The sequence below is a fragment of the Deinococcus sedimenti genome (genome assembly GCF_014648135.1).
Taxonomy (GTDB): domain Bacteria; phylum Deinococcota; class Deinococci; order Deinococcales; family Deinococcaceae; genus Deinococcus; species Deinococcus sedimenti.
In genome coordinates this window covers 1-92,302 of the sequence record NZ_BMQN01000013.1, presented here as the reverse complement: position 1 = coordinate 92,302, position 92,302 = coordinate 1, and the positions used below count along the sequence as shown (strand labels likewise).

Genomic DNA, 92,302 nt, shown 5'->3' with positions numbered 1-92,302 from the left:
TTGCGCCACTGGCAATGGTGGCCTTCAGGCCACCATTGCGTCGCAATCGTGCTTTCCAGGTGTAGACCGTATGGACGGAGACACCGAAGTGATTCGCAATCTCCTGGTTCCGATGGGTTCCGCGTTCAATCCATGCGAGAGCAGCGAGGCGGCGCTCCTCGAGTTGAGCGCGGGAGTAGTGGGTCGGTTGCCAACCGGGCATGTGGCAAGTCTATCAACTCAGATCTTCACCGCGATCAATAAACCTGACCGTGTTCTAGAGTGCTCTCCGCCTTCTCTTTTGCTCGGGTAAGTCGCGCAAGAAAGAGAATGTCCTCACCTTTTCCATTTGGATGCTGCTCTGATCTAACTAGTCCTGAATCTATTTCGAAATACAAACTATCTGGGTACAATGTCAATCGCTGGATGGCCTTCGTATTCGTAAAGTTTAAATTTGATAGCTGGAATGTCTGATGGGTAGTAGAAGCCGTCTGAGAATTTTATTGTTTTCTTTGATGCATTCGATCCGCCGGTCATTATACAAATAAAGGGTCCTGTTGACAGCGTGAATCTGTCTGCATGTTTAGATTTTAGTCTATCTGAATATTGAAAGTTCGCGGGTACGGTAAGCTTAAGCTGTCTAAGAATCATTTTCTGCCCAGTGGCATCAAATGAATATTTGGAGCAGACGGCATTCCGCCCTCCGTTTTTTGAAGGGGTGAGTTGTGATACGGCAACAGTGTATGCGTCATTCCTCCATACTTTTGGGTCTGAAGATATGGTCCACCCATTACCCACGCTGCCGATAAGCCAAGTCGAGGCACCTCGAAGCGGGACATTCGGAAATTTCTGGATAGACGCGGCTGTAGAAGTTGTTGAAAGCAGAAGAATCGATAGGAGAAACTTGATCATAGATTACTTCCTTTGTGTAAAAAATTATGGGTGATCTGGTAGACTGAGCCGGGAATCGTGAATGCAGGCAGGCCCGGCGAGACGTCCACCTCGACCTCCACCGATACTGCGTCCACCCCGAACAACGCCGCGCTCCGCACCCGCGCCAGCACTCACCGACCCCCAGAACGCCACATGTGACCCGCAGGCTAACAAGCCCGGAATCCCCAACGGACCGCACATCAGCGCAGAAATGGGGGTAGTAGATGGGGGAGAGGTGGATCAAGCGCCGCCACCCGCTCCGGCACCGCCCTCGACGCCCCCACCGTGCAGCCGTGGCTCGACAAGCACCTGCCCAACCTCGTCAGCAAGGCGCAGGCCCTGCGCGACGGCGCGACGTGGATGGAAGTGGGCGCGCTGCTGGAAGCCGCGGTGCAGGCCGCCCAGCGCCCAGTGGCTGCGCCTGCTGCTGGACAGCCCCTTCGCCGCCATGCTCGTCGAGATGGCCTTCCGGCGACTGTTCCCCGGCGGGTGAAGTGACACCCTACCCCCCCCATTGGTGTTTGGCGCAGCAGGGGGACATAGTGAGGGATGAGAATTAAATTTGCACTCTTCATGGTTGCGACCCTGCTCGTCCCGACAGCATTTGCCTCTGACTTCGTCACCAAATCCAACCTCACCGGCTTCCAGCTCCCCAAAGGAGCCCTTGAACTCACCGACGAGGACTTCTCCGACGAAATGGTCGGCCTGCTCGAAGAGGTCGCTGACAGCCTCAACGGACAATGCAAATACCACGAATTGCTGTACTGGGAAGGAAGCCCTGCCGCCATCGCGAAGGACCTGAACGCGAAAATCCCGAAAACGTTCAAGTTCACCTCACTGGATGACGGGGAAACCGAAGATGGTGGCGGCTACGAGCAATTCGTCCTGAAGGACCCCAAGGTCTGGTACGCCGGCGTCTGGTTCCAGGGCGAGAAGGACGTGATCCTGGCCTGGTGCAACGTGGTTAAGAAGTAACCCTGAAGATAGATGTCATCAACGCCCCCACCCTGGCCTGAGCGCTGGGGTGGAGGTGTTTTTCTTCATCCACACCCCGCCTGTGGACACCTGTGGATGATCTGATAGACCGAGCCGGAGATGGTGAATGCAGGCAGGCCCGGCGAGACGTCCACCTCGACCTCCGCCGATACTGCATCCACCCCGAAGAGCGCGGCGCGGCGCACGTGGGCCAGCATTCAGAAACTCCTGGGAGGCGTCATAACTTCCGCAGCCCAACAAGCCGGGCAGTGTCGGCAGACCGCAGATGACCGGCAGGACGCCGCGAGTGGGGCGGACCGGGCCCGAGGTGGGGTCAGCTGGCCTGGAGCGCGTCGTCGACCCAGCTGAGGTCCACGAATGCCCGCTCCAGGTGAGGTTCAAGGTTCCACCACGCGAACTCCTGCGTGTGCGGCGCCCAGTAGCCCGCGAAGACGGTCAGCGGGGCGGGCAGGGGACCGGCGGCCCGCCGTAAGTGCAGGGCTGCGCCGAAGTCGTCGGCGAGGCGGGCGCGCAGGTCAGTCAGGGCGTCCGGCACGGCGCACCACCGGTGGGGGATGATCACCAGCAGGTTCAGGCGCGACGCAGGGCTCATGAATCGATGGTAGGCCTGGGGCGGGTCGGCGTGGGTAATGGAGCACGCGAAGCGCCTTGGCGTGAATTCAAGGAACCGGGGGGGACGGCCCCCCACCCACCTGGGGCTGCCCGCAGGAGCGGCCCGGTCAGTAGGTTCGGTCGGTCACACGTGTTCGCGGGGGGCGGGGGCCGTGACCGTGTCGGCCGTGACCGGCTGCGCGGGGGCAGCCGCCGCAGCTGCCGGGGCGGGAACTGCCGGGGTGGGCTGAGCAGCTGCTGCCGCGACGGGCGCTGCGACGGCCTGGGCGGGCGCGTGGATGGTCTGTACGGGGGCGGGGCCGGGGGGCGTGTCGCGCATGCTGCCCTCGAAATCTTCCTTCAGTCCCTGGGTGCTCCTGCGGAATTCGCGCAGGCCCGCGCCGAGGCTCTTGCCGAGTTCCGGGAGTTTGCGGGGGCCGAAGACGACCAGGGCGACAAGCAGAATCACCAGCAGTTCAGCGGGTCCGATATTGGGCATGCGGTTCGTTCCTCCTCGGGCCCCGACTGTCTACTGGGGCCGTTTCGTTGAGTCTCAGTGTAGGCGCGGCGGTTAAAGCAAATGTCATGCGCGGCTGAGAAGGGTGGGGGCGGCCGGTCAGGGCGTGCGGGCCCGGTAGGCGCGCAGCGTGCCGTTCATGAACGCCACGTACAGCGTGCCGTCGGCCGCCAGCGGCGTGGCCTGCACGCCGGTGCCCTCCTGATGCGTCCAGCGGACGGCGCCGCTGCGGACGTCCAGGGCGCACAGCTGTCCGTCCTCGGACGCCAGGAACACCAGACCGGCACTGATGACGGGGCTGGCGGTCACGCGGCCCTGCATGCGGTGCGTCCAGAGGTCCTCGCCGTCTTTCAGACTCAGCGCGCGCACCTCGCCGCCCCATCCGGCCAGGATGGCGGTCCCGCCCGGCGCGCCGGACAGCGTCAGGGCGGGGGAGGCCCACACCTCGTCTTCCAGGTCGTACGTCCACTGGATGGGGTCGGGGTCCACGCTGACCCGGCCCGTGTGGGCGCGCAGGGTCAGGGCGTGCACTTCGCCTTCCCAGGTCGCGACGACCAGCGTGGCCGTGCCGGGCGCCGTGGGAATCAGTGCGGGCGTGCCGTGCATCGTGCCGACCTGCACCTTCCACAGGCCGTGACCGCTGCGGGCGTCCAGGGCGTGCAGCCAGCCGTTCTCGTCGCTGACGAGCGCCGCGCCTGCCCACACCAGCGGACTGGCGGCGACGGGGCCGCCGGTGCGGTACGCCCACCTCAGTTCGCCGGTCGCGGCGTCCAGGGCATACAGGTGACCGTCGCGGCTGCTGGCGAGCACCTGATCGTGCCAGAGGGTCGGGGCGCCCGTGAGTTCCGCGCGGGCCTTGTGCTGCCAGACCTGCGCGCCGCTCATCAGGTCCACGCGGCGCAGCGTGCCGTCCCACGCGCCGAACAGGACGTGACCGCCGTGGAAGGTGGCGGGCGCCGTGACCTCGTCCCGCGCGGCGTACGTGGCGAACGGGCGGCCCGACGCGTGCGTGAGGACCAGCTGGCCGCCCCGCGTGCCGACCGCGACAAGATCCCCGTCCCCGATGACGGCGGCGGGCCACGTGACCTCGCCCGGCAGGGGGACGCTCCAGGCCTCGCGCAGCGCCCCCACCTGGGCCGGCCCGTCGGGATGTTCGCCGCTGCGGGTGCGTCCACCCCGGTACTGCCCCCGCGCGTGCGAGGTCCATACGTCACGCCGGGCCAGCGCCCACAGGTGCGCCAGGGCCTCGCCGCTGGGCGGGCGGTCCTCCGGTTGCTTGGCCAGCAGGCTGAGCAGTACGCGCGCCACGGCGTCCGGCACCGCCGGATTCAGGTCACGCGGGTCCGGTGCGGCCTCGTACACGTGCTGATACAGGACGCTCTGGTCGCTGTCCCCCACGAACGGCGGGCTGCCGCACGCCACGCGGTACAGCACCGCGCCCAGCGCGTACAGGTCGCTCAGGGGGCCCACGCCCACGCCGCGCGCCTGCTCGGGCGCCATGTACGCGGGCGTGCCCAGCGTCACGCCGCTGCGGGTGAGGTGCCGGGTCTGCTCGGTCAGCGCCACCAGTCCGAAGTCCATGATGCGCGGCATCCACGCCTCGTCCAGCAGGACGTTCCCGGGCGTCAGGTCACGGTGCGTGATGCCGCGCTCATGCACGAACTGCAGGGCCCGCGAGGCCGATGCCGCCGCCGTCAGGAACCGCGCCAGGGGCAGCGGCGCGTCCTCCAGCGGCCCAAGTGCCGTGATCGGCCCGCCGGTCATCAGCGGCATGGTGAAAAAGGGCCGCCCGGCCTCCGGATCGGTGCCCAGGTCCAGCACCGGGATGACCCCCGGATGCGTCAGGCGGGCCAGGGTGCGGACCTCACGCAGAAACCGCTCGCGGTCACTGTCAGGCACGTGCGCGTGCTGCACCTTCACGGCGACCTCACGGCCCAGCAGGGCGTCGCGGGCACGGAACACGCGGGCGCTGCCGCCCTCACCCAGCAGGGCCAGCAGGTCGTAACGCCCGGCAAGTTGCGTTCCCGGTTCCAGCGGCATCCACGGGCGAGTGTAGCGCCCCGGCGCCGCCCGCCGCGCCCGTCCTCCGGACTCACTGGGGAGTTCAGCTTCACCCTGGGGGCAACAGGCCGACCCTCAGGTCCTCTTCCGAGCGCAGTCCTCGGCGGCTCCTCGCTCCGTTCGCTGCAGGCGGCGGGGTCTGGCAGAACCGTGCCCTCCAGAGCAGGCCGGGTGGGGTGGCTGGTCAGCGCCGCGCGCCGAAGGTCAGGGCGCGGCGGGCGACACGCGGTTGCGGCCGGCGTTCTTCGCGCGGTACAGGTGATCGTCCGCGATCCGCAGCGCCTGCGGCAGGCGGTCCGGGGTGGTCACCGCGTACCCCACGCTGGCCGTCAGGCGCATGTCCGGCAGCAGGTCCGACCAGTCGTGCCCCTCCACCGCGCGGCGGCAGGCCTCCGCCAGGCCGTGCGCCCGCCCGCGCGTGCGGACCGGCGTGACCAGCACGAACTCCTCCCCGCCGTACCGGCCCAGCAGGTCCCCGGCCCGCACCTGACCCGCCAGCAACTGACCCACCACCCGCAGCACCTGATCCCCCACCGCGTGCGAGTGCCGGTCATTCACGTGCTTGAAGTGATCCACATCCACGAACACCACCGTCAGCAGCGACCAGTCCGAGAGCCGCGCGCCGTCCGCGGGGAACTGCAGGCCCAGCAGCCCCTCCTCCAGTCCGCGGCGGTTGAGCAGCCCGGTCAGGGGGTCCTGCCGGGCCTGCACCTCGGCCTGCCGCAGGCGGTCCTGCCAGGAACTCGCGTCCGCGCGCGCCTGGCGCAGTTCACGGTCCAGCTGCAGGTGGCGCGCCGCGGCGCTGTTCACGCGTTCCACGGCGGTGTTCGCGGCCTGCAGGGCCTCGCGCGTCACGTCCAGCGCCTCGCGCAGGCGACCCTGGCGTTCATGCAGCGCGCCGATGGCGCTCAGGAGCCGCTGGATGTCCAGGTGCCGGTGCTGGCGCCGCGCGATGTCCAGCGCCGCGCCGTACTGCGCGAGCGCCGCGTCGAACTCACCGCGGGACTGCAGGAGTTCCGCGAGGCACAGCTGCGGCTCGATGTACAGCTGCTGCTTGATCACGGCGTTCAGCTGAGCCGCGCGCCGCGCCGCGCGCTCGGCGCCGCGCAGGTCGCCGTCCAGGCGCAGCAGGGTCGATTCGTGCGCCGCGCACAGCAGTTCACTGGTCAGGCTGGGCGTCACCTGCAGCGCCAGGCGCGCGGCGCGCAGCACCATCAGGCCCTGCTGCACCGCCTGGCGCTGCGCGTCGCTCCGGCCCAGTTCCTGCGCCTCCCGGGCCAGCAGCGAGTAGGCGTGCGCGCGGTTCTCGTGCATGTACGTGCACAGCTCCTCGCTGAGCGCCTCGTCCGCCACGGTATGCACGAGTTCCTCGAGGAGATTCAGGTGGTGCAGGGCGTCCTTGGGATCGCCGCTGCTGCACGCCAGCCACGCCAGGTTCACCAGCGCGTTGCCCTGATCGGCCGGATTGCGGGCCTGCCGCGCCAGGTCCAGGGCGTCCTGCAGGTCCTGCCGGGCGCCGGTGACGTCCCCGCTGGTCAGGCGGGTCAGGGCGCGGGTGTTCAGCACGCCGGACAGCTGATCGGTCAGCCGGTGCTCCTCGAGCATGGTCTGCGCGCGCCCGATGGCGTCCAGCGCCCGTTCCTGCTGCCCCAGGCTGGCCGACACGAAACTCAGGCCGATCAGGGCCTCCACGGCAGCGCGCGGCGAGCCGCAGCGCAGCGCCTCACTCAGCGCGGCCTCGCCGAGCCCCTGCGCGTTGCCCAGGGACGTCTCGCGGGTGTGACGGGCGACCGCCACCAGCGCCAGCGCGCGCGTTTCGCCGTCTGGCGCGGCCCGCAGGCGCGTCATCAGATCGGTGGGCGTGTCTACGGGCAGCAGCACGTCCAGCTGGTCCCGGGGAGGGCAGGCAGGCATCTGGGTTCATTCTCCACGAATCCCGGACCCTGCACAGAGGAAATATGGACCCGTGCGTTGGGGGAACTGGGGGGGGCGGCCGGGCAACCGAAAGGTGGACGCGGGGCCCGGGCGGACCCGCCTATGCTGGACGGCATGAGCGAACTGGCCATCGACACGCGCGAGCTGCGCAAGGAGTACCGGGGGCGGGCGGTCGTGGACGGCCTGACCCTGACCGTGCCGCGCGGGGAGGTGTTCGGGTTCCTGGGCCCGAACGGGGCGGGCAAGAGCACCACCGTGAAGATGCTGCTGGGCCTCGTGCAGCCCAGCGGCGGCGAGATCCGCGTGCTGGGCGGCCACCCGAGCGATCCGGCCGTCCGCGCCCGGCTGGGCTTCCTGCCCGAGCAGTTCCGCTTCCAGACCTGGATGACCGGCCAGGAATTCCTGGACTTCCACGGGCGCCTGGCGGGCCTGAGTGCCGCCGAGCGCCGCACCCGCATTCCGCAGGTGCTGGACGAGGTCGGGCTGGGCGGACGCGGCCACGAGACGCTGGGCGGGTACAGCAAGGGCATGCTGCAGCGCGCCGGGCTGGCCGGAGCGATCCTGGCCCGCCCGGACCTCGTGTTCCTGGACGAACCCACCAGCGCCCTGGACCCCATCGGGCGGATCGAGGTGCGGGAGATCATCGAGCGGCTGCGCGCGCAGGGCGCGGCGGTCTTCCTGAACTCCCACCTGCTGAGCGAGGTGGAACAGGTGTGCGACCGCGTTGCGTTCGTGAAACAGGGGCGGGTGCTGACGCAGGGCAGCATGCGTGAACTCATGGGCGGCGTGCTGCCCGTGGACATCCGCGTGGACACCCTGGCCGGCCGGCTGCTGGACACCCTCGCGCGCCTGGGCGAGGTGCGCCGCAGCGACACGAACACCCCGGGCCGCGCGGACGTGGAACTGTGGCTGACCCGCGACGACCAGATCCCGGCCGTGGCGGACGCCGTGCACGCCGCCGGAGCGCGGCTGTACGCCCTGACACCCCGCCGCCCCGACCTGGAGACCATGTTCCTCGACCTGATCGAGGACACCCCCGAAGCGGCCCGCAGCGGCGCGGAGGTTCACCGTGCGTAACGCCCTGCTGATCGCGGAACTGTCCCTGCGCGAAGCGACCCGCAAACGCCTCGTGAGCGTCCTGCTGATCCTCTCGGCGCTGTTCCTGGGGTTCTTCCTGTTCGGCGTGTACCGCCTGGAACTCACGCTGGACCAGCGGGCCGTGGACGCCGGACTGGACGGCCGCAGCGCGACCGGCGCCGCGAACCTGCCCGTGATGTTCAGCGCCATGTTCGGCATGTACCTCGTGTACTTCCTGGGGTCCCTGATGGGCGTGCTGTCCACCGTCGGCGCGGTCAGCGGCGACATCGAGAGCGGCGTCATGCAGAGCGTCATCGCCCGCCCGGTCAGCCGCGCGCAGCTGGTCGCCGGGCGCTGGCTGGGCTTCACGGCCGTGAACGTCGCGTACGTCGCGCTGCTCAGCGCGGGCCTGCTGGGCGGCGTGCGCCTGATCACCGGGTACACGCCGCCCGAGGCGCTTCCCGCCGTGGCGCTGCTGCTGCTGGCCGTCACGGTCCTGACCTCACTGACGGTGCTGGGCAGCACGCTGTTCACCACGCTCGCCAACGGCATCGGCGTGTTCGTGCTGTACGGCGTGGGCTTCACCGGCGGGATCCTCAGCGCCATCGGCACGCTGGCCGACACGCCCACCCTGGCCACCCTGGGCCGCGTGGCGAACGCCCTGATGCCCACCAACGCCCTGTGGTTGGGCGCCAGTTACCATCTGCAACCCGAGATCATGCGGCAGGCCGGGGAGTTCAGCCGGGGTGCGAACCCCTTTGCGAGCAGCGTGCCCGTCGATCCGCTGCTGGTCGCGTGGGCCGCCGCGCTGGCTGTGCTGGGCCTCGTGGCTGCCATGTGGCGCTTCAGTCGCCGCGACCTGTGACCGCGCGGGTCAGAAACACGGCCGAAACCCCTGCATGTCCCTGACCCGGGCGGACTCGCCGACCTGTGCCGCAGAGCGAGCGTCTGAACATCGGCGGGAGTCACGGAACACCAGTGAAGCGAGCACCTGAAAAGAACAGCGGTTGGAAGTGGAGTAGAGGGGCGTGCCCTTGGCCCCTGGGTGGAATTGGAAACCGCTGTCAGAGGTCGTGAGGGTCACCCTCCAGACCTCTGAATTCTGCTGTGAGGCGGCGCCTGCTCTGAATGTCGGGACCCTACCCTCAACCCGGGCCGGGTGGTGCCGCCGGGCGGGAGAGGCGCGCGGCGCGCAGGCGGCGCCCCAGGGCGTGCAGGTCGTCCGGTCCGGCCGCCGGGAGCAGCGCGTCCAGGTGCGGCAGCGCCGCCGCCACCGCCCGCTGCACCGGCCGGTACCCGGGCGTGGCGGCCAGCGGCGAGAGCCACACCACGCCCGCTGCGCGCCGCCGCAGGTCCCGCAGCGCCCGCCCTACCAGACTGGGGTCGCCGGTGTCCAGCCCGTCACTGAGGATCAGCACGACCGTGTCGCGGGTCACGCGGCCGCGTTCCTCGCGCGCCAGGCGCAGCAGGTTCTCCCCGATGCGCGTCCCGCCGCCCCAGGCGTCCCCCAGGTCCGGCAGGGTCAGCGGCTGCCCCGGCGCCGCGCCCCGGATCAGCGGGGTCAGGTGGGTCAGGCCCGTGCTGAACGCGTAGACCTCCACCCGGCGGGAGCGCAGGTGCAGCGCCTGCGCGAAGCGCAGCAGCAGCGTCGCGTCGCGGCCCATCGAGCGGCTGCCGTCCAGGACCAGCAGGAAGCGCGGCGCGCGGCGCGGGCGGCCCAGCCAGCGCAGGTGCACGGCGTCTCCGGCGGTGCGGGCCGCGGCGTGCAGGGTGCGGCGGGCGTCCAGCTTCGACCCGCGCGGCAGGGGGCGCAGCCGCCGGGCGCGGCCCAGTTCCAGCGCGCGGATCAGGCCGGTCGCGGCGCGCAGCAGTCCCCCCAGGTCCCCGGCGTCCACGCGCAGCGCCTCGCCCGGCGCGGCGTTCGGACTGACCCGCGCCTGCATGACCGGGGCGTCCTGCTCGTCGCCCGCGTCGTCCTGACCGTCCTGAAACCCCTCGCCGTCGGGCAGGTCGCCGCCGGCGTCCGCGCCGGCCTGCGGGGCGGGGGCCGGTTCCGGCCGGGCGTCCGGGCCGGGCTGTTCACCGTCCGGGGGGTGCGACGGCGGCTCGCCGTCCGGGTCGGGTTCGGCGGGCGCGGGCGTCTCGGGCAGCAGGGGCGGCAGCTCCGGCTGCGGTTGCCCCCCGGCGCGGAAGAACGCGTTGAATTCCAGGTCGAAGGTGCGGCCCTGCTCGGGGCTGGCGGTCAGCACCGCCCGCAGCGCGCCGCGCACCTCGCGCCGCGAGAGCAGGTCCACCAGCCTCAGTGAGCGCAGCGCGTCCTGCACCTCGCCCGGCCCGATCAGGAAGCCGTGCTTGCGGCGCAACCTCACGGCGAAGGCCGTCACCTGCGCGTCCAGGGCGGGCGGGCGCGGTTCAGCCACGCGCCCGGGCCTGCGCCGCCACGCCCTGCAGCGTCGGCGCGGCCAGCAGCTGATCCTCACGCAGTTTTAGCACCGCGCCCAGCGTCGCATGCAGCGACTCGGCGTCCAGGTGATCGGCGTGCAGACTGACCAGCGCCGCCGCCCAGTCGAGCGTCTCGGCGACGCCCGGCGCCTTGCCCAGCGGCAGGGCGCGCAGGGCGTGCACGGCGTCCGTGACCTGCCGCGCCAGCGTCTCGTTGATGCCCGGCAGGCGCGACTGCACGATCAGCAGTTCCTGCGCGCGGCTGGGGTACTCCGTCCAGTGGTACAGGCAGCGGCGGCGCAGCGCGTCACTCAGTTCCCGCGAGCGGTTGCTGGTCAGGATCACGTGCGGGCGGCTGACCGCCGAGAGGGTGCCCAGTTCCGGCACGGTGATCTGCCACTCGGCCAGCAGTTCCAGCAGGAAGGCCTCGAAGGCGTCGTCGGCCCGGTCGATCTCGTCGATCAGCAGCACCGCGGAGCGGGGTTCGCGGATGGCCTGCAGCAGGGGCCGCGGCATCAGGAACCGCTCGCTGTACAGGTCGTCCTCGGCGGTCTCCCCGCGCAGTTCCGCCGCGCGCAGGTGCAGCAGCTGCCGCGCGTAGTTCCACTCGTACAGTGCCGACTGCGCGTCCAGGCCCTCGTAGCATTGCAGCCGGATCAACCGGGTGCCCAGCACGTCGGCCAGCGTCTTGGCCGCCTCGGTCTTCCCGACGCCCGCCGGGCCCTCCAGCAGCAGCGGTTTGCCCAGGCCCACCACCAGCCGCAGCGCGGTCGCCAAGGCGTCCCCGGCCACGTAACCACGCGTCTGAAACGCCGTTTGCCATTCCTTCACACTGGGGTTCACGTGCGCCCCGCTTCCATCTGACTGAAATTCTTACAGGTCATGATCTGCGCTCCTGACGGGCAAAAATGGCGTTGAGAGGCTCATCTTAATTCCTGGGGCGCCCCGCGGGCGTGACGCCCCCGTGAGAGCGCCCTGACTACCGTGAGGGCATGATCCCCACGCTGCTGCTGTGCACCCTGATCGCCCTGACCTCCGGCCTGCACTTCGGCCTGCGGTTCGCGCAGGCGCGCCGCACCGGCCAGAGCCGCCTGCTGCCCGTCGTGGCGCACGGCGTGATCGCCACGCCCCTCGTGATCCTCACGGCGCTGCTCGACCCGACCGGGCCCGGGCTGCTGTGGATCGCCACGCTGGCCGTCAGCCTGGCCAGCCTGGGGGTGGGCGCGCTGTGGACCGGACGCGCCGCGACTCTCGCCCCCACCGACGCCGCCCCGGTCGCCGAATCGGCCGACTGACAGCGGTGTTCAGGCTTACCCTGGGACCTGCCGCCGGCCCCAGTGCTTCACGTCGCTGCCTTTCTCACAGCGGTGTTCAGATGTGTTGAGGGGTTCCCTCAGGACACCTGAAACGAGCGGAGAGAGAAGCCGTCAACACCAGCGGGTGAACGTGGAAGGGAGGGGCGTGCTGGTGGCCCCTCAATGAAACTGGAAACCGCTGTCAGGTGCTCGCTCTGCCGTCCCCCTGGGTGCAGAGGCCGCGGGGTGCAACCGGCAGGGACGCCGCACCGTACAGGGGAACGGGCGTCCCTGCCGGCCATGAGGGCCCGGCCGGTCTTCACCGCACCTTTCGGCGGACGTGCCCGCCCAGCCCCGCCCGTTAAGCTGACCCCCGCCCCCACCGGGGCGACACGGAGCACCCATGAGTGAGCGCCGCACCCGCACCCTGAACACCCTGATCCGCCTGGGCCGCGCCCTGGCCGACCCGGCACCCGATCCCGTCGCGGACGCCACGCACGTGGCGCGCCGCACCGCCCAGGCCCTGAGAGAGCCGGTGCAGGACGCCACGTCCGGCCTGCGCAGCCGCGCCCGCGACCTGCGCGACCGCGCCGCGCAGCGCGCCGACGAACGCCTGGAACGCCTGATTACCGAGCGTCCCGGCGGTCCGCCCCGCGACCCGGAAGTCCTGGCCCTGCTCGCCCAGCGCCGCGAGGCCCGCGAGGCGCGGCTGCGGCAGGAGGAGGCGAAACGTACCCTGCTGTCCCGGGCGCAGACGCCCGCCCAGCGGCAGGTGCTGCGCGCGGTGCTGGACGTCACGCCCTGGGCAGGCGGCACCACCGGTCAGGTCCGGTACACTGCGCTGCTCGACCGGCTGGCACCCGGCGGGGACCCGGCCAGCGAGATGAGCGTGCACCGCGCCATCTGGTCACTGGCGGAGGCCGAGGTGCTGGCCGTCTCCCCGCACGGCGAGGTGACGGCCGTGCCGATCCGCGCGCCGCTGGCGTTGCCCAGCAGCGGGCCCGCCGGACCCTGACGGTTACCGGCGGCCCGCCGGGCGCACGGCGCGGCGGCTAGGCGATCGTCCCGGCGGACGCGCCGACGTGCGCGCTCATGTTCTCGAAGGTCTTCGAGATGAGTTTCTGCGCCTGCGCGTCCAGCAGACGCCCGCCGACCGTGGCGACCGGGCCGCGCATGGTGGCGTCCCCGGTCCAGTCCAGCGTGGTGGTGCCGTCCCCGTTGTCCAGCACGTTCGCACCCGCCAGAAGGTCCACGACGCTGCCCAGCCCGCCGCCCTGCACCTTCACGTTCACGCGGTTCTGTGCCTCGTCGGGCTGCACCTCGATCTTGAACTTGAACTTCCCGCGGACCATGCCGACCCCCACCTGCACGGTGGCGTCCATGTGCGTCTGGTCGTGCACGACGACCTCCTGCACGTCGGGCAGGCAGCGCGCCACCCGCTCGGGGTCCTGCACGAACGCCCACACGGCGGCGGGGGGAGCCTGCACCTTCTCCTGACCTGAGTAACTGAGTTTCATGCGGGACCTCCGGAAAACACCCGCGCCGGGGCGGGCCTGAATGAACGGGTGGACAGGGTCCAGTGTAGGCCGCGGCGGGTTGAAGAAAGATTGGCCTAGCATGACCGCATGACCCCAGCCTCCTCCGGCCCGGTCGCGGGCGTGCTGCTCGCCGCCGGACGCAGCACCCGCATGGGCCGCCCCAAGCAGCTCGAGCCGCTGGATGGTCGCCCGCTGGTGTGGCACGCGGCGCGGGCCCTCGCGGACGGCGGGCACGACGCTCTGCTGGCCGTGATTCCCCCGGGCGACGTGGGGAACGGCATCCGCGAGGCTCTGCGGGGGCTGCCGTTCGCGTTCGCGGTGAACCCGGACCCGGCGCGCGGCCTGGCCGGCTCCTTCCGGGTGGCCGTCGGCGCGCTGCCCTCCGAACTGGCCGCCGTGAACTTCGCGCTGGCCGACATGCCCCTCCTGAGCGGCGCGCAGCACGCCGCGCTGATCGCCGCGTTCCGCGAGACGGGCGCGCCGGTCGTGCTGGCCGCGTACGCCGACCCCGGCGACGACCCGGTCCGCGCACCGCCGCACCTGTTCCGCGCGGACCTGCTCGGAAGCGTGCGGGACGCCCCGGACGCCGACCACGGCCCCCGCCACCTGATCCGCGCGCACGCCGCGCAGGCCGTCACCCTGACGTTCCCCGCCCGCTCCCTGCTGGACGTCGACACCCCCGAAGCCCTCGCGCAGGCGCAGGCGGCCCTGACCGGCGGGCGCGGCTGACCCTCTATCCTGCCGTATGGCACCCAACACGGCAACCGACGCGCTCCGGGACGGCAAGCGGCGTCAGGCACAGGCCCTGCTCCGGGACGGCGAGGTCTGGCTGATCGCCGCGCGCGAGTCCGGCGTGCGCCCGGAACCCGCCCTGACGCTCGTGGCGGGCGTGGACGTCACCTGGGACAGCCTCTTCCTGCTGACCCGCAGCGAGGCCGTGGCGATCGTGGGCCGCTTCGACGCGGACGCCGTGCCGCCCGGCTGGACCGTGCACGGCTACGACGCCGACCTGCGCGCCCTGCTGCGCGCCGAGGTGACGCGGCTGGGCGCGCGGCGCGTGCTGCTGAACATCAGCGAGGACGACCCGCTGTGCGACGGCCTGACGGCGGGCCTGGAACGCCGGGTGCGCGGCTGGCTGGCTACCGCTGCGGACCTGCCCACGCTGGAGTGGGACAGCGCCGCGCCGCTGCTGGGGCAGCTCCGGTCGGTCAAGACCCCGGCGGAACACGCCGCGATCCGCGAGGCCGTGCAACTCGCCGAGGCGCACCTGCGCGAGATGGCGGCCGCCGCCCGCCCCGGCTGGACGGAACGGGACGTCGCCGCGTTCCTGCACGGCCTGTGCCGCCGCGACGGCGCCGAGCCCTCCTGGGGCTGGGACGCCTGCCCGAACGTGCACATCGGCCCGGACAGCCGACCCTCGCACGCGCCGCCCGGCGACCACGCCCTGCGCCCCGGTGCGCTGCTGCACATCGACTACGGCGTGCGCCTGGGACACGGGTACTGCTCGGACATCCAGCGGGTGTACCGCCTGCCCGACGGCACCCCGGTACCCGGGGAGGTGCAGGCCGCCTTCCGCGCGTGCTGGCAGGCCATCCAGGCGGGCGCGGACGCCCTGCGCCCCGGCACGCCCGGCCACGCGGTGGACGCCGCCGCGCGCGCCGCCCTGGTCGCCGCCGGGTACCCCGAATACCAGCACGCGCTCGGGCACGGGCTGGGCCGCGCCACGCACGACGGCGGCACCCTCCTGGGCCCCCGCTGGCCCCGCTACGGGCAGACCGTCGAGGGACCCGTGCGCCTGGACGAGGTGTACACCCTGGAACTGGGCGTTCTGGTGCCCGGGCACGGGTTCATCGGGCTGGAGGAGGACGTCATCGTCCGCGACGGACCTCCGCAGTGGCTGTCGGACCGGCAGGACGACCTGAAGACCCTGGGTTGAGCGCCGCCCCGCTGAGGGCCGGGGCTCAGCCGGGCGGGGTTTACCGGGGTGGAGCGCCGGGCAGGTCCACCGGGGTCACCGGGACCGGCTCGCCGAAGCGGGCGTACTTGCGGCCCCGCGCGGGTTCGCCGCGGCCGCACAGCACCGTGACGTTCGGCAGGCCATGCACGTTGACCTCCGCGATCGCCAGGCGGCCCGTGTCGTACGCGCCCAGATCCAGGTACACGTGGCGGCCCAGGCGGCAAGGGATCGGGACGGGCGTGTGCCCGTGCACCGAGTACGTGACGCCCTCCGGAAGGGGGAAGGGCCCCTCGAAAGGCCGCAGCCACAGCGCCGCGGACAGCGGGTTGGGGTGCTGGGGGTGCCGCACGGGCGGCGCGGCGTGCGACACGAGCACGCTGGGATGCGCGGGCGGCTGATCGTGGATCTCGCCGTCCGCCGTGACGTACACGACCCGGCGCAGGACGCCCAGGTACTCCTCGAGCAGCGGGGGGAACTTCTCCAGGGTCAGGCTGCCCAGCTCGGTACGGACCGTCTCACCCCCGGCGCGCATCCACCACTGGAAGCCCTCCATGGCGCGGCGGTAGTCGCCCAGGTCATGCGTGCCGAGGTACTGGCGGTAGTACTTCACGCCTTCTTGCATCATGCGCTCGTGGTTGCCCATCAGCAGCGTGGCGCGCCCGGCGCGGTGCAGGTCCATCAGGCTCTCCACGACCGGCATGGAACGCGGCCCGCGGTCGATAGCGTCGCCCAGCGACAGGTAGTGCGCGTCCGGGTACTGGTGCAGGGCGGCGCGCAGCAGGTCCGCGCGGCCGTGCAGGTCCGGGATGATCAGGACCTGGCGGGTCAAGCGCGGCCTCCGGCGTCCTCGTCGTGCTCGCCGTCGTGTTCGTCGCTGAAGTCCAGCAGGGTCTGCTTGCTGCGTTCCCGCAGCTGCCGGGGCGCGTCGGGGTCGGGCGTGAAGGTCACGGCGCCTCTCTGCACGGCAACGCGGTACCCGGCGCCGTCGGCCGCGCCGGGCAGCCACTCGGCGGGCAGCTGGTACGTGCGGCCCCCGCTGTCCTCCACGTCAGCGAGGCCCGCGTCCTCGTCCAGAACGTCGATCACAAGCAGGGAATGCGGCACCGTCATGAGGGGCAGTCTAGCGCCTGCACCTTCCGGTGGATGACCGGCCGTGGGGGCGGCGGTGTAGGGTGCGGGGCATGGTCACGAGGCGCGCGGTCCTGCGGTCCCTGCTGGGTGGGGGCGGCGCCCTGGCGCTGGGCGGTGGGGTGGGCGTGGCGCAGGGGTACCGCTTCGGTGTGACCCGCCACACCCGCGCCCTGCCGGGTCTGCGTGCGCCGCTGCGCGCCGCGTTCCTGACGGACCTGCATTACGGGCTGTTCATCGGGGACGGCAGCGTGGGCGCGTGGGTGGAAGCCACGAACGACCTGCGGGCCGACGTGATCCTGCTGGGTGGGGACCTGCTGGACGCCCGCCTGGACGCGGTGCCGCCGGGTCTGCTGCGGCAGCTGGCGCGGCTGCGGGCGCCACTGGGGACGTTCTCGGTGTGGGGCAACCATGACTACGGCAGTTTCGGGCGGTACGGCGCGCGCCACTACGGACCGGCGCGCCCGGACTGGATGGCTCGGCGCGAGCGCTTCGCACAGGAACTGGCGGGGGCGGGCGTGACGGTCCTGCGGGACGAGGGGCGACCGCTGCGGGACGACGTGTGGGTGGGTGGTACGGACGACCTGTGGTTCGGGAAGCCGGACGCGGCGGCGGCGCTGGCGGGTGCGGGCGCGCGGGCAACGCTGCTGGTCACGCACAACCCGGACCTGCTGCCCGCGCTGCCGCGCCCGGTGGGGCTGGTGCTGTGCGGGCACACGCACGGCGGGCAGGTGCGGCTGCCGCTGCTGGGCGCGCCGATGGTCCCCAGTGCGTTCGGGCAGCGGTACGCGATGGGCTGGGTGACCGGCGCGCACGACACCCCCGCGTACGTGAGCCGGGGCCTGGGCCTGAGCGGGCTGCCGGTGCGGAACCTGTGCGAGCCGGAAGTGACGCTGTTGCAGCTGTCCCCGCCCTGACCGCCGGGGGCTTGCGCGGCGCATCGGAATGTGTATGGCACCGCTTCCAGAGGTCTGGACGCACAGAGGGTGGGGTTGCCGGAGTGTGCGGCCAATCTGCCCGGGTGCGCCGGGGGCGTTGCGCAGATGACGCGATCAGGGAGTGTTCGTTGCCGATTTTCTGCTCAACGCTGCATTTTGATCAAACAATGATGTGCCGCACCTTTGAACCCGTTATAAACAACGACCCTGCATAGACATGCGCCCGTCTGTATCGTGATCTCAGCAGCCTGCACCCCGCAGGCGGATGCGAGTCACGAGCGAGATGGGAGCGTCAACATGAACAGAACAGACAACCGGGTGACGCCGGCTGAGGCGCCGCACACCCCTGGAACCCCCGCGAGCGGCGCGGAACTGAACCTCGCCCGTGAAAGGGGCCTGTACAGCGGAGCCGAGCACGACGCCTGCGGCGTGGGCTTCGTCGCCCATATCAAGGGCCGCAAGAACCACGCGATCGTCCAGCAGGGCCTGAAGATCCTCGAGAACCTCGACCACCGCGGCGCGGTCGGCGCCGACCCCCTGATGGGCGACGGCGCGGGCATCCTGATCCAGATTCCCGACGAGTTCTACCGCGCCGAGTTCGCCGCTCAGGGCGTGACCCTGCCGCCGCTGGGCGACTACGGCGTCGGCATGATCTTCCTGCCCAAGGAGATCGCGTCGCGCCGCGCCTGCGAGCAGGAGCTCGAACGCGCCATCGTGGCGGAAGGGCAGGTCGTGATCGGCTGGCGCGACGTGCCGGTCAACCGCGAGATGCCCATGAGCCCCGCCGTGCGCGAGAAGGAACCCGTCATCCGGCAGGTGTTCATCGGTGCGGGGCCCGACACGCTGGTCCCCGACGCGCTGGAACGCAAGCTGTACGTCATCCGCCGCCGGGCCAGCAACGCCATCCGCGCGCTGAACTTCACGCACGGCGCCGAGTACTACGTGCCCAGCATGTCGTGCCGCACGGTCATCTACAAGGGCCTGCTGCTCGCCACGCAGGTCGGCGAGTACTACCTCGACCTGCAGGACGAACGCGTCGTGTCCGCCCTGGCCCTGGTCCACCAGCGCTTCAGCACGAACACCTTCCCCGAGTGGCCGCTGGCGCACCCGTACCGCATGGTCGCGCACAACGGCGAGATCAACACCGTCAAGGGGAACTTCAACTGGATGCGCGCCCGCGAGGGCATCATGCAGAGCCCCGTGCTGGGCGACGACCTGAAGAAGCTCTACCCGATCTCCTTCGAGGGCGAGAGCGACACCGCCACCTTCGACAACGCGCTGGAACTCCTGACCCTGGCCGGGTACCCCATGGCGCACGCCGCCATGATGATGATCCCCGAGGCCTGGGAGCAGAACGAGCACCTCGACCCCCGCCGCCGCGCGTTCTACGAGTACCACGCCAGCATGATGGAACCCTGGGACGGCCCGGCCGCGATGGTCTTCACCGACGGCCGTCAGGTCGGCGCGACGCTGGACCGCAACGGCCTGCGCCCCGCCCGCTACGTGCAGACCCGCGACGACCTGGTCATCCTGGCATCCGAGTCCGGCGTGCTGCCCGTCCCCGAGAGCAAGATCGTCAAGAAGTGGCGCCTGCAACCGGGCCGCATGTTCCTGATCGACTTCGAGCAGGGCCGCATCATCGAGGACGACGAACTGAAAAACCAGTTCGCGTCCGCCAAGCCCTACGCGCAGTGGGTGGAGAACACCCGTTTCCGCCTGGACGACAGCGAGGAGACCGGCACGGTCGGGCAGTTCCGCGAGTCGCTGCTGGACCGCCAGCAGGCCTTCGGGTACACCCAGGAGGACCTGAAGTTCCTGATGGGCCCCATGGCCCTGACCGGCGAGGAAGGCATCGGCAGCATGGGCAACGACAGCCCGCTGGCCGTGCTGTCCGGCAAGAACAAGCCGCTGTTCAACTACTTCCGGCAGCTGTTCGCGCAGGTCACGAACCCGCCCATCGACCCGATCCGCGAGTCGGTCGTCATGAGCCTCGTGTCGTTCGTGGGGCCGCGCCCGAACCTGCTGGACATCAACGCCGTGAACCCGCAGCTGCGCCTGGAAGTCGAGCAGCCCATCCTGGACTTCGACGACATGGCCCGCGTGCGCAACATCGAGGAACACACCCGCGGGAAGTTCAAGGCATACGACCTCGACATCACCTACCCCGCCGAGTGGGGCGCGCGCGGCGTGGAAGCCAAACTGGCGACCATCAACGCCTGGGCGGTGGACGCCATCGAGAGCGGGCACAACGTCATCGTTATCAGTGACCGCCGCGTGGACCGCGAGCGCGTCGCGATTCCCAGCCTGCTAGCCCTGAGCAGCATCCACCACCACCTCGTGAAGGCGGGGCTGCGCATGAAGGTCGGTCTGGTCGTCGAGACCGGCGACGCCCGCGAGGTCCATCACTTCGCCGCGCTCGCCGGGTACGGCGCGGAGGCCATCCACCCTTACCTCGCGCTGGAAACGCTGATCAACCTGCACACCGACGTGCCCGGCATGCCCGCCCTGAACGGCATCGACGCGCACAAGGCCATCTACAACTACATCAAGGCGATCGGCAAGGGCCTGAGCAAGATCATGTCGAAGATGGGCGTCAGCACGTACATGAGCTACTGCGGCGCGCAGCTGTTCGAGGCGGTCGGCCTGAAGACCGACTTCGTGCAGAAGTACTTCTACGGCACCCCCACCCAGGTCGGCGGCATCGGCATCTTCGAGGTGGCGGAAGAAGCCCTGCGCAACCACCGCGCGGCCTTCAGCGACGACCCCGTGCTGGCCCAGAACCTCGACGCGGGCGGCGAGTACGCGTGGCGCGTGCGCGGCGAGGAGCACATGTGGACGCCGGACTCGATCGCCAAGCTGCAGCACTCGGTGCGCAGCGGCAACTACGCCACGTTCGAGGAGTACGCCCGGATCATCAACGACCAGAGCAAGCGCCACATGACCCTGCGCGGCCTGTTCGAATTCCGCACCGACGGCGTGACCCCCGTCCCGCTGGAAGAAGTCGAAGCCGCCAGCGAGATCGTCAAACGCTTCGCCACGGGCGCCATGAGCCTCGGCTCGATCAGCACCGAGGCGCACACCACCCTGGCCGTCGCCATGAACCGCATCGGCGGCAAGAGCAACACCGGCGAGGGCGGCGAGGACCCCGCCCGCTACGAACGCGAGATGCGCGGCGAGACCATCGGTGAGGGCCACACCCTCGCCAGCATCCTCGGCGAGAGCCGGGTGGAGGTCGACTACCCGCTGGAACCCGGCGACAGCCTGCGCAGCAAGATCAAGCAGGTCGCCTCGGGCCGCTTCGGCGTCACCACGAACTACCTGACGAGCGCCGACCAGATCCAGATCAAGATGGCCCAGGGCGCCAAGCCCGGTGAGGGCGGCCAGCTGCCCGGCGGGAAGGTCAGCGAGTACATCGGCTTCCTGCGCCACAGCGTCCCCGGCGTGGGCCTGATCAGCCCGCCCCCGCACCACGACATCTACTCCATCGAGGACCTCGCGCAGCTGATCCACGACCTGAAGAACGTGAACCCCCGCGCGGACATCAGCGTGAAACTCGTCTCCGAGGTCGGCGTCGGCACCATCGCCGCCGGGGTCGCGAAGGCCAAGGCCGACCACATCGTGATCGCCGGGCACGACGGCGGCACCGGGGCCAGCCCCTGGAGCTCCATCAAGCACGCCGGGTCGCCGTGGGAACTGGGCCTCGCGGAGACGCAGCAGACGCTCGTCCTGAACCGCCTGCGGGACCGCGTGCGCGTGCAGACCGACGGGCAGCTCAAGACCGGCCGTGACGTCGTGATCGCCGCGCTGCTGGGTGCCGACGAGTTCGGTTTCGCCACCGCGCCGCTGGTCGCGCAGGGCTGCATCATGATGCGCAAGTGCCACCTGAACACCTGCCCCGTCGGTGTCGCCACGCAGGACCCGGTGCTGCGCGCCCGCTTCCAGGGCAAACCCGAGCACGTCATCAACTTCTTCTTCTTCATCGCCGAGGAAGTCCGCGCCATCATGGCCAGCCTGGGCATCCGCTCCTTCGACGACCTGATCGGCCGCGCCGACCTGCTCGACACGAAAAAGGGCATCGAGCACTGGAAGGCGCAGGGCCTGGACTTCAGCCGCGTCTTCTACCGCCCCGAGGTCCCCGAGGAAGTCGGCGTGCGCCACCTCCACACCCAGGACCACGGCCTGAGCGGCGCACTCGACCTCCAGCTGATCGAGAAGTGCCGCCCCGCCTTCGAGAAGGGCGAGAAGGTGCACTTCCTGCAGGATGTCCGTAACGTCAACCGCACCGTCGGCGCGATGCTGTCCGGCGAGCTGACCCGCGTGCGCCCTGAGGGGCTGCCCGACAACACGGTGTTCATCCAGATGGAAGGCACGGGCGGGCAGAGTTTCGGCGCGTTCCTCGCCCCCGGCATCACCCTGTACCTGATCGGCGACGCGAACGACTACACCGGCAAGGGCCTCTCCGGCGGCCGCGTGGCCGTGCGCCCCAGCATCGAATTCCGCGGGAAGGCCGAGGAGAACATCATCGTCGGGAACACCGTCCTGTACGGCGCGACCAGCGGCGAGGCGTTCTTCCGGGGCGTGGCGGGCGAACGCTTCGCCGTGCGCCTCAGCGGCGCGGAGGCCGTCGTGGAAGGCACCGGCGACCACGGCTGCGAATACATGACCGGCGGGACCGTCGTCGTGCTCGGCCAGACCGGCCGGAACTTCGCGGCGGGCATGAGCGGCGGCGTCGCGTACGTGTACGACGTGGACGGCAGCTTCGCCAAGCGCTGCAATACCAGCATGGTGGACCTGCACCCCCTGCTGCCCGAGGACCAGCAGCTCGCCCAGACCGAGGGTGCCCTGCACTTCGGTGACAGCGACGAGGCGCACCTGCGCCGCCTGCTCGAAAGCCACCACAAGTGGACCGGCTCGCAGCGCGCCTCCGAACTGCTGGACGACTGGGAGGCGACCCTGAAGCGCTTCGTCAAGGTCTTCCCGAAGGAGTACCAGCGCGCCCTGCGCGAACGCGCCCAGGCCGGAACCGTCCAGGCCGCCGACACGACCAGCATGCAGACCGCGCAGCCCGGCAACCCCGTCGCGGCGCAGGGCACGCTCACCAAGTAACACTCCGCTCCGTTCAGTGACGTGCTGAACGGAGCCGAGCGGATGCGAGTACGAGTCTGGACGGGACTCAGGAGATGGAACAGCATGGCAGCGCCCTTCTGACATGGTGTGGAATCGGATGAGTCCCGTCGAAGCCCCCTCCCAGCGCCCGCCCAACCCAGGCGGCGGGCGCTGTTCCCCCACCGGAGCACGCATGAGCAAGATCACCGGCTTCCTCGACCAGCCGCGCATCAAGGACCAGTACGCCCCGGTCGACGCGCGCCTCAAGCACTACCACGAATTCCTGCTGCCCCTCGCCCCGGACGCCGCCCGCCTCCAGGCGACCCGCTGCATGGACTGCGGCATCCCGTTCTGCAACAACGGCTGCCCCGTCGGGAACATCATCCCGGACTTCAACAACCTCGTGTACCAGGACGACTGGCGCAGCGCGCTGGACACCTTGCACTCCACGAACAACTTCCCGGAATTCACGGGCCGCATCTGCCCCGCCCCCTGCGAGGCCGCCTGCACCCTGAACATCAACGGCGACGCGGTCGGTATCAAGAGCATCGAGCTGAGCATCATCGAACGCGGCTGGCAGGAAGGCTGGGTCACGCCGCAACCCCCCGCCGTGAAGACCGGCAAGAAAGTCGCCGTGATCGGTTCCGGCCCCGCCGGACTGGCTGCCGCGCAGCAGCTCGCCCGCGCCGGGCACGACGTGACCGTGTTCGAGAAGAACGACCGCGTGGGCGGCCTGATGCGCTACGGCATCCCCGACTTCAAGATGGACAAGCACCACATCGACCGCCGCGTCGAACAGATGCAGGCCGAGGGCGTCACCTTCCGCACCGGCACCCTGGTGGGCGCATGGCCCGACGCCAGCCGGGTCACGAACCTCAGCAAGAAGACCGTCACACCCGACGAACTGAACGCCGAATTCGACGCCGTGCTCCTCGCGGGCGGCGCCGAACAACCCCGCGACCTTCCGGCGCCCGGCCGCGACCTGGACGGCATTCACTTCGCCATGGAATTCCTGCCGCAGCAGAACCGCGTGAACGCCGGCGACAAACTGAAGAAGCAGCTGCGCGCCGACGGGAAGCACGTCATCGTGATCGGCGGCGGCGACACCGGCAGCGACTGCGTCGGCACCAGCAACCGCCACGGCGCCGCTAGCGTCACCCAGTTCGAGGTGATGCCCCAGCCGCCCGAACAGGAGAACAAACCCCTCGTGTGGCCCTACTGGCCCATGAAACTCCGCACCAGCACCAGCCACGAGGAAGGCGCCACCCGTGAATTCGCCATCGCCACCAAGGAATTCATCGGCAAGGGCGGCAAGGTCACCGGCGTCAAGACCGTCCGCATGGAATTCAAAGGCGGCCAGCTGACCGAAATCCCCGGCAGCGAGGAGATCCACAAGGCCGACCTCGTCCTGCTCGCCATGGGCTTCGTCAGCCCCGTCGGCACCGTCATCGACGCCTTCGGCATTCAGAAGGACGCCCGCGGCAACGCCCACGCCCACACCGACGAGGGCGGCTACCGCACCAACGTGCAGGGCGTGTTCGCCGCCGGGGACATGCGCCGCGGCCAGAGCCTCGTCGTGTGGGCCATCCGCGAGGGCCGCCAGGCCGCCCGCGCCATCGACCAGCACCTCATGGGCACCTCGGTCCTGCCCCGCTGAGACCCAGACCCTTTGGCCGCGCCGCCCCAGGCAGGGGAGAGGCGCGGCCTTTCTGCTGGGCCGGTCTACGCTGGTCGGTGGAGGTTGACCTTGCCGCTGCCGAATTCGGCGGGGGCGCTGCTGTGTTCGTGGAGGATCAGCCAGCCGTCGCCGCTACGGGTGAGGGTGAGGCTCAGGCGGTTGTTCATGGCGCGCAGGCGTTCGCCGCTGGCGCTGAGGCCCGCGTAGGTGACGAAGGCGTGCACGAGGGCCATCCCCGGCGTGACGGTGCTGCGGACATCGTCGAAGGTGACCTGCACCCGTTCGTCGCCGAGGCTGGCGAACCAGCCCTCGACCATGCCGCGCCACGCCTGCTGGCCGTCGTACTGCCAGTGTTCCCACATGTCGTACACGGTGACGTGGGGGTGGTACAGGGCGAGCAGGGCTTCGGTGTCGCGGGCGTGGACGGCGTCGGCGTAGGCCTGGAGGACGCGGGTGGGTTCACCGGGGAGGGGCGGCATGGGTCACAGTACCCTGCCAGTCTGCCCTGAGGCAAGAATGGCCGATTGATCTGCTCTGGGCAGAACGAGGCGTCCAGGAAAGGGGAGTGGGCGTCCGGGCCGCACTCCCCTGTTGAACGCCGTGTTCAGGGAATCGGGAAGCCACCCGCGAAGGCGTGCACCTCGGCCTTGACGTCCTCGCCTTTCAGGGCGCGGTCGATCAGGTCCGCCACCGTCTGCATGTCGCGCTCGACCATGCCGCGCGTGGTGATGGCGGGGGTGCCGATGCGGATGCCGCCGCCGTGCAGGATCTTCTCGGTGTCGTACGGCAGGGTGCTCTTGCTGATCGTGATGTGGTTCGCGTCGAGCAGTTTCGTGGCCTTGGTGCCGTTCAGGCCCTGGGGACGCAGGTCGAGCACGAACAGGTGGTTGTCGGTTCCGCCGGACACCACGCGGTAGCCCTTGTCCTGGAAGGCCTGCGCGAGCGCCTGGGCGTTGCGGATGATCTGCGCGGCGTACGCCTTGAAGTCGTCGGTCAGGCACTCGCCGAAGGCCACCGCCTTGGCGGCGATCACGTGTTCCAGGGGCCCGCCCTGGTAGCCAGGGAACACGGCGCGGTCGATCTTCGCGCCGATCTCGGGGTCGTTACTCAGGATGATCCCGCCGCGCGGCCCGCGCAGGGTCTTGTGGGTGGTGCTGGCCACCACGTGCGCGTGCGGCAGCGCGTTCGGGTGCACGCCCGCTGCGATCAGCCCTGCGATGTGCGCGATGTCCGCGAACAGGATCGCGCCCACCTCGTCGGCGATCTCGCGGAACGCCGCGAAGTCGATGGTGCGGCTGTAGGCGCTCGCGCCCGCGATGATCATCTTCGGCTTGTGTTCGTGCGCCAGGCGGCGGACTTCCTCCATGTCGATCAGTTCGGTTTCGGGGTTCACCTTGTAGCCGACGATCTGGTAGCGCAGTCCGGAGAAGTTCACGGGGTTCCCGTGCGTCAGGTGCCCGCCGTGGCTGAGGTCCATGCCCAGCACCACGGACCCCGGCTCGATCAGCGCGTTGTACACCGCGAGGTTCGCGCTGCTGCCCGAGTGCGGCTGCACGTTCGCCCACGCCGCGCCGAACAGTTCCTTGAGGCGGTCGATGGCCAGCTGCTCGATACGGTCCACGACCTCGCACCCGCCGTACCAGCGCTTGCCGGGGTAGCCTTCCGCGTACTTGTTCGTCACGATGCTGCCCTGCGCCTCGCGCACCGCCGCGGACGTGAAGTTCTCGGAGGCGATCAGTTCCAGGCCGTGGCGCTGCCGCTCGGCCTCCTGGGCGATCAGGTCAAACAGGGCCGTGTCGCGGGTGGGCGTGGTGGGTTCGGCGGTGCTGGTCATGACCTCACGGTAACACCCCCCTACCCCGCGCACCGGGGGCGTGTCTTTGCAGGTCAGACGATCCCCGCACCCCCGCCGCCCAGCTGGTGCGCCCGTCCGGCCCGGAACCCCGCCCCCGGACTTGCCCGGCGGGTCAGTTCAGGTCACGGGTATCGGCCGGTGGATCGTCCAGCGGCGCGGGCAGCCCAGCCGGGCGCACCAGCGCCTCGGGCGGCACCGGGCGGCCCGTCCAGTAGCCCTGCACGGCGTCCAGCCCCAGCCGCCAGACGGCCGCCGCCTGCTCGCCCGTCTCGACCCCCTCGGCCACCACGCGCAGGTGCAGGCTGCGGGCCAGCGCCACGATCGCCTGCACGATCTTGAACGCCGCCTGCGCCTCCACGGCGTCCTCGGCGTCCAGGGGCCGCACGAACGCCCGGTCGATCTTCAGGGTCGTGATCGGCAGGTGCAGCAGAGACGACAGGGACGACTGACCCACCCCGAAGTCATCCAGTGCCACCCCGATCCCCAGGTCCAGCAGGGCACGCAGCGTCTCGCGGGTCTGGTCCTCATGTTCGATCAGCAGCCGCTCGGTGACCTCGAGTTCCAGCGAGCCGACCGCGACCCCGGTCTCCGCCAGCAGGTCCCGCAGGCGCGGCACGAAATCCCGGCGCAGCAGCAGCGGCGGACTGATGTTCACCGCCACCTGCCACGTCGGGTGCACGGTCCGCCACGCCCGCAACTGCTGGCACGCCTCATTCAGCACCCACAGGTCCAGTTCCGTGATCAGCCCCGCCGTTTCCGCCACGGGCACGAACTCCGCCGGGGACACCTGACCCAGCAGGGCGTCCTGCCAGCGCAGCAGCGCCTCGAAGTGCCGCACCGCGCCGCTGCGTTCCTGCTGCGGCTGGTAGTGCAGGCGCAACTCGCCGCGTTCCAGCGCGCCGCGCAGCCGCGTCTCCACCAGCACGCGCCGCGCCGCCGCCGCGTCGTCCTGCTGCGGGTCGAACAGGTGCACCGCGTCGCGCCCGCCGCGCCGGGCGTCCGCCAGGGCCAGATCCGCCCACCGCAGCAGGTCCGCACCCAGCAGCCCAGGTGACCCCAGCGCCGCGCCCAGCGACGCCGTGAGCCGCATCCGCTGACCATCCAGCAGCACCGGTTCGCTCAGCGCGGCACGCAGCGCCTCGCCCAGCCGCAGCAGGCCGTCCGGCGCCGCCTCCGGCACAAGCACCACGAACTCATCGGCACCCAGCCGGCACGCGACCGCCCCGGCGCTGTGCGCCCCGGCCACCTGCTGCACGCGCCGCGCCGACTCCTTCAGGAACTCGTCCCCGGCCCGGTGCCCCAGCGCGTCGTTCACATACCGGAAGTCATCCAGGTCCATCATGACCAGCCCCACCGGCCGGCCCGGTCCGCGCGGCGCGAGAGCCTCGGCCAGCAGACGCTGCAACTTCGCGCGGTTGCCCAGCCCCGTCAGCGCGTCATGCTCGGCCTGGAACATCAGCAGCGCCTGACTGCGCTGCAGGTCCACGCCCTGCCGCTCCAGGTCCAGCAGCGCCAGCGTCTGCCGCGCCGCGACCAGCAGGGCCACCACGAACGCCGCCGCCACCACCCCCACCTCCCGCACACCCGACGCCAGCGTCCCCACCAGCAGGAACGTCCCCAGCAGCGCCGCGTACGGCGAGACGGCCCGCACCCAGCGCGGCAGGTCGCGCGGCGCCTGCCGGTCATGCCGGGTGGCCCGCAGCGCCGCCACCGGCAGCAGCAGCGCCGTCACCGGCCACAGCGCGTCCGGCCAGTCAGCGCCGCTGTACGCCCCGTGCGCCGTCAGGTACAGGTACCCCAGATCGGCCGCCACCATGCACAGCATCGCGCCCGCCAGCACCTGTAATCCCCGGGGTGACCCCACCGGACCGCGCCACGCCTGCGCCAGCAGCAGCGTCAGCAGCAGCAGGTCCGACAGCGGGTACAGGGTCACCACCACGCGGCTGAACAGCCCCGTCTCCGTCTGCACCACCTGCTGCGCCATCAGCCCGAACCACGCGAACGCACCCAGCGCCATGACCAGCGCCGCCACGTCCAGCTGCGCGGCGCGGCTGGTCAGGGTCGGCCAGTGCCGCTCGAACTCCCGGAAACCCATCAGGAAGCACACCGGCAGCGCCAGGAAGAACGCGTCCGCCAGGCTGACCTGCCCGGTCAGCGGGGCGACCAGCGTATACACGCCCTGCCCCGCCCCCCACAGCGCCACCCCCAGCGCCATCCAGCGCCACGCTCCCGGTGTGACCGTAAACCGCGCCAGCCAGGAGGTCAGAAGCGCCCCACCCAGGAACAGCGTCACGTACGCCGGTCCGGCCGCCGACCACCCCAGCAGGTGCAGCAGGTGCAGCAGGTACAGCGCCAGCAGCAGGCCCAGCCCGAGCAGCGCGCCGCGCCGCTGCAGAGAGGAAGCCTGCGCCGTCATGGCCTACTCTCCCGGCTGCCACCTCCCGGAACTCTTACCTGGGCGTTCAGTGAAGAGTCGCGCAGACTCACAGCGGTGTCCAGTTCCGTTGAGGGGCCAACAGCACGCCCCTCAACTCCACGTCCAACCGCTGGTGTTGACAGCTTCTCGCTCCGCTCGTTTCAGGCGTGCTGAGGGAACCCCTCAACACACCTGAACACCGCTGTCACAGGACGTCAGGGACACCCTCAAGACCTCCGAACCCTGCGCTCAGGCGCTGGCCGGGACGGTCAGGCGGCGCTGCACTTCCCGCAGTTCCTCCGGTCCGGCCAAGACCAGGACGTTGTCCCCGCCGCGCAGTTCGGTCGCGCCGCGCGGAATCAGGTACTCCCCGGCGCGGTTGATCAGGATCACCAGCGCCTCGGGTGGCAGGCGCAGGTCCACGATCCGCTGCCCGTCCGCCGCGCTGCCCGGCGTGACCTCCAGTTCAACCATGTTGTTGCGGTCATGCCCGGTGGGCGTGTACGTGATCGGCGAGGTCGTACTGACCGGTAGGGCCTCGCGCACGTGCAGGAACCGCGCCACCAGCGTCAGCGTCGTGCCCTGCAGCAGCACGCTGACCAGCACGATGAAGAACACGATGTTGAACAGCGTCTGCGCCTGCGGCACCCCGGCCAGCAGCGGGAAGGTCGCCAGGACGATCGGCACCGCGCCGCGCAGGCCCACCCACGCCACCATGCTCTTCTCGTTCAGCGGCATCCTCGCGCGGGCCAGCGCCAGGTACACGCTGACCGGCCGCGCCAGGAACACCAGCACGAGCGCGCACGCCAGCGCCAGGCCCGCCGTGGGCAGCAGCTCGCGCGGGTTGACGAGCAGCCCCAGCGTGAGGAACATCGCCACCTGCATCAGCCACGACAGCCCATCGTGAAAGCCGATCAGGGACCGCTTGTGAATGAAGTCCGCGTTGCCCAGAATCACGCCCGCGATGTAGATCGCCAGGAAGCCGCTGCCGCCCGCGACCGCCGTGCCCGCGAAGATCGTCAGGGCCAGCGCCAGCGACAGCACTGAGTACAGCCCCTCGAACTGCAGTTGCAGGCGGTTCAGGATCCACAGGGCCGCGCGGCCCATCACCACCCCGAACACCGCGCCCAGCAGCATCTGCTTGAGAAAGAGCGGCACGATGCTCAGCACGCCCAAACCCGGATTCGCGATCAGTTCCAGCAGGCCCACCGTGAGAAAGACCGCCATCGGGTCGTTCCCGCCGGACTCGAACTCCAGCAGCGGCGCCACGTCGCCCTTCAGGCCCAGCTGCCGTTCCTTGAGGACACTGAACACCGCGCTGGCGTCCGTGCTGCTGACCACCGCGCCCAGCAGCCACGCCGTCAGCCACGGAAAGCCGAACGCGTAGTGAGTGAACGCCGCCATGATGCCCGCCGTGCCCAGCACCCCCAGCGTCGCCAGGCTCAGGCCGCGGCGCACCACGGGCCGCGTGAGCGTCCAGTTGGTGTCCAGGCCCCCCTGGAACAGGATGAAGCACAGCGCCACCGTGCCGATCGTCTGCGCCAGCCGGTAGTCCTGAAACTGGATGCCCAGCCCGTCGGACCCGGCCAGCATCCCCACCCCGAGGAACAGCAGCAGGCCCGGAATGCCCAGCCGCCCCCCGATGCGGCTCATGAGCAGACTGACGAGCAGCAGCACCCCGGCCAGCAGCAGGAACAGTTCGGCGTGCCCTTCACCCATGCGGTCTCCAGATCATGTGGGTCATCTTTTCACGCGCCTGGACACACAAAACAGGACCGGAGGCCCACAGGCGGCCTCCGGTCAGGAACGTGAAGATCAGGTGAAGGTCAGAGGTCCTTGGCCAGCCAGCGCACGATGTTCTTGCCCATCGTGGCGTTGCTGAGGTTCGGCCAGTTGTTGTACGTGCCGGTGCTGCCGTCCGAGTACGTGTTGTCCCCGAAGGTGCTGCTGTCGCCCCACATCGCCACGCGGCCCGACCCGACGCTGTTCACCGCGAGGTACGTCCTGCCGCCCGTGCCCATCAGCGCCGTGCCCGCCAGGACGTCCACGCTGGTCCCCACGTACACCCCGGCGCTGCTCACGCCGTTAAGGATCGGGTGGGTGGTCACGGGGGTCGCCGTGAGGACCGGGTCGCTGAAGCTGGAGTTGAACGACGCGTTCAGGCCGAAGATCACGTCACTGTTCAGGCTGGCCTGATACGTGCTGCTGACGCTGGCCGGCGTGCTGCCGTCCCAGCCGTTAAAGACTTCCGGGCTGTCCCAGCCGCTGTTGTTGCGGTCGCTGACGCGGTGATCGGTGATCATGAACACCCCACCGCCGTTCTGCACGAAGGTCTGGATCGCGGCGCGCTCGGCGTCACTGAAGGGGTTCTGCGGCTCGGGAATGACCAGCACCGACGCGCCCGACAGGCTGGCCGAGGTGATGCTCGTGCCCGTGATGCTGCTCACCGTGTAGCCCAGGCCGCGCAGAGCAGTCGCGTAATCGCTGTACGCCCCGTCAATGCGCCAGTCGGCGTTCCCGGCGTCTTCGGCCTTCGTCAGGTCGAACAGGACCTTCTTCGTGGTCGTGCCACCGCCGCCCGTCCCGCCCCCGTTCGCCGCGCCCGCCGTGCTGAGCTGAACCTTGAAGTCCACGCTGTTCGCATTCGTGTCCGAACCGTCTGGCACGCGTGCCAGGGCGCTCCCTGCCCCAGTCGTGGCGGCCGACGTGCCCTCGCCCTTGTTGCTGGTGGGTGAGCCGTACGCCACCGCGTCGATGATCGTGGTGCTCTTCAGCAGACGCAGGCTGCCCGCCCCGTTGTTCAGGTCCGCGCCCGCATTCACCAGATTCCGGCTCGCGACCGTCGTGTCCTGCGCCACCACGAAGTACCCGCTCGCTGGGATCGTCCCGGACAGCGTGATCGTGCGGTACTGCGTGCCCGCCGTGTCGAACGCCGCCAGCGTGTACCCACTCAGGCTCGCGCCCGCCGGGCCCTTCAACTCGATGAACGTCCCCACGTCCGTGCTGGGGGAGTCGTAGTACAGCTCGTTGATGACCGGCTCGCCCGCCGCCGCCAGGGCCGACAGGTTCGGCGCCGCAGCAGGCGTGCGACCACAGGAGGACAGCGCAAGGGAAACGGAGGCCAGCAGCACGAAGCCGCGCCGGACAGTTGAATTGAACATCGGGATACCATTCTTCGCTCAGATGTCAAGCAGATGTCAACACCACCGGGTCACCTCCACCCCACAGCCCCCCCGGTCCAGACTCCTCATCCCCACGAACCTGCTACCCTGAACCCCATGACGCCCCGGACCGGTACACCTTCGCCGTTTACCCGCACCGGGGTCACGCTCGCCTGAACCTCAGGCCGCAGCGAGCCACCCCGCCCGCACCCGCGAGGCGGGGCTTTTCATTGCCAGACTGTTCATTCCCCCCACCGGAGGACCCATGCAGCACGAAGCCATTCCCGAAATCCAGGCGGCCACCACCCTCGAAGCCCTGCAAGCCGTCAAGACCAAATACGTCGGCAAGAGCGGCCTCGTCACCCGCGAACTCGGCACCCTCGGAAAACTCCCACCCGAGGAACGCAAGACCCGCGGTGCCGAAATCAACGCCGTCCGGCAGGCCATCCAAGACGCCCTCGACACCCGCGAAACCACCCTGAAACGCGAAGCGCTCGACGCCCAGCTGGCCAGCGAAGCCATCGACGTCACCCTCCCCGGCCTCCCCCTCCCCGCAGGCGGCCTGCACCCCATCAACCGCGTCTACGACGACCTCACCGGCATCTACGAACGCCTCGGGTACACCGTCGTCGAAGGCCCCGAAGTCGAAGACGAACACCACAACTTCGAAGCCCTCAACGTCCCCTGGTACCACCCCGCCCGCGACCTCCAGGACACCTTCTGGCTCGAAGACGGCCGCCTCCTGCGCACCCACACCAGCCCCATGCAGATCCGCTACATGGTCGACCACGAACCCGACCTCAAAATCGTCGTGCGCGGCAAGGTCTACCGCTACGAAGCCACCGACGCCACCCACGAAAGCATGTTCCACCAGCTCGAAGGCCTCGTCGTCGGCGACCACATCAACATGGCCGACCTGAAAGGCACCATCGCCGAAATGGCCCGCGGCCTCTACGGCCCCCGCGCCAAAGTCCGCTTCCAACCCAGCTACTACCCCTTCGTCGAACCCGGCGCGGACTTCGCCGTGTACTGGGACAACCCCCGCGGCGAAAGCAAATGGCTCGAACTCGGCGGATGCGGCATGGTCCACCCCAACGTCTTCAAAGCCGTCGACGACCTCCGCGAAGCCCAGGGCAAACCCCGCGTGTACGAAGGCAAAACCGGCTTCGCATTCGGCCTCGGACCAGAACGCATCGCCATGCTCAAGTACAAAATCCCCGACATCCGCTACTTCTACGCCAACGACCCCCGCGTCATCGGACAGTTCCGAGGAGAACTGGAGTGAGAGCCCGCGCCGTCGCCATCATCCTCAACGATCAGGCCGAGGTGCTGCTGATGCTGCGCCGCAAGCAGGGCCGCGCGTACGCCACGCTGCCCGGCGGCGGCATCGAGGACGGCGAGACGCCCTCCCAGGCCTGCATCCGCGAGGTGCTGGAGGAAGTGAACCTGACCGTCACCGTCGGCCCGGAACTCCTCGTGCTGGAGAACATCGGCAATCTGGAACACTACTTCCAGGCGCACGTGCAGTCCGGCGAGATGCGCCTCGGCGACGGCCCCGAAGCGATCCGCAGCAGCGAGGAGAACTGGTACTCGCCGCAGTGGGTGCCCCTCACGGACCTGGAAAGCGTGAACCTCGTGCCCGAGCGGGCGCGGGAACTGGTGCGCGAGGTGGCGCACGGACCCCTCACCCCAACCCCTCTCCCCACGAGAGAGGGACTGACAGAAGGCTGAAGCCAGAGCGTTTTTCTCCCTCTCCTGTCTCGGAGAGGGCCGGGGTGAGGGGTTCCCTACCCCCCGACCAACTCAAGAGGTACTCAATGAAAATTCCGTATTCGTGGTTGAAGGAACTGGTGCCGGGTCTGCCGGTGGTGTCGGAGCTGGAGCCGATTTTCGCGCAGCTGGGTCTGCCGTTGGAGGGTGTGGAGGAGGTCGCGGCGCCGCCTGCGGGGGTGCTGCTGGTGACGGTGAGGTCGGCCGAGGCAATGCCGGGTACGCAGTTGACGCGCCTGACGCTGGATGTCGGTGAGCATGGCGAGCGGGTGATCGCGTCGGGTGCGGGGAACGCGGTGGGGTTGCCCGCTGGGACGATGCTGGCGCTGGTGTCGCCGGGCACGGAGCTGGGCGGGATGACGTATGGCGTGCGGGCGTTGCAGGGCGTGGAGTCGTGGGGTATGGCGGCGAGCGCGAAGGAGCTGGGCCTGGGTGAGAGCAGCGCGGGCCTGATGCTGTTCCCGGCGAACACCGCGAAGCCCGGGACGCCGATGCGGGAGCTGTGGGCGGCGGATCACGTGCTGGACGTGGAGGTCACCCCGAACCGTGCGGACGTGCTGAGTGCGCTGGGGTTGGCGCGGGATCTGGCGGCGTTCCTGAAGCTGGATCTGGTGGAACCGGCGGCGGGGCCGCAGGCGGTGGGGGAGGGCGAGATCCGCGTGTCCCTGCCCGAGAAGGGCATCCGGATCGAGCGGGACCCGACGCAGAAGCTGCGCTTCGGCTGCGACCGCTTCGTGGCCCGCACGGTCAGTGGCCTGCGGAACGGTCCGGCTCCGCTGTGGATGCAGCGTCGCGTGACGCTGGCGGGCATGCGCTCCATCGACCTGATCGTGGATACCAGCAATTACGTGATGCTGGAACTGGGTCAGCCGACGGCCCTGTACGACCGGCGGGACGTGCGTGGCGATCAGATTCTCGTGGCGTTCGGACTGCGGCAGGGCGAGCAGGTGCGCGACCTGCTGGGCGGCGAGCATGAGGTCGGCCCGGAGGACCTGCTGATCCTCGACGGCGCGCAGCCCGAGGTGTCCACCGTCGCGGATGCCTTCGAGACGGCGAAGCAGCCCAAAGTGGGCGACACGGTGCTGGGCATCGCGGGCATCGTGGGCGGCGACCACGGGCACGTCCGGGCGGACACGACGGACGTGGTGATCGAGGTCGCGCACTTCGACCCGGTGCTGCTGCGCCGCACGAGCACCCGCCTGGGCCTGAAGACCGACGCCGTGTACCGCTACGAGCGTGGCGTGGACCCCCTGCTGCCCGAACGCGCGGCGGCCCGACTGGTGGGCCTGCTGGGCGACGCGGGCGGGCAGGTGCACCCCGGCGCGACGGTCGTGGGCGACCCCGAGATTCCGGGCCGGATCGAGGCGACGGGTGAGCAGATCCGCGCGCTGCTGGGCATGCCGGTGGATACCGACGAGATGCGCGGCATCCTCACCCGCCTGGGCTGCGTCGTGGAAGGCGAGGGGGACGCGCTGAGTGTCGTGCCGCCCTCGTGGCGTGTGGACATGGCGATCTGGCAGGACCTCGCGGAGGAGGTCGCGCGCCTGCACGGCTTCGTGCACCTCCCCGAGAGCCTCCCCACCCTGCGCGTCCACGAGAGCAACGTCGGCGCGGAGAAGGAGGGCGTGGCCCGCGCCACGCTGCGCCGCACCCTGGCCGGACTGGGCGCGCAGGAGGTCGTCACGTACACCTTCACCAGCGACGAGGAAGCCCAGAAGGCCCGCACCGAGCAGCCCGGCGTGCGCCTGCGCAACCCCCTGACCGCCGACCGCACCGGGCTGCGCACCGCGCTGTACCCCAGCCTCGTGAAGGCCGCGCAGGCCCACGCGAAAGGCGACCGCGTGCTGATCTTCGAGATGGGCCGCATCTTCCCCGCCACCGGCGAGACGGAACGGGTGGGCCTGCTGATGCGCGGACCGCTGGCGCCCCGCACCGATCAGGCGGGCGTCGCCGGGGACTTCCGCGCGTTCAAGGGCCTCGTGGAGTCCCTGGCGGGCACCCTGGGTGCGAGCTTCGAACTGCGCCAGCTGCGTGGCGAGGCCGTCCCCAGCGCCCTGCACCCCGGCATCGCGGGTGAGGTCGTCTGGAACGGGCAGAGCGTCGGCTGGCTCGGCGCGCTGCACCCCGAGATCGCTCAGGCGTTCGGCCTCAAGGGCGACACCTTCCTGATGGAAGCCGCGCTGCCCCTGCCGGGCCGCGAGTGGGCATTCCGCGACCCCAGCCGCGCCCCCGCCGCGTGGCGCGACCTCGCCGTCATCACCCCCGCAGGCGTGAGCTACGGCGAGATCGCCGCCCTGCTGCGCGAACACGGCGGCACCCTGCTCGAAAGCGTGGAACCCTTCGACGTGTTCACCGGCGAGCAGATCGGCACGGGCAACCGCTCCGTCGCCGTCCGCCTCGTCTTCCGCGGCGACAAAACCCTCACCGACGCTGAAGTCGATCCCGTCATGGACGCCCTCATGGGCGCCGTCCGCGCACAGAGGTGGAACATCCGCGAGAAGTGACCCCTCTGCGGGGCAGCTCTTCGAGTCCACCCCTCCGGGGCACCTCCCCTCAAAGGGGATGCAGAAAGAGGCCAGGGCCATGTGCTCTGGCCTTTTGTCTGCGCAGTTCTCAGGAGCCTGACGGGCAGACTGGACGCATGTGGCGAACGCTTCTGCTGGCGGTGGCAATCCTGGGCGGGTCCGGTGTCGCGCAGGCGGTGGGGGCGCCCGTCGCGGTGCGGTTCGGGGCGCTGTACTGGATTGACGCGCAGGGGGGCGCGCCGGGGGTGGAGGCCGGGCGGGTGCGGGTGCCGCTGGTGGCCGCGTGCGACCTGCTGGGCCTGACCTGCCCGGTCGCGGGGCGTGCGGCGGTCGTCAATGGCGTGCGGGTGCCGGTCGTGGCGGGCCGGGTGGCGCTGCGTGACCTGATCGCGGCCCGGACGCCGTTCACCCTGACCTTCGACGCGCGTTCCCGGACGGCGGTGGTGAGCACCCCACCGACGGTCAACATGATTGCCGTGCCGTGGATGAGGGCCGAGCAGGACTGGGGCCTGTCCCTGAATCCACCCTACCGGGGGCCGCTCTGGGCCCAGCGGGGCGCACCGGAGCGCGCGCCGTCGCGGTTGCGGCGCTACGTGCTGACCTCCGGCGCTGGGTGGCGTGACGCTGCTGGGTCACCTTCCGGCGGGCGTAGGTTCGACGACAGGTGGGCTGACGGTCGTGGGAGCAAAGGCCCCGTCCCTGCCGGACACGCCGAACCGTGACCCGGGCTGCGGCGCCCGCCCCCGCTGCGAGGGGCGCGCCGACGTACGGGCGCTGTGGGTGCTCGCGGCTGTGGAGGCCACCCGCTGAGTCGGGTCAGCCGTGCGTGCGCCACCAGCGGAGGTTTGCGCGGATCAGTTCGCCGCTCAGGTCCTCTTCGGGGGGGAGGTCTTCGGGGCTGAACCAGCCGACGTCCAGCACCTCGCCCTCCTGGGGGGTGAGGGTGCCGGTGACGCCGTGGGCGCGGTACAGGACCGACACGAAGTCCACGACGTGTCCGTTGGGGTACGTGAAGCGGTATTCGGGGCCGGCGAACATGCGCAGTGGGTGCAGGTGGGCGGCGCGGAGGCCGGTCTCCTCGAACAGTTCGCGGGCGGCGGTCCCCGCGAAGGTCTCGCCGGGTTCCAAGCTGCCGCCGGGTAGGGTCCACAGGCGGGTGTGCCCGTGCCGCAGCAGCAGGAGACGCCCTTGGTCGTCGGTGACGAGGACGTTCGAGCCGGGCGCGAACCAGGGGCGCGGGCCGATCACGCGCCGCAGATCCATCAGGAAATTCCCGATCGGTGGTGCGGGTGGGGTGGGCGCCAGTGGCAGGGCTGGAAGGCCTGCGCGGGCACGCAGGACGTTCATACTGGCGCGGTTGGCGTTGTTGCTCAGGTCCGGCAGGGCGTCCAGCGGGAACCATCGCAGGTCCAGCGTCTCGCCGCTGTCGTCCGATGCGGCCCGTTCCAGCGCGGCGGCGGGGAGCGTGCCGTGCGCCCGCATCCCGATGATGTAGATCTCATGGCCGTTCGGGTAGCGGTGGAACAGCTCCGGGCCGTCCTGCAGGCCCTCGGGCAGTGGCAGTAGCGTCAGGTTCGGGCAGTCCAGGCCGGTCTCCTCGAACAGTTCGCGGCGGGCTCCGGTCAGGAAGTCCTCGCCGGGTTCCAGCGCGCCGCCCGGTTCGCCCCACAGGCCGTCGTCGCCGCGGCGTTGCAGCAGCACCCGCCCGTGCTCGTCCTGAATCAGGACTCCGGCGGACGCGGCCATCAGGGGGCGGTTGCCCCATACCTCACGGAGTTGCATCAGGGTCATCGGGCCTTACGGTACCCTGGCCCGTGATGAGGACCGATGCTGCGCCGCTGCGCGTGCTGTTCGTGACCGACGCGCCCGCCGTGGGCGGCAGCGAGGTCTACATGCGCGAGATCATCCCCCCCATGCGCGGTCACGGGGTGCACGCCGAGGTCGCCATGCCGGACGTGCCGGGCACCACCGACTTCCGCGCGCAGCTTCAGGAACGCGGCATTCCCGTGCACGCCTACCGCACCCTGGACGAGGTCGCCCGTGTGGAGCGGGAGGGTCGGGGCTTCGACCTGACGGTCCTGAGCAGCTGGAATCCGCGCGGATACCGCAAGTACTACCGCGCGCTGCGCGGGCCGTTCGTGTCGCTGGTGCACGATCAGCTGATGCTGCACATTCCGGGCCTGCCGCAGGGCGCATACCGCGCGTGCTACGAGTGGTTGCAGGCGGGGGACATCCGCGGCGCGCAGCACGTGATCACCGTGTCCGAGTGGGGCGCCGAGTACCTGCGGAAGCACCACCGCATGACGCAGGTGCACGCGGTGCCGAACGGCGTGGACACCGTGAAGTTCCGCCCCGGCGACCCGCAGGAACGCGCCGCGCTGCGTGAGCGCCTGGGCTTCAAAGGTTTCACGGTGCTGAACCCGGCCCGCATGAGCATCGAGAAGAACCACCCGGCGGTCATCGCCACGGCGTGGCAGGCGCCGGAACTGCACTTCGTTCTGGTGGGCACCGGGTACCTGGAACCCGCCCTGAAACGCGCCGCGCCGCGCAATGTGACGTTCCTGGGCAAACGGCACGACATGCCGGACCTGTACCGCGCGGCGGACGTGGTGCTGCAACCCACCATCGCGGAGAACCAGTCGCTGGCGACCCTGGAGGCCCTGGCGAGCGGCACGCCGGTCGTCACGAACGACATTCCCGCGCAGCGCGAACTGATCCGCATGGGCCAGGAGGGCCTGCTCGTGCGCGGCGGCGCGCCCGGCTACGCGGCGGCCCTGCGGGCGCTGGCGGCCCACCCGGACGCCCTGCGCCGCATGGGGATCGCGGCGCGACAGAGCGTGCTGGACGGGCACACGCTGGACGGGAACGCCCGGCACCTCGCCACGCTGCTGACCCAACTGGCCGGGCGCTGACCGGCCGGGCGGGCGCTGGCCCCCGGCGGGTGAACCTGTGCCCGCTCACACCTGACCCTGGGCGCGGCTGTTATGCTGCTGTGCTTGAGGCGAGGCCCCCACGGGTGGCCCGCGCGTGCAGGTGCAGTGATGCAGGTGAGGGGCCGCCACAGCGTCCCGAAAAGGGGTGAAGTGACGTGACGGCAGCCGAACAGATTCAGGATCAGGTGTTTCCCGCGCCCATCAAGACCGTGGAGGCGGGCAGCGCCGCCGAACGTGCCGGCGTGCGCCCCGGCGACGTGCTGCTGCGCGTGAACGGGCAGGCCGTCACGGACGTCCTCGCGTACCGCCACCTGCTCTCGCAGGGCCGGGCGACGCTGGAGATCGCCCGCCCACAGGAGGCGCCGCGCGTCATGACCGGCGTGCCCGGCACCGCGCAGGACCACCACCGCCTCTTCCTGCCCACGGCGCCCAGCCTGGACGACACGTTCACGTTCAGCGTCGAGTGGGAGGACCCGGGCCTGGAGTTCGAGGAGGTGCTGTTCGACGGCATCAAGAAATGCGCGAACAAGTGCGACTTCTGCTACGTGCACCAGATGCCCCGCGGCTTCCGCAAGAGTCTCTACATCATGGACGACGACTACCGCCTGTCGTTCCTGTACGGCTCGTTCGTGACGCTGACGAACCTCTCCGAGAACGACATCCGGCGGATCGAGGACGAGAACCTCTCGCCGCTGTACGTGTCGGTCCACACCGCGAACCAGGACCTGCGCCAGGACATGATGAAGTGGTGGCGCCTGAAGGTGAAGGACCCCCAGGCCGTGCAGATCCGCAGCATGATCGAGCGGCTGGAGCAGATCGACCTGTACACCCAGATCGTGCTCGTGCCCGAACGCAACGACCGCGAGAACCTCGACGAGACCGTCGAGTACCTGTCGAGCCGCCCGAACGTGATCAGCGCGGCGGTCGTGCCGATCGGCCTGACCAGCCACCGCACGAACCTCCCGGACGTGCGCGTGTTCTCCCGCGAGGAAGCGCAGGACACCCTGCGCCGCCTGAACGTGTGGCGTAAGCAGTTCCTCGCCGAGCGCGGCACCCGCTTCGTGTTCCCGTCGGACGAGCTGTACCTGCTGGCCGGTGAGCCGCTCCCCACCGAGGAGGAGTACGAGGGCTTCCCCATGCTGGAAAACGGCGTGGGCATGATCCGCGACTTCCTCACCGAGGGCATTCCGGAGCTGCCCGACGCGCTGCCCGAACCCCGGCGCGTGATCCTGGGCACCGGCACGCTGTTCGCCGAGTCCCTGGACCGCGCCGTGGAACCCCTGCGCGCCATCAGAAACCTGAGCATCGAGGTGCGCGCCGTCGAGAACAAGACCTTCGGGAAGGTCACGACCGTCGCGGGCCTCCTGACGGGCCGCTGCTTCCGGCACGCCATCAAGCCCGGCGAGGCCGACCTGCTGATCGTGCCCCCCACCACCCTGCGCTACGGCACCGAACTGATGCTGGACGACGTCAGCCTGAGCGAACTGCGCGCCGAGCTGCGCATGGACATCCGCGCCGGCGGGTCCACGCTGGGTGAACTGACCCGCGTGATCCTCCAGGGCGCGCAGAGCAGCGGCCCGCAGTTCGGCATGAGCGCCCACGCCGTCAAGGACACTGCCGAACCCGTGTCCGTGCAGGTTGCCGAGCAGAACATGCGCGGACAGGCGTAAGCCCCCCGCCGGACTTGCCGACCTGCGCGGTGACCTGACACACTCGGCGTATGTTGAGTGGATTCCAGAAGTTCCTGCTGCGCGGCAATCTCATCGACCTGGCGGTCGGCGTCATCATCGGCGCGGCGTTCAGCGGCGTCGTCAAGACCTTCACCGAGGGCGTGATCATGCCGATCATCGGCATCTTCGGCGGCGTCCCCAACTTCGACGCGCTGCAGTTCACGATCAACGGCAGCATCTTCAAGTACGGCACGTTCCTCACGGCGCTCGTCAGCTTCGCCATCACCGCCGCCGTCATCTACTTCTTCGTGATCACCCCCTTCAACCGCCTGATGGAACGCTTCAAGCGCGAGGAGAAACCCGCCGTCGCCGAACCCAGCAACGAGGAGAAACTGCTGGCCGAGATCCGCGACGAACTGCGCCGCCGCTGAAACCCACACCACGGCAGGCAGGAGGTCCCCCGAGCCGTTGGGCACCGGGGGACCTCCTGTCTGCCGTGGGCGTCGCCGGGTTATTTCAGGAGATCCAGAGTCGCGCCGTACAGCCCGACGAACGCGTCCTCCTGCAGGGGGACCGGGGCGTTCCAGGTGGCACTCACGCAGTACGTGCGCCCGGTCAGGGTGGTGACCTGCGTGGTCAGGTTCAGCACGCCGGGCTCGCTGCCGCCCTTGTAACTGACGCTGCGGAAGCTCGCCGGGTCGGCCACGCCGGGGTTCAGTTGCGTCTCCTTCAGGGCCGCCACGTCGTTCATCAGGCGGCACAGCGTGGCGGGCGTGGCGAACCACTCCACGTCCCGCGCCAGAGGGCCGCCCGCGAAGTCGGCGGCGGCGGGTAGCGGCGCCACGCGGGCACGCTCCAGCACTGCGCGGCGCGCGGGCACGTTCAGGGTCGCGGCGCGGTACTCAGCGAGCAGCGCGGCGTTCGCGGGGTTCTTCAGGGCGAAGGCCTCGCGGGTGTTCAGGAAGGGTCGCTGGCCGAAGCGGGCCTCCACGCCCGCGCGGCCCACCACGCCCAGCAGCAGGTCGGTGGCGGTGTTGTCACTCTGCGCGATCATCCGCGCCGCCAGGTCCCGCAGCGTGTACCGGCTGCCCGTGGGGGCGTCCTGCAGGGTCCCGCTGGGCAGGCTGCGGTCCGCGTCGGTCAGGGTCACCTCGTCCGTCCACTGCCGCCGCCCGGCGTTGACCTGCGCTTGCAGTTCGGCCAGGATCGCCAGTTTGAACGTGGAGCCGACCGCCAGGGGCCGCGTGACGTTCAGCGCGGCGGCGGGCGTGGGCGCACCGACCTCCTGCACGAGGAGGCTGACCTGACCGGGCAGGGCCGCGAAGGCCGCGCGGGCCTCGTCCAGCGACGTGAAGACCGGCGGGGGCGGCGTGAGCAGCAGTCCCGTCACGCGGCCCTGGTCGTCCAGCGAGAACTGCGTGACGTTCAGCTGCCCCCGCTCGAAGATCAGGGCCGCCATCTGCGCGCCGATCTGCACGTCCTTCAGGGCACCGAACTGCGCCGTGACGTCGTCCAGCAGGGCGCGCAGTTGCGCTTCCGGCACGGCCGCCAGGAAGTCCGGCGCGAACATCGAAACGTCCAGCGGGCCGCTGAAGATGCGGGTCAGGACCTCGCGCGGCGAGCCCGCCCCGGACGCCGTCGCCATGAGCGGCACGAAACGCAGGCCCGTGAAGCGCCCCTGGTCGTCCAGCGCCGCCAGCACGTTCAGTTCACCGCGGTCGAACACCGCCACGAGCAGGTCGCCGCGCGTCTCGGTCCGCACGAACGGACCCAGCTGGGCGGTCAGGCCGTCCAGCGCCGCCTGGAGGCCGTCGGCGGGCAGGGCCGCCAGGAAGGACGGCGCCAGCCACCCGGACTGCACCGGGCCGCTGAACAGGCGCGTCACGGCGTCCGGCAGGCTGGACGGCGTCTGAGTGGGTGTCTGGGCCTGCGCGGGCAGGGTGGCGGTCAGGCCGATCAGGGCAGCGGTGAGGGGGCGCATGTCAGGCACTACGCCAGTGGGCGGGTGCGGGTTCCGGGGGCCGCCACCTATACTTCTGGGCATGATTGACGCGGCCCAGATCGACCACCTCGCGCAGCTCGCGCGGCTGCACCTGACTGCGGAGGAACGCGCGGCCATGCAGGCCGACCTGACCCGCGTGCTCGGCTACTTCGAGCAGCTCAGCGAGGTGGACACCGACGGCGTGCAGGAGATGCAGCGCCCCGTGACCCTCGTGAACGTCCTGCGCGACGACGTGGCAGGCGACGTGTTCCCCGTGGCGACCGTCACCGCGCTGGCGCCCGAGAGCATGCCCGACGGGCACATCCGCGTGCCCCGCACCGTGGAGACCGACTGATGACGGGCAAGACGCTCAGGGGCGGCCCCTCGCTTGACTTGATGGTCACCGACCGTCTCTGGAGGCTGTGATGCTGGATCTGAAATTCATCCGTGAGAACGCCGGGGCGGTGAAGCACGCCGTGGACGTCAAGGGCGTGAACCTCGACATCGACGAGCTGCTGCGCCTCGACCGTGAACTGGTGGACCTCAAGCAGCGCGTGGAGGCCATGCAGGCCGAACGCAACGCCAACGCCAAACTGGTCCCCAAGGCGACGCCCGAGGAGCGCCCCACCCTGATCCAGCGCGGCAAGGACCTCGCCGAGGAGATCAAGGCGCTCGACCCGGCCCTGCGCGCCCACGAGGACAACCTCAGGCAGCTGCTGCTGCGCGTCCCGAACATCCCGCACGCCTCTGTGCCGGTCGGGCGGGACGACAGCGAGAACGTCGAACTGCGCCGCGAGGGTCAACTTCCCACCTTCGACTTCACGCCGCTGGACCACGTGGACCTGCTGGAGAAGCAGGGCTGGAGCGACCCCGAGCGGGTGGCGCGCGTGTCCGGCAGCCGCAGCTACCTCCTGAAGGGCGAGGCGGTCATGCTGGAAATGGCGGTCCTGATGTTCGCCATGGACTTCCTGTCCGGCCGGGGCTTCACGCCGCTGTCCACCACCGCCCTGGCGCGCCCCGAGGCGTTCGTCGGCAGCGGGCACTTCCCCGGCGGGGAAGATCAGGTGTACAAGATCGAGGGCGACGAGCTGATGCTCGCCGGGACCGCCGAGGTCCCCGTGAACAGCCTGTACGCCGGGGAGCAGCTGAGCCTGGAGCAACTGCCGATCGCTTACGCCGCGATCAGCGCCGCGTTCCGCAGCGAGGCCGGGAGTGCCGGGCGGGACGTGCGCGGATTGATCCGCGTGCACGAGTTCCGCAAGGTCGAGCAGTACGTCCTGTGCCGCGCCGACGAGCAAGAAGCCCTGGACTGGTTCGGGAAGATCCTCGGGAACGCCGAGGCGCTCCTCGCGGCGCTGGAACTCCCGTACCGGGTCGTGCAGAACTGCACGGGCGACATGGGCGCCGGGAAGGTCCTGATGTACGACATCGAGACCTGGGTGCCCAGCGAGGAGAAGTACCGCGAGACGCACTCCTGCTCGTACCTGGGCGACTGGCAGGCCCGCCGCACCGGCCTGCGCTACCGCGACGAGCACGGCAAACTCGTGTACGCGCACACCCTGAACAACACCGGCATCGCCGCGCCGCGCATCCTCGTGCCGCTGCTGGAAAACCACCAGCAGGCCGACGGGACCATCCGCGTGCCGGAGGCGCTGCGCCCCTACCTGGGCGGCAAGGCCGTGCTGGGCCAGCCCGTCCGCTGACTTCAGGAACGGGGGAGAGGGGGGCCGCGCTGACCTGCGGCCCCGTGTCTTGTGCCGTCCCGGTACCCTGCGGACATGAAGCTGCTGCGCGCCGCCCTGCTGCCGCTGCTCCTGCTCACGCCCGCGCAGGCCGGGGGCGCGCCGGAACCTGCCTGGATCGGGCGCGCGGTGGACGTGCCCGCCACGCCGCTGTGCCGGGCACTGCGCTGCACCCTCCAGACCGTCCGCGAGAACACCCCGGACACCCTGGGCGGACATGACGGCCAGCAGCGGACCTACCGCACCGCGACCGGCTGGCGGCTGGAGGTGGACGTCCGCCCCGGCGGCCAGGTCAGCGGCGCGCGGCTGCTGCGCCCCGGCGCCCCGCGCGGCACCCGCCTGACCGCCGCGCAGACCCGCGAGGCCGCCGCGTTCCTGAGCGCCCTGACCGGTCGGGCCTTCCGGCCACAGGCCGTGCAGGACTGCCTCACCGCCGGGCTGGCCGCGCAGGACCGGGACTTCGACGCCTACGGCCCTACCGACCCCCTGAGCCGCTGGAGTACGCCCGCCGGGTGGCCGTTCCGGGCACGTTGCGGCGTGGCGGGCGCGGGCCCGCTGGGCGTGTGGGCCGGGTGGAGGCAGGGCTGATCCGGATTCCGTCTGTTTCGTTCACAACCCGGAAGGACACCGGGTTGCCAACTCCACGCCCGGAGGGGCGTTTCTCTTGTGCTCGCGCTGCTGCGCAGCTCTACGAGTCCGCTCGGGTTGAACGGTTTTGCAACCCGTTCAACCGGAGTGCGTATGACCGCGCCGGGCCGCGCGGCGTACACTGCCCGCATGACCAAACCGCTGCTGGACCCGGCCGCCCTGGCCCCCATGGGCGCCACGCCCGAGGACGTCCGCGCCCGTCTGGACCGCGAACTCGACCTGTTCCACGCGCACCTGCGCACCCGCGCAGACGACTGGACCCGCACCCAGCCGGGCCGCGACTGGAGCCCCGCGCAGGAGGCCGAGCACGTCCTGAAGATCAACGATTCCATCGCGCGCGGCGTCGGCCTGCTGCTGTCCGAACGTGAACTGCGCCCCATGCCGCAGATGCCCGGTGAACTCACGCCCGACGGTCGCCGCGTCGCCCCGCCCCACACCCAGCCCGGCGCTGCGGGCCTCGCGTGGGACGACCTGGACGCCACCTGGACGCAGAGCCGCGCGGGCCTGAGCACCGTCACGGGCGCGCTGCGCGCCACGCCGGGCCGGACCCTGTGGCACCCGTTCTTCGGGGAGCTGGACGCGCTCGACTGGACGCGCATGGTCGCCACGCACCTGTACCAGCACCGCAAGGCCCTGGAACGGAGTGCCCAGCCGCAGAGCCTTCAGGAGCCGAACACCCCGTGACGGCCCCGACCTCCCGCACGGACAAGGGCACGCGCGGGTTCGACATCGACCTGCACGTCACCTTCACCCGCCCGCTGCCCGAAGCGCAGGCCCGCGCCGCGCTGCTGGCCCTGCCGGGCTTCACGGTGGACCTGTACCGCCCGCACCCCAACCCCACCGGCCAGACCCACACCGGACAGACTCCCACCCAGACCCCGGAGGAGGTGCCGGGCGTGCCCTCCGCGCGCCTGACCGGCCCCCTGACCGACCCGGACGCCGTCCGCGCCGGACTCGCCGCGCTGCTGGGCGGGGACGCCCGTTACGTCGAGGTCGGCCTGCGCGGCTTCCTGCGCAGTGCCCAGGGGCAGACCGAATGGATGCCCTGGCGCCGCAACGTCGTCCTGCCGCGCGCCGACGTCGCCCGCGTCACCTTCGAGGAGAGCATCCGCTTCGTGCTGGAATGACATCGACTCCGGTGGAATGGTTGGCGAGAACCTTTCCACCCGAGCGGATGCGACTCGCAGAGCTGCCCCGCAGAGGAGGAGAAGAAGGGGGCCCGGGAGTGGAGTGGGGAGGACCGGTGTCGTTCCGATCCATCCACGAAACGGACGGGCTCCCGCCCATGCGTGGCCCGGATGCTGAAGCTCAGCTTCCGGGGCGCAGGGGCAGGGTCCGCAGGCGCTGGCCGGTCAGGGTGAACACCGCGTTCGCCACGGCGGCCGCCGCCGGGCCCATCACGGGTTCGCCCAGGCCCTGCGGGTCCTCGCCGCTCTCGATCAGGATCACCTCGACCTCCGGCGCGTCCCGCAGGGGCAGGAGGCGGTACCGGTCGAAGTTCGACTCGACCACCCGCCCGTCCTGAATGGTCAGTTCCTCGTGCAGCGCGGAACTCAGGGCCATCATCACCGACCCCTGGATCTGCAGCCGCGCGCCGTCCGGGTTCACGACCAGTCCGGGGTCCACGGCGACCGTCACGCGGTGCACCCGCACCCGTCCGCCGTCCACCGAGACCTCCGCCACCAGCGCCGAGGCGGTGTTCAGGTCCAGGCAGCACGCCACGCCGCGCGCCCGGCCCGCCGCGACGGGCGTGCCCCACCCGGCCGCCCGCGCGGCGCGGTCCAGCACGGTCCGCAGGCGACCCTCGTCCCCGCTGCTTCCCAGGTGCCGCAGTCGGAACGCCAGGGGGTCCACCCGCGCGGCGTGCGCGAGTTCGTCCATGAAGCTCTCCAGCGCGAACGTGTTCGGCAGGACGCCCAGGCCGCGCCAGTACCCGGTCGGGACGGGCAGCGCCTCGCGGCGGTTCACGACCCGGTACGCCGGAAGGTCGTACGGCAGGAACTGCCCCAGCAGGCCGCCCGGATCGAACCCCAGTGCGTCCCGCACGAATTCCGGCAGGCCCGTCTGCCCCCAGATGATGTCGCCGCCCGCCGTGAACTGCTCCACGCCCCGCACCCGCCCGTCCGCGCCCACACTGCCGCGCAGGACGTGATGGGTCGGCGGGCGGTAGAAGGCGTGCTGCAGGTCCTCCTCGCGCGTCCAGCCGACATGCACGGGCTTCCCGACCGCCGCCGAGAGCCGCGCGGCCTCCAGCGCCGCGTGCTGCCCCGCCTTGCGCCCGAAGCCCCCGCCCAGCTGCGTCGGGTGCACGAGGACCTCGCGGTCCTTGCCGAACACGCCGCGCAGGTCGTCGACGATCTTCTGCGGGTACTGCGTGGACGCCCACACCTCGATCCGCCCGCCCGCTTTCACGTCCGCCAGGGCCGCCAGGGGTTCCAGGTGCGCGTGCGCGGCCAGTGGCGTGCGGTACTCGGCCCGCACCACCGTCCCCCCATCCAGGGCCGCGCGGACGTTCCCGCGCCGCCGCAGCACCGACCCCGACCCTGCCTGAATCTGCGCGTCCAGATCGGCGCTGCTGGCGGTCGTGCCGCCCTCCCAGCGCAGGTCCAGGGAAGATAGCGCCGCGCGGGCCTGCGTGCGCGTCCGTGCGACCACACCCGCGAAGCCCGCCTTCAGGTCGATCACGACCCGCTCCACGCCCGGCTGCCGTCCCGCCGCGCCCGCCGACGCCGACACCAGCCGCGCCCCGAACCGCGGCGGGCGCGCCACCGCGCCGAACAGCATGCCCGGCAGACGCGCGTCGTACCCGTACGTCGCCGTGCCGAGCACCTTGTCCCGGAAGTCCGTGCGCGGCATGGCCCGCCCGATCCGTTTGAAGTCCCGCCGCGCCTTCAGCACGGGCGCGGCCTCCGGAATCACCCACTCGCCCTGCTTGCCCGCCACGACCTGCGCGTACCCGATGCGCTCGCGCGAACCCGCCACGAAGAACGACCCACCGGCCGCCGTCAACCGCGCCGCCGGAACGCCCAGCTGCCGCGCCGCCTCCTCCCGCAGGAGTTCGCGCAGGGTCGCCGCCGCCTCGCGCAGCGGGCGGTACAGGGCCTTCACGCTGGTCGAACCGAACGTGAACATCGTGCCGCCCGCGTAGCCGCGCGCCGTGTCCGCCTGCCGCACCGTCAGCTGCTCCGGCGTGACCTCCAGCTCCTCCGCCGCGATCTGCGCCAGCGCCGTGTGAATGCCCTGCCCCATCTCGACCTTCGGGACGAAGAACGTCACCCCGGCGGGCGTCACCTCGAACCACAGGTCCGGGTCGCGCGGCGCGTCCTGCGGCCCCGTACCGTTCTCCTCGATGAACTCCACGAGCGCCGGACGGCCCGCGTTCAGCGCCAGCGGCGCCCCCACGATCAGCACCCCCGCGCCGCTGCCCAGGCCGATCAGGACCCGGCGGCGCGTGACGGGCTTCACAGGCCCTCCGGTTGGACGGGTGTCGTGTACCGTTCAACCCGAGCGGAGGCGACTCGCAGAGCTGCCTCGCAGAGGAGGAGAGATAAGGGTTCCGGGCGTGGAGCTGGCAGATCGGTGGTGTTCCGATCTGCGGGCGGAACAGACGGAACCCGTTTCACAGGCCCCCTCGTTTCAACTCTGCTGCGCGGGCGACCGCCCGGCGGATCGCGTTGTACCCGCCGCAGCGGCACAGGTTGATGCCCGCCGCCTCCTCGATCTGCGCGGGCGTGGGGTCCGGCGTGCGGTCCAGCAGGGCCGCCGCCGACATCAGGTGCCCGGGCAGGCACCACCCGCACTGCAACGGATTTTCCAGGAACGCCTGCTGCACCGGATGCAGCCGCTCGCCGCGCGCGAGGCCCTCGACGGTCGTGACCTCGCGTCCTGCCGCCGCGCTCGCCGGGGTCAGGCACGCGCGGGTGACCTGCCCGCCGACCAGGACCGTGCAGCTGCCGCACGCGCCGATCCCGCAGCCGTAGTGCGTGCCGGTCAGGCCCAGTTCGTCGCGCAGCACCCACACCAGCATCTCGTCGGGGTGCGCGACCTCGCGGCGCTGGCCGTTCACGGTCAGTTGCACGCCGACCCCTGTTCACCGTTGTTCATGAAGCCAGCTTAATCAGGCGGCCGCCGCGCGACTGCACGCCGGACCGCCATCATCTGCCGCCCGGCAGTCAGCCCAGTGCCCAGCCCAGCGCCGCGCAGACCGGCACGACCACCCACGCGGGCACCCGCCCCGCCGTCAGCGCCGCGTACGCCAGCAGCGCGCCCGCCAGGTCGGCCGGGCCGCGCACCGCGCCCGTGAACACCGGCGTGTACAGCGCCGCCAGCAGCAGGCCCACCACGCCCGCGTTCACGCCCGCCAGCGCCGCCCGCGCGCCTGCGCGGCCACTCAGCGCGGACCAGAACGGCAGCGCGCCCAGCATCAGCAGCGCGCCCGGCAGGAAGATCCCCAGCGTGCCCAGCAGCGCCGCCACGCCCGCCCCCAGGCCCAGGGCGGGCGCGGCGGCGGCCCCCAGGTACGACGCGAACGTGAACAGCGGCCCCGGCATGGCGTTCGCCGCGCCGTACCCCGCCACGAACACCCCGTGCGGCAGCAGATCCGGCACGAACGCGGGTTCCAGCAGCGGCAGTACCACGTGCCCCCCGCCGAACACCAGCGCGCCCGCCCGGAACGTCGCCCACAGCAGCGCCCAGCCGCCCCCCAGCGCCGACAGCGCCGCGAAGGTGGCGGCCAGCACCGCGCCCAGCGCCAGCAGCGCACCCCCCGCCCGGCGCGACACCGGCACGCGCAGCGCCCCCGCCCCGGACGCCGCGCCGCTCAGCACCCGCCAGCCGATCAGCGCGCACAGCCCCAGCACGCCCAGCGTGCCCCAGCCGCCCGCGCCCGGCCACCACGCGGGCAGCACCAGCAGTGCCGCCGCCGCGCCCAGCGCCAGCCCCGCCCGCACCTGGTCCGTCACCAGCGCGCTCCACATGCCCGCCACCGCCTGCGCGACGACTGCCACGGCCGCCAGTTTCACGCCCTGCACCCATCCCGCCCCGTCCGCCGCGCTGCCCGCCAGCGTCCCGCCCAGCAGCGCCATGAGCAGCGCGCTGGGCAGCGTGAAGCCCAGCCACGCCGCGCCAGCCCCCACCCACCCCGCCCTGTGCAGGCCCACCGCCAGCCCCACCTGCGAACTGCTCGGCCCCGGCAGGAAGTTCGCCACCGCCACCAGCTCCGCGTACTCCGCGTCACTCAGCCACGCGCGCCGCCCTACGAACTCCGCGCGGAAGAAGCCCAGGTGTGCGACCGGCCCCCCGAAACTCGACAGGCCCAGCCGCAGGAACACCGTGAAGACCTCCAGAGCGCGCATTCCCTCCAGCGTACCGGACCGCCCGTCAGGGCCACCGCCGGCTTCCGGGCTGCTCCTCACGCGGGAATGCAGGAGAATGCCCGTCATGACCGTAGCCCCCACGCCCGCCAAACGCCCCCGCGTGCCCAAGACCGTCTGGGACCTGATCTTCACCCTGCTGATCCCCATCATGATCCTCAGCCCGAACATCCTCGGCAGCGGCATCAGCGTCGCCGAGCAGGTGTTCGGCGGCGGCACCACAGGCAACGTCCGCGCGTACCTCCTGGCCGCGCTGATCCCCGTCGCGTACGTCCTGTGGGACCTCCTCGTGAACCGCAACGTCAGCCCCGTCGCATTGATCGGCGGGGCAGGCGCGATCTTCAGCGGCGCGCTGGCCTTCTGGTACGTGGACGGCTTCTGGTACGCCATCAAGGACAGCGCCCGCTCGTATCTCGTGGGCCTGCTGTTCCTGATCAGCGCCGCCACCAGCGTCCCGCTGTTCCGCGTCTTTCTGGACGCCACCAGCATCGGCGAGAGCCCCGAACACCGCGCCGCCACCCAGACCGCCATGCGCGACCCCATCGTGAAACGCGGCCTGGTGCAGGGCACCGTCGTGTTCGCCGTGGTCGACCTGATCGGCGGCGTGGTGAACAGCGTCGTGAACTACCAGCGCGTCACCGCGAAGTTCGGTACCGACGACTTCAACGCCCAGATCGCCGCCGTGAACGCCATCATGCGCGTCCCGAGCCTGATCATCAGCCTCCTGGGCGTCGCGGTGGCCGTGTGGCTCCTGAACCGCGCCGTCACCGCCCGCTACGGCGCAGGCGCCAGCCTCTTCGAACCCGGCAAGCTGGCCGAACGCCTGCGCGAACGCGGCGAACCCGTCACCTGAATGAACCGCAGGGGCCGCGTCTGGGGAGGGTGCCCCGGCGCGGCCCTTCCACGTCCGGCGCCGGGGGGTGTTGACAGTTCCGGCACTCGCCTATAAAGTAAGCGAGCCCTGAAACGCGCCCGAGCGCGGGCGAGAATACCAAAGGTGTGCCGAGGTGGCGGAATTGGTAGACGCACTAGTTTCAGGGACTAGCGCCGCGAGGCGTGTGGGTTCAAGTCCCATCTTCGGCACCACACAGAAGACCCCAGCAGAAATGCCGGGGTCTTCCTGTTTCTCCATCCCTACACTTCAGTATGGCCTTGCCTGGAAAACTGCTGCTCTCTGCGCTGCTCGTCCTTCTGACGCTGCTGGGGCTCTACGTGAGCGCCTACGCATTCAGCGTGCCCAGGGCGCTCCTCCACGCTGGTCGCGTCGCTGGGTGCGGCGGGGCACTCATGGGCCTGCTGATCATCTGGCGCGCACCCGGCCCGTGGCTGTGGTACGCCCTGCCCTGCTGCCTGCTGGCGGCCGCACTGCTCATCTGGCTGGTCGGCGGTGCGTAGACCAGTGGCCGTCAGGACGCCTGCGCTATGACCGAGCGAAACGAGTGAATATCGCTGAGCAGAAGTGGGTGGGGGCGTAGGCGTGGAGCTGGCACCCCGGTGCCCTGCCCTGTTGTGAACGAAACAAACGGACCCCGTATCAGCTGTCTCCGGACAGGGACCGCGCTGCGGTGCTACCGGCGTTTGCGGCGGATGACCTGTTCGTACACGGCTTCCAGCGCGGCGGCGCGGGTGGTCAGGTCGTACTGCGTGGCGCTGGCGCGCGCGCCCGCCTGCAGCGCGGGCAGCCGTTCCGGGATCAGTGTGTCCAGCAGGCCCTCCGCCAGCGCCTCGGGCGTGGCGGCGCGGATGGTGCCGTTCACGCCCTCCTGGATCAGGTCCAGCGCGGCGGGACTCTGCGCGGCGACCAGCGGCGCGCCCGCCGCGAGGGCCTCGATCATGCTCATCGGCAGGACCTCGCTGGTGCTGGCGGTGAGGAACACGTCGGCGGCCGCCAGCGCCTGTGGCACCCGCTCGTAGGGGACCGGCCCGGTGAAGGTGACGCCCTCGGGAGCCGCCTGTTCCAGCGCGGCGCGGCTGGGGCCGTCCCCGACGACCAGCAGGCGCAGGTCCGGGCGGCTGGCGCGGGCGCGGTCGAAGGCGCGCAGCAGGACGTCCAGGTTCTTCTCGGGGGCCAGTCGGCCCAGCGATACGACGAGCGGCGCGTCCGGCGAGACGTGGTACTGCTCGCGGAACGCGGCGCCCGTCGCGGCGCGGAACGCGGCGAGGTCCACCGGGTTCGGCATCAGGTCCACCTGACCCTGGAAGCCGTACTCGCGCAGCATGTCCACCATCGCGCGGCCCGGCGCGAGCACCGCGTCCACGCGGCGCGCGAAGGCGCTCACGTGCGGGCGCAGCACCGCGCGCCCAACCCGTTTGGGCATGGGCGCGTAGTGCAGGTACTGGTCGTACTGCGTGTGTGCCGTGTACACCACGGGCGCATCCGACAGCCGCGCCCACTTCAGGGCCAGCTGCCCGGCCAGGAACGGGTGCATGGTGTGCAGCACGTCCAGTCCGCGCAGCGGCAGCCGCGATGTCAGCAGGGGCCCTGGCGCGAGCATGACCGGGTAGTCCGCCGGGGCGCCCAGCGCCCGTGCGCCCGCAAAGGACGAGTTCAGGCGGTACACGCCGTCCTCGTGTGCCGGCATCAGCGGGTGGCGGGGCGCGAAGATCCGCACCTCGTGCCCACGCTCGCGCAGGCCCCGCGCGAACAGCGCCGTGCTGGTCGCCACCCCGTTCCGGGACGGCAGGTAGGTCGCAGTGACAATCCCGACGCGCACCCGCGCAGTGTAGCCCCCTCCGGCGCCCCCGCGCGAGCCGGGCCCGTATCCTGAAGCTCATGCAAGAGCCGCTCATCATTCCCTGCGTGGACATCCAGTCCGGCCGCGCCGTGCGCCTGTTCGAGGGCGACCCCGACCGCGAGACCGTCTACTTCGACTCTCCCCTGGACGCCGCCCGCCACTGGGTCGGCCTGGGCGCGGGCCTCGTGCACCTCGTGGACCTGGACGCCGCCACGGGACGCGGCGAGAACCGCGCCGTGATCGCGCAGATCACCGCCGAGCTGGACGTGCCCGTGGAGGTGGGCGGCGGCATCCGCAGCCGCGAGGCCGCCGAGGAGCTGCTGCGCCTGGGCGTGCACCGCGTCGTGATCGGTACCGCCGCCGTCAAGCAACCCGAACTGGTGCGGGACCTGATCGCCGCGCACGGACCGGAACGCGTGGTCGTCAGCCTGGACGCACGCGGGCTGGAGGTCGCCACGCACGGCTGGGCGCAGGGCAGCGGCGTCATGGTCGCCGACCTGACCCCCACGCTGGCCGACGCGGGCCTGGAGACCCTGATCTTTACGGACGTCACCCGCGACGGCACGCTGCGCGGCCTGAACCGCGAGCTGATGGCGCAGGTCCGCCGTCTCTGGACGAATACCCTGATCGTGGGCGGCGGCGTCGCCAACCTGGACGACGTGCGACTGCTGCGCGAGGAGCGCATCGAGGGGGCCATCGTGGGCCGCGCCATCTACGAGGGCATCCTGCCGTTCCCTGCCACGCTGGACTGAAGGCGGTGTTCAGTGGGGGCAGGGGTTTTCTCGGATCCCCTGCACCGAACAGAGCGGGAAGTCACGGAGAACAGGCATGGGGCGGAGGTCGTGGTTCACCTCCGCCCCATGCCTGTTCTCTTACCTTCGCCGTCCGCCGGTGATGCCCAGCAGCCGCAGCACGATCACGGCCGGGACCGCCAGCACGGCTGTCACGGCGTTCCACAGGGTGGCGCGGACAGTGGGCAGCACGCGGCCCTCGTCGCGGCGTGGCACGCGTGGCAGGACGCGGGGCAGTTTCGGGACGGGTACGCCCAGCACCCGGCCGCGCGCGTCCCGGATCGGCGCGCCCGCCGCGTCCTTCGCGTCGCGTTCCTGCGCGCTCTCGGTCGGGTCGATGTCCACGCCCTGCGCGGCCAGCGCCTCCTTCTTCGCGGTGTTCGCGGCGCCCCCGGCGTGCGTGCCGAACTTCTGCGAGTACACCCACGTGACCTCCGCGCCGAAGAAGAAGATCATCGCGGAGTAGTAGATCCACAGCAGCAGCACCACCAGCGACGCCGCGCCCGCGAACACGCTGCCCGGCGCCGCCTGACCCAGGTACAGGCCGATGCCCAACTGCCCCAGCGTGAACAGCGTCGCCGTGAACGCGCCCCCCACCCAGACCTCCCGCCACTCCAGTTTCACGTCCGGCAGGACCTTGTAGATCCCGGCGAACACCGGCGTCAGGAACAGCATGGACAGCAGCGCCGTGCCCAGCCGCACGAAGAACGCCCCCGCCCCGATGGTGTCCCCCAATCCCTGCGCGATGGCCGACAGGTACGTGTTCAGGCCCAGGAACACGATCAGCACCAGCCCGATGGCGAGGATCATCACGAAGGACTTCACGCGCGTGACCAGCACGTGCAGGAAGCCCTGCGGCGGGGCGGGATCCGCGCCCCACATGGCGTTCAGCGCGCCCTGAAGCTGCACGAACAGTCCCGTGGCCCCCAGGAACAGCGTCACGAACGCGCCCAGCGTGGCGATCAGGCTGCCCTTCTGCAGAGAGTCGGTGTTCACGAGGCCCCGCAGGAACTCGGCGGTGCTGTCCCCGAGGTTCTGCGCGACCAGACTGCCCGGCCCGAACAGCTGCGCCTGCACGTCCACGTTCGAGATCAGCCGCCCGGCGAGCACCACGCCCAGCAGCAGCATGGGCGCGATGCTGAAGATCGCGTAGTAGGCGATGGCCGCCGCCAGTCGCGGGGCCTGGTCCTGCCCGAAGGCCAGGAACGCCTCGCGCAGCAGCGTGAACAGGTCGGCAGGCTTGAGCCTCATCCCGGCAGTCTACGGACGCGCCGAGCGGGTGTCCGCATGGCTGGGATTCACGCTTTCCCCATACTGCCCGCGGACGCTAGCCTGCTCCTCATGCACGCCATCCCTGAAGGTTTCACGCAGACCCTGACCGTGACCGTCACCGACGACATGACCGTCGAGTTCGGCGAGCTGGGCCGCCTGCACCCCGTGTACGCCACGTACTGGATGGCCAGGCACTTCGAGGAGGCCGGACGCAAGATCATCCTGCCGTTCCTGGAAGACGGTGAGGGTGGCATCGGGACGCAGGTGGACGTCACGCACACGGCGTCCGCGCTGCCCGGCATGACCGTCACCGTGACCGCCACCTTCGACCGGATGGAGGGCCGCCGGATCGTCGCCCGGATGCGCGCCGTGAACGAACTCGGCGACGAGATCGGCCACGGGAGTACCACGCAGATGGTCCTGCCGCAGTCGCGGATCGACGCGGGCTTCGACACGCTGCGCGCCCGCTGGGCGGAAAGGGTTGATGGGTGATGGTTGAGAGGTGATGGAGAGGGGGCCGGTTCCCGCCTCTGCCCGCCTTCTGTTCACGGGCTGAACTGACGTCCGCTGCGGCCTGGGGGGCGGCGTGCGTTTCGTGCGCCGTGTTCCTGGACAGGGTGCAGCGGGGGGCCGCTATGCTGGAGCGTCATGCCGAAATCTCTTCCCGTGTCCCGGTACTACGACGTGCAGCGCGATGAGGCCGGTCAGCGCTTCATCCGCGTGAACGTGACGGGTCTGGCCCTGCTGCAGAACCCCCTGCTGAACAAGACCACCGCCTTCACGCCCCAGGAACGGCGCGAACTGGATCTGGAGGGCCTCGTGCCGCCCCACACCAGCACCTTCGACGAGCAGAAGGAACGCACGTACCTGCGCTACCTGAAGTGCGGCTCCGACCTGGAAAAACACGAGTACCTGCGCGCCCTGCAGGACCGCAACGAGGTGCTGTTCTACGCCATCCTCGAAGACCACCTCGAGGAGATGCTGCCCATCATCTACACGCCCACCGTGGGCGAGGCGGTCCGGAACTACTCCAGCAACTACCGCTACCCGCGCGGTTTCACGGTCAGCACCGGCGACATCGACCGGGTGGACGACATGCTGGAGAACGTCACCGTGAACGACGTCCGCATGATCGTCGCGACCGACAGCAGCGCCATCCTCGGCATCGGCGACCAGGGCTTCGGCGGCATGGCGATCAGCATCGGCAAGCTGTCGCTGTACACCGCCGCCGGGGGCGTCGGCCCCGACAAGACCCTCCCGGTGGAACTGGACGTCGGCACGAACCGCCAGGACCTGATCGACGACCCGCTGTACCTGGGCGTGCACCACCAGCGCCTCACCGGCGCCGCGTACGACGAGTTCCTGGACGCGTTCGTGGAGGCCGTGTCGCACCGCTACCCGAAGGCGATCATCCAGTGGGAGGACTTCAGCCGCGGCACCGCCTTCCGCGTCCTGGACCGCTACCGCCGCGTGGTGCCCAGCTTCAACGACGACATTCAGGGCACGGGCGCCATGGCGCTGGCGGGCCTGATGCGTGCCGCGCAGATCAAGGGCGAGCAGCTGGAGGACCAGGTGTTCGTGATCGTCGGCGCGGGCGCCGCCGGGATCGGCGTGGCCATGGCGATCCGGCAGGGCCTGATGACCTGGGGCGGCCTGAGCTTTGCTGACGCGAACGCCCGCGTGTTCGTCGTGGACCGCCACGGCCTGCTCATGCACGGCCAGCCGGACCTGGAGGAACAGCAGATGAGCTTCGTGCGCCGCCCCGAGGACCTCCAGGGCTGGACGTACGAGGGCGATTACCCCAGCATGCACGACGTCCTCGTGAACGCGCGCGCCACGGCGCTGCTGGGCTTCACCGGCGTGCCCGGCCTGTTCCGCCAGGAGAGCATCCAGGCCATGCTGGAACACACCCCGCGCCCCATCGTGTTCCCGCTGAGCAACCCCAGCAGCCACGTTGAGGCGCGCCCCGCCGACGTCATCCACTGGACACACGGCGGCGCCATCGTCGCGTCCGGCAGCCCCTTCCCCGATGTCGAGTACGACGGGCAGCGTCACCCCATCGGGCAGGGCAACAACGCGTTCATCTTCCCCGGCCTGGGCTTCGGCGCGATCGCCAGCCGCGCCCGCGAAATCACCGACACCATGGTCATGGAAGCCGCCCGCACCCTGGCCGAATTCACCGCGCAGTACGGCGAGCGCGTCTACCCGCCCATCAGCGACCTGCGCGAACTGAGCATCCAGGTGGCCGTGAACGTCGCCCTGCAATCCATCCGCGACGGCGTGTGCGCCGAACGCCGCATCCGCAACATGACCCAGGACGAACTCGAACAGGTCATCCGCGACCGCGCCTGGGAACCCCGCTACCTCCCACTGCGGAAGGGGTGATGGTTGAAAGGTGATGGTTGATGGAAACGGCCGTCCCTCCATCAACCTTCGACCATCAACCATCAACTCCTCCCCCCGTCACTGCGCCCCGCTTCCCGTGGGCTCTAGAATGGTGAGGTGAAGCGGCGTGCGTGCAGGGATGAGGTCGGGTTGAGCGGCGAGAGGCCGCGTGGTTCAGCGTTCGAGCCGCTCCTGCGCCGCGCCGGACGGAGGAGCGCGTGAGTGCCATCTACCAGCGGGCCCGCCCGGTCCGGTGGGAGGACGTGGTCGGGCAGGAGCACGTCAAGGACGTCCTGAAGGCCGCGCTGGAGCAGGGGCGCGTCGGGCACGCGTACCTGTTCAGCGGGCCGCGCGGGGTGGGGAAGACCACCACCGCCCGCCTGATCGCCATGACCGCCAACTGCACCGGCCCCCTGCCGAAACCCTGCGGGGAGTGCGAGTCGTGCCTGAGTGTCCGCGCCGGGTCGCACCCGGACGTCATGGAGATCGACGCGGCCAGCAACAACAGCGTCGACGACGTCCGTGACCTGCGCGAGAAGGTCGGTCTGGCGGCCATGCGCGGCGGGAAGAAGATCTACATCCTGGACGAGGCGCACATGATGAGCCGCGCGGCGTTCAACGCGCTCCTCAAGACGCTGGAGGAGCCACCCGGTCACGTCATCTTCATCCTGGCGACCACCGAACCGGAGAAGATCATCCCCACGATCCTCTCCCGCTGCCAGCACTACCGTTTCCGCCGCCTGACCCCGGAGGAGATCGCCGGGAAACTCGCCGGACTCGCCCAGCGCGAGGGCGTCCGCGCCGAGGGCGACGCGCTGCAACTCATCGGGCGACTGGCCGACGGGGCGATGCGTGACGGCGAGAGCCTGCTGGAACGCATGCTGGCCGCCGGAACGGCCGTGACCCGCGCGGGTGTGGAGGAGGCGCTGGGTCTCCCGCCCGGCGAGCGTGTGCGCGGCATCGCCGCCGCCCTGGTGAGTGGCGACGCGGGCGCCGCCCTGAGTGGCGCGGGGCACCTGTACCGCGACGGCTTCGCGGCCCGCACGGTCGTCGAGGGGCTCGTCGCGGCGCTGGGCGCGGCCCTGCACGCCGAACTGGGCCTGAACCCCGAGGGCCGCTTGGACGGCGCGGACATTCCCCGCCTGCTGAAACTCCAGGCGGCGCTGGACGAGCAGGAATCCCGCTTTGCCCGCGCGGCCGACCAGCAGAGCCTCGAACTGGCCCTGACGCACGCCCTGCTCGCCGCCGACAGCGTGACCGGCAGCAGCGCCCCGGCCAGCGCGGGCGCGGGGGGCGCCCTCCCGGCTGACCTCGCGCAGCGCCTGAACCGCCTGGAGAAGGAACTCGCCACGCTGCGCGCCAACCCACCCGCCGCGCAATCCGGCCCGGTGGGGGAGGCCCGCCGCGCGCCCACCCCCGCGCCCGGCGGCGCAGGCCCCGGCCCGCGCGCCGCCAGTCCCGACCCCACCCAGCCCGTCCCCGCCCCGACGGGGGGCAGCTGGGCGGACGTGACCCGACAGGCCAGCATGCAGCTGCGCGCGTTCCTGAAACCCGCCCGGCAGCACGCCGAACCCGGCTACGTCAGCCTCGGGTACGACGACCGCAACGCCTTCCACGCCAAACAGGTCGCCGCAAAATTCGACGACATCGCCAAGATCGTCCTGACGGTCTTCGGGCCGGTCACGTTCGAACTGATCGCACCGGAGGGGGGTCGCCGCGTGAACCTCGGCGGAGGTCAATCCGGTGGGGGACAGGCGGGCAGCACCCCGGCACCCACGCCCGACCCCACCCCACCCGCCCCAGCCCCGGCCCGCGCCGCTCCTCCCGTCCGCGAGCCTGCGCCGGACCACGGGGCCGTGCCGGACGTCGCGCCGTTCGACCCGACCCGCAGCGCCCCCCGCCGCCCCACGAGCACGCGCGGCCCGGACTTCGCGCCCATCGACCCGCCACAGGCCCAGGCCAGCCAAGCGCAATCCACTCAGGTCCAGCCCATGCAGGCGCAGCCGCCGCAGGCCACCCCGCAGACCCAGGCCGCCCCGCCCCCGCGCGCCAGCGTCGCCACGCTCCCCCCACCCCTCCCCGAACGGCGCGTGCCCCCCGCCAGCCCGGACGACGCCGCGCCCGCCCCACTGGCCGACCTCGAATCCGGCCCGTGGGACGACACGCCCGCCGCGCAGCCCGCCAGCACCCCCCGTGACGCCGGGCCGCCCCCCCGCAGCGAACGGAACCTCTACCTGGGCGAGGTCATCACCGAGGAACCCGACTGGAACGCCTTCGGCGGCCCCGACCTGCTCGGCGACCTGCCACCCGAGGAGGACATGCCCTTCGCGGACCTCAGCGTGCCCCGGCCCGCCCCGAAACCCACCCTGGCCCCCACGCCCGCCCCGCAGGAAGCGAAAGCCCCCCCACAGGACGCCAGGGCGACCCCCGGACGGCCCGGCGACATCCGCGCCCACCCCGTCTACGAGGACATCCGCAACCGCTTCGGTGGCCGCGTCCGCGAGATCGGCAAGAACCGCAACGCCCCACCCGCCCCCGACACCACAGACACCGACCTCCCCGAAGAGGACGACGAGTAAACGGAACAGCAGCCCCCAGCGTTGGCCGGGGGCTGCTGCCGTTCACAGATCCGCGCGGGTCAGCCGCACGTGCCAGAGCTTCGCGTCCTGCAACGTGGGCAGCTCCGGCGTGCGGCCCAGCACCACCGCGTCGAACGCGGCGCGCATCTGCCGGGCGCACACGTCCGGCGCTATGCGGCCAATCGCGGTGCCCAGCCCCGGACACGCCACCCGCCGGATGGGCGACCCGCCCGACGCGTTGTGCGCCTGCACTGCCAGCAGCGCCGCCCGGAACGCCAGGAACGCATTCGGCGTGCCGGACACGTCTGCCGGGACGCGCATGGTCGGCGCGCAGATCAGGTGCGGCCACACCGCGTCCAGCGTCGGCACGATAAGCGCCTGCCCGACCAGCAACTCCCCGTGATAGTCCCGGCGGATGCGCTCCTGCACGCGTGCCTGCAGGTCCCACCCGAACTGCTCACTGAACGCCAGATCGATCCCGCCGTCCATGAACCCGAAACTGTTCGCGGGGCTGACCAGCGCGTCCGCCTCATCCTGAAAGATGTCCCCAACCTGCACGCGCACCTGATCCACACCCGCGAAATGCGCCGCCCAGGCGTCCACGACCGCCGGGTGGCGATCCCGGAGGTCGAAGCGGACGCCTGTGAGATTCATGGCTTAGCCGCGCCCCCGGATCGTGTCCAACGTGTCGCGGACGATCAGTTCGCCGTCTTTGTACACGGTGCGCATGAGGCTGCCGGGGAAGTCGGTGTCGAAGGTCCTGTACGCCTTGGTGACCATGCGGCCGCCTTCCTGCACGAGGTCGAGGACGCCGTCCTTGCTGCGTTTGCCGGGGTCGGTGACGGGGTCTTTGTAGATGCCGCGGTACGCGCCGTCGATCTGGCCTGCGCTGGCCTTGTACGCGAAGCGTTGGGTGTCGCGGTCGACTTTCTGCAACAGGGCTCCGCCCATGCCGAAGCTCACGTTTTCGGCGCTGTAGCCGTCCACGTCGAGATTCCCGAGGATCTGGCGGATGGTGTCCTCGTCGATGCCGTCGCCCTGGATGACGCGCACGTGGTTCAGGACCTTGTAGCCCTTGCTGTTGGTGGTCGTGCCGTACTTGGCGGCCAGGGCGTTCACGGCGAGGCGGACCATGGCGGGCGGTTCGCCGCTGTCGGGCCGGACGACCAGGGTACCGCCCGAGGCGATGACTTCGGCTTTGAGTTCCTCGCCCCAGAGGGTGTTGATGGCGTTCTTGAGGTCGTAGCTGTCGCTGACGACGGCGTAGATGCTGCCGGGGCGGCTGAACTGCGTGATCATGTTGCGGTACGCGTCGACCTCGTGCGCCTTGCCCCAGGACGTGATGGTGCTGTGCTCGGCGGCGGGGATGCTGAAGGCGGCGATGTCGGCGTCGTAGTGGTTCCGGGCGACGCGCAGGGCTTCGAGGGTGTCGCTGCCCTGGAAGTTGATGAGGTGCGCGAGGCCGCCGATGCCTGCGCTTTCGCGGCTGCTGACGCCCCTGGACCCGAAGTCGTGCAGTTTGAACGGGAGTTCCTCGGCCGGGCGGTCGCTGGTTTTTTCGAGGGCGGCGCGGATGATCTCGCGGATGTGCCAGCTCTGCGTGGCGACGGTGGTGGGGTACCAGACGCGCATCAGCATCGTCTCGAACCAGCCGACCAGCCACGGCAGCTCGGGGTCGGTGTTCGTGCAGCTCAGCAGGACGTTGTGGATGGGCACCAGCGTGCCTTCCGGCACGGCGCGGACTTCCAGGGGGAGGCGGCCGCCGTGGACGTTCACGACGCGCATCCAGCCTTCGTAGGGGAAGGGTTCGCCGTGCGCCTCGATCAGCGCGCGGGCTTCCTCGACCATCTCGGCGGTGACGCGGGTGGTCAGGTAGCGGTCGAGGATGTACTGCAGGCCGAAGAAGCGCGTCTGCGGGTACTTGCCGCCGCGACTTTCCAGATAGCTGAAGAGGCGGGTGGTGCCTTTCGGGTACTGCAGGAAGTGGCTGCTCTTGTAGCTGTCGGTGTCGAGGATGATGTTGTGGTCGTTCAGGGGAGTGGTCATGGGGTGCCTCCTATGGTGCAACCTCTTGCTTAACTCATAATCCAGAAATCTATTATGAAAACTATGAGTAAGTGGGTGTGCGAGGTTCAGGCAGTCGTGACCTCGCACCACTTCGCGCAGTGCTTCGACTGGGAACGCTGTCCCTGACGGTGCTGATGCCGGTGCGGGCAGGATGGGGGAGGGGTGCGAAGTCCTTCACGCCCCGGTGCTGACCGTGCGTTTATCATTCCTTCATGCCCGCCCGCCGCCCTGCCACCGTTCTGCTCATCACCGCGTTCCTGACCGCCTGCGGCTCAGGGTCGGGCGGCAGCGGCACCCCCACCCCGACACCCAGCCCCACACCCGCACCGACCCCGGCACCTACACCGGCCCCCACGCTCCTCAGCGTGAAGTGGAGCGATCCCGCCACCTGGGGCGGCACGCTGCCCGCCGCCGGGCAGAAGGTCACCCTCCCCGCCGGGAAACGCGTGCTGCTGGACACCACCCCGCCGGACCTGGGCGGCCTGACCATCCCCGCAGGCAGCGCCCTGGAATTCGACGACACGGCCGACCGCACCCTGCGTGCCGAGTGGGTCATGGTGCACGGCGAACTCCGCATCGGCAGCGAGGCGAAACCCTTCACGCACCACGCCGAGATCCTCCTGACGAACAAGGCCCCCGGTGAGGACGTCATGGGCATGGGCGACCGCGTGCTGGGCGTCATGGACGGCACCCTGGAACTCCACGGGCAGCCCCGCCTCGCCTGGACGCGCCTGAACGCCACCGCCCGCAAGGGCAGCAGCACCCTGGCGCTGGACCGCGCGCCCGACTGGCAGCCCGGCGACAACCTCACCCTGACCAGCACGGACTTCAACGCGAACCAGACCGAGCAGGTCACCGTGCAGCGCGTCAGCGGCAGCACCGTCACCCTGGCCGCACCCCTGAAATACACGCACTGGGGCGACCCGATCACCGTCGCGGGCCTCAGCGTGAACGAACGGGCCGAGGTGGGCCTCCTGACCCGCAACGTCGTCGTGGCCGCCACGGACGACGCTGCGCAGACCGGCGTGGGCGCGCACGTCATGATCATGGGCACCAGCACCGCCCGCATCGAGGGCGCGGAATTCACCCGCGTGGGGCAGCTGAACACCCTGCGCCGCTACCCTGTGCACTTCCACCAGCTGGGCAGCGCCCCGACCTCGTACCTGCGCGGCAGCAGCGTCCACGCCGCCTTCAACCGCTGCGTCGTCGTGCACGGCACCTCGGGGCTGCGCGTGCAGGACAACGTCACGTACGACAATATCGGCCACTGCGTCTTCCTGGAAGACGGTGACGAGACCGGCAATACCCTCAGCGGGAACCTCGTCACGCGCGTCAGGGCGCCCGACAGCAAGCTCGGCCAGACGCCCCTGCTGGGCAGCGACAAACGCCCCGCCGCGTACTGGATCACCCACCCCGCCAACACCGTCAGGAACAACGTCGCCGCCGGGGTGGACGGCACCGGCTTCTGGCTCGCGTTCCCCGAACACCCCACCGGCCTCGCCGCCGCCAGGACCGACCTCTGGCCCCGCCGCACCCCCCTGGGCGACTTCAGCGGCAACGTCGCGCACGGCACCGACCGCGGCCTGAACCTCGATGGCGGCCCGAAACCCGACGGCACCACCGAGGTCACCTCCTACCACCCCGTCACCACGCCCAGCGACCCCAAAAGCGCGCCCGTCACCGCCACCCTGAGCACCTTCACCGCGTACAAGAACCGCGACCACGGTGTGTGGCTGCGTGGCCGGAACCACGTCCTGCTGAACGCCACCCTCGCCGACAACGGCGTCGGCGCCACCTTCGCCAGCGACGACAGCACCCTGAGGGGCGGCATCCTGATCGGCGAGACGCCCAACCTCGGCCAGCCGGACGCCTGGGAACCCACCGGCACCGGCGGCCGCGCCCTCCCGCGCCCCTGGGACGCCTCGTTCCCCATCCGTGGCTTCCAGTTCTACGACGGGCACGTCACCATCGACGGCGCCACCCTCGCCGGATTCACGCCCGACGCCACCCGGCAGGCCAGCGGCCTCGGGTACCAGACCAAAAACGCCTTCGCCCTCATCCCCACCAACAACGCCCTGAACCTCCGCTGGGCCGACACCAGCACCCGCGCGTACTTCCCTACCCCCGAACCCGACAAGGACGGCGACAAGGCCGCCACGTTCCTCGACACCGACGGCACCACCACCGGCAAGGCAGGCACCACCGTCACCGCCAGCCCCCTCCTGAAAGGCGCGCCCGACTGCACCCCCAACCCCACCTGGAACGCCAGCACCTGCACCGGCACGTACGCCCGCCTGTGGCTCCAGGACACCACGGGCGGCAAACTCGCGCCCGTGAACGTGACCGGCCCGCACGGCACGCTTCAACTGAACGGCACGCCCAGCAACTCCACCAACTTCAGCACCAGCACCCGCCTGGGGCACGCCTACACCCTCACGCCCAGCGCCGCCAGCCCCCACCTGCGCCTCGGCATCGAACACCGCCAGCCCGGCGACACCCTCACCGTCACCCTCCCCGCCGCTGCGGAGCCCCGCATCTACCGCGACTGGTGGATCGACAACCGCAACCTCCTCAAGAAAGTCACCCTCAGCGCCCTGCCCACCACCAACGGCGACAGCTACGCCTACGAGAACGGCCAGCTCACCCTGAAACTCGTCGTCCAGCCGGGCCGCGACTCCGCCGAAGTCGAGATCTGCACGGCCGACCTGTGCAAGTGAAGGGGACTGCTGGGTGGATCTCCAACTGAAACGGCTCTGATACGCCTCGCTTTCTACGGTAATGCCATCAGCGCAGGGCTGCTCCCTCGCTGTCAGGAGGCGTTACATGTTCAGAAAAGCGATGTTCACGTTAGCGGCGGGTGCCTGTCTGGCCGGGTCGTGGTCGGAAGCCGGGAGAGTCAGAATCGTGGTCACCCTGACCCCGGTCCACTGCGGCAACACAGAGGACGCCTCAGGAGCAGATTCGCTCTACGCCGTGTCCTTCCTGTCTGCCGGGACGAAAGAGACCGCGCAGGCCATGATCACGACGCCCGTCCGAATCAACGATGATGAAAAACTTCCATGGGGCAATCCGAACGTCTTGTACGACGGCATCGTGGATGACAACCAGCCGCTGATCGGCTCCCTGCGCGCATACGATGAGGACTTCGCCAAGGACTGGGCGCAGCGACCCAAATGGCTTGATCAGCTGGCTGAAAAAGGCGGGAAAGCCTTGCAGTCATCCAGTAATCCCATCGCGGCAGCTGCGGGTGCCGTCCTAGATTACGGCTACAAGGCCTTCAGCTGGGTTGCAGGCAAGGACGCGGACGACCTGCTGGGCACATACAACTTCAACATCTCCCCGAAAGGGCCTGCGCAGGAGAATCTGGACTTTCACTTCTGGGAAGACGGCATCGGCTTCAGCACCTGGAACTACCGCACGCTGATCAACGTGCAGCGGATACCGGTTCAGGTGGCCACCCCAGCGCCAACGGAAAAACCATGGAAGTACAACGCGGTGTGGGTCAAAGGCAACGGCCAGCCCAGCTACTCGGCGGCGTCGATCACCAAGGAGAAATTCCTGTCCACGCACAACGATAAGGTCAACGCGGGCATGGGACTGACCCACCTGCAGATGTCACGAGACGGAAGTGACGTCCGCGTCAACGCCGTATGGGAAGGAGGTCAACCCAAACAGATGACCACCTTCGACAAACCGTATCAGGCGTACCGCTCCATGTACGACGGCCTCTGGGCCGCTGGCTGGCGCCTGAAAGTGCTGAACACTTACTCAAGTGCCAGTGGGCCGCGCCTGTACAACGCGGTCTGGGAACAGACCGGCGGGGCTGAAGTGCAACTGTACGAGGTCAGTCCGCAGGAGATCAGCAATCAGGACAGCAAACTGCGCGCGCAGGGCCTCCAGCTCAGCCTGATGCAGGCCTTCATGACGCCACAAGGCCTGAAGTACAACGCCGTCTGGAAACCGGCCAAAACGGATCAGACCTGGGTGCAGGGCTGGACTTACGAGGACTACCGCAAGAAATACGATCAACTGTGGAACCAGGGCTTCCGCCTGAAGCACCTGCAGAGTTACCGACTGCCGGAAGGCGTGCGGTACGACGCCATCTGGTTTAAGAGCACCCGCCCGGAAGTGCAGCTGTACGGCACTGACTACGCCGGAATGACGAGTTACGGAGCCGAACTGGTCAAGCAGGACACCAAATGGCAGCGCCTGATCATTGACCGTTTCTAGCGCAGTTTCCCAACGTGCGGCGTCAGGAGTTGATGTATCCGGACGCCCTCTTGTATGTCCTGCTCGGGACCATGCACTCGCGCCGCTCGGCGGTCGAGCTCTACACGGCAACAGCGCTCACCGTGCGCCGCCTGTTCCTGATGACGTCTGCCCTGGTCGTCAATCGGTCGTGCGCTGATCGCGCGTCTTTCCAGCGAGCCTCCGCTCTGCTCTTACCCACATGCTCCGCGCTCGGCGGGTCTGCACGAATAACAAATCCGGGCAGGCGCGCTGTGGAGCGCGTCGGGATTAGGGCGTGGAGGGGGCCGACTGTTGGTGTTCCAAGCTGTCCACGGCACAGACGGCATTCCCAGTCACCGGCGCTACAGGTACACCTGACCGCCCCGCGCGATCAGCGCGTCGAAGGCGTCCGGTAGGCGTTCGATGCGGTTCCAGCGCAGGTCGAGTTTCCGCAGTCCCGGCAGGTCCGCCAGTTCCTCCGGGAGGGTGGTCAGCCCGTTGGCGCGCAGGTCGAGTGTATGCAGCGCACTCAGGTCGCCCAGCGTGCCCGGGAGGTGCGTCAGCGCGTTGAAGCGCAGGTTCAGGGTCGTCAGGCGGGAGAGGTGCCCCAGCGAGTCCGGCAGCGCCGTCAACGCGTTGCCCTGCAGGTCCAGCACCTCCAACGCCCCGCACCCGCCCAGGCTGGCGGGCAGCGCGGACAGGCGGGCGTTCATGACGTGCAGTTCCCGCAGTGATTCCAGCGCCCCTACGCTGTCGGGCAGGGCTTCCAGCGGGTTGCCGTACAGCCGTAGTTCCGTCAGCGAGCGCAGTTCGCCCAGCCAGTCCGGCAGGTGCGTGAGGGCGTTGTCCGTCACGTTCAGGTACGTCAGTGCGCCCAGCCGCCGCATGGACTCTGGCAGTCCCGTCAGCCGGTTGTGGCTCAGGTACAGGAACGCCAGCGTATGCAGCCCGGCGAAGGCGTCCGGCAGGGCCGCCAGCGCGTTGTGACCCAGGTCCAGCATCCGCAGTTCACGCAGGTCACCCAGCGCGTCCGGCAGCGCCGTGAAGCGGTTCGCGGACAGGTTCAGCGTCCGCAACCCGCCGCGCGTCCACACCCAGTCCGGCACGCCCGTCAGCGCGTTGTCGTACACGCTCAGCGCCGTCAGGTCCGGCGCGGCCTCCCGCTCCGGCAGGGCCTCCAGAACCAGCCCATCCAGATTCACGCGCCGCACCCCCGACCAGTCCGGCAGATCCAGCAGCGCCGCCCCCCGCAGATCCGAGAGGTGCTGATGAACGGGCATGAGGGCAGCAGGCATGCCCGCAGCGTAGCGGCATCAGGCACGGCGCGAGGATGCATCTGAGCTATGCGCTCTGAGGACGCCTGCTCATTCCTCACAGCCCACAGCTCAGAGCCTGGATCAGTCCTTCCTTGGCAGGGCGAGGCCCATCTGTTGGTACATCTGGTACTGGGGGGCGCCGCCGAGCATGTTCTGGCCGCCGTCGACGGGCAGGATGACGCCCGTGACGTAGCTGGCGGCGTCACTGACGAGGAACAGGGCGGCGTTGGCGATGTCCTGCGGGATGCCGAAGCGGCCCAGGGGGACGGTGCTCATGAACTTCTGGCGGGTTTTCTCGTCGGGCGCGAGGCGGGCCATGCCTTCGGTGCCGTCAATGGGGCCGGGGATGATGGCGTTCACGCGGATGCCGCGCAGGCCCCACTCGACGGCGAGGGTGCGGGTCAGGGCGTCCACGCCGGCCTTGGCGGCGACGACGTGCGCCTGCATGGGCACGGGGATGCCGTACGCGCTGATCGAGAGGACGTTCCCGCCGGGGGTGGTCAGGTGGGGCGCGCAGGCCTTGATGGTGTTGTACGTGCCGAGCAGGTCGATGTCCACGACGGTCTTGAAGCCGTTGGGGCTGATGCCGTCCACCGGGGCGGGGAAGTTCCCGGCGGCGCCCGCCAGGACGATGTCGATGGGGCCGAAGGCGGCCACGGCCTGCTCGGCGGCGGCCTGCAGGGCGGCGATGTCTCGCACGTCGGCGCTGACGCCGATGGCCTGCCCGCCGGCGTCCGTGATGCCCTGCGCGGCCGTCTGGGCTTTCTCGAGGTTGCGGCCCAGGATGGTGACCTTGCAGCCGTGCGCGGCGAAGCTCTGCGCGATGCCGAGGTTGATGCCGCTGCCGCCCCCGGTGATCAGGGCGTGCTTGCCCTGCAGCAGGTCGGGGCGGAAGGTGCTGTCGGCGGTGCCGGGCTGGAGGGTGCCGGGGTTCTGGCTCATGGTGGGCTCCTTGAAGGGGTCTGAGGGTCTTAGCTAAAGGTCTGAACGTCGGAGGGGGGTGAGGGTCTTTGACGCTTCGACCCTCGTCCCTTGACCCTACTTCAGCGCCTGGGCGAGGCCGTCGGTGGTCATGTGGTGGGCGTTCCAGCGGACGGCCAGGTCGAGGCTCTGCGCGTGGGGCAGGTGCGCGTGGAGGGTGCGTTTGGTGCCCTCGACCGCGCGGGGCGGCAGGGCGGCCAGCCCCGTGGCGAGGGCATTCGCCCGCTCGAACAGGGCGTCAGGGGTGGGCAGGAGTTCGGTGATGAGGCCCCAGCGTTCGGCGGTGGGCGCGTCGATGGGGTCGCCGGTCAGGGCGAGGTGCGCGGTGCGGCCGGTGCCGATCAGGTGCGGGAGGCGTTGCAGGCCGCCCAGGTCGGCGGTGATGCCCAGTTTCACCTCGGGGAGGCTGAAGCGGGCGTCCGCGCTGGCGATGCGGATGTCGCAGGCGCTGATGAGTTCCAGGCCCGCGCCGATGCACCAGCCGTGCACGGCGGCGATCACCGGAATGGGCAGCGCGGCGAACGCGTCGATGGCGGCGTGCATCTCGGCGACGACCGCCGCGAACGCGTCGGGGTCACCCAGGGTGGGGGCGATGACGGGGGCGCTGGCGCGGACGTCCAGTCCGGCGCTGAACAGGTCCTGGCCGCGCAGGATCAGCGCGCGGGCGCCGCCCAGGTCGTTCAGGACGCGGGGAATTTCGGGCCAGAAGGTCGGGCCCATGCTGCCTTTCTTGCTGGTCAGGGTCAGCGTGGCGACCTCACCCGCGTGGGTGAGACTCACGTTCTGGAATGTCATGCGTTCACTGTACCCCGCCGAAGTGAACCGGGTTCAAAATTCCGCCGGGGCTTCCCGTGGCGGGGGTGGCCCGGCCCGCTGCGGGGGCGGAGGCTGGTCTACAATGCCGGGAATGTCGGCCCTCGCCCCACCTGCCGAGCCGGACGTGCCCGCAGCGGACCTCACGCCAGCCCCCTCCACCGCACCGAGCCTGCGGCAGGTGCTGCTGCGGCCGTTCATCCTGCCGTTCGCGCTGCTGCTGGGCGTCGGCGGGGTCGTGGCGTACGGCGTCAACCGCAACGAACAGGCATTGAAACAGGTGCTGGACTCCCAGACGCGGCTGCAGCTGATCACCGACATCGCCCGGCAGGTATCCAACATGGAAAACGGCGAGCGGGGGTACGTCATCACCGGTCAGCAGGACTTCCTCGCACCGTACGAGAACGCCCGGCTGACCTTCCGGGCCGACGTGTTCGCCCTGAACGACCTGAGCGCCACGGACCTGCAGCGCCGCAACCTGGGCCGCGTGCAGGCGCTGGTCGAACGCTGGGACGAGCAGGCCGCCCGGCGAGAGATCGAGGCTCGGCAGCAGGACCTGAATCTGGCGGTGGCCCGCGTGAAGAATGGCGTGGGCCTGACGTTGCTGAATGACGCCCGCGAGGTGTTGGACGTCATGACCACGAATGAAAGCATCCGCCTGAGTGACGCGACCCAGTCCAGCAAGAACCTGCTGCAACTCGTGCAGTGGGTCAGCGTGGGCGGGCTGCTGCTCAGCATCGCGCTGCTGATCCTGACCGCCTACCGCGTGACCCGTACCGTCAGCCGCACCCTGCAGGGTCTGAACGTCGCGGCGCTCGCCATCGCCCAGGGTGACTACGGGCGGCGGACCCCACGCGTGCCGGTGCGGGAACTCGCCTACCTGGGCGCTCAGTTCGACGTCATGGCCGGGGCCGTGCAGGACCGCGAACGGCAGCTGAGCGCCACGGCCGACGCGCTGAAGGCCAGCAACGAGCACCTGGAGCGCAGCAACCGCGAACTCGAACAGTTCGCGTACGTGGCCAGCCACGACCTGCAGGAACCCCTGCGGACCATCGGCAGCTACACCGAACTGCTGGCCCGCCGCTACAACGACCAGCTGGACGACCGGGCGCGGCAGTACATCGCGTTCACCACGTCCGCCACGCTGCGCATGAAGACCCTCATCCAGGACCTGCTGGTGTATTCCCGGGTGCGGAAGGCGCCGCGCGCCACGCAGACCGTGGACCTGAACGTGGTCGTCTCGCAGATTGTGGGGGACCTGGACGCCCAGATCCGCAGCAGCGGCGCGCGGGTGGAGGTGGGTGCGCTGCCCAGCGTGATCAGCACGCCGGACCTCCTGCGTCACGCGCTGCAGAACCTGATCGGGAACGCCCTGAAATTCCAGCGGCCGGACGTTGCACCCCACGTTCAGATACATGCGGAACGTGAAGCTCACCGCTGGGTGATTCACGTGAGTGACAACGGCATCGGTATCGCGCCCGAGTATCATGACCGGATCTTCGGCGTGTTCCAGCGGCTTCACGGTATGGAAGAGTACGCCGGCAGCGGCATTGGCCTGGCCGTGACCCGCAGCGCCGCCGAGCAGCTGGGCGGCGCGTTGTGGCTGGACAGCACGCCGGGCCAGGGCAGCACCTTCCACCTGGCGTTGCCCGACACGACCGATCATTCTGGAGACCACACATGACCACCCGACCCGTTGAAATCCTGCTGATCGAGGACAACCCTGCGGACGTGATGCTCACGCAGGAAGCCTTCGAGGAGGCCCATTTTCCCCACCACCTGAGTCACGCCCGGGACGGCGTGGACGCCTTGGCGTTCCTGCGCCAGCAGCATGAGCAGGCCGGCGCGCCGCGACCGGACGTGATCCTGCTGGACCTGAACATGCCGCGCATGAGTGGCCTGGAACTGCTGGACATCCTCAAGGAGGACAGCGAACTGCGCAGCATTCCCGTGATCGTGCTGACCACCAGCCGCGCCGAGAGTGACATCTGGCGCAGCTACAACCTGCACGCGAACGCCTATATTCCCAAACCCGTGTCCATCGCTGAGTTCGTGGAAGTCATCGAGACATTGGGAAACTTCTGGTTTCACAAGGTGGCGCTGCCAAACCCGCCTCGCGCCGACTGACCGCGGGGCCGTCCAACTGGCAGGCGAGGCCCTGCGCGCCGGCCAGTCGCAGCATTCAGAGATGTTGAGGGTGTCCCTGACTCCCTGTGAATCGGGCGGACTCGCACAGCTGCGCAACTGTGCGAGTCCCTGAGAGGGACGGCAGTGGCAGGTGGAGCCCTGGGGTGTGCTGTCAGCACCAGGGTGAAACTGAGCACCGCTGTCCGTGGTGGGCCTGACTCTCACTCCCACGGTCCCTGTTGCAGAGGATTCCTGAACCACAGATCAGAGGCCCCGGATTCATTCGAATCCGGGGCCTCTGGTGCCGGGGGTTACATCGTGGCGTTGTAGTCGACGCGGCGGGCGCCGCTGTCCACTATCTCGCCGCCGTGACGGCTGACGGCGTCCATCAGGATGTCGTGGGGCACGCTGTCATGCACGGCCACGACGCGGCCACCGCTGTTGATGGTGCTGTCCATGCGGTCGTAGTAGGTGTCGTCCACGTCGTAGCGGTCGTCGTAGGCCTTGCCGGTCTCGTCGACGCCCATCGCGCCGCCGGTCGCGCCCACCGCGGCGCCCACGCCGGAACCCAGCGCGGCCATGCCCAGAATCACGGGAAGGGCCAGGCCGCCCGTGGCGATGGTCGCGCCGGTCGCCAGTATGCCCGCAGCGGCGCCCACGACGGCGCCCACGCCCGTGCCCTTCACGGCGCCCGCACCGGCGTCCTCGGCGGTGCCGCCCACGCCGTCAGGGTCCATGGTCAGGTTGCCAGGGCCGTCGGCGTCCACGCTGGTCGCGCCAGTGTCGACGCGGGTGCCGTCGGCGCGGCGGGTGTAGGTGCTGGTCCCCATGGTGGGCGCGATGACGCCCTGGGCCTGAAGGTCAGCAGTGAAGGCATCGGCCGCAGCCGCCGTCGGGAACAGAATATGTTTCATGAGCCTCAGTGTTCCCCGCCGCTCGCCCTGCACCATGAGAGCTGCCCCAACGTCCATTGGGGTGCCCCTGACCGGACCCTGATGACGTCCTCATCCACCCGAACGCCCAGCAGGATGCAGAGGTTCTGATGGCAGAAACCAGAGGTCGGCAGTGTTTCCCTGAACGTCTCTGAACCGAGTGGCCTCTGCGCCCGGCGCAGCAGAGCGAGCACCCGAGAAGGCCCAAGGTGGGCAGTGGAGTTGGGTTGGCCCCTCAAGAGAGAAGAGAACTGATGTGACGCTCTCCGGCAAGCGCGCCCCGCCCACCCGCGGCGGGAAGCACGGCGGCAGACCATACGCCTGCGTCTGGTGCTCGGCGCTTGACGGACCGTACCGTAGGGATGCTCATGACCCTCACCCCCGACGACTGGCTGCACGCCGCGTACCACCTCTTCGCGCAGGACGGCCCGGACGGCGTGCGGGTCGAGCGACTGGCCCGCACGCTGAGCGTCAGCAAGGGCAGCTTCTACTGGCACCACCGCGACCGTCAGGCGCTGCTGACCACGCTGCTGGACCGCTGGGAGACCCTCAACACCACCCTGATCGCGCACGCCGAGCAGGGCGGCCCCCCACGGGCCTGCGTGCAGCGCGTGCTGGACCGCCTGTTCGACGGCGCGCCCACCTCACTGCGCAGCGAGACACAGTTCCTGGCCTGGAGCCGCACCGACCCGCAGGCCGCCGTCGTCACCGCCCGCGTGGAGGACCGCCGCGTGGCGTTCCTGACCCGCCAGCTGCGCCGCAGCGGCCTGAATGCCCCCGACGCCGCGCAGCGCGCCGAACTGCTGTACGCCGCCCTGATCGGCCTGCTCGACCGCAGCGGCCGCGGCGCCCTCAGCGACCCCACGCCGCTGCGCACTCACCTGCTGACCCTGATCCCGGAGACCCCATGACACCGTATTCCACCCTGGCCGCCCTGATCCTGCTCGTCCTGGCCGCCGTGCACGGCTACTGGCTGTTCGGCGGGCGCGCCGGACTGACCGCCGCGCTGCCCAGCCGACCCGGCCCCTCCACCGGACCGCTGCTCACGCCGGGACCGGGCGCCACCGCCCTGGTCGCCCTGGCCCTGCTGAGCTGCGCCGTCCTCGTCCCGCTCGCCGCGACCTTCAGCTGGGCGCGTGGGGCGACCCTGGCCGCCGGGGTCGCCTTCGGCCTGCGCGCGGTCGGGGACTTCCGGTACCTGGGGCTGTTCAAACGCGTGCGCGGCACCACCTTCGCCCGCTGGGACGACCGGCTGTACATCCCGCTGTGTGTGACCCTCAGTGGACTGCTGCTGCTCGCTGCGCAGCCCGCCTGACCCGACCCGGTGGGGTCAGCCGACCTGCTGCGCCTCGAACATCCGGGCGGGTTTCAGGAACTCGTCCTGCGCGGCCACCAGCTGAATCTCGCGGGTCCCCGCCACGTGCGTGCGCTGCAGCAGGGCATACAGGGCACTCATGGCGAGGCTCAGGGCCTGCGCGGCGTCCCCACCTCTCAGGTAGTGACCCAGGAACAGCGCCGCGATGGCGTCCCCGGTGCCGTTGCGCGGCGGGTCCAGCGGCAGCATGGGCGTGCGGCACAGCCACGCGCCGTCGTCCGTGACGACCAGTGTCTCGATGCTCTCCTCGGGCGCGCCGCTGCGGACCAGACTGGTCACCACCACGATCCGCGGCCCACCCGCACGCAGCCGTTCCCGCAGGGCGCGGGCGGCCTCCAGCGCGTGCTCCAGCGTGTCCACCGTGTGCCCGGTCAGGAGTTCCAGCTCGAACTGGTTCGGCGTGACGAGATCCGCCTCCGGAATCGCCTGCGCCGCGATCAGGTCCGGCAGCTCTGGGCGGACGAACACCCCGCGCCCCACGTCGCCCATCACCGGGTCGCAGGCGTACAGCGCGTCCGGGTTCGCCACGCGCACCCGCCGCACGGCGTCCACGACCGCCGCGACCGTGCCCTCGCTGCCCATGTACCCGCTGAGGACCGCGTGGCAGCCGCCCAGCGCGCCGCGCGCCTCGATCCCGTCGATCAGGTCCGCGACCTGCTCAGGCGGGAACAGCGCGCCCGTCCACGCGCCGTACCCGGTGTGGTTGCTGAACTGCACCGTATGAATCGCCCAGACCTCGAACCCCAGGCGCTGCAGCGGAAACACGGCCGCGGCGTTCCCCACGTGCCCGTACGCCACCCACGACTGGATACTCAGGATGTTCTGCGGCAGGGTTGGCGGGGTGACAGCCGGAGCGGCGGGCGAGGCGTCCTTCATGCCGCCCAGCATACCCGCCGCCCCCGCGTGCGCCTGGACTACTCGGCCTTCAGGGTCAGCGGACCGAACGCCCGCGCCCACACGTCCGCCTTCTCCCGCGCGCCCTCCAGGTCCAGCGGCGTGGCGCCCTGCACGCTCAGCTGCCAGCCGTCACGCGTGCGGGTCAGGCCCGTCACGCGCGCCGCGCCCGCATGCGACCGGTCCAGCCCATCCGCCACCCGCAGGATGCCCACCCAGCGCGTCACGAGCGCCTGATCCGCCTCGCTCAGCGCCGCGAACTCCGGATGCGACGGCCTGGGCGCACTCTTGCGGTGGTAGCGGGCCAGCAGCGCCACCAGCTCGATCTCCCGCGGCGTGAACCCCCGCAACTCCGCGTGACGGATCAGGTACGCCGAGTGCTTATGGTGCGCGCTCTGCGCCACGATCTGCCCCACCTCGTGCAGCGCCCCCGCCGCCGTCAGCACGCTGCGCGCCTCGCCCTCCGCACCCAGGTCCACGCCCAGCGCCCGCAGCCGCGCCAGCAGCTCACGCGCCAGCGCCGCCACCTGCCGCGAATGCGACAGGTTCGCCCCGAACCGCTCCGCCATGCCCAGCACGCTGCGCTGCCGCGCACTGATCGACGAACTGTACGCCTCCAGCCGCGTCAGCTCCTCGATCAGCATGCCCTCGCGCAGCGCGCCCTCGCTGACCGTGAACTCCTGCGCGCCCAGCACCGTCAGCGCCGCGTGCAGCGTCGCCAGCCCCGCCACGACCGTATCCGCCCGCCGCTCCAGGCCCGGCACCCGCGCCCGCGCCGCCCCCTTCAACCCCCGCACGTGCTCCAGCAGCTCGCCCAGCTCCGCGACACTCAGGCGCGTGCCGTTCACGCCGCGCGCCTCCTCGCCCCGCCGCGCCAGGATCGCCTCGGCCGCCGCCTCCGCCGTACCGCTCGACAGCACCACCCGCGTGCCCGGCCGCACCCGGAACCGCTCCACGTGCGGCGCCAGCGCCTCCCTCACCGCGCCCTCCAGCGCCGCCAGTTCCCGCCGCCCCGGCGGATCAGAGCGCAGGAACGCGTCCCGCATGCGAATCGCGCCCAGCGGCAGACTCAGCACGTCCGAAGCGCGCGCCGCGTCCCCCCGCGCGAACTCCAGACTCCCCCCACCCAGATCCAGCAGCACGCTGTCCACACCCAGCTCCACCGCGTGCGCCGCACCCAGGTACGTCAATTCCCCCTCACGCACCCCACTGATGATCGCCGGGTACACCCCGGTCCGCGCCAGCATCCGCGCCGCCACCTCCGGCCCGTTCAGCGCCTCCCGCAGCGCACTCGTCGCGTACACGTGCACCTCCGCCACGCCCGCCCCCGACGCCAGCGCCCGGAACCGCGTCAACGCCGACGCCAGCCGATCCTCACCCTCCGGCGTCAGGTTCCCCGCCCCGTCCAGGCACTCCCCCAACCGCGTCCGGTCCTTCAGGGCATCCAGCACCCGGTACCCACCCGCGTCCCCCCGCGCCGCCTCCGCGATCAACAGGTGACTGGAATTGGTCCCCACATCCGCAACGGCAACCCTCATGCGCCGCAGCGTAGCGCAGCGCGAGTCAGGCGCGGGCGTCCCCCAGCCACAGGCGCTTGAAATCGATGCGGCCGTACGCGTCCGGGTGCACGTCCCGGATCAGGGGGTGCACCGCGCGGCGCTTGACGCGGTGATGCGTGAGGTGCAGGTGATGCCCGCCCATCAGCCGCGCCTCCACGCGGGTCATCAGGGCCTCCAGCGCCTCCGCGCCGGGGGCCACGCGGTACCCGTCCAGTAGCGCGTCCACGTCGCGCAGCACGTCGGCAGGCAGCAGGCGGCGGAACAGCAGCTCCGGCTGCTTCAGCGCCGACCAGAACGACAGGTGCTCGTCCCACCCGGCGATCTCACCCATGAACGCCAGATCCACGTCGTCCCCGGCGTTCGGCAGAGCGTCCAGCGGCGCCGGAACGACCTGCATCGGCAGGCCCAGCCGGGCAGACCGCGCGGCCAGCCAGTCGGCCTCCTGCCGGGCGCCGGGCAGGTCCAGCACCCACACACGCAGCGGCGGCCCGGCGTACGCGGCCCGTGCCAGCAGCGCCTGCGCCCGTGCCAGCGAGTGCCCACGCGGCGGACGGTTCAGGCTGCGGCGCGGCAGGAACGACGTGGCCGGCAGCAGCCGCTCGGCGCGGCCCGATTCGTGCCAGAACGCGCGGATGTCGTGCAGCTCGACCACCGCCGCGCGCAGCGCCGCCGACCGCGCGGCGGGCCGGTGGGCGTTCCAGATCAGGAACTGCACGCTGTTCTCCGGGACCCAGCGCTCGACCGGATCCTCCGGCACACCCGACACGTCCAGGGCAGGCGGCGCGTCCCCACGCAGTTCCGGCACGAGAAAGACCTCCACCTCGTCGATCAGGGGCCGCCCCGCGAAGTGCGCGTCGAAGGCCTCCAGCCGGAACCCGCCGTCCAGCGCGTGCCAGCGGAACGCCCCCGTCCCGACCGGGCGGCGCTCGTCGAACGGCACGTCCCGCGGGAGGATCAGCGCCTGCTCGTGCGCCAGCCGCCGCGGAAAGAACAGGTCCGGATCGGTCAGCGTGACCTGCACCGTGAACGGCGTGGGCGCCCGCACGTCCAGCACGCCGCCCAGGTACCACGGCGCCCCGCGCCGCACCCGCTCCAGCGTGAAGCACACGTCCTGCGCCTCCAGCGTCCGCCCGTGATGGAACTGCACGCCCTTACGCAGGTGAAAGACCCAACTGCGGCCCCCGTCCGGCGCGCCCCAGTGATGCGCCAGATGGGGCCGCAACGTTCCCACAACCGGATCGAAGACCAGCAGTGGATCCAGCACCTGCGTCAGCAGATGCGCCTCCGCCGCCGAGTTCACCGTCAGCGGATCCAGACTGGTCAGGGGCCGCGTCACCACCGTCCGCAGGCGATCCGTGCCCGCCGGACCCACCCCCAGCCCGAACGTGCCCCGCACCGCGTCCGTCAGCACCCACGCGCGCGGAAACCCCAGCCGTGAGAGCCGCGCCAGATCCGCCGCCGCCCCCACCGCCGCCAGATGCGCCGTCAGGGCCGCCAGTTCCCCCTCCAGCGCCCCCGCGAACGCCACCCGCGACGTGTTCCCCCGCCCGCGCCCCGGCGTGTACACCAGCCGCCCCGAAGCGTGCAACCGCGCCAGCTGCCGTTTCGCCGTCCGGTCACTGCACCCCCACCACGTCTGCGCGTCCGCCAGCGTTACCCGGTGCCAGTCCCGCACCCCATCCCGCGCGTGCAGCGCCGCTCGCAGCGACAGGTACGGCCAGTCCGGCACACGCGAATCAACAGGAAAAGGGGACACCATCACGCCACTATGCGTCTTTTTCCCCCCTTTCCACCTACGCCACCCTGAACGCATGTGGCGCACCCTGCACCCGAACGTGAAAACCCGCATCACCACGTCCTTCCTCAGCCGCGTCGTCGGCAGCATGGTCTTCCCGTTCATGGCCATCTACTTCACCACGCACCTCGGCGCCGCCCTCGCCGGAACACTGCTGCTGGCCGCCGGCATCGTGCAGTTCCTCGCGGGCCTGTACGGCGGCGCCCTCGCCGACGCCCTCGGCCGCCGCCGCACCCTCCTGACCGGCGAAGGCCTGAAACTCCTCGCCTTCACCCTCATGCTCCTCGGCAACCTCCACGGCCCCAACCCCTGGCTCACCTTCGCCGCGCTGCTCCTCGTCAACGTCTCCGGCGGCCTCATCAACCCCGCCGCCGAAGCCATGCTCGTCGACGTCAGCACCCCCGACACCCGCACCTTCATGTACGCCGTCAACTACTGGGCCGTCAACCTCAGCATCCTGATCGGCACCCTCATCGGCGGCTGGCTCTACCACGACCACTTCACCCTCCTGCTCGCCCTGCTCGTCGGCATGAGCGTCCTCACGGCCGCGCTGTGCTTCGCCCTCATGACCGAAACCCGCGCCGCCAGCCCCACCGCCCGCGCAGACCTCGGCCTCACCCCCCTCCTGCGCAGCTACGCGCAGGTCATCACCGACCGCCCCTTCCTCCTCTTCGTCCTCGGCGGCATCCTCATCCTCAGCATCGAATTCACCCGCACCAACCACATCGCCGTGCACCTCGCCCAGAATTTCCCCCACGCCGACTGGCACGGCCTCACCCTCGACGGCGTCCGCGCCGCCAGCGTCCTCACCGCCATCAACACCCTCCTCATCGTCGCCCTCACCGCCCCCGTCGCCCGCTGGCTCACCGGCCGCGACCCCCACCGACCCATGCACGCAGGCTTCGCCCTGTTCGCCATCGGCTTCGCCGGACTGGCCTACAGCACCCACCTCCCCACCCTGATCGCCGCCTCCGTCATCCTCAGCATCGGCGAACTGCTCTACGTCCCCACCCGGCAGGCGCTCCTCTCCGACCTGATCCCCGAGGAACGTCGCGGCGCGTACCTCGCCACGCACGGGCAGGTGTTCACCATCAGCAAATGGATCGCCGCACTCGGCCTGCCCGTCGGGGCCGCCATCGGCGGGGCAGGCATGGCCGCCGCACTCCTCCTGCTCGGCGCGCTGGGCAGCCTGCTCACCGCGCTCGCACTGCGCCGGACGGTTGGGGAGAGGATGGCTCGCGCCTGATGGACTGGGGAAGGGGCGCGCCTGGCGGCGGGCTGCCCCACATGCCGGAATCGAGTTGGATGGGCTGCGCCTGCGGCGGGCCTCCCCACCCCCCAGCCCCCTACCCCAGGGGGGCAGGGGGAGCGGTCGCTGCGCTCGGCAGGTATTTCGCAGGCTTGATCGGGGGGCTGTCGGCGGGGACGGCCACGCCTCACACGCCATCCTCCGGTGTCGCCGCGTTCGCCCCGCGCGCTGCGCGCACGACGGGCTTGGCTGCTACGACGGTTGTGTGGCCAGCCAACTTGGTGCGTGCTGGAAGGTTCTACTTTTCTCGCTTTGGCAACAGCTGTCTTTTGAAAGTCGATCAGCGGATCGCTTCATGTTGCCCTGACAGCCACCGCAGACCACCACCGGCCGTCGTGCGCGCAGCGCGCGGGCCTTGCGGGGGGCGGAGGATGGCGTGGAAGCCGGACACGTCACCGCCCACAGCAACCCTGCCGCGCCAGTCAAAACTCTTGCCCAGTGCAACGTAAGCCCCCCCTGCCCCCCTGGGGTAGGGGGCTGGGGGGTGGGGAGGCCCGCCGCAGGCGCAAGCACACGACCTCAATCTCAATCCGCAAATCCGCGTTACCGGAGTTTCAGCTGCCACTCCGTGAAGCTGCTGTACGGCGTGAAGCCGAGTGCGACGTTGATGCCGAGCATGGGAGCGTTTTCGTTGGCGTTGTTCGTCTGGACCCAGCGGGCGCCGGGGCAGGCGTGCAGGACGTGGTCGAGCATGGCGGCTTTGACCCATTTGCCGAGGCCCTGTCCGCGGGCGTCGGGGCGGACGGCGGTGGCGCCCTGGTAGACGAGGGTGGCGCGTTCGGGCATCCAGAAGGTTTCGCTGTACGCGTCGAGCCTGCCGGTGCGGGTGTCTTCGATGGCGATCATGTGGCGGGTTTCGTTGGCTTCTTCGATCATGGTTTCCCAGGAGCGGATCATGTCGGGGGTGATGGTCCAGTCGTGTTGTTCGAGGTCGCCGCGGGGTGCGGTGTTCATGACCATCATCATGTCGGCGACGCGGGTGAGGTACTCGTCGGGGACGCGTTGCCAGAGGTGCAGGTGGAAGGGGTCGCCGTGGGGGCGGGTCTGCCAGCGGGTGGTGAGGTCGTGGTCGAGGGTGGTGAGGTCGAGGCGGCTCTGGCGCATGGGGAGGGCGGGTTGCGCGCCGTACGCTTGTGCGAAGGCTTCTCCGGCGGGGCTGCGGCTGCTGGTGCCGAAGGTGAGGGTGTGGCGGCCGGCGGCGGCGGCGCTCTTGAGGAGTTCGGTCATGACGGCGCGGCCCAGGCCGCGGCGGCGGGCGGTGGGGTGGACGGTGAGGCGCAGGTGGGCCATGTGGGTGTTCTGTTCGGTGTCGTATTCGACGTTGCCCCAGGCCAGTGCCTGGTCGCCGTTCCACACGACGAGGTGTTCCTTGCGTTCGGTGGGGAGGCTGTGGGTGAGGCCGAGCGCTTCGGTTTCGGGGAGGAGGGCGGGGTCGTCCGGGTGGGTGTGGTGGAAGGCGTCGGCGAGCAGCTGGCCGACGGCGAGGCGCTGGGCGAGGGTGGCGGCGTGCGGGTCGAAGGGGGTGACGGTGGGTTGGGTGGGCCAGCCGGGGGCCGGGGTGGCCTGGGGCTCGGGGGTGGTCTGGGGTGCGGTGGAGGTCATATCCGCAGTGTGCGCTCCGCCGGTCAGCGCGGCATGCGCCGGATGGCGGAGGGGGTGGGTAGGCCAGTTCGGCGCTTGCGGGGCGCTACGCTGCGGGGGTGTTCGCGCATGCCATCGGCTTCGATGACGCTCCGTTCGACCGGGACTGGCGGGGTGACGTGCCGGTGGTCGGGACCGTGTACGCCCGGACCACGCTGCATGGCGTGGTCAGTGGCCGGGTGAGGCGTGACGGGCGGAACAGTACGTCCGAACTGGCGCGGCTGGTGAATCAGTCCCCGGAGCATCTGCAGTTGATCCTGCTGCAGGGCATCGCGCTGGCGGGCTTCAACGTCGTGGATCTGCAGGCGCTGCACGAGCAGACGGGAAAAGCCGTGCTGGTGGTGGCGCGGCGTGCCCCGGACCTGGAGCGCATCCGCGCGGCGCTGCTGAACCGCGTGCCGGGCGGGGCGCGGAAGTGGGCGCTGATCGAGGCGGCCGGGCCGATGGAACCCTGCGCGGGTGTGTTCGTGCAGCGCGCCGGGCTCACGCTGGCGCAGGCGCAGGGGGCGCTGGAGGCATTCACGGTGACGGGCCGCATCCCGGAGCCGTTACGGGCCGCGCACCTGATCGCGCGCGGGGTCACGCAGGGGCACAGCCGGGGTGGGCGCGTCTGAACGGTCCTCACATCTGACCCGGCTGGAACTTCACCGGGGAGCGGGGCGCGGGCCTGATCCCGGCACCTCGCGCGTGGCCATGCGGGGGCGCCGGGCGGGACTTCACGCTTTCCTGAACTCTCAAGGCTTCCATCAGGCGCCGTCAGCCTGCCGTCACGCGCTCCCGGCAGACTTGACCACATGAAAAGCAACCTGACTGCCCTGCTTGCCCTCGGAACCGCCGCTGCTCTCAGCACAGCCGGAGCCCAGGCGAAGATCAGCGCCCAGAGCATCATCGTGAACCCCACCCAGCCGGACCTCAACGTCAGCGTCCGCGTGAACAAGGACACCACCGGCAGCCAGAACCCCGCGTACCGTGTCGGCGAGGCCATCAGCGTCAGTGCGACCGTGAACCGCGACGCGTACGTGTACCTGTTCAACGTGAACCCCGACGGCAGCGTCGATCAGATCCTCCCCAACCGACTGAGTGGCGAGAACTTCGTCAAGGCGAACACCACCACCACCTTCCCCGCTCCCGGCGCCAACTTCACCTATGACGTCGCCGGACCCATCGGGCAGAACAAGGTGCTGGCCCTGGCCAGCCTGACCCCGCTGAACCTCACGCAGATCAGTGAGTTCAAGACCGCGCAGGATCAGTTCGCCACCGTGAACACCCAGGGCGGCCAGGCTGGACTCGCGCAGGCGCTGAGCATCGTCGTCAACCCCCTGCCGCAGAACAGCTGGGTCAGTGACACCGCCTTTTACACGGTTGCCGCGCAGAACCCTGTCAGCACCGGCAGCCTGTTCATCGGCACGAACGTGAACAACGCCACCGTGATCCTGAATGGTCAGCGACTGGGCGGCGCGAACGTCACGTACAGCAACCTCCGCGCCGGGAACTACCCGGTCCGCGTGCAGGCCCCTGGCTACACCGACTTCACGACCACCGTCACCGTCCGTGCGGGCGGCACCACCAACCTGAACGTCGAGTTCGCCCGCCCCATTGCCGCTCCTGCTCCCGTCAACAGCGGCAACGCGGTCCTCGACCTGATCGGCAACCTGCTGGGTGCCATCGCCGGCACGACCGTCCAGGATCCCGCCCGCAGCGCCTTCGATCAGAAGGTCCGTGACCTGCAGAGCATGGGTTACACCCTGCAGCAGACCCGCCAGACCGGCACCGGGTACACTGGGACGCTCGTGAAGGGCGCCACGACCGCCACCCTGACGGTCGACCGCGGTGCGAACCGCACCGTGCGAGTGAACGTCACCGAGAGCACCACCTACCAATACTGATCCTCACGACAGGGGGTGCCGCACATTGACTGTGCGGCCCCCTCTTCTGCTGCCTTCAGGCCTGCATCTGCCCGCGCAGGAACGTCATCAGGCCCCGGATGTACTCACGGTCGAAGCGGAACTCCACGCCCGCCGCGCGGTACAGCTCGGGCACGCTGACGGTGCTGCCCAGGCGCAGGCTGGCGCGGTAACGGTCCAGCGCGCCCGCCGGGTCCGCCTGCGCGGCGCGCCAGATGCCGGTCGCCGCGAGGTAACACATGGCGTACTCGATGTAGTAGAAGGGCACCTGGAACACGTGGTAGTACTGCCAGCCCTTCGCACGGGCGCGTTCGTCCAGGCCGTCCCAGTTCACGAACGGGTGGAAGGTGCGGTCCAGTTCCAGCCACTTGGCGTCCAGCGCCTCGATGCTGACGTTCTCTGGGGCCTCGGCGTACAGCCAGTGCTGGAAGGCGTCCATCTGCGCCGCCCACGGCAGGAACGCGATCACACCTTCGAGCTGCTTCTGGCGGTAGCGGCCCAGTTCCTCGGGCCTGAAGGCGTGGCCGAGGTGGTCCAGGGTCAGGAATTCCATGGCCATGCTGGGGATCTCCACGAACTCGATGGGACTCCAGCGGTTCCACACGAGGGGCTGCGCGTCCCCGCTGTAGAAGCCGTGGAAGGCGTGCCCCATCTCGTGGAACAGCACGCGGACGTCCTCGGCGGTGCCGACCACGTTCATCAGTACGAACGGTTCGTTGTGCGTGGGGAAGTACTGGCAGTACGCGTGCGTCATCTTCCCTGGGCGGGATTCGAGGTCCAGCAGGCCGCCGCCGCGCATCTGCCGGAAGCGGTAGCCCAGCCCGGCGTCCAGCGCGTCGAAGGACACCTGCGTCAGGGCTTCCAGCTGCGCGCCCGTCTGGAAGGGGGCCAGGGGCGCGCGGCCCTGCGGGTCCAGGAGGTTGTTGCGGTTGTAATCCCAGGGCCGCACCGAGTCCAGGCCCAGCTGCGCGGCGATGTCCCCGGCCAGCTGCGCGGTCAGGGGCACGACCTCGTCCCGCACCGCCTCGTGGAACGCCACGCAGTCCGCCGGGGCGTAGTCCACGCGGTCCAGGACCTTCCACTGGTAGTCACGGAAGTTCCCCTCGTCCGCGTTGCGGGCCAGCTGCCAGCGGGTGCCGAGCAGGTCGCGCATCACGCCGTCCAGGTCCGCCGCCACGCTCAGGTTGCTGTCGGTCAGGGCGCGCCACGCCGCCTCGCGCCCCGCGCGGTCCGGGGTGTCCAGCCGCTGCTTGGCCTGCGGGATGGTCAGCGTCTCGCCGCTCAGCGTGACCTTCTGGTTCCCGGTGAGGACCGAGTAGCGGTTCTTCTGCTCCTCGTGCGTGACCTCCAGCGCCACGTTCGCCTCGCGGTACAGCGCCGCCTCGTCGCGCATGCGCCGGTACGCCAGCGCGAACTCCGCGTCCGGCACGTAGTCCGGCACGGCCAGCAGCTTCTGCTTCAGCGCCTGCTCGGCCCGCGCCGCCTCGGGCATCACGGTCCCCGTGAACGTCTGGTAGCGCTCCTGCACGGGCGGCTGATCGGTGTGCAGGTCCGCGTGGGTCGCGAGTTTCGCCGCGACGCTGTACAGTTCGCCGCTCAGGTCACTCCACGCGCGCAGCCACGCGGGAACGTCCGCCGCACTCAGCGGGGCGTCCAGCAGCGCCTGCACGCGCGGCGCGTACGCGTCCCAGCGGGTCAGGGCGTCCGGGACGGCCAGGGTGGCTTCAACGGCACTCAGGTCTGTGGCGGTCATCCCCGCGAGTGTAGCGTCACCCGTGCGGCTCGCCGTTACTCCCGCGCTGCCCGGCCGGGTTTCCCGGGACGCGGCCCGCTCCGCCCGCTCTCGGGCAGGGCCTTGATCTCCGCGTCCGTCAGGCGGCGCAGTTCGGCGGCGGGCACGTCGGTCAGGACGCCCTGATCGGTCGTGACGTCCACCGTTCCGGCCAGCGGGTGCAGTTTCGTGACCTTCCCGCACGCGCCGCTGCCCTCGTGGCACACGCGGGCGTTCTTGCGCGGCAGGTCCTTCAGCAGATCCAGGTACTGGGTGTGCTCGAACTGCAGGCAGCACAGCAGTCGCCCGCACGGCCCGGACAGTTTCTCCGGGTTCAGGGGCAGCTGCTGGTCGCGCGCCATGCGGATACTGACCGGCGCGAAGTCCTGCAGGTGCGTCGAGGAGCAGTTCTCCCGCCCGCACGCGCCCAGCGTGCCGATCATCTGCGCCTGCTCGCGCGGGCCGACCGCCGCGAAGTTCACCCGCGCCCGCGTGTGCCCGCGCAGCTCGCTGATCAATCCGGTCAGTTCGATGCGTTCCTCCGCGCTGTAACTGACGGTCACGAGGCTCTCGTCGAGCGTGAACTCGACCGCCACGACCTTCACCGGGAGGTTGCGCTGCCGGGCGCGGGCGCGCAGCAGCCACTTCAGGTCCTCACCGGTGCGGTGCAGGTCCTCCCAGCGGCTCACATCCTCGGGGCTCGCGGCGCGCAGGACCGCGCCGTAGCGCTCCTGCGACTGGGGGGGCGTGGGATCGCCGCGCACGGTGGCGACCTCGGGGCCGCGCTTGCCCTGCACGACCACGCGGGTGCCCACCGGGTGCGCGACCTCGCTCAGCATGGGGTGCAGGCGGGGACTGCGCTCGAAACGGATGGGCAGGACAACCATGACGCGCAGGATGTCACGCCACGCGGGGGGCCGTCGAGAGCCGATGCACAAAGCCCCCGCCGCGCGCGGGGCGGGGCAGGGGCCGGATAGGGGAGAGGATCAGAGGATGCGCTGCCCGAGCAGGCTGGCGGCCATGCCCACCATGACCTCCGCCGTCTGGTTGCGGGTATCCAGGATCGGGTTGACCTCCACGATGTCCATGCTCGTCACGCGGCCCGACTCGGACAGCAGTTCCATCAGCAGGTGGCCCTCGCGGTACGTCAGGCCGCCGGGGACGGGCGTGCCCACGCCGGGGCACACGCTGGGGTCCAGCGCGTCCGCGTCGAAGGACACGTGCAGCCGCTCCGTGCCGCTCAGGCGCTCCAGCGTCTCCTCGTGGATGCGGGTGATGCCCAGCTGGTCCACGTCCTTCATGGTGTACGCCTTGATGCCCGCCTCGCGCAGCAGGTCGCGTTCATGGGGGTCCACGCTGCGGATGCCGATCATGACGATGTCCTCGGGGCGGACGTGCCAGCCGCCGCCCAGCCCGGTCAGGCGCGGGTCGCCCAGCCCGGTCAGGTGCGCGACCGGCATGCCGTGAATGTTGCCGCTGGGGCTGCTGCCCGGCGTGTTGTAGTCGGTGTGCGCGTCCACCCAGATCAGGCCCATCCGCGCGCCCGACGGGGTGCCGCGCAGCGCGTTGCCCGTCACGGTGCCCATGCTAACGCTGTGATCCCCGCCGATCGTCAGCGGGAAGGTGTCCGCGGGCAGCGCCGCGAGGCGGTCGCGGGTGCCCTGGCAGGCGTCCAGGATGGACTCCAGGAACACCATGCCCCCCTCTGCCAGTTTGTCGACGCTCTCGGGCAAGTCCACGCGCACGTCGCCCAGGTCGGTGACGCTGTGGCCGAGGTCGCGCAGCGCGCGGGTCAGGTGAGCGTTGCGCAGCGCGGACGGGCCCATGTCCACGCCCCGGCGGCCCGCGCCGAGGTCCATCGGGATACCCAGGATCGAGAGGTTCATGCACTCCAGCCTAAGGGGTCCGGGGCGGTATGCCTCACGCCTGCAACATTATTTCCGCGCGGCGCGTCCAGATGAGACGCCCTGAGTATTCAGCTGCATATTCATGCCGGGCGGTGGTCATGCGGTGCTGCTGAGATGGCGACGTGCGCCCACAGGATCAGCGGGCCATCCACGTCGCTGTGCCCGCGGCCCAACTGCCGGAAACCCAGCTTCGACAGGACCCGCGCGCTGGCCGGATTGCCCACGGCGGTCTCGGCGGTCACGACCCGCACGTCCTGCGCGTGCAGATGCGTCACGAGCGCGCCCACCCCCTCGGTGGCGAGGCCCTGGCCCCACACCGCCGGGTTGAAGCCGTTCCCGATCTCCTGCGCCCCCTCCGGCGATGGCGGCCCTTTCGTTCCCAGCATCCCGACCGCCTCCCCGGTGTCCCGGCGCACGGCGATGAACGACCCCGCGACCTCCGATTCATCTCCGGTCAGTGCCGCCAGCATCCCCGGAAAGACGGGGAGCGGATCGCCCGGCCACTCCGGCCCGAACCGCACGTCCAGAGGCCCGTCCGGACCGGGCAGGGGCAGCGTGAACGCGTCGGACTCCAGGCGGCGCGTGATCACCGCGCGGGACAGGGGCAGCAGCAGCAGGCGGGGCGTCTGGAGGACCGGCACGCCCGCACGCTAGAGCATTTGCCATAAAGATGGGTTCTTTATAGCCGAGTGGAGCGAGTGAATTTGGCTGAGCAGGACGGAGAATGGAGGCATCAGAAATCTGTGGTTCTGATGCCGGAATTCGGAGACCTGCTCTAGCGACCCCTCTCCCCGGAGTGCCGCGCGGGGGTACACTCGTCCATCACTTGCAGTCCCCCCGGTCCGGCCGACTCGGACCACCCCCACCCTGACCATGACGCCGCCCGCCCTGCCCCCCCTGTCCCGCGCCCCGCTGGGGAAGCGCGTCATGGTGCTGGCGGATCACGTCCACCCGTTCGTGTACCGCTCCGCGTTCCCGCAGGGCGTGCCCGCGGTGGACGCCGTGCTGGCCGCCGGGGACCTGCCCGGCTACTACCTGGAGTTCCTGGCGACGAAACTCACCGTGCCGATCATCTACGTGCACGGCAACCACGAGAACGAGTACGTGAACGAGGGCGACGGCCGGATTCCCCCGCGCGGCGTGATTGCCGCGCATGGCCGCGTGATCGAGGAGGCGGGCCTGCGGATCGCTGGGTGGGGCGGCGTACCCCGCTACCGCACGGATGGCGAGGGGCAGTACACGCCCACGCAGGCCCGCTGGGGACTGGGGCGGCTGGCGTGGCAGGCGCGGCGCGGCGTGGACGTCCTGCTGACGCACGCGCCCCCCACCGGCCCGCACGCCGGGAGCGACTACGCGCACCGGGGCTGCCCGGACATCAGCGCGTTCATGGCCCGCCGCCAGCCCAGGCTGGTCGTGCACGGGCACATCCACGAGTACGAGGGGAAGAAACTGGAGTACCTGGACCCCGAGAGCGGCGCGCGGGTCATCAACGCGTACGGATACCACGTCGTGGAACTGTAGGCCCACGCTGCTTTGTGACGTCTAGAACAGTGTTCCCACTGCGCCATTTCGCTTAAGGCCACCTGTAGATCCGGCACATGCAGCGCTGACACTGGCGCGGCATACTTCGCCTCGGCCTGGTGAGGTCGTCCCCACGGGGGCGAGGGGCCAAGAGGGAGACGCCCACCTCTTCACCAACGGGCGCGCGAGCAGGTCGCGGACCACACGGTCAGCGCGCCGCGGGTGCAAGGCCCGCAACCTGATCCAACGGCACCACACACGACCCGCCCCGGACCTCACCTCCGGGGCGGGGCGGGTCGTGGCTACAATCTGTGCGCGGCGGCCCGTCTACCCTGACAGGCATGCGCGTGATGCTGCCCCTGATCCTCACCGCCCTGGCAGGGGTGGCGGGCGCGGCGCCCGTGACCGTGGAGGTCCGCTTCGATCTGCGCGGCCTGCTCGTGAACCGGGAGGCGCCCAGCACCCTGGCCCTGCACGTCCCGGGCCGCGCGCCCCTGCCCGTGCGGCTGGGCGGCCCGGTCAGCCTCACGCACCCGGAGTCCTTCGGGCTGCTGTTGCCGGTCCGGCTGACGGTGCCCGCTCCGGCGGCCGGCGAGTGGCGGCTGCGCGGCCCGCTGTTCGTGTGCGGCTTGCGGGAACGCGTGTGCCGCCGCGTGGAGCTGAATCTCACTGTGCCCCGGCCAGTCGGCCGCTTCACCCGCGTGACCGTCACCGACGCGGACCTCGGAGGCAGCCGCTTCCTGTGGCCGGGCCGCTAGCATGGCCGGATGACCCGTCAGGCCCCCAAGACGAATGCCCGCCACCTGCGTGACTTCCACGACGCCATCGGCGAGGACCGCCGCGACACCCCCACGCCCCCCGACCGCGCCCTGCTGACGCTGCGCCGCACCCTCATCCAGGAGGAGGCGGCCGAGGTGGACGCCGAATTCCAGGTCCTCGCCGCCCGACTGGACGCCGGGGAGACCCTGGCTCCTGGCGACCTGACCGCCCTGGCGCATGAACTGGCCGACCTGCTGTACGTCACCTACGGCGCCTTCGACCGCCTGGGCCTGGATGCCGACGCCGTGTTCGCCGAGGTCCACCGCGCGAACCTGACCAAGGCCAGCGGCCCGCGCCGCGCCGACGGGAAGATCCTCAAACCCGAAGGCTGGCAGCCCGCCGACGTGCGCTCGGTGATTGAACGGGCAGTGGGAAGTGGGCAGTAGGGAGTGGGAAAAGAACGCAGGGCACCGCCAGTTCGGGGTGCCCTTTTCCTGTGGTGTTCCTACACCCCACAGCCCACGACCCACAACCTCTTCAGAACGGCGGTTCGTCGTCTGCGCGGGTCGGGGCGGGGCGGGCCTGCGTGGGGGCCGGACGGGTGGGCGCGGGGCGCGCGGCCTGGGCGGGGGCCTGCGTGGGCGTGCCGGGGCGGGCGCCTGGGGTGGCGTAGCGGTCCTGGCGGCGGCCGCCGCGGAAGATGGCGAGGGTCACGTACTCGAATTCACCGTCGCTCTTTTCGCGGACGTGTTCGGGGTCGGTACTCTTCGCGCCGCGGGAGTATTTGACGGCGGCGGGGAGTTTCATCTTGCGGCTGTCCACCGCTTCGAGTTCGCGGCGACGGTAGGCGTGGCCCTTGTGGATGACGAGTTCCTCGCCGTCGGGGCTGGTCCACTTTCGGGCGCCGATGAGGTGCCAGTCGAAGTCGGGTTCGTTCTCCAGCGGGAACTGGTAGCCGCCGCTGGGGATTTCGCCGCTGGTCCAGCCGAGGCGGCCGTACTGCCGCTGGGTGTCGAGGAGCGCTGAGGCGTTTTCGACGTCCACGGTGACTTTGGCGCCCAGGTCGGTGGTGAATTCAATATGTAACATCTGACCTCCTTATGTAAATAACATAACATGGCCTGGGGGTTCTGAACAGTGGCCGCTCAACCCTCCCGGCGCAGCACGTAAAAGGCCCGCTCCCTCTCGCGCGCCAGATCCACCACCACGAACCCCCGCGCCAGCGCCCCGCCCAGCACCTCCCGCAGCGCCAGCCGCCACGCCCGCCGCACCGGCTCCGGCAGGACGTCCACTCGCAGCGGCACCTCCGCCAGCAGCGTCGGGGTCAGCAGGACCTCGCCCTCCAGGGGCAGAGGGGCGCCCGGCGCGTCCCCCCGCGCCTCCAGCACACGCAGGCCCTCCGGTCGCGGGGCCGGGCGTTCCACTGGGCCGCGCGCCAGATCCCACTCGATCAGCAGGCGGTCCGCCGGAAACGCCCCGGCACGGTCCTCCTCCAGCGCGTACCAGTCCGGCAGGTACGTCCGCGCGGCCGCCCCCAGCTTCCCCAGGTTCAGGCGGGCATTCCGGGTCACCAGCGGGTCGAAGGTCCACGTCATGCGGGTCAGGCCCTGCTCCAGCGCCAGCCGCCGCTGCACGTCCTTCAGCGCTACCGCCAGCCCCGACCCCCGACACGCCGGGTCCACCGCCAGCAGGTGCGAGTGATGCCACATCCCCCCGTCCCGCAGCGCCGGGAAGCCGAACGCCAGCCCCACAGGCTGCTCCGGCTGATCCCGCGGGTACGCGCCGAGCACGATCCCGCCCGTCACGCCGCTGATCCGGAACAGCGTGCCCGGCGTCACCTCGCGGTCCACGTAGCCCCACGCGGCCACCTGCACCCCCTCCAGCGCCCGGAACGCCCACGGGTCCACCACCTCGCGGATCACGAACCCCGGCGGACTCCACTGCGGGAACGCCCGCCCCTCCAGTGGCACGCGGATCACGCGCGGAACTCCTCCTGCACCTCCGCCACGCGTGACACGAACTCCCGGTCCAGCGTCACGCCCGTCCCCGGCCCCTGTGGAACCGGCATCAGGCCGTCCGTCGCCTCCAGCCCCTCCAGGATCACGTCCTTCTCCCAGTAACGGCTCGCGCTGCTCGTATCGCCCGGCAGCGTGAAGTTCGGCAGGGTGGACAGGTGAATGTTGTGCGCCCGCCCGATCCCGCTTTCCAGCATCCCGCCGCACCACACGGGCGCCCCGAACGCCTGCGCCACGTCATGCACCCGCCGCGCCTCCGCGTGACCGCCCACGCGGGCCACCTTCACGTTCACCACGCCGCCCGACCCCAGTGCCAGCCCCTTGCGGGCGTCCTGCGCGCTCGCCACGCTCTCGTCCAGGCACAGCGGCGTGCTCAGGCTGCGCTGCAACTGCGCGTGATCCACCAGGTCATCCCACGCCAGCGGCTGCTCGATATACGTCAACCCGAACGCATCCAGCGCCCGCAGCCGCCCCGTGTCCGCCAGCGTGTACGCACTGTTCGCGTCCACCGTCAGGCGGATGTCCGGGAACGCCTCCCGCACCGCACGCACCGGCTGCACGTCCCAGCCGGGCTTGATCTTCAACTTGATCCGCCGGTACCCCTGCTCCACGTGACGGCGCACGACGTCCACCGTCGCCGCCTCGTCCGGCTGGATGCCCAGGCTCACGCCGACCTCCACCGCGTCCTTCCGGCCGCCCAGCAGCTGACCCAGCGGCACGCCCAGCTGCCGCGCCCACAGGTCCCACGCGGCCATCTCCACCATCGCCCGCGCCATCCGGTTCCCCCGGAACGACCCCAGCGCGTCATTCAGCGCCTCCGGATTCGCGAAGGACCGGCCCAGTACGCGCGGCAGGAACACGGACCGCAGCAAGCCCAGCGCCCCCGCGATCGTCTCCTCGCGGTACATCGGCGCGAACTCCATCGTCCCCTCCGACACGCCCTGCACGCCGTCCCCATGCAGGACCAGCAGCGGCACGACCTTCTCCGTCTGCACCCCGAAACTCGTCTCGAACCGGAATTTCAGAGGAAGGCGCACCACCAGCAGCTCGGCCGATTCAATCGTGAACATGACCCAGTATGCGGGGAGTGGGAAGTAAGCAGTGAGGAGTGGGCTCGGTGGTCTGCCTTCGCCCTTCGTGATGGGCAGGGGAGAAGAGGAGAGGCGGAGGTGGTGTCCGTTCCGGTCCGGCGTCCCAGTGGTCTGATCTCAGTGTTGGGGCCACCCACTTTCCACTCCCCTCAACCCACTGCCCAGGCGCGTTTCGCGGACTCTCAAGTGAGGCTCTGGTGCGGGGTGTTGACAGATTCACGCATGGCCTGTATCTTTTCTGAGCCTCAAGCGAGGCGGGAAGCATGACAGGCGAAGAGATGAGTGAACA

Annotated in this window: 81 protein-coding genes and 1 tRNA gene; 41 read left to right on the top strand and 41 right to left on the bottom strand. The window is 70.3% G+C overall.

Annotated features, from left to right (window positions below; all coding sequences use genetic code 11):
• A partial coding sequence (locus tag IEY69_RS17230) for a helix-turn-helix domain-containing protein (RefSeq protein ID WP_189074385.1) occupies positions 1-202 on the bottom strand: 202 nt, incomplete at its 3' end.
• A 950-nt stretch (positions 203-1,152) separates the two neighbouring features.
• Positions 1,153-1,413: a hypothetical protein gene (locus IEY69_RS17225; RefSeq protein ID WP_189074384.1), complete on the bottom strand. Its 261-nt coding sequence runs from the start codon at positions 1,411-1,413 to the stop codon at positions 1,153-1,155.
• Between the two features lie 72 nt (positions 1,414-1,485).
• On the opposite strand from IEY69_RS17225, the gene IEY69_RS17220 reads away from it, so the two are divergent.
• Positions 1,486-1,887, top strand: coding sequence for a hypothetical protein (locus IEY69_RS17220; RefSeq protein WP_189074383.1), 402 nt, complete (start codon positions 1,486-1,488; stop codon positions 1,885-1,887).
• Between the two features lie 65 nt (positions 1,888-1,952).
• Here IEY69_RS17220 and IEY69_RS17215 read toward each other — a convergent pair whose 3' ends face one another.
• The 5 genes from IEY69_RS17215 to IEY69_RS17195 form a co-directional block, all read right to left on the bottom strand.
• Positions 1,953-2,105, bottom strand: coding sequence for a hypothetical protein (locus IEY69_RS17215; protein ID WP_229784067.1), 153 nt, complete (start codon positions 2,103-2,105; stop codon positions 1,953-1,955).
• 116 nt (positions 2,106-2,221) lie between these two features.
• Entirely contained in the window at positions 2,222-2,500 is a 279-nt protein-coding gene (locus tag IEY69_RS17210; protein WP_189074382.1) for a hypothetical protein, read from the bottom strand.
• Between the two features lie 144 nt (positions 2,501-2,644).
• A complete protein-coding gene (gene tatA / locus IEY69_RS17205; RefSeq protein WP_189074381.1) occupies positions 2,645-2,998 on the bottom strand; it encodes a twin-arginine translocase TatA/TatE family subunit in 354 nt (117 codons plus the stop codon).
• A gap of 117 nt (positions 2,999-3,115) precedes the next feature.
• A complete protein-coding gene (locus IEY69_RS17200; protein ID WP_189074380.1) occupies positions 3,116-5,056 on the bottom strand; it encodes a serine/threonine-protein kinase in 1,941 nt (646 codons plus the stop codon).
• 225 nt (positions 5,057-5,281) lie between these two features.
• Positions 5,282-6,991 (bottom strand): tetratricopeptide repeat-containing diguanylate cyclase, encoded by a 1,710-nt coding sequence (locus IEY69_RS17195; protein WP_189074379.1) that lies wholly within the window; start codon positions 6,989-6,991, stop codon positions 5,282-5,284.
• Between the two features lie 135 nt (positions 6,992-7,126).
• On the opposite strand from IEY69_RS17195, the gene IEY69_RS17190 reads away from it, so the two are divergent.
• Together IEY69_RS17190 and IEY69_RS17185 are read left to right on the top strand one after the other, a co-directional pair.
• Positions 7,127-8,089: an ABC transporter ATP-binding protein gene (locus IEY69_RS17190; protein WP_229784065.1), complete on the top strand. Its 963-nt coding sequence runs from the start codon at positions 7,127-7,129 to the stop codon at positions 8,087-8,089.
• Entirely contained in the window at positions 8,082-8,954 is an 873-nt protein-coding gene (locus IEY69_RS17185) for an ABC transporter permease (RefSeq protein ID WP_189074377.1), read from the top strand. The genes IEY69_RS17190 and IEY69_RS17185 overlap by 8 nt, the downstream gene beginning before the upstream one ends.
• A 280-nt stretch (positions 8,955-9,234) precedes the next feature.
• On the opposite strand, the gene IEY69_RS17180 is transcribed toward IEY69_RS17185, so the two are convergent.
• Positions 9,235-10,509, bottom strand: a complete 1,275-nt coding sequence (locus IEY69_RS17180; RefSeq protein ID WP_229784063.1) for a VWA domain-containing protein — start codon at positions 10,507-10,509, stop codon at positions 9,235-9,237.
• Positions 10,502-11,374, bottom strand: coding sequence for an AAA family ATPase (locus IEY69_RS17175; protein ID WP_189074376.1), 873 nt, complete (start codon positions 11,372-11,374; stop codon positions 10,502-10,504). The genes IEY69_RS17180 and IEY69_RS17175 overlap by 8 nt, the downstream gene beginning before the upstream one ends.
• A gap of 149 nt (positions 11,375-11,523) precedes the next feature.
• Between IEY69_RS17175 and IEY69_RS17170 the strand changes: the two genes are divergently transcribed.
• The gene (locus tag IEY69_RS17170; protein WP_189074375.1) at positions 11,524-11,826 is read left to right on the top strand and encodes a hypothetical protein; all 303 of its coding nucleotides are present in this window, start codon (positions 11,524-11,526) and stop codon (positions 11,824-11,826) included.
• Between the two features lie 403 nt (positions 11,827-12,229).
• A complete protein-coding gene (locus tag IEY69_RS17165) occupies positions 12,230-12,841 on the top strand; it encodes a hypothetical protein (RefSeq protein WP_189074374.1) in 612 nt (203 codons plus the stop codon).
• A gap of 37 nt (positions 12,842-12,878) precedes the next feature.
• On the opposite strand, the gene IEY69_RS17160 is transcribed toward IEY69_RS17165, so the two are convergent.
• Positions 12,879-13,343, bottom strand: a complete 465-nt coding sequence (locus tag IEY69_RS17160) for an SRPBCC family protein (protein WP_189074373.1) — start codon at positions 13,341-13,343, stop codon at positions 12,879-12,881.
• 108 nt (positions 13,344-13,451) lie between these two features.
• Here IEY69_RS17160 and IEY69_RS17155 point away from each other — a divergent pair, with 108 nt between their 5' ends.
• Positions 13,452-14,093: a nucleotidyltransferase family protein gene (locus IEY69_RS17155; protein WP_189074372.1), complete on the top strand. Its 642-nt coding sequence runs from the start codon at positions 13,452-13,454 to the stop codon at positions 14,091-14,093.
• Positions 14,094-14,109: 16 nt separating this feature from the next.
• On the top strand, positions 14,110-15,300 hold the full coding sequence (locus IEY69_RS17150) for a M24 family metallopeptidase (RefSeq protein ID WP_189074371.1): 1,191 nt from the start codon (positions 14,110-14,112) through the stop codon (positions 15,298-15,300).
• A 40-nt stretch (positions 15,301-15,340) separates the two neighbouring features.
• Here IEY69_RS17150 and IEY69_RS17145 read toward each other — a convergent pair whose 3' ends face one another.
• Positions 15,341-16,150 carry a metallophosphoesterase gene (locus IEY69_RS17145; protein ID WP_189074370.1) on the bottom strand — a complete coding sequence of 270 codons (810 nt, stop codon included), beginning with the start codon at positions 16,148-16,150 and terminating at the stop codon, positions 15,341-15,343.
• Entirely contained in the window at positions 16,147-16,431 is a 285-nt protein-coding gene (locus tag IEY69_RS17140; protein ID WP_189074369.1) for a hypothetical protein, read from the bottom strand. The genes IEY69_RS17145 and IEY69_RS17140 overlap by 4 nt, the downstream gene beginning before the upstream one ends.
• Positions 16,432-16,502: 71 nt before the next feature.
• Here IEY69_RS17140 and IEY69_RS17135 point away from each other — a divergent pair, with 71 nt between their 5' ends.
• From IEY69_RS17135 to IEY69_RS17125, 3 genes are all read left to right on the top strand, one after another.
• Entirely contained in the window at positions 16,503-17,366 is an 864-nt protein-coding gene (locus IEY69_RS17135) for a metallophosphoesterase (protein ID WP_189074368.1), read from the top strand.
• Positions 17,367-17,684: 318 nt separating this feature from the next.
• A complete protein-coding gene (locus tag IEY69_RS17130) occupies positions 17,685-22,493 on the top strand; it encodes a glutamate synthase-related protein (RefSeq protein WP_189074367.1) in 4,809 nt (1,602 codons plus the stop codon).
• A 193-nt stretch (positions 22,494-22,686) separates the two neighbouring features.
• Positions 22,687-24,150 carry a glutamate synthase subunit beta gene (locus IEY69_RS17125; RefSeq protein WP_189074366.1) on the top strand — a complete coding sequence of 488 codons (1,464 nt, stop codon included), beginning with the start codon at positions 22,687-22,689 and terminating at the stop codon, positions 24,148-24,150.
• Between the two features lie 65 nt (positions 24,151-24,215).
• On the opposite strand, the gene IEY69_RS17120 is transcribed toward IEY69_RS17125, so the two are convergent.
• From IEY69_RS17120 to IEY69_RS17100, 5 genes are all read right to left on the bottom strand, one after another.
• Entirely contained in the window at positions 24,216-24,650 is a 435-nt protein-coding gene (locus tag IEY69_RS17120) for a YybH family protein (protein ID WP_189074365.1), read from the bottom strand.
• Positions 24,651-24,775: 125 nt separating this feature from the next.
• A complete protein-coding gene (gene glyA, locus IEY69_RS17115) occupies positions 24,776-26,005 on the bottom strand; it encodes a serine hydroxymethyltransferase (protein ID WP_189074364.1) in 1,230 nt (409 codons plus the stop codon).
• Positions 26,006-26,138: 133 nt separating this feature from the next.
• Positions 26,139-28,442, bottom strand: coding sequence for a putative bifunctional diguanylate cyclase/phosphodiesterase (locus IEY69_RS22025; RefSeq protein ID WP_189074363.1), 2,304 nt, complete (start codon positions 28,440-28,442; stop codon positions 26,139-26,141).
• A 249-nt stretch (positions 28,443-28,691) separates the two neighbouring features.
• The gene (locus IEY69_RS17105) at positions 28,692-30,161 is read right to left on the bottom strand and encodes a potassium/proton antiporter (RefSeq protein WP_189074362.1); all 1,470 of its coding nucleotides are present in this window, start codon (positions 30,159-30,161) and stop codon (positions 28,692-28,694) included.
• 107 nt (positions 30,162-30,268) lie between these two features.
• Positions 30,269-31,603 carry a lamin tail domain-containing protein gene (locus tag IEY69_RS17100; RefSeq protein ID WP_189074361.1) on the bottom strand — a complete coding sequence of 445 codons (1,335 nt, stop codon included), beginning with the start codon at positions 31,601-31,603 and terminating at the stop codon, positions 30,269-30,271.
• Between the two features lie 265 nt (positions 31,604-31,868).
• Here IEY69_RS17100 and pheS point away from each other — a divergent pair, with 265 nt between their 5' ends.
• The 4 genes from pheS to IEY69_RS17080 all read left to right on the top strand — a co-directional run bounded on the left by pheS (position 31,869) and on the right by IEY69_RS17080 (position 36,620).
• A complete protein-coding gene (gene pheS / locus IEY69_RS17095; RefSeq protein ID WP_189074360.1) occupies positions 31,869-32,888 on the top strand; it encodes a phenylalanine--tRNA ligase subunit alpha in 1,020 nt (339 codons plus the stop codon).
• A complete protein-coding gene (locus tag IEY69_RS17090) occupies positions 32,885-33,334 on the top strand; it encodes an NUDIX hydrolase (RefSeq protein ID WP_189074359.1) in 450 nt (149 codons plus the stop codon). The genes pheS and IEY69_RS17090 overlap by 4 nt, the downstream gene beginning before the upstream one ends.
• Before the next feature lie 86 nt (positions 33,335-33,420).
• A complete protein-coding gene (locus IEY69_RS17085; RefSeq protein ID WP_189074358.1) occupies positions 33,421-35,877 on the top strand; it encodes a phenylalanine--tRNA ligase subunit beta in 2,457 nt (818 codons plus the stop codon).
• 137 nt (positions 35,878-36,014) lie between these two features.
• Entirely contained in the window at positions 36,015-36,620 is a 606-nt protein-coding gene (locus IEY69_RS17080) for a hypothetical protein (protein WP_189074357.1), read from the top strand.
• Positions 36,621-36,714: 94 nt separating this feature from the next.
• On the opposite strand, the gene IEY69_RS17075 is transcribed toward IEY69_RS17080, so the two are convergent.
• On the bottom strand, positions 36,715-37,689 hold the full coding sequence (locus IEY69_RS17075; RefSeq protein WP_189074356.1) for an NUDIX domain-containing protein: 975 nt from the start codon (positions 37,687-37,689) through the stop codon (positions 36,715-36,717).
• Positions 37,690-37,715: 26 nt separating this feature from the next.
• Between IEY69_RS17075 and IEY69_RS17070 the strand changes: the two genes are divergently transcribed.
• The 3 genes from IEY69_RS17070 (at position 37,716) to mscL (ending at position 40,932) form a co-directional block, all read left to right on the top strand.
• A complete protein-coding gene (locus IEY69_RS17070) occupies positions 37,716-38,810 on the top strand; it encodes a glycosyltransferase family 4 protein (RefSeq protein WP_229784061.1) in 1,095 nt (364 codons plus the stop codon).
• Between the two features lie 176 nt (positions 38,811-38,986).
• Positions 38,987-40,501: a DUF512 domain-containing protein gene (locus tag IEY69_RS17065; RefSeq protein WP_189074355.1), complete on the top strand. Its 1,515-nt coding sequence runs from the start codon at positions 38,987-38,989 to the stop codon at positions 40,499-40,501.
• A 50-nt stretch (positions 40,502-40,551) separates the two neighbouring features.
• Positions 40,552-40,932 (top strand): large conductance mechanosensitive channel protein MscL, encoded by a 381-nt coding sequence (gene mscL / locus IEY69_RS17060; protein ID WP_189074354.1) that lies wholly within the window; start codon positions 40,552-40,554, stop codon positions 40,930-40,932.
• An 80-nt stretch (positions 40,933-41,012) separates the two neighbouring features.
• Here the strand turns inward: mscL and IEY69_RS17055 are convergent, their stop codons facing one another.
• Positions 41,013-42,482 carry a serine hydrolase gene (locus IEY69_RS17055; RefSeq protein ID WP_229784059.1) on the bottom strand — a complete coding sequence of 490 codons (1,470 nt, stop codon included), beginning with the start codon at positions 42,480-42,482 and terminating at the stop codon, positions 41,013-41,015.
• Positions 42,483-42,543: 61 nt separating this feature from the next.
• On the opposite strand from IEY69_RS17055, the gene gatC reads away from it, so the two are divergent.
• The 5 genes from gatC (at position 42,544) to IEY69_RS17030 (ending at position 45,999) form a co-directional block, all read left to right on the top strand.
• Entirely contained in the window at positions 42,544-42,837 is a 294-nt protein-coding gene (gene gatC / locus IEY69_RS17050; RefSeq protein WP_189074352.1) for an Asp-tRNA(Asn)/Glu-tRNA(Gln) amidotransferase subunit GatC, read from the top strand.
• 70 nt (positions 42,838-42,907) lie between these two features.
• Positions 42,908-44,185 carry a serine--tRNA ligase gene (gene serS / locus IEY69_RS17045; protein ID WP_189074351.1) on the top strand — a complete coding sequence of 426 codons (1,278 nt, stop codon included), beginning with the start codon at positions 42,908-42,910 and terminating at the stop codon, positions 44,183-44,185.
• A gap of 75 nt (positions 44,186-44,260) precedes the next feature.
• Entirely contained in the window at positions 44,261-44,812 is a 552-nt protein-coding gene (locus IEY69_RS17040; protein ID WP_189074350.1) for a hypothetical protein, read from the top strand.
• A gap of 189 nt (positions 44,813-45,001) precedes the next feature.
• The gene (locus IEY69_RS17035) at positions 45,002-45,556 is read left to right on the top strand and encodes a DinB family protein (RefSeq protein WP_189074349.1); all 555 of its coding nucleotides are present in this window, start codon (positions 45,002-45,004) and stop codon (positions 45,554-45,556) included.
• A complete protein-coding gene (locus IEY69_RS17030) occupies positions 45,553-45,999 on the top strand; it encodes a hypothetical protein (RefSeq protein ID WP_189074348.1) in 447 nt (148 codons plus the stop codon). Before IEY69_RS17035 ends, IEY69_RS17030 begins: the two co-directional genes overlap by 4 nt.
• Before the next feature lie 181 nt (positions 46,000-46,180).
• Here IEY69_RS17030 and IEY69_RS17025 read toward each other — a convergent pair whose 3' ends face one another.
• The 3 genes from IEY69_RS17025 to chrA form a co-directional block, all read right to left on the bottom strand.
• Positions 46,181-48,337, bottom strand: a complete 2,157-nt coding sequence (locus tag IEY69_RS17025; RefSeq protein ID WP_189074347.1) for a xanthine dehydrogenase family protein molybdopterin-binding subunit — start codon at positions 48,335-48,337, stop codon at positions 46,181-46,183.
• A gap of 154 nt (positions 48,338-48,491) precedes the next feature.
• Positions 48,492-48,950 (bottom strand): (2Fe-2S)-binding protein, encoded by a 459-nt coding sequence (locus IEY69_RS17020; RefSeq protein WP_189074346.1) that lies wholly within the window; start codon positions 48,948-48,950, stop codon positions 48,492-48,494.
• A 94-nt stretch (positions 48,951-49,044) separates the two neighbouring features.
• Positions 49,045-50,226, bottom strand: a complete 1,182-nt coding sequence (chrA, locus tag IEY69_RS17015) for a chromate efflux transporter (protein WP_189074345.1) — start codon at positions 50,224-50,226, stop codon at positions 49,045-49,047.
• 76 nt (positions 50,227-50,302) lie between these two features.
• On the opposite strand from chrA, the gene IEY69_RS17010 reads away from it, so the two are divergent.
• From IEY69_RS17010 to IEY69_RS17000, 3 genes are all read left to right on the top strand, one after another.
• Positions 50,303-51,097 (top strand): VC0807 family protein, encoded by a 795-nt coding sequence (locus tag IEY69_RS17010; RefSeq protein ID WP_189074344.1) that lies wholly within the window; start codon positions 50,303-50,305, stop codon positions 51,095-51,097.
• A gap of 148 nt (positions 51,098-51,245) precedes the next feature.
• A tRNA-Leu gene (locus IEY69_RS17005) sits at positions 51,246-51,330 on the top strand.
• Positions 51,331-51,390: 60 nt separating this feature from the next.
• Positions 51,391-51,639: a hypothetical protein gene (locus tag IEY69_RS17000; protein ID WP_189074343.1), complete on the top strand. Its 249-nt coding sequence runs from the start codon at positions 51,391-51,393 to the stop codon at positions 51,637-51,639.
• Between the two features lie 173 nt (positions 51,640-51,812).
• On the opposite strand, the gene IEY69_RS16995 is transcribed toward IEY69_RS17000, so the two are convergent.
• Positions 51,813-52,958, bottom strand: coding sequence for a glycosyltransferase family 4 protein (locus tag IEY69_RS16995; protein ID WP_189074342.1), 1,146 nt, complete (start codon positions 52,956-52,958; stop codon positions 51,813-51,815).
• Positions 52,959-53,017: 59 nt separating this feature from the next.
• On the opposite strand from IEY69_RS16995, the gene hisA reads away from it, so the two are divergent.
• A complete protein-coding gene (hisA, locus tag IEY69_RS16990; protein ID WP_189074341.1) occupies positions 53,018-53,731 on the top strand; it encodes a 1-(5-phosphoribosyl)-5-[(5-phosphoribosylamino)methylideneamino]imidazole-4-carboxamide isomerase in 714 nt (237 codons plus the stop codon).
• Positions 53,732-53,851: 120 nt separating this feature from the next.
• Here the strand turns inward: hisA and IEY69_RS16985 are convergent, their stop codons facing one another.
• Positions 53,852-55,021 carry a YihY/virulence factor BrkB family protein gene (locus tag IEY69_RS16985; protein ID WP_189074340.1) on the bottom strand — a complete coding sequence of 390 codons (1,170 nt, stop codon included), beginning with the start codon at positions 55,019-55,021 and terminating at the stop codon, positions 53,852-53,854.
• Positions 55,022-55,111: 90 nt separating this feature from the next.
• On the opposite strand from IEY69_RS16985, the gene IEY69_RS16980 reads away from it, so the two are divergent.
• The 3 genes from IEY69_RS16980 (at position 55,112) to dnaX (ending at position 60,006) form a co-directional block, all read left to right on the top strand.
• Positions 55,112-55,534: a thioesterase family protein gene (locus tag IEY69_RS16980; protein ID WP_189074339.1), complete on the top strand. Its 423-nt coding sequence runs from the start codon at positions 55,112-55,114 to the stop codon at positions 55,532-55,534.
• Positions 55,535-55,690: 156 nt separating this feature from the next.
• On the top strand, positions 55,691-57,427 hold the full coding sequence (locus IEY69_RS16975; RefSeq protein ID WP_189074338.1) for an NAD-dependent malic enzyme: 1,737 nt from the start codon (positions 55,691-55,693) through the stop codon (positions 57,425-57,427).
• A 218-nt stretch (positions 57,428-57,645) separates the two neighbouring features.
• Positions 57,646-60,006, top strand: a complete 2,361-nt coding sequence (gene dnaX, locus IEY69_RS16970; protein ID WP_189074337.1) for a DNA polymerase III subunit gamma/tau — start codon at positions 57,646-57,648, stop codon at positions 60,004-60,006.
• Positions 60,007-60,048: 42 nt separating this feature from the next.
• On the opposite strand, the gene IEY69_RS16965 is transcribed toward dnaX, so the two are convergent.
• Together IEY69_RS16965 and IEY69_RS16960 are read right to left on the bottom strand one after the other, a co-directional pair.
• Positions 60,049-60,660 (bottom strand): macro domain-containing protein, encoded by a 612-nt coding sequence (locus IEY69_RS16965; RefSeq protein ID WP_189074336.1) that lies wholly within the window; start codon positions 60,658-60,660, stop codon positions 60,049-60,051.
• Positions 60,661-60,663: 3 nt separating this feature from the next.
• On the bottom strand, positions 60,664-62,052 hold the full coding sequence (locus tag IEY69_RS16960) for a nicotinate phosphoribosyltransferase (RefSeq protein ID WP_189074335.1): 1,389 nt from the start codon (positions 62,050-62,052) through the stop codon (positions 60,664-60,666).
• Positions 62,053-62,285: 233 nt separating this feature from the next.
• On the opposite strand from IEY69_RS16960, the gene IEY69_RS22020 reads away from it, so the two are divergent.
• Together IEY69_RS22020 and IEY69_RS16950 are read left to right on the top strand one after the other, a co-directional pair.
• On the top strand, positions 62,286-64,790 hold the full coding sequence (locus IEY69_RS22020) for a G8 domain-containing protein (RefSeq protein WP_189074334.1): 2,505 nt from the start codon (positions 62,286-62,288) through the stop codon (positions 64,788-64,790).
• A gap of 106 nt (positions 64,791-64,896) precedes the next feature.
• Entirely contained in the window at positions 64,897-66,303 is a 1,407-nt protein-coding gene (locus tag IEY69_RS16950; RefSeq protein ID WP_189074333.1) for a hypothetical protein, read from the top strand.
• Between the two features lie 362 nt (positions 66,304-66,665).
• Here the strand turns inward: IEY69_RS16950 and IEY69_RS16945 are convergent, their stop codons facing one another.
• The 3 genes from IEY69_RS16945 to IEY69_RS16935 all read right to left on the bottom strand — a co-directional run bounded on the left by IEY69_RS16945 (position 66,666) and on the right by IEY69_RS16935 (position 69,395).
• Positions 66,666-67,598, bottom strand: a complete 933-nt coding sequence (locus IEY69_RS16945) for a leucine-rich repeat domain-containing protein (protein WP_189074332.1) — start codon at positions 67,596-67,598, stop codon at positions 66,666-66,668.
• A 102-nt stretch (positions 67,599-67,700) separates the two neighbouring features.
• The gene (locus IEY69_RS16940; protein WP_189074331.1) at positions 67,701-68,561 is read right to left on the bottom strand and encodes an SDR family oxidoreductase; all 861 of its coding nucleotides are present in this window, start codon (positions 68,559-68,561) and stop codon (positions 67,701-67,703) included.
• 96 nt (positions 68,562-68,657) lie between these two features.
• Positions 68,658-69,395 carry an enoyl-CoA hydratase-related protein gene (locus IEY69_RS16935; RefSeq protein ID WP_189074330.1) on the bottom strand — a complete coding sequence of 246 codons (738 nt, stop codon included), beginning with the start codon at positions 69,393-69,395 and terminating at the stop codon, positions 68,658-68,660.
• A 112-nt stretch (positions 69,396-69,507) separates the two neighbouring features.
• Here IEY69_RS16935 and IEY69_RS16930 point away from each other — a divergent pair, with 112 nt between their 5' ends.
• A complete protein-coding gene (locus IEY69_RS16930) occupies positions 69,508-71,097 on the top strand; it encodes a sensor histidine kinase (protein ID WP_229784055.1) in 1,590 nt (529 codons plus the stop codon).
• The gene (locus tag IEY69_RS16925) at positions 71,094-71,540 is read left to right on the top strand and encodes a response regulator (RefSeq protein WP_189074328.1); all 447 of its coding nucleotides are present in this window, start codon (positions 71,094-71,096) and stop codon (positions 71,538-71,540) included. Before IEY69_RS16930 ends, IEY69_RS16925 begins: the two co-directional genes overlap by 4 nt.
• Positions 71,541-71,851: 311 nt before the next feature.
• Here the strand turns inward: IEY69_RS16925 and IEY69_RS16920 are convergent, their stop codons facing one another.
• A complete protein-coding gene (locus tag IEY69_RS16920; RefSeq protein ID WP_189074327.1) occupies positions 71,852-72,454 on the bottom strand; it encodes a hypothetical protein in 603 nt (200 codons plus the stop codon).
• 386 nt (positions 72,455-72,840) lie between these two features.
• On the opposite strand from IEY69_RS16920, the gene IEY69_RS16915 reads away from it, so the two are divergent.
• Together IEY69_RS16915 and IEY69_RS16910 are read left to right on the top strand one after the other, a co-directional pair.
• Positions 72,841-73,383: a TetR/AcrR family transcriptional regulator gene (locus IEY69_RS16915; RefSeq protein WP_189074326.1), complete on the top strand. Its 543-nt coding sequence runs from the start codon at positions 72,841-72,843 to the stop codon at positions 73,381-73,383.
• Positions 73,380-73,787, top strand: a complete 408-nt coding sequence (locus IEY69_RS16910) for a DUF3995 domain-containing protein (RefSeq protein WP_189074325.1) — start codon at positions 73,380-73,382, stop codon at positions 73,785-73,787. The genes IEY69_RS16915 and IEY69_RS16910 overlap by 4 nt, the downstream gene beginning before the upstream one ends.
• Positions 73,788-73,802: 15 nt before the next feature.
• On the opposite strand, the gene pdxY is transcribed toward IEY69_RS16910, so the two are convergent.
• From pdxY to IEY69_RS16895, 3 genes are read right to left on the bottom strand one after another with little or no spacing between them, the layout of a single operon-like run.
• The gene (pdxY, locus tag IEY69_RS16905) at positions 73,803-74,723 is read right to left on the bottom strand and encodes a pyridoxal kinase PdxY (RefSeq protein ID WP_189074324.1); all 921 of its coding nucleotides are present in this window, start codon (positions 74,721-74,723) and stop codon (positions 73,803-73,805) included.
• A 38-nt stretch (positions 74,724-74,761) separates the two neighbouring features.
• Positions 74,762-76,279 carry a Ppx/GppA phosphatase family protein gene (locus tag IEY69_RS16900; RefSeq protein WP_189074323.1) on the bottom strand — a complete coding sequence of 506 codons (1,518 nt, stop codon included), beginning with the start codon at positions 76,277-76,279 and terminating at the stop codon, positions 74,762-74,764.
• Between the two features lie 25 nt (positions 76,280-76,304).
• Complete coding sequence (locus IEY69_RS16895; protein WP_189074322.1) at positions 76,305-78,059, bottom strand: ABC transporter substrate-binding protein; 1,755 nt, start codon at positions 78,057-78,059, stop codon at positions 76,305-76,307.
• A gap of 52 nt (positions 78,060-78,111) precedes the next feature.
• Here IEY69_RS16895 and IEY69_RS16890 point away from each other — a divergent pair, with 52 nt between their 5' ends.
• On the top strand, positions 78,112-79,341 hold the full coding sequence (locus tag IEY69_RS16890) for an MDR family MFS transporter (RefSeq protein ID WP_189074321.1): 1,230 nt from the start codon (positions 78,112-78,114) through the stop codon (positions 79,339-79,341).
• Between the two features lie 606 nt (positions 79,342-79,947).
• Here IEY69_RS16890 and IEY69_RS16885 read toward each other — a convergent pair.
• Positions 79,948-81,006 carry a GNAT family N-acetyltransferase gene (locus tag IEY69_RS16885; RefSeq protein WP_189074320.1) on the bottom strand — a complete coding sequence of 353 codons (1,059 nt, stop codon included), beginning with the start codon at positions 81,004-81,006 and terminating at the stop codon, positions 79,948-79,950.
• A 98-nt stretch (positions 81,007-81,104) separates the two neighbouring features.
• On the opposite strand from IEY69_RS16885, the gene IEY69_RS16880 reads away from it, so the two are divergent.
• Both IEY69_RS16880 and IEY69_RS16875 read left to right on the top strand, forming a co-directional pair.
• On the top strand, positions 81,105-81,659 hold the full coding sequence (locus IEY69_RS16880) for an endonuclease dU (RefSeq protein WP_189074319.1): 555 nt from the start codon (positions 81,105-81,107) through the stop codon (positions 81,657-81,659).
• A 180-nt stretch (positions 81,660-81,839) separates the two neighbouring features.
• Positions 81,840-82,931, top strand: a complete 1,092-nt coding sequence (locus IEY69_RS16875; RefSeq protein WP_189074318.1) for a DUF4384 domain-containing protein — start codon at positions 81,840-81,842, stop codon at positions 82,929-82,931.
• A 55-nt stretch (positions 82,932-82,986) separates the two neighbouring features.
• Here IEY69_RS16875 and IEY69_RS16870 read toward each other — a convergent pair whose 3' ends face one another.
• The 4 genes from IEY69_RS16870 to IEY69_RS16855 form a co-directional block, all read right to left on the bottom strand.
• Positions 82,987-84,702: a M3 family oligoendopeptidase gene (locus IEY69_RS16870; protein WP_189074317.1), complete on the bottom strand. Its 1,716-nt coding sequence runs from the start codon at positions 84,700-84,702 to the stop codon at positions 82,987-82,989.
• A gap of 35 nt (positions 84,703-84,737) precedes the next feature.
• The gene (locus IEY69_RS16865; RefSeq protein WP_189074316.1) at positions 84,738-85,607 is read right to left on the bottom strand and encodes a PSP1 domain-containing protein; all 870 of its coding nucleotides are present in this window, start codon (positions 85,605-85,607) and stop codon (positions 84,738-84,740) included.
• A gap of 99 nt (positions 85,608-85,706) precedes the next feature.
• Positions 85,707-86,606: an arginase gene (gene rocF / locus IEY69_RS16860; protein ID WP_189074315.1), complete on the bottom strand. Its 900-nt coding sequence runs from the start codon at positions 86,604-86,606 to the stop codon at positions 85,707-85,709.
• Positions 86,607-86,707: 101 nt separating this feature from the next.
• Positions 86,708-87,268, bottom strand: a complete 561-nt coding sequence (locus tag IEY69_RS16855; RefSeq protein WP_189074314.1) for a GNAT family N-acetyltransferase — start codon at positions 87,266-87,268, stop codon at positions 86,708-86,710.
• A gap of 232 nt (positions 87,269-87,500) precedes the next feature.
• Between IEY69_RS16855 and IEY69_RS16850 the strand changes: the two genes are divergently transcribed.
• The 3 genes from IEY69_RS16850 to IEY69_RS16840 all read left to right on the top strand — a co-directional run bounded on the left by IEY69_RS16850 (position 87,501) and on the right by IEY69_RS16840 (position 89,353).
• A complete protein-coding gene (locus tag IEY69_RS16850) occupies positions 87,501-88,148 on the top strand; it encodes a metallophosphoesterase family protein (protein ID WP_229784053.1) in 648 nt (215 codons plus the stop codon).
• Positions 88,149-88,489: 341 nt separating this feature from the next.
• Entirely contained in the window at positions 88,490-88,906 is a 417-nt protein-coding gene (locus IEY69_RS16845) for a hypothetical protein (RefSeq protein WP_189074313.1), read from the top strand.
• Positions 88,907-88,915: 9 nt separating this feature from the next.
• Positions 88,916-89,353 carry a dUTP diphosphatase gene (locus IEY69_RS16840; RefSeq protein ID WP_189074312.1) on the top strand — a complete coding sequence of 146 codons (438 nt, stop codon included), beginning with the start codon at positions 88,916-88,918 and terminating at the stop codon, positions 89,351-89,353.
• Positions 89,354-89,444: 91 nt separating this feature from the next.
• On the opposite strand, the gene IEY69_RS16835 is transcribed toward IEY69_RS16840, so the two are convergent.
• The 3 genes from IEY69_RS16835 to menC are packed head-to-tail and all read right to left on the bottom strand — an operon-like array spanning position 89,445 to position 91,992.
• The gene (locus IEY69_RS16835) at positions 89,445-89,996 is read right to left on the bottom strand and encodes a single-stranded DNA-binding protein (protein ID WP_189074311.1); all 552 of its coding nucleotides are present in this window, start codon (positions 89,994-89,996) and stop codon (positions 89,445-89,447) included.
• A gap of 56 nt (positions 89,997-90,052) precedes the next feature.
• Positions 90,053-90,877: an acyl-CoA acyltransferase gene (locus IEY69_RS16830; protein WP_229784069.1), complete on the bottom strand. Its 825-nt coding sequence runs from the start codon at positions 90,875-90,877 to the stop codon at positions 90,053-90,055.
• A 5-nt stretch (positions 90,878-90,882) separates the two neighbouring features.
• A complete protein-coding gene (gene menC, locus IEY69_RS16825) occupies positions 90,883-91,992 on the bottom strand; it encodes an o-succinylbenzoate synthase (RefSeq protein ID WP_189074310.1) in 1,110 nt (369 codons plus the stop codon).
• Positions 91,993-92,302 lie beyond the last annotated feature (310 nt).

Coding starts and splice junctions, on each gene's coding strand:
- IEY69_RS17100 (WP_189074361.1), bottom strand. CDS start 31,603: ATGTTCAATTCAACTGTCCGGCGCGGCTTCGTGCTGCTGGCCTCCGTT.
- IEY69_RS16910 (WP_189074325.1), top strand. CDS start 73,380: ATGACACCGTATTCCACCCTGGCCGCCCTGATCCTGCTCGTCCTGGCC.
- IEY69_RS16900 (WP_189074323.1), bottom strand. CDS start 76,279: ATGAGGGTTGCCGTTGCGGATGTGGGGACCAATTCCAGTCACCTGTTG.
- IEY69_RS16925 (WP_189074328.1), top strand. CDS start 71,094: ATGACCACCCGACCCGTTGAAATCCTGCTGATCGAGGACAACCCTGCG.
- IEY69_RS16945 (WP_189074332.1), bottom strand. CDS start 67,598: ATGCCTGCTGCCCTCATGCCCGTTCATCAGCACCTCTCGGATCTGCGG.
- IEY69_RS17215 (WP_229784067.1), bottom strand. CDS start 2,105: ATGCTGGCCCACGTGCGCCGCGCCGCGCTCTTCGGGGTGGATGCAGTA.
- IEY69_RS17210 (WP_189074382.1), bottom strand. CDS start 2,500: ATGAGCCCTGCGTCGCGCCTGAACCTGCTGGTGATCATCCCCCACCGG.
- gatC (WP_189074352.1), top strand. CDS start 42,544: ATGATTGACGCGGCCCAGATCGACCACCTCGCGCAGCTCGCGCGGCTG.
- IEY69_RS16875 (WP_189074318.1), top strand. CDS start 81,840: ATGAAAAGCAACCTGACTGCCCTGCTTGCCCTCGGAACCGCCGCTGCT.
- rocF (WP_189074315.1), bottom strand. CDS start 86,606: ATGAACCTCTCGATCCTGGGTATCCCGATGGACCTCGGCGCGGGCCGC.
- IEY69_RS17160 (WP_189074373.1), bottom strand. CDS start 13,343: ATGAAACTCAGTTACTCAGGTCAGGAGAAGGTGCAGGCTCCCCCCGCC.
- IEY69_RS16870 (WP_189074317.1), bottom strand. CDS start 84,702: ATGACCGCCACAGACCTGAGTGCCGTTGAAGCCACCCTGGCCGTCCCG.
- IEY69_RS17220 (WP_189074383.1), top strand. CDS start 1,486: ATGGTTGCGACCCTGCTCGTCCCGACAGCATTTGCCTCTGACTTCGTC.
- IEY69_RS17140 (WP_189074369.1), bottom strand. CDS start 16,431: ATGACGGTGCCGCATTCCCTGCTTGTGATCGACGTTCTGGACGAGGAC.
- IEY69_RS17120 (WP_189074365.1), bottom strand. CDS start 24,650: ATGCCGCCCCTCCCCGGTGAACCCACCCGCGTCCTCCAGGCCTACGCC.
- IEY69_RS22025 (WP_189074363.1), bottom strand. CDS start 28,442: ATGACGGCGCAGGCTTCCTCTCTGCAGCGGCGCGGCGCGCTGCTCGGG.
- IEY69_RS17135 (WP_189074368.1), top strand. CDS start 16,503: ATGGTCACGAGGCGCGCGGTCCTGCGGTCCCTGCTGGGTGGGGGCGGC.
- pheS (WP_189074360.1), top strand. CDS start 31,869: ATGCAGCACGAAGCCATTCCCGAAATCCAGGCGGCCACCACCCTCGAA.
- IEY69_RS17200 (WP_189074380.1), bottom strand. CDS start 5,056: ATGCCGCTGGAACCGGGAACGCAACTTGCCGGGCGTTACGACCTGCTG.
- glyA (WP_189074364.1), bottom strand. CDS start 26,005: ATGACCAGCACCGCCGAACCCACCACGCCCACCCGCGACACGGCCCTG.
- serS (WP_189074351.1), top strand. CDS start 42,908: ATGCTGGATCTGAAATTCATCCGTGAGAACGCCGGGGCGGTGAAGCAC.
- IEY69_RS17010 (WP_189074344.1), top strand. CDS start 50,303: ATGCCCGTCATGACCGTAGCCCCCACGCCCGCCAAACGCCCCCGCGTG.
- IEY69_RS16985 (WP_189074340.1), bottom strand. CDS start 55,021: ATGAGGCTCAAGCCTGCCGACCTGTTCACGCTGCTGCGCGAGGCGTTC.
- IEY69_RS17075 (WP_189074356.1), bottom strand. CDS start 37,689: ATGACCCTGATGCAACTCCGTGAGGTATGGGGCAACCGCCCCCTGATG.
- IEY69_RS17105 (WP_189074362.1), bottom strand. CDS start 30,161: ATGGGTGAAGGGCACGCCGAACTGTTCCTGCTGCTGGCCGGGGTGCTG.
- IEY69_RS16865 (WP_189074316.1), bottom strand. CDS start 85,607: ATGGTTGTCCTGCCCATCCGTTTCGAGCGCAGTCCCCGCCTGCACCCC.
- chrA (WP_189074345.1), bottom strand. CDS start 50,226: ATGCGCGCTCTGGAGGTCTTCACGGTGTTCCTGCGGCTGGGCCTGTCG.
- IEY69_RS16930 (WP_229784055.1), top strand. CDS start 69,508: ATGTCGGCCCTCGCCCCACCTGCCGAGCCGGACGTGCCCGCAGCGGAC.
- IEY69_RS16935 (WP_189074330.1), bottom strand. CDS start 69,395: ATGACATTCCAGAACGTGAGTCTCACCCACGCGGGTGAGGTCGCCACG.
- IEY69_RS16895 (WP_189074322.1), bottom strand. CDS start 78,059: ATGGTGTCCCCTTTTCCTGTTGATTCGCGTGTGCCGGACTGGCCGTAC.
- IEY69_RS16915 (WP_189074326.1), top strand. CDS start 72,841: ATGACCCTCACCCCCGACGACTGGCTGCACGCCGCGTACCACCTCTTC.
- IEY69_RS16965 (WP_189074336.1), bottom strand. CDS start 60,660: ATGAATCTCACAGGCGTCCGCTTCGACCTCCGGGATCGCCACCCGGCG.
- menC (WP_189074310.1), bottom strand. CDS start 91,992: ATGTTCACGATTGAATCGGCCGAGCTGCTGGTGGTGCGCCTTCCTCTG.
- IEY69_RS17070 (WP_229784061.1), top strand. CDS start 37,716: ATGAGGACCGATGCTGCGCCGCTGCGCGTGCTGTTCGTGACCGACGCG.
- IEY69_RS16840 (WP_189074312.1), top strand. CDS start 88,916: ATGACCCGTCAGGCCCCCAAGACGAATGCCCGCCACCTGCGTGACTTC.
- IEY69_RS17155 (WP_189074372.1), top strand. CDS start 13,452: ATGACCCCAGCCTCCTCCGGCCCGGTCGCGGGCGTGCTGCTCGCCGCC.
- IEY69_RS17130 (WP_189074367.1), top strand. CDS start 17,685: ATGAACAGAACAGACAACCGGGTGACGCCGGCTGAGGCGCCGCACACC.
- IEY69_RS16885 (WP_189074320.1), bottom strand. CDS start 81,006: ATGACCTCCACCGCACCCCAGACCACCCCCGAGCCCCAGGCCACCCCG.
- IEY69_RS17080 (WP_189074357.1), top strand. CDS start 36,015: ATGTGGCGAACGCTTCTGCTGGCGGTGGCAATCCTGGGCGGGTCCGGT.
- IEY69_RS17195 (WP_189074379.1), bottom strand. CDS start 6,991: ATGCCTGCCTGCCCTCCCCGGGACCAGCTGGACGTGCTGCTGCCCGTA.
- IEY69_RS16940 (WP_189074331.1), bottom strand. CDS start 68,561: ATGAGCCAGAACCCCGGCACCCTCCAGCCCGGCACCGCCGACAGCACC.
- IEY69_RS17040 (WP_189074350.1), top strand. CDS start 44,261: ATGAAGCTGCTGCGCGCCGCCCTGCTGCCGCTGCTCCTGCTCACGCCC.
- IEY69_RS16975 (WP_189074338.1), top strand. CDS start 55,691: ATGCCGAAATCTCTTCCCGTGTCCCGGTACTACGACGTGCAGCGCGAT.
- IEY69_RS16850 (WP_229784053.1), top strand. CDS start 87,501: ATGACGCCGCCCGCCCTGCCCCCCCTGTCCCGCGCCCCGCTGGGGAAG.
- IEY69_RS17190 (WP_229784065.1), top strand. CDS start 7,127: ATGAGCGAACTGGCCATCGACACGCGCGAGCTGCGCAAGGAGTACCGG.
- IEY69_RS16920 (WP_189074327.1), bottom strand. CDS start 72,454: ATGAAACATATTCTGTTCCCGACGGCGGCTGCGGCCGATGCCTTCACT.
- IEY69_RS17165 (WP_189074374.1), top strand. CDS start 12,230: ATGAGTGAGCGCCGCACCCGCACCCTGAACACCCTGATCCGCCTGGGC.
- IEY69_RS17035 (WP_189074349.1), top strand. CDS start 45,002: ATGACCAAACCGCTGCTGGACCCGGCCGCCCTGGCCCCCATGGGCGCC.
- IEY69_RS16980 (WP_189074339.1), top strand. CDS start 55,112: ATGCACGCCATCCCTGAAGGTTTCACGCAGACCCTGACCGTGACCGTC.
- IEY69_RS17170 (WP_189074375.1), top strand. CDS start 11,524: ATGATCCCCACGCTGCTGCTGTGCACCCTGATCGCCCTGACCTCCGGC.
- IEY69_RS17150 (WP_189074371.1), top strand. CDS start 14,110: ATGGCACCCAACACGGCAACCGACGCGCTCCGGGACGGCAAGCGGCGT.
- pdxY (WP_189074324.1), bottom strand. CDS start 74,723: ATGAAGGACGCCTCGCCCGCCGCTCCGGCTGTCACCCCGCCAACCCTG.
- IEY69_RS17000 (WP_189074343.1), top strand. CDS start 51,391: ATGGCCTTGCCTGGAAAACTGCTGCTCTCTGCGCTGCTCGTCCTTCTG.
- IEY69_RS22020 (WP_189074334.1), top strand. CDS start 62,286: ATGCCCGCCCGCCGCCCTGCCACCGTTCTGCTCATCACCGCGTTCCTG.
- hisA (WP_189074341.1), top strand. CDS start 53,018: ATGCAAGAGCCGCTCATCATTCCCTGCGTGGACATCCAGTCCGGCCGC.
- mscL (WP_189074354.1), top strand. CDS start 40,552: ATGTTGAGTGGATTCCAGAAGTTCCTGCTGCGCGGCAATCTCATCGAC.
- tatA (WP_189074381.1), bottom strand. CDS start 2,998: ATGCCCAATATCGGACCCGCTGAACTGCTGGTGATTCTGCTTGTCGCC.
- IEY69_RS16835 (WP_189074311.1), bottom strand. CDS start 89,996: ATGTTACATATTGAATTCACCACCGACCTGGGCGCCAAAGTCACCGTG.
- IEY69_RS16890 (WP_189074321.1), top strand. CDS start 78,112: ATGTGGCGCACCCTGCACCCGAACGTGAAAACCCGCATCACCACGTCC.
- IEY69_RS16845 (WP_189074313.1), top strand. CDS start 88,490: ATGCGCGTGATGCTGCCCCTGATCCTCACCGCCCTGGCAGGGGTGGCG.
- IEY69_RS16950 (WP_189074333.1), top strand. CDS start 64,897: ATGTTCAGAAAAGCGATGTTCACGTTAGCGGCGGGTGCCTGTCTGGCC.
- IEY69_RS17085 (WP_189074358.1), top strand. CDS start 33,421: ATGAAAATTCCGTATTCGTGGTTGAAGGAACTGGTGCCGGGTCTGCCG.
- IEY69_RS17125 (WP_189074366.1), top strand. CDS start 22,687: ATGAGCAAGATCACCGGCTTCCTCGACCAGCCGCGCATCAAGGACCAG.
- IEY69_RS16960 (WP_189074335.1), bottom strand. CDS start 62,052: ATGACCACTCCCCTGAACGACCACAACATCATCCTCGACACCGACAGC.
- IEY69_RS17055 (WP_229784059.1), bottom strand. CDS start 42,482: ATGCGCCCCCTCACCGCTGCCCTGATCGGCCTGACCGCCACCCTGCCC.